Source organism: Streptomyces sp. NWU339, from assembly GCF_003143855.1.
Lineage (GTDB): Bacteria > Actinomycetota > Actinomycetes > Streptomycetales > Streptomycetaceae > Streptomyces.
The window spans coordinates 57,672-173,014 of record NZ_QFRK01000004.1; the positions used below are offsets into that span (position 1 = coordinate 57,672).

Annotated in this window: 91 protein-coding genes, 2 pseudogenes and 1 riboswitch (2 of these 94 cut by a window edge); of the genes and pseudogenes, 37 read left to right on the forward strand and 56 right to left on the reverse strand. The window is 72.0% G+C overall.

Features of this window, described 5'->3' with window-relative positions; all coding sequences use genetic code 11:
- A protein-coding gene (gene rimP, locus DIZ27_RS06775; RefSeq protein ID WP_109377623.1) for a ribosome maturation factor RimP crosses the window boundary here: on the reverse strand, window positions 1-282 show its 5' portion. The gene continues 255 nt to the left of window position 1, outside the view; 282 of the gene's 537 nt are visible here — the first part of the coding sequence; its start codon is at window positions 280-282; its stop codon lies beyond the left edge, outside the window.
- A gap of 214 nt (window positions 283-496) precedes the next feature.
- Here rimP and DIZ27_RS06780 point away from each other — a divergent pair, with 214 nt between their 5' ends.
- The 3 genes from DIZ27_RS06780 (at window position 497) to DIZ27_RS06790 (ending at window position 2,508) form a co-directional block, all read left to right on the forward strand.
- A complete protein-coding gene (locus DIZ27_RS06780; protein ID WP_109377396.1) occupies window positions 497-1,066 on the forward strand; it encodes a hypothetical protein in 570 nt (189 codons plus the stop codon).
- A gap of 3 nt (window positions 1,067-1,069) precedes the next feature.
- Window positions 1,070-1,534, forward strand: a complete 465-nt coding sequence (locus tag DIZ27_RS06785) for a ferritin-like domain-containing protein (RefSeq protein ID WP_109377397.1) — start codon at window positions 1,070-1,072, stop codon at window positions 1,532-1,534.
- Between the two features lie 62 nt (window positions 1,535-1,596).
- Window positions 1,597-2,508 (forward strand): aminoglycoside phosphotransferase family protein, encoded by a 912-nt coding sequence (locus tag DIZ27_RS06790; RefSeq protein ID WP_109377398.1) that lies wholly within the window; start codon window positions 1,597-1,599, stop codon window positions 2,506-2,508.
- Window positions 2,509-2,597: 89 nt separating this feature from the next.
- Here DIZ27_RS06790 and DIZ27_RS06795 read toward each other — a convergent pair whose 3' ends face one another.
- The 9 genes from DIZ27_RS06795 to DIZ27_RS06835 form a co-directional block, all read right to left on the reverse strand.
- Window positions 2,598-4,298 (reverse strand): proline--tRNA ligase, encoded by a 1,701-nt coding sequence (locus DIZ27_RS06795; RefSeq protein WP_109377399.1) that lies wholly within the window; start codon window positions 4,296-4,298, stop codon window positions 2,598-2,600.
- Between the two features lie 74 nt (window positions 4,299-4,372).
- Entirely contained in the window at window positions 4,373-4,939 is a 567-nt protein-coding gene (locus DIZ27_RS06800; RefSeq protein WP_109377400.1) for a GNAT family N-acetyltransferase, read from the reverse strand.
- A 98-nt stretch (window positions 4,940-5,037) separates the two neighbouring features.
- Window positions 5,038-5,886, reverse strand: a complete 849-nt coding sequence (locus DIZ27_RS06805) for a GNAT family N-acetyltransferase (RefSeq protein WP_109377401.1) — start codon at window positions 5,884-5,886, stop codon at window positions 5,038-5,040.
- A gap of 142 nt (window positions 5,887-6,028) precedes the next feature.
- Entirely contained in the window at window positions 6,029-7,186 is a 1,158-nt protein-coding gene (gene ispG / locus DIZ27_RS06810) for a flavodoxin-dependent (E)-4-hydroxy-3-methylbut-2-enyl-diphosphate synthase (RefSeq protein WP_109377402.1), read from the reverse strand.
- A 248-nt stretch (window positions 7,187-7,434) separates the two neighbouring features.
- Complete coding sequence (locus DIZ27_RS06815) at window positions 7,435-8,727, reverse strand: RIP metalloprotease (protein ID WP_181383430.1); 1,293 nt, start codon at window positions 8,725-8,727, stop codon at window positions 7,435-7,437.
- 8 nt (window positions 8,728-8,735) lie between these two features.
- Window positions 8,736-9,998, reverse strand: a complete 1,263-nt coding sequence (gene dxr, locus DIZ27_RS06820) for a 1-deoxy-D-xylulose-5-phosphate reductoisomerase (protein WP_109377404.1) — start codon at window positions 9,996-9,998, stop codon at window positions 8,736-8,738.
- An 88-nt stretch (window positions 9,999-10,086) separates the two neighbouring features.
- Window positions 10,087-12,075, reverse strand: a complete 1,989-nt coding sequence (locus DIZ27_RS06825) for an acyl-CoA dehydrogenase family protein (protein WP_109377405.1) — start codon at window positions 12,073-12,075, stop codon at window positions 10,087-10,089.
- Window positions 12,076-12,177: 102 nt separating this feature from the next.
- On the reverse strand, window positions 12,178-12,912 hold the full coding sequence (locus DIZ27_RS06830) for an ABC transporter ATP-binding protein (RefSeq protein ID WP_109377406.1): 735 nt from the start codon (window positions 12,910-12,912) through the stop codon (window positions 12,178-12,180).
- Window positions 12,909-14,024: an ABC transporter permease gene (locus DIZ27_RS06835; protein WP_109377407.1), complete on the reverse strand. Its 1,116-nt coding sequence runs from the start codon at window positions 14,022-14,024 to the stop codon at window positions 12,909-12,911. Before DIZ27_RS06835 ends, DIZ27_RS06830 begins: the two co-directional genes overlap by 4 nt.
- Before the next feature lie 169 nt (window positions 14,025-14,193).
- Between DIZ27_RS06835 and DIZ27_RS06840 the strand changes: the two genes are divergently transcribed.
- From DIZ27_RS06840 to DIZ27_RS06850, 3 genes are all read left to right on the forward strand, one after another.
- Window positions 14,194-15,423, forward strand: a complete 1,230-nt coding sequence (locus tag DIZ27_RS06840) for a sensor histidine kinase (protein WP_109377408.1) — start codon at window positions 14,194-14,196, stop codon at window positions 15,421-15,423.
- Window positions 15,420-16,061: a response regulator transcription factor gene (locus DIZ27_RS06845; protein WP_109377409.1), complete on the forward strand. Its 642-nt coding sequence runs from the start codon at window positions 15,420-15,422 to the stop codon at window positions 16,059-16,061. The genes DIZ27_RS06840 and DIZ27_RS06845 overlap by 4 nt, the downstream gene beginning before the upstream one ends.
- Before the next feature lie 226 nt (window positions 16,062-16,287).
- Entirely contained in the window at window positions 16,288-17,337 is a 1,050-nt protein-coding gene (locus DIZ27_RS06850; protein ID WP_109377410.1) for a LacI family DNA-binding transcriptional regulator, read from the forward strand.
- 68 nt (window positions 17,338-17,405) lie between these two features.
- On the opposite strand, the gene DIZ27_RS06855 is transcribed toward DIZ27_RS06850, so the two are convergent.
- The 8 genes from DIZ27_RS06855 to DIZ27_RS06885 form a co-directional block, all read right to left on the reverse strand.
- Window positions 17,406-18,044 carry a hypothetical protein gene (locus DIZ27_RS06855; protein ID WP_109377411.1) on the reverse strand — a complete coding sequence of 213 codons (639 nt, stop codon included), beginning with the start codon at window positions 18,042-18,044 and terminating at the stop codon, window positions 17,406-17,408.
- Entirely contained in the window at window positions 18,028-19,251 is a 1,224-nt protein-coding gene (locus DIZ27_RS06860) for an RNA-guided endonuclease TnpB family protein (RefSeq protein ID WP_109377412.1), read from the reverse strand. The genes DIZ27_RS06855 and DIZ27_RS06860 overlap by 17 nt, the downstream gene beginning before the upstream one ends.
- 223 nt (window positions 19,252-19,474) lie before the next feature.
- The gene (locus tag DIZ27_RS46880) at window positions 19,475-19,597 is read right to left on the reverse strand and encodes a hypothetical protein (RefSeq protein ID WP_258308273.1); all 123 of its coding nucleotides are present in this window, start codon (window positions 19,595-19,597) and stop codon (window positions 19,475-19,477) included.
- Between the two features lie 36 nt (window positions 19,598-19,633).
- Window positions 19,634-21,859, reverse strand: coding sequence for a glycoside hydrolase N-terminal domain-containing protein (locus DIZ27_RS06865; protein WP_109377413.1), 2,226 nt, complete (start codon window positions 21,857-21,859; stop codon window positions 19,634-19,636).
- Window positions 21,856-23,823: a beta-galactosidase gene (locus DIZ27_RS06870; protein WP_109377414.1), complete on the reverse strand. Its 1,968-nt coding sequence runs from the start codon at window positions 23,821-23,823 to the stop codon at window positions 21,856-21,858. The genes DIZ27_RS06865 and DIZ27_RS06870 overlap by 4 nt, the downstream gene beginning before the upstream one ends.
- 141 nt (window positions 23,824-23,964) lie before the next feature.
- Window positions 23,965-24,900 (reverse strand): carbohydrate ABC transporter permease, encoded by a 936-nt coding sequence (locus tag DIZ27_RS06875; RefSeq protein WP_109377415.1) that lies wholly within the window; start codon window positions 24,898-24,900, stop codon window positions 23,965-23,967.
- Entirely contained in the window at window positions 24,897-25,937 is a 1,041-nt protein-coding gene (locus DIZ27_RS06880; RefSeq protein ID WP_109377416.1) for a sugar ABC transporter permease, read from the reverse strand. The genes DIZ27_RS06875 and DIZ27_RS06880 overlap by 4 nt, the downstream gene beginning before the upstream one ends.
- A gap of 27 nt (window positions 25,938-25,964) precedes the next feature.
- Window positions 25,965-27,662 (reverse strand): extracellular solute-binding protein, encoded by a 1,698-nt coding sequence (locus tag DIZ27_RS06885; protein ID WP_109377417.1) that lies wholly within the window; start codon window positions 27,660-27,662, stop codon window positions 25,965-25,967.
- Window positions 27,663-28,038: 376 nt separating this feature from the next.
- Between DIZ27_RS06885 and DIZ27_RS06890 the strand changes: the two genes are divergently transcribed.
- Complete coding sequence (locus DIZ27_RS06890) at window positions 28,039-30,903, forward strand: glycoside hydrolase family 3 C-terminal domain-containing protein (protein WP_109377418.1); 2,865 nt, start codon at window positions 28,039-28,041, stop codon at window positions 30,901-30,903.
- A 133-nt stretch (window positions 30,904-31,036) separates the two neighbouring features.
- Here the strand turns inward: DIZ27_RS06890 and DIZ27_RS06895 are convergent, their stop codons facing one another.
- The 3 genes from DIZ27_RS06895 to DIZ27_RS06905 all read right to left on the reverse strand — a co-directional run bounded on the left by DIZ27_RS06895 (window position 31,037) and on the right by DIZ27_RS06905 (window position 36,780).
- Window positions 31,037-32,497, reverse strand: coding sequence for an aldehyde dehydrogenase family protein (locus DIZ27_RS06895; protein WP_109377419.1), 1,461 nt, complete (start codon window positions 32,495-32,497; stop codon window positions 31,037-31,039).
- Between the two features lie 212 nt (window positions 32,498-32,709).
- Window positions 32,710-34,332: a PucR family transcriptional regulator gene (locus tag DIZ27_RS06900; RefSeq protein ID WP_109377420.1), complete on the reverse strand. Its 1,623-nt coding sequence runs from the start codon at window positions 34,330-34,332 to the stop codon at window positions 32,710-32,712.
- A gap of 300 nt (window positions 34,333-34,632) precedes the next feature.
- Window positions 34,633-36,780 carry an ATP-binding protein gene (locus DIZ27_RS06905; protein WP_109377421.1) on the reverse strand — a complete coding sequence of 716 codons (2,148 nt, stop codon included), beginning with the start codon at window positions 36,778-36,780 and terminating at the stop codon, window positions 34,633-34,635.
- Window positions 36,781-37,052: 272 nt separating this feature from the next.
- Between DIZ27_RS06905 and gabT the strand changes: the two genes are divergently transcribed.
- Both gabT and DIZ27_RS06920 read left to right on the forward strand, forming a co-directional pair.
- The gene (gene gabT, locus DIZ27_RS06910; RefSeq protein ID WP_109377422.1) at window positions 37,053-38,387 is read left to right on the forward strand and encodes a 4-aminobutyrate--2-oxoglutarate transaminase; all 1,335 of its coding nucleotides are present in this window, start codon (window positions 37,053-37,055) and stop codon (window positions 38,385-38,387) included.
- A 475-nt stretch (window positions 38,388-38,862) separates the two neighbouring features.
- Complete coding sequence (locus tag DIZ27_RS06920) at window positions 38,863-39,513, forward strand: phosphatase PAP2 family protein (RefSeq protein ID WP_109377624.1); 651 nt, start codon at window positions 38,863-38,865, stop codon at window positions 39,511-39,513.
- 6 nt (window positions 39,514-39,519) lie between these two features.
- Here the strand turns inward: DIZ27_RS06920 and DIZ27_RS06925 are convergent, their stop codons facing one another.
- Genes DIZ27_RS06925 through DIZ27_RS06950 form a run of 6 tightly spaced genes read right to left on the reverse strand, consistent with a single transcriptional unit; the run spans window position 39,520 to window position 46,677 of the window.
- Window positions 39,520-40,923, reverse strand: coding sequence for an FAD-binding oxidoreductase (locus tag DIZ27_RS06925; protein ID WP_109377423.1), 1,404 nt, complete (start codon window positions 40,921-40,923; stop codon window positions 39,520-39,522).
- 6 nt (window positions 40,924-40,929) lie between these two features.
- Window positions 40,930-41,739: an ABC transporter permease gene (locus tag DIZ27_RS06930; protein ID WP_109377424.1), complete on the reverse strand. Its 810-nt coding sequence runs from the start codon at window positions 41,737-41,739 to the stop codon at window positions 40,930-40,932.
- The gene (locus DIZ27_RS06935) at window positions 41,740-42,672 is read right to left on the reverse strand and encodes an ABC transporter permease (protein WP_109377425.1); all 933 of its coding nucleotides are present in this window, start codon (window positions 42,670-42,672) and stop codon (window positions 41,740-41,742) included. It abuts the gene before it with no gap.
- Window positions 42,672-43,838 carry an ABC transporter ATP-binding protein gene (locus DIZ27_RS06940; RefSeq protein WP_181383411.1) on the reverse strand — a complete coding sequence of 389 codons (1,167 nt, stop codon included), beginning with the start codon at window positions 43,836-43,838 and terminating at the stop codon, window positions 42,672-42,674. Before DIZ27_RS06940 ends, DIZ27_RS06935 begins: the two co-directional genes overlap by 1 nt.
- A gap of 5 nt (window positions 43,839-43,843) precedes the next feature.
- Window positions 43,844-45,091, reverse strand: a complete 1,248-nt coding sequence (locus DIZ27_RS06945) for a spermidine/putrescine ABC transporter substrate-binding protein (RefSeq protein WP_109377427.1) — start codon at window positions 45,089-45,091, stop codon at window positions 43,844-43,846.
- Window positions 45,092-45,111: 20 nt separating this feature from the next.
- Window positions 45,112-46,677: a gamma-aminobutyraldehyde dehydrogenase gene (locus DIZ27_RS06950; protein WP_109377428.1), complete on the reverse strand. Its 1,566-nt coding sequence runs from the start codon at window positions 46,675-46,677 to the stop codon at window positions 45,112-45,114.
- 223 nt (window positions 46,678-46,900) lie between these two features.
- Between DIZ27_RS06950 and DIZ27_RS06955 the strand changes: the two genes are divergently transcribed.
- Window positions 46,901-47,488: an NADAR family protein gene (locus tag DIZ27_RS06955; protein WP_109377625.1), complete on the forward strand. Its 588-nt coding sequence runs from the start codon at window positions 46,901-46,903 to the stop codon at window positions 47,486-47,488.
- 14 nt (window positions 47,489-47,502) lie between these two features.
- On the opposite strand, the gene DIZ27_RS46885 is transcribed toward DIZ27_RS06955, so the two are convergent.
- On the reverse strand, window positions 47,503-48,408 hold the full coding sequence (locus DIZ27_RS46885) for a DUF4190 domain-containing protein (RefSeq protein ID WP_258308300.1): 906 nt from the start codon (window positions 48,406-48,408) through the stop codon (window positions 47,503-47,505).
- A 152-nt stretch (window positions 48,409-48,560) separates the two neighbouring features.
- Between DIZ27_RS46885 and DIZ27_RS06965 the strand changes: the two genes are divergently transcribed.
- The gene (locus DIZ27_RS06965) at window positions 48,561-49,628 is read left to right on the forward strand and encodes an adenosine deaminase (RefSeq protein ID WP_109377429.1); all 1,068 of its coding nucleotides are present in this window, start codon (window positions 48,561-48,563) and stop codon (window positions 49,626-49,628) included.
- A gap of 53 nt (window positions 49,629-49,681) precedes the next feature.
- Window positions 49,682-50,377, forward strand: a complete 696-nt coding sequence (locus DIZ27_RS06970; RefSeq protein ID WP_109377430.1) for a glycerophosphodiester phosphodiesterase — start codon at window positions 49,682-49,684, stop codon at window positions 50,375-50,377.
- Window positions 50,378-50,529: 152 nt separating this feature from the next.
- Here DIZ27_RS06970 and DIZ27_RS06975 read toward each other — a convergent pair whose 3' ends face one another.
- Window positions 50,530-51,969, reverse strand: a complete 1,440-nt coding sequence (locus DIZ27_RS06975) for a gamma-aminobutyraldehyde dehydrogenase (RefSeq protein ID WP_109377431.1) — start codon at window positions 51,967-51,969, stop codon at window positions 50,530-50,532.
- Window positions 51,970-52,150: 181 nt separating this feature from the next.
- Between DIZ27_RS06975 and DIZ27_RS06980 the strand changes: the two genes are divergently transcribed.
- The 6 genes from DIZ27_RS06980 (at window position 52,151) to DIZ27_RS07005 (ending at window position 58,083) form a co-directional block, all read left to right on the forward strand.
- Entirely contained in the window at window positions 52,151-52,669 is a 519-nt protein-coding gene (locus DIZ27_RS06980) for an Lrp/AsnC family transcriptional regulator (protein WP_181383412.1), read from the forward strand.
- A complete protein-coding gene (locus DIZ27_RS06985; RefSeq protein WP_181383413.1) occupies window positions 52,666-54,054 on the forward strand; it encodes an aspartate aminotransferase family protein in 1,389 nt (462 codons plus the stop codon). Before DIZ27_RS06980 ends, DIZ27_RS06985 begins: the two co-directional genes overlap by 4 nt.
- 252 nt (window positions 54,055-54,306) lie before the next feature.
- Window positions 54,307-55,056: an ABC transporter ATP-binding protein gene (locus tag DIZ27_RS06990; RefSeq protein ID WP_109377433.1), complete on the forward strand. Its 750-nt coding sequence runs from the start codon at window positions 54,307-54,309 to the stop codon at window positions 55,054-55,056.
- Entirely contained in the window at window positions 55,038-56,531 is a 1,494-nt protein-coding gene (locus tag DIZ27_RS06995) for a hypothetical protein (RefSeq protein WP_109377434.1), read from the forward strand. Before DIZ27_RS06990 ends, DIZ27_RS06995 begins: the two co-directional genes overlap by 19 nt.
- Before the next feature lie 110 nt (window positions 56,532-56,641).
- Window positions 56,642-57,049 carry a VOC family protein gene (locus tag DIZ27_RS07000; protein ID WP_109377435.1) on the forward strand — a complete coding sequence of 136 codons (408 nt, stop codon included), beginning with the start codon at window positions 56,642-56,644 and terminating at the stop codon, window positions 57,047-57,049.
- Between the two features lie 275 nt (window positions 57,050-57,324).
- The gene (locus tag DIZ27_RS07005; protein WP_375231933.1) at window positions 57,325-58,083 is read left to right on the forward strand and encodes an LAETG motif-containing sortase-dependent surface protein; all 759 of its coding nucleotides are present in this window, start codon (window positions 57,325-57,327) and stop codon (window positions 58,081-58,083) included.
- A gap of 46 nt (window positions 58,084-58,129) precedes the next feature.
- On the opposite strand, the gene DIZ27_RS07010 is transcribed toward DIZ27_RS07005, so the two are convergent.
- The 4 genes from DIZ27_RS07010 to rlmN all read right to left on the reverse strand — a co-directional run bounded on the left by DIZ27_RS07010 (window position 58,130) and on the right by rlmN (window position 63,289).
- Window positions 58,130-59,167, reverse strand: coding sequence for an ABC transporter ATP-binding protein (locus DIZ27_RS07010; protein ID WP_109377436.1), 1,038 nt, complete (start codon window positions 59,165-59,167; stop codon window positions 58,130-58,132).
- Entirely contained in the window at window positions 59,168-60,862 is a 1,695-nt protein-coding gene (locus tag DIZ27_RS07015; protein ID WP_375231934.1) for an ABC transporter permease, read from the reverse strand.
- Window positions 60,838-61,926: a thiamine ABC transporter substrate binding subunit gene (locus tag DIZ27_RS07020; RefSeq protein ID WP_109377629.1), complete on the reverse strand. Its 1,089-nt coding sequence runs from the start codon at window positions 61,924-61,926 to the stop codon at window positions 60,838-60,840. The genes DIZ27_RS07015 and DIZ27_RS07020 overlap by 25 nt, the downstream gene beginning before the upstream one ends.
- Before the next feature lie 90 nt (window positions 61,927-62,016).
- Window positions 62,017-62,122: riboswitch (TPP riboswitch) on the reverse strand.
- 60 nt (window positions 62,123-62,182) lie between these two features.
- Window positions 62,183-63,289: a 23S rRNA (adenine(2503)-C(2))-methyltransferase RlmN gene (gene rlmN, locus DIZ27_RS07025; protein ID WP_109377437.1), complete on the reverse strand. Its 1,107-nt coding sequence runs from the start codon at window positions 63,287-63,289 to the stop codon at window positions 62,183-62,185.
- 315 nt (window positions 63,290-63,604) lie between these two features.
- Here rlmN and DIZ27_RS07030 point away from each other — a divergent pair, with 315 nt between their 5' ends.
- Both DIZ27_RS07030 and DIZ27_RS07045 read left to right on the forward strand, forming a co-directional pair.
- Window positions 63,605-64,039, forward strand: a complete 435-nt coding sequence (locus DIZ27_RS07030) for a hypothetical protein (RefSeq protein ID WP_109377438.1) — start codon at window positions 63,605-63,607, stop codon at window positions 64,037-64,039.
- Between the two features lie 1,005 nt (window positions 64,040-65,044).
- Entirely contained in the window at window positions 65,045-65,848 is an 804-nt protein-coding gene (locus DIZ27_RS07045) for an IS5 family transposase (protein ID WP_109377441.1), read from the forward strand.
- Here DIZ27_RS07045 and DIZ27_RS07050 read toward each other — a convergent pair.
- On the reverse strand, window positions 65,793-66,296 hold the full coding sequence (locus tag DIZ27_RS07050) for a hypothetical protein (RefSeq protein WP_109377442.1): 504 nt from the start codon (window positions 66,294-66,296) through the stop codon (window positions 65,793-65,795). The genes DIZ27_RS07045 and DIZ27_RS07050 overlap by 56 nt on opposite strands.
- 250 nt (window positions 66,297-66,546) lie before the next feature.
- Between DIZ27_RS07050 and DIZ27_RS07055 the strand changes: the two are divergent.
- Window positions 66,547-67,878: pseudogene (locus tag DIZ27_RS07055) on the forward strand (NF041680 family putative transposase); the annotation flags it as partial.
- Here DIZ27_RS07055 and DIZ27_RS07060 read toward each other — a convergent pair.
- The 10 genes and pseudogenes from DIZ27_RS07060 to DIZ27_RS07100 all read right to left on the reverse strand — a co-directional run bounded on the left by DIZ27_RS07060 (window position 67,877) and on the right by DIZ27_RS07100 (window position 83,379).
- On the reverse strand, window positions 67,877-69,316 hold the full coding sequence (locus DIZ27_RS07060) for a transposase (RefSeq protein ID WP_375231938.1): 1,440 nt from the start codon (window positions 69,314-69,316) through the stop codon (window positions 67,877-67,879). The pseudogene DIZ27_RS07055 and the gene DIZ27_RS07060 overlap by 2 nt on opposite strands.
- Window positions 69,211-70,167: pseudogene (locus DIZ27_RS48695) on the reverse strand (IS6 family transposase); the annotation flags it as partial. The gene DIZ27_RS07060 and the pseudogene DIZ27_RS48695, both read right to left, overlap by 106 nt.
- A gap of 339 nt (window positions 70,168-70,506) precedes the next feature.
- Window positions 70,507-71,004, reverse strand: a complete 498-nt coding sequence (locus tag DIZ27_RS07070; protein WP_109377444.1) for a hypothetical protein — start codon at window positions 71,002-71,004, stop codon at window positions 70,507-70,509.
- A 118-nt stretch (window positions 71,005-71,122) separates the two neighbouring features.
- Entirely contained in the window at window positions 71,123-71,254 is a 132-nt protein-coding gene (locus DIZ27_RS46890; protein ID WP_258308275.1) for a hypothetical protein, read from the reverse strand.
- A 57-nt stretch (window positions 71,255-71,311) separates the two neighbouring features.
- Complete coding sequence (locus tag DIZ27_RS07075; protein WP_258308276.1) at window positions 71,312-75,892, reverse strand: cation-translocating P-type ATPase; 4,581 nt, start codon at window positions 75,890-75,892, stop codon at window positions 71,312-71,314.
- 230 nt (window positions 75,893-76,122) lie between these two features.
- The gene (locus tag DIZ27_RS07080; RefSeq protein ID WP_109377446.1) at window positions 76,123-76,761 is read right to left on the reverse strand and encodes a GntR family transcriptional regulator; all 639 of its coding nucleotides are present in this window, start codon (window positions 76,759-76,761) and stop codon (window positions 76,123-76,125) included.
- A gap of 298 nt (window positions 76,762-77,059) precedes the next feature.
- On the reverse strand, window positions 77,060-78,823 hold the full coding sequence (gene sucB, locus DIZ27_RS07085) for a 2-oxoglutarate dehydrogenase, E2 component, dihydrolipoamide succinyltransferase (protein ID WP_109377447.1): 1,764 nt from the start codon (window positions 78,821-78,823) through the stop codon (window positions 77,060-77,062).
- Window positions 78,824-78,884: 61 nt separating this feature from the next.
- Window positions 78,885-80,273 carry a dihydrolipoyl dehydrogenase gene (gene lpdA / locus DIZ27_RS07090; protein WP_181383414.1) on the reverse strand — a complete coding sequence of 463 codons (1,389 nt, stop codon included), beginning with the start codon at window positions 80,271-80,273 and terminating at the stop codon, window positions 78,885-78,887.
- A gap of 340 nt (window positions 80,274-80,613) precedes the next feature.
- Window positions 80,614-82,185 (reverse strand): leucyl aminopeptidase, encoded by a 1,572-nt coding sequence (locus DIZ27_RS07095; protein WP_109377448.1) that lies wholly within the window; start codon window positions 82,183-82,185, stop codon window positions 80,614-80,616.
- A gap of 393 nt (window positions 82,186-82,578) precedes the next feature.
- Window positions 82,579-83,379 (reverse strand): adenosylcobinamide-GDP ribazoletransferase, encoded by an 801-nt coding sequence (locus tag DIZ27_RS07100; protein ID WP_181383415.1) that lies wholly within the window; start codon window positions 83,377-83,379, stop codon window positions 82,579-82,581.
- 60 nt (window positions 83,380-83,439) lie between these two features.
- Here DIZ27_RS07100 and DIZ27_RS07105 point away from each other — a divergent pair, with 60 nt between their 5' ends.
- The gene (locus DIZ27_RS07105; RefSeq protein ID WP_109377449.1) at window positions 83,440-84,186 is read left to right on the forward strand and encodes a hypothetical protein; all 747 of its coding nucleotides are present in this window, start codon (window positions 83,440-83,442) and stop codon (window positions 84,184-84,186) included.
- Between the two features lie 204 nt (window positions 84,187-84,390).
- Here the strand turns inward: DIZ27_RS07105 and cobT are convergent, their stop codons facing one another.
- On the reverse strand, window positions 84,391-85,458 hold the full coding sequence (gene cobT / locus DIZ27_RS07110) for a nicotinate-nucleotide--dimethylbenzimidazole phosphoribosyltransferase (protein ID WP_109377450.1): 1,068 nt from the start codon (window positions 85,456-85,458) through the stop codon (window positions 84,391-84,393).
- Between the two features lie 225 nt (window positions 85,459-85,683).
- On the opposite strand from cobT, the gene DIZ27_RS07115 reads away from it, so the two are divergent.
- Window positions 85,684-86,802 carry a methyltransferase domain-containing protein gene (locus DIZ27_RS07115; protein WP_109377451.1) on the forward strand — a complete coding sequence of 373 codons (1,119 nt, stop codon included), beginning with the start codon at window positions 85,684-85,686 and terminating at the stop codon, window positions 86,800-86,802.
- 14 nt (window positions 86,803-86,816) lie between these two features.
- Here DIZ27_RS07115 and DIZ27_RS07120 read toward each other — a convergent pair whose 3' ends face one another.
- Window positions 86,817-88,016 (reverse strand): bifunctional adenosylcobinamide kinase/adenosylcobinamide-phosphate guanylyltransferase, encoded by a 1,200-nt coding sequence (locus DIZ27_RS07120; protein ID WP_109377452.1) that lies wholly within the window; start codon window positions 88,014-88,016, stop codon window positions 86,817-86,819.
- A gap of 162 nt (window positions 88,017-88,178) precedes the next feature.
- Here DIZ27_RS07120 and DIZ27_RS07125 point away from each other — a divergent pair, with 162 nt between their 5' ends.
- Window positions 88,179-88,403 carry a hypothetical protein gene (locus DIZ27_RS07125; protein WP_109377633.1) on the forward strand — a complete coding sequence of 75 codons (225 nt, stop codon included), beginning with the start codon at window positions 88,179-88,181 and terminating at the stop codon, window positions 88,401-88,403.
- A 51-nt stretch (window positions 88,404-88,454) separates the two neighbouring features.
- Here DIZ27_RS07125 and DIZ27_RS07130 read toward each other — a convergent pair whose 3' ends face one another.
- Together DIZ27_RS07130 and DIZ27_RS07135 are read right to left on the reverse strand one after the other, a co-directional pair.
- The gene (locus DIZ27_RS07130) at window positions 88,455-89,186 is read right to left on the reverse strand and encodes a bifunctional 2-polyprenyl-6-hydroxyphenol methylase/3-demethylubiquinol 3-O-methyltransferase UbiG (RefSeq protein WP_181383433.1); all 732 of its coding nucleotides are present in this window, start codon (window positions 89,184-89,186) and stop codon (window positions 88,455-88,457) included.
- A 146-nt stretch (window positions 89,187-89,332) separates the two neighbouring features.
- Window positions 89,333-89,968, reverse strand: coding sequence for a DUF3043 domain-containing protein (locus DIZ27_RS07135; protein ID WP_181383434.1), 636 nt, complete (start codon window positions 89,966-89,968; stop codon window positions 89,333-89,335).
- A 255-nt stretch (window positions 89,969-90,223) separates the two neighbouring features.
- On the opposite strand from DIZ27_RS07135, the gene DIZ27_RS07140 reads away from it, so the two are divergent.
- The 5 genes from DIZ27_RS07140 to DIZ27_RS07160 all read left to right on the forward strand — a co-directional run bounded on the left by DIZ27_RS07140 (window position 90,224) and on the right by DIZ27_RS07160 (window position 96,728).
- The gene (locus DIZ27_RS07140; RefSeq protein ID WP_109377455.1) at window positions 90,224-91,021 is read left to right on the forward strand and encodes a PspA/IM30 family protein; all 798 of its coding nucleotides are present in this window, start codon (window positions 90,224-90,226) and stop codon (window positions 91,019-91,021) included.
- A 59-nt stretch (window positions 91,022-91,080) separates the two neighbouring features.
- Window positions 91,081-91,362 (forward strand): hypothetical protein, encoded by a 282-nt coding sequence (locus tag DIZ27_RS07145; RefSeq protein ID WP_109377634.1) that lies wholly within the window; start codon window positions 91,081-91,083, stop codon window positions 91,360-91,362.
- Window positions 91,363-91,483: 121 nt separating this feature from the next.
- Window positions 91,484-92,722: a sensor histidine kinase gene (locus DIZ27_RS07150; protein WP_109377456.1), complete on the forward strand. Its 1,239-nt coding sequence runs from the start codon at window positions 91,484-91,486 to the stop codon at window positions 92,720-92,722.
- A gap of 23 nt (window positions 92,723-92,745) precedes the next feature.
- Window positions 92,746-93,432, forward strand: a complete 687-nt coding sequence (locus DIZ27_RS07155; RefSeq protein ID WP_109377457.1) for a response regulator transcription factor — start codon at window positions 92,746-92,748, stop codon at window positions 93,430-93,432.
- A 179-nt stretch (window positions 93,433-93,611) separates the two neighbouring features.
- Window positions 93,612-96,728, forward strand: coding sequence for an efflux RND transporter permease subunit (locus DIZ27_RS07160; RefSeq protein ID WP_109377458.1), 3,117 nt, complete (start codon window positions 93,612-93,614; stop codon window positions 96,726-96,728).
- 240 nt (window positions 96,729-96,968) lie between these two features.
- Here the strand turns inward: DIZ27_RS07160 and DIZ27_RS07165 are convergent, their stop codons facing one another.
- Window positions 96,969-98,381 carry an amino acid permease gene (locus tag DIZ27_RS07165; protein ID WP_109377459.1) on the reverse strand — a complete coding sequence of 471 codons (1,413 nt, stop codon included), beginning with the start codon at window positions 98,379-98,381 and terminating at the stop codon, window positions 96,969-96,971.
- A gap of 230 nt (window positions 98,382-98,611) precedes the next feature.
- On the opposite strand from DIZ27_RS07165, the gene DIZ27_RS07170 reads away from it, so the two are divergent.
- Window positions 98,612-99,211 carry a TetR/AcrR family transcriptional regulator gene (locus tag DIZ27_RS07170; RefSeq protein WP_109377460.1) on the forward strand — a complete coding sequence of 200 codons (600 nt, stop codon included), beginning with the start codon at window positions 98,612-98,614 and terminating at the stop codon, window positions 99,209-99,211.
- Window positions 99,208-100,341: a DMT family transporter gene (locus DIZ27_RS07175; RefSeq protein WP_258308277.1), complete on the forward strand. Its 1,134-nt coding sequence runs from the start codon at window positions 99,208-99,210 to the stop codon at window positions 100,339-100,341. The genes DIZ27_RS07170 and DIZ27_RS07175 overlap by 4 nt, the downstream gene beginning before the upstream one ends.
- A 68-nt stretch (window positions 100,342-100,409) precedes the next feature.
- Here the strand turns inward: DIZ27_RS07175 and nadA are convergent, their stop codons facing one another.
- Window positions 100,410-101,594, reverse strand: a complete 1,185-nt coding sequence (gene nadA, locus DIZ27_RS07180) for a quinolinate synthase NadA (protein ID WP_109377635.1) — start codon at window positions 101,592-101,594, stop codon at window positions 100,410-100,412.
- Between the two features lie 361 nt (window positions 101,595-101,955).
- Here nadA and DIZ27_RS07185 point away from each other — a divergent pair, with 361 nt between their 5' ends.
- Window positions 101,956-102,312 carry an iron-sulfur cluster assembly accessory protein gene (locus DIZ27_RS07185; RefSeq protein WP_109377461.1) on the forward strand — a complete coding sequence of 119 codons (357 nt, stop codon included), beginning with the start codon at window positions 101,956-101,958 and terminating at the stop codon, window positions 102,310-102,312.
- A 116-nt stretch (window positions 102,313-102,428) separates the two neighbouring features.
- Here DIZ27_RS07185 and DIZ27_RS07190 read toward each other — a convergent pair whose 3' ends face one another.
- Window positions 102,429-103,868 (reverse strand): hypothetical protein, encoded by a 1,440-nt coding sequence (locus DIZ27_RS07190; RefSeq protein ID WP_375231939.1) that lies wholly within the window; start codon window positions 103,866-103,868, stop codon window positions 102,429-102,431.
- A gap of 1,051 nt (window positions 103,869-104,919) precedes the next feature.
- Entirely contained in the window at window positions 104,920-105,129 is a 210-nt protein-coding gene (locus DIZ27_RS07195; protein WP_109377462.1) for a hypothetical protein, read from the reverse strand.
- Window positions 105,130-105,259: 130 nt separating this feature from the next.
- Here DIZ27_RS07195 and DIZ27_RS07200 point away from each other — a divergent pair, with 130 nt between their 5' ends.
- Window positions 105,260-106,234, forward strand: a complete 975-nt coding sequence (locus DIZ27_RS07200) for a carbohydrate kinase family protein (protein WP_109377463.1) — start codon at window positions 105,260-105,262, stop codon at window positions 106,232-106,234.
- 39 nt (window positions 106,235-106,273) lie between these two features.
- Here DIZ27_RS07200 and DIZ27_RS07205 read toward each other — a convergent pair whose 3' ends face one another.
- On the reverse strand, window positions 106,274-107,665 hold the full coding sequence (locus DIZ27_RS07205) for a cysteine desulfurase/sulfurtransferase TusA family protein (RefSeq protein ID WP_109377464.1): 1,392 nt from the start codon (window positions 107,663-107,665) through the stop codon (window positions 106,274-106,276).
- A 363-nt stretch (window positions 107,666-108,028) separates the two neighbouring features.
- On the opposite strand from DIZ27_RS07205, the gene coxB reads away from it, so the two are divergent.
- The 3 genes from coxB to DIZ27_RS07220 are packed head-to-tail and all read left to right on the forward strand — an operon-like array spanning window position 108,029 to window position 111,146.
- Complete coding sequence (gene coxB / locus DIZ27_RS07210) at window positions 108,029-109,018, forward strand: cytochrome c oxidase subunit II (protein WP_375231935.1); 990 nt, start codon at window positions 108,029-108,031, stop codon at window positions 109,016-109,018.
- Window positions 109,015-110,742, forward strand: coding sequence for a cytochrome c oxidase subunit I (ctaD, locus tag DIZ27_RS07215; protein WP_375231936.1), 1,728 nt, complete (start codon window positions 109,015-109,017; stop codon window positions 110,740-110,742). Before coxB ends, ctaD begins: the two co-directional genes overlap by 4 nt.
- A 50-nt stretch (window positions 110,743-110,792) precedes the next feature.
- Window positions 110,793-111,146 carry a hypothetical protein gene (locus tag DIZ27_RS07220; protein ID WP_109377465.1) on the forward strand — a complete coding sequence of 118 codons (354 nt, stop codon included), beginning with the start codon at window positions 110,793-110,795 and terminating at the stop codon, window positions 111,144-111,146.
- Window positions 111,147-111,167: 21 nt separating this feature from the next.
- Here DIZ27_RS07220 and DIZ27_RS07225 read toward each other — a convergent pair whose 3' ends face one another.
- On the reverse strand, window positions 111,168-111,710 hold the full coding sequence (locus DIZ27_RS07225; RefSeq protein WP_109377466.1) for a MarR family winged helix-turn-helix transcriptional regulator: 543 nt from the start codon (window positions 111,708-111,710) through the stop codon (window positions 111,168-111,170).
- Between the two features lie 45 nt (window positions 111,711-111,755).
- Between DIZ27_RS07225 and DIZ27_RS07230 the strand changes: the two genes are divergently transcribed.
- On the forward strand, window positions 111,756-113,027 hold the full coding sequence (locus DIZ27_RS07230; RefSeq protein ID WP_258308278.1) for an amidase: 1,272 nt from the start codon (window positions 111,756-111,758) through the stop codon (window positions 113,025-113,027).
- A gap of 82 nt (window positions 113,028-113,109) precedes the next feature.
- Here DIZ27_RS07230 and DIZ27_RS07235 read toward each other — a convergent pair whose 3' ends face one another.
- Both DIZ27_RS07235 and DIZ27_RS07240 read right to left on the reverse strand, forming a co-directional pair.
- Complete coding sequence (locus DIZ27_RS07235) at window positions 113,110-114,342, reverse strand: outer membrane lipoprotein carrier protein LolA (protein ID WP_109377467.1); 1,233 nt, start codon at window positions 114,340-114,342, stop codon at window positions 113,110-113,112.
- A gap of 238 nt (window positions 114,343-114,580) precedes the next feature.
- Window positions 114,581-115,343, reverse strand: the 3' portion of a protein-coding gene (locus DIZ27_RS07240; protein WP_109377468.1) for a polyprenyl synthetase family protein. It continues 248 nt past the right edge of the window; the window shows 763 of its 1,011 coding nt (coding positions 249-1,011); the start codon falls outside the window, past its right edge — the gene reads right to left on this strand; it ends in the stop codon at window positions 114,581-114,583.

Below are 115,343 nucleotides of genomic sequence, written 5' to 3' on the forward strand. Positions count from 1 at the left end.
GTAGTGCCGGTGCTCGGTGAGGGGGCGCTCCGCGCCCGGGGTGCCGACCTCGAGGGTGTACTCCCCGCCGCCCATCGCGTCGGTCTCGTCGAGTTTCGCCGAGAGCGCGCGGCTCACATCGGCGATCCGGTCCAGGTCCGCACCGGTGTCGGAGTCGACGACGACGCGCAGCACACGCTTGCGGCCGACCGCGTCCACGGCGATCTCCTCGAGATCGAGGCCCTGCGAGCTGACGAGCGGTTCCAGAAGTTCTCGAAGCCTCTCGCTCTGGGTGCTGCTCATCCGGGTGACTCCTCGGCCGCGTGTGCTGTTGTGGGACGGTGCGCGTGTCTGGTCAAAGGGTATCCGGTCGCGGGGGGTGATGCCGTCCACCCGCTCACGGAGGGTGCCGCTGACCATCGCCGGGCGGATGCACGGGTACCGTGATCACGGGCCTGTGGCCCTCCTTCCGTTCTTTCCGTCGCCACGTTCGTACGAGCCCCCGAGGACGTCTGCCGTGCCGTTCCCCCATGCTCCGCGCGCCCGCTCGGGACCGCGCAGAAGGAGCCTGTTCGCCGTCGCCTCGACGGCCCTGCTCGTGACGGGCTGCTCCAGCGGGTCCGAGAGGCCCGACACCGCCGCCGGCAGTCGTCCCTCGCCGGCCGAGCGGGTACGCGCGCGTGCGGCGGGCGACAGCAGGGAGCTGGCCGAGCGGTACGACGCCGTGATCGCGGCGCACGCCGGGCTCGCGCCGCGGCTGCGTCCGCTGCGCGAGGAGGTCGTACGGCACGCGAAGGCCTTCGGGAGCACGGCGACGTCCACGGCGTCGGCGGGGGCGGCGGGGCCGCAGGCGTCGCCGGGGTCTCAGGCGTCGCCGTCCCCCTCCGGGGCCCAGCGGTCCGCCTCGCCGACGGCCTCCGGGCCCGCGACGGAGAAGGACGCCCTCGCCGGGCTCGCCGCCGCGGAGCGGGAGATCGCCGACCGGCGCCTGGAGGAACTGCTGGACGCGCCGGCCGAGCTGGCCCGGCTTCTGGCCTCGGTGGCGGCGGCCGGGGCGGCGCACGTGTATCTGCTGACGAAGGGGTGACGGGTGAGCGAGGCGAAGGACCGGGGACTGCGGGCGCTCCAGGCAGCCCTGGCTGCGGAGCACGCGGCGGTGTACGGCTACGGGGTCGTCGGTGGGCGGATCGCGAAGGAGCGCCGTACGGAGGCGCGCGCGGCGTACGACGCGCACCGCGTGCGCCGGGACGCTCTGGTGCGCGAGGTGAAGGACACGGGCGGCGAGCCGGTCGTGGCCGCCGCGGGCTACGCGCTGCCGTTCCCGGTGCCGGACGCGGCCGCGGCGGTACGGCTCGCGGCGGAGCTGGAGCACCGGGTGGCCGGGGTGTACTCGGACCTGGTGCGCGCGAGCCGTGGTGAGCGGCGCCGTGCGGCGGCCGAGGCGCTGCGGGAGGCCGCGGTGCGGGCGGTGCGCTGGAGCGGGGAGAGCGTAGCCTTCCCTGGGCTCCCCGAGCGGGCCGACCCTGCCTCGGGGGCTCCGATGCCGGCGGCATGACGGGGCTGCGGGCCGAAAGCGGCGGCAGGCATCGCTCACAGCACGAAGGGAACTACTCGCGCATGGTCTTCGAACCGCCGCAGCGCCTGGTGAGGGCGCTCGGTGAGACGGCTCCCGACGGTGCCCGATGGCTGGAGAAACTGCCCGAGGCGGCACGCGAGGCCGTCGCGGTGCGCGAGCTGACCGTGGAACGGGTGCAGGTGCCCGGGGGGCGCAGCAGCCTGGTGGTGCTGGTGCGGACGTCCGACGGCGGCCCCGCGGTGCTGAAGCTGGCTCCGGCGAGGGCCCGGCCGGAGAGCGAGCGGGCCGCGCTGGCCCACTGGAACGGTCTGGGCGCGGTCCGGTTGCTGGAGCCTTCCCCGCCCGCCGACGGCGCGCTGCTGCTGGAGCGGCTGCATCCGGATGTCTCGGTGCGGTCGCTGCCGGAGGCGAAGGCGCTGCTGGAGGCGGCCGGGACGCTGCGGCGGCTGTGGGTCGAGCCGCCCTCGGGCGATGCCGCCCATCCCTTCGAGACGGTGGCGGAGCGGACCGGCCGGCAGGCCGAGGCCATGCGGGCGTCCGCCGCGGGCGACCCGGAGGTGAGACCACTGGTGTCGGCGGCGCTGGCGGTACGCGAGGAGCTGCTGGCCGGACCGCCCGAGCACCGGCTGCTGCACGGCACGTTCCGGCAGAGCAAGGTGCTCTCCGGCGAGCGGATGCCGTGGCTGGCGGTGGGTCCGGACCCGCTGGTCGGGGAGTGCGCCTTCGACCTGGCCCGGCTGGTCCGCGACCGGGTGGAGGACCTCGTCGCCCAGACCTCCGGCGCGGCGACGACCCGCCGCCGGGTGAAGCGTCTCGCGGAGTCCCTGGAGGTCGATCAGGAACGTCTGCGCGGCTGGACGCTGTTCCGCGCGGTGGAGTCCGGCGTACGCGCCCGCCGCGTGGGCCGCGACCAGGACGCCGAACTCCTCCTGGAGTTCGCGACCTGGCTCTGATCCCACGCCTGCCGCCCCACCCGCCGCCTGGACGGGTCCCGGAAGGGTGCCCCGCGCGGTAGTGGTTCCGCGCGGGGCCACCGGGTGGGTCAGGCCGTGAGGCGGGCGATGGCCTCGTCGACGGTGAGTTCCTCGCGTTCGCCGGTACGGCGGTCCTTCAGCTCGACGACGCCCTCGGCGGAGCGGCGGCCGGCGACCAGGATCTGCGGGACGCCGATCAGCTCGGAGTCGGTGAACTTCACGCCCGGGGAGACACCCGCGCGGTCGTCGACCAGGACGCGGACCCCGGCGGCGGCGAGCTTCTGGGAGACCTCGAGGGCGAGTTCGGTCTGCAGCGCCTTGCCGGCGGCGACCACGTGGACGTCGGCCGGGGCGATCTCCTTGGGCCAGCACAGGCCCTTGTCGTCGGCGGTCTGCTCGGCGAGGGCCGCCACCGCGCGGGAGACGCCGATGCCGTAGGAACCCATGGTGACGCGGACCGGCTTGCCGTTCTGTCCGAGGACGTCGAGCTTGAGGGCGTCGGCGTACTTGCGGCCCAGCTGGAAGATGTGGCCGATCTCGATGGCGCGGTCGAGCCGGAGGCCGGTGCCGCACTTCGGGCAGGGGTCGCCCTCTTCGACCACCACGACGTCCACGTACTCGTCGACCTCGAAGTCGCGCCCGGCGACCACGTTCTTGGCGTGGGTGTCGGCCTTGTTGGCGCCGGTGATCCAGGCGGTGCCCGGTGCCACCCGCGGGTCGGCGATGTAGCGGACCTTCTCCAGGCCCTGCGGGCCGACGTAGCCGCGGACCAGGTCGGGGCGGCCGACGAAGTCCTCGGCGGTGACGAGTTCGACGGCGGCCGGGGCGAAGTGCGCCTCGACCTTGCCCATGTCTACCTCGCGGTCCCCGGGAACGCCCACGGCGACGATCTCGCCGCCGACCTTGACCAGCAGGTTCTTCAGCGTGGCCGAGGCCGGGACGCCGAGCGAGGCGGCGAGGGTCTCGATGGTGGGGGTGTCGGGCGTCGGGATGTCCTCGGCGGCCGGGACCGCGGAGCCGTCGACGGGCCGCACCTCGTAGGAGACCGCCTCGGTGTTGGCGGCGAAGTCGCAGTGCGGGCAGTCCGCGAAGACGTCCTCGCCCGCCTCGGCGGGGGCGAGGAACTCCTCGGACTTGGAGCCGCCCATCGCACCGGCGGTGGCGGCGCAGATGCGGTAGTCGAGGCCGAGGCGCTCGAAGATCCGCTGGTACGCCTGGCGGTGCAGGGCGTACGACTGGGACAGCCCCTCGTCGTCGAGGTCGAAGGAGTAGGAGTCCTTCATCAGGAACTCGCGGCCGCGCAGGATGCCCGCGCGGGGGCGCGCCTCGTCGCGGTACTTGTTCTGGATCTGGTAGAGGATCACCGGCAGGTCCTTGTAGGAGGACGCCTGGTCCTTCACCAGGAGGGTGAAGATCTCCTCGTGGGTGGGGCCGAGGAGGTAGCCGCCGCCCTTGCGGTCCTGGAGGCGGAACAGTTCGGGGCCGTACTCCTCCCAGCGGCCGGTCGCCTCGTAGGGCTCACGCGGCAGGACGGCGGGGAGCAGCACCTCCTGGGCGCCGATCGCGTCCATCTCCTCGCGGACGACGCGTTCGACGTTGGCGAGCACCTTCTTGCCGAGCGGCAGCCAGCTCCAGATGCCGGCGGCGGTGCGGCGCACATAGCCGGCCCGGACGAGGAGCTTGTGGCTGAGGACCTCGGCGTCCGCCGGGTCGTCGCGCAGCGTCTTTGCCATCAACTGGGACATGCGCTGGACCGGTGCGTTCGCCATGGTTCTCGTACTCCTGCTGCGTCTGGGTGATGAGACAGGAGGTTAGCCGGGTGGGACGGGGCGGTGGAAATCGGTTACGGGCGCCGGAGTGGCAGAGGTGCTCCCATCACGGCGTACGGCTTGGGGGCGCTGGGGAAATGGACCCGGCGGGCGAGGTCCTCGTACCCCAGGGAGCGGTACAGGCCGCGGGCGGGGCTCTCGATGTCGATGGCGGAGAGGATCGAGCGGGGTTCGTCGGCCCCGTCGGTGATCGTGGTGATCAGGGCGCGGCCGATGCCGTGCTTCTGGTGGCGCGGGTGGACGTGCAGTTCGGTGATGACGAAGGAGTCGTCCAGCCAGTGGTCCCGGCCCTGGGCGCGCAGGTAGGGCTCGACGACGGTGGACCACCAGTGGGCGCGGTCGTTGGGCATGCCGTAGACGAAGCCGACGAGACGGCCTGTGCGGGTGGCGCCCAGGGCTCTGGCTCCGTGCAGGGTCATGTGGCGCAGCACGATCTGCCGGCGTACGGCCACCTCGTCAGGGCCGAGACCGAACGCCGCCGCCTGGACCGCCAGTGCCTCGTCGACGTGGGCGGTGAGGTCGAGGGGGCCGATCACGATGTCGTCGGGACGGGGGTGCCCGTGACCGGGAAAGCGCAGCATGCCGGGGAGACTACAGGGCGTCGGCACGGGCCGGGACCGCGCGGCGGACCGCACTTCGGGGCCGGGGCGCAGGGCTCGGGGCCCTGGGCGGCCCCGGTTCAGAACAGGACGCTCATGAACGCGCCGACCTCTTGAAAACCCACCTTCTGGTAGGTCCGGCGCGCGGGGGTGTTGAAGTCGTTGACGTAGAGGCTGGCCACGGGGGCGACGTCCGCGAGGGCGTAGCGGAGCACGGCCGCCATGCCGGGGGCGGCCATGCCCCTGCCCCGGTGTTCGGGGGCCACCCATACGCCCTGGATCTGGCAGGTCCGGTCGGTGGCGGCGCCGATCTCGGCCTTGAAGACGACCTTGCCGTCGGCGTCGAAGCGGGCGAAGGCGCGTCCGGCTCCGACGAGTTCGGCGACCCTGGCCTGGTAGAGCAGGCCGCCGTCGCCCGCCAGGGGGGAGATCCCGACTTCCTCGGTGAACATCGCCACGCAGGCCGGCATGATCTTTTCCATCTCGTCCTTGCGGACGCGGCGGACGGAGGAGTCCGGGGCGATGGTGTCGGGCAGCCGGTCGGTGACCATGAGGGGCTGGTGGGCGCGGACCTCCCTGGCGGGGCCCCACTGGGGTTCGAGCAGCCGCCACAGGTCGGCGGTGGGTGCCGCGGGGCCGACGACCGAGGAGCAGCGGCGGCCGGCCCGGCGGGCACGGTCGGCGAAGGCGCGGACGGCCCGGGGGGTGGCGCAGATGGGGACCAGGTTGGCGCCAGCGTAGCAGAGGGACGTGAGCATGCCGCCCTCGTACCAGCCCCACATCTCACCGCCGAGCCGCCATGGGTCCAGGCCCGCGACCTGCACCCGGGATGTCACGAAGGCGTTCGCCACCGGCTCGCGGTCGAGGACGGCGAGGGCGGCGTCCAGGTCACTCGGTTCGAGGACCCGAGAAGTGGTCTGCGTCAACACGCGCGGGGGGCCTCACACATTTGGGTCTGCTGGCTTCCGCACTGTACCTGCCGAATTTGTGTGCTGCCGCCCCGCGGTGGGGAAACGTTTCCTGCCCGGGGCGTCCCGGGCAGGAACGGCCTGACCAGCCGGGTCGACCGGGTCAGCCGGCGACCGAGATCTGTGGTTCGCCGGAGGCGATGCCGTCGGCCTGCATCCGCTCGGCGATCTTCATGGCCTCCTCGATCAGCGTCTCCACGATCTTCGACTCCGGCACGGTCTTGATCACCTCGCCCTTCACGAAGATCTGCCCCTTGCCGTTGCCCGAGGCGACGCCGAGATCGGCCTCGCGGGCCTCCCCCGGACCGTTGACCACACAGCCCATCACCGCCACCCGCAGCGGCACGTCCATGCCCTCCAGCCCGGCGGTCACCTCGTCCGCCAGCTTGTACACATCCACCTGCGCCCGCCCGCAGGACGGACAGGAGACGATCTCCAGACCCCGCTGCTTGAGGTTCAGCGACTCCAGGATCTGCAGCCCCACCTTGACCTCCTCGGCCGGCGGCGCCGACAGCGAGACCCGGATGGTGTCCCCGATCCCCTGCGCGAGCAGCGCCCCGAACGCGACCGCCGACTTGATGGTGCCCTGGAACGCCGGGCCCGCCTCGGTGACCCCCAGGTGCAGCGGGTAGTCGCACCGCGCGGCCAGCTGCCGGTAGGCCTCCACCATCACCACCGGGTCGTTGTGCTTCACCGAGATCTTGATGTCCCGGAAGCCGTGCTCCTCGAACAGCGACGCCTCCCACAGCGCCGACTCCACCAGCGCCTCCGGGGTGGCCCGGCCGTGCTTCTGCAGCAGCCGCCGGTCCAGCGACCCGGCGTTGACCCCGATCCGGATCGGCGTGCCGTGGTCGTTGGCCGCCTGCGCGATCTCCTTGACCTTGTCGTCGAACTGCTTGATGTTGCCGGGGTTCACGCGGACGGCGGCGCAGCCGGCCTCGATGGCCGCGAACACGTACTTGGGCTGGAAGTGGATGTCCGCGATCACCGGGATCTGCGACTTGCGGGCGATGACCGCCAGCGCGTCCGCGTCGTCCTGGGTGGGGCAGGCCACCCGCACGATCTGGCAGCCCGACGCGGTCAGCTCGGCGATCTGCTGCAGCGTCGCGCCGATGTCGGAGGTGCGCGTGGTGGTCATCGACTGCACCGACACCGGCGCGTCCCCGCCCACCGCCACCGACCCCACCTGGATCTTCCGGCTCTTGCGGCGCGGGGCCAGGGTGATCGGAACGGACGGCATGCCGAGAGAAATCGCAGTCATCTGCTGTGCAACCCCAAGTCGTGGATCAAGGTCCGGCTCCCGGTGAGCAGCGGGCTCCGCGGTCCGAGATTACGGCACGGGCATCGGCCTGAGCACATCCCGTCCGTAAACCCACCCAAAGGGCGATGGCCCGGAACGAAAGGGTTCCAGGCCATCGTGAACGGCGGATGTCCGGCGGATTCGCACCCGGTGGTGAGGCGGGGGCACGTACCGGTCCGTCCGGTCCCGTCCGGTCCGGTCCGGTCCGTCTAGGAGATCCGTATCGGGTTCACCACGTCCGCGACGAGGACGAGAAGCGTGAAGCAGACGAAGATCCCGGCCACCACGTAGGCCACCGGCATCAGTTTCGCCACGTCGAACGGGCCCGGGTCGGGGCGGCGCAGCACCCTGGCGAGGTTGCGGCGCAGCGACTCCCACAGGGCACCCGCGATGTGCCCGCCGTCGAGCGGGAGCAGCGGGAGCATGTTGAACAGGAACAGGGAGAGGTTGAAGCCCCCGAGCAGCATCACGAACATGGCCATCTGCTGTGAGGCGGGGATCTCGAGGGTGGCGATCTCGCCGCCGACCCGGGCCGCTCCGACGACGCCCATCGGGGAGTCCGGCTCGCGCGGACCGTCGCCGAAGGCCGCGTCCCACAGGGCGGGGACCTTGGACGGCAGGGCGGCGAGGGAGTCGACGGCGTCGCCGACCCGGTCGGTCATCCAGACCACGGAGTCCCCGAAGTCCTGTTTGACGACGCCGGTGGCCGCGCTGAAGCCGAGGAAGCCGGCCTTGACGTACTCACCCTCGACGTAGGCCCCGTTGGAGTCCTTCTTGGCGACCTGGTTGGTGGCGATCTTCGCCTGGAGGGTGACCTCCTGGCCGTCGCGGTCGACGACGATCGGCACGGCCTTGCCGGCGCTGTCGCGGATGAGGTCGGAGAGCGTGCCCCAGTCGTCGGTCCTGACCCCGTCGAACGCGACGATCTTGTCGCCCGCCTCCATGCCGGCCGCCGCGGCCGGGGACCGGGGGTCGGACTTCACGCACTCGTCGCGGTTCTCGCTCTGCGAGATGACGCACGGGGAGACCGAGCTGACGGTGGTGGTCTGCTGCTGGATGCCGAAGCCCATCAGCACGGTGAGGAACAGCACCACCGCGAGGATCAGGTTCATGAACGGGCCCGCGAACATCACGATGACCCGTTTCCACGGTTTACGTGTGTAGAACAGGCGTTTCTCGTCGCCGGGCTGCAGTTCCTCGAAGGCGGCGGAGCGGGCGTCCTCGATCATGCCGCGCCACGGCGAGGTGGAGCGGGCCTCCAGCCGTCCGTCGGCGCCGGGCGGGAACATACCGATCATGCGGATGTAGCCGCCGAACGGGATCGCCTTGACGCCGTACTCGGTCTCGCCCTTGTGCCGGGACCAGAGAGTCGGGCCGAAGCCGACCATGTACTGGGGGACCCGGATGCCGAAGAGCTTGGCGGTGGACAGGTGTCCCAGCTCGTGCCAGGCGATCGAGAGCAGCAGGCCGACCGCGAAGACGACTATGCCGAGGATGAACATCAAGGTCGTCATGCACGCGCCTCCGCGCTCGCCGTACGGGCAGTCAGTTCCCGGGTCCTCGCTCGCGCCCAGGTCTCCGCTTCGAGGACGTCGGGGACAGTCAAAGAGGTTCCCGTTCGCGGGGTGCCGTGCTCCTCTACCACCCGGGTGACGGTATCGATGATCCCGTTGAACGGCAGCGCGCCGGCGCGGAACGCCTCCACGCACTCCTCGTTCGCCGCATTGAACACCGCCGGGGCGGTGCCCGCGAGCCCGCCCACGTGCCGGGCCAGGTTCACCGAGGGGAACGCCTCGTTGTCGAGGGGGAAGAACTCCCAGGTGGACGCCTTGCTCCAGTCGAAGACCGGGGCGGCGTCGGGCACCCTTTCGGGCCAGCCGAGGCCGATGGCGATGGGCCCGCGCATGTCGGGGGGCGTCGCCTGGGCCAGTGTCGATCCGTCCGTGAACTCAACCATCGAGTGGACATACGACTGCGGATGTACGACGACCTCAATGCGATCGAAGGGAATGTCGTACAGCAGGTGGGCCTCGATGACTTCGAGGCCCTTGTTGACGAGGGTGGCGGAGTTGATCGTGATCACCGGGCCCATGGCCCAGGTGGGGTGGGCGAGGGCGTCCTCGACGGTGACGTTCGCCAGTTCGTCCCTGGTGCGGCCGCGGAAGGGGCCGCCGGAGGCGGTGACGACGAGCTTGCGCACGTCCGCGCGGGTTCCGGCGGCCAGTGCCTGGAACAGCGCGGCGTGCTCGGAGTCGACCGGGATGATCTGTCCCGGCTTGGCCAGCCCCTTGACCAGCGGGCCGCCGACGATCAGCGACTCCTTGTTGGCGAGCGCGAGGGTGCGGCCGGCCTCGAGGGCGGCGAGCGTGGGGGCCAGCCCGATGGAGCCGGTGATGCCGTTGAGGACGGTGTGGCAGTCGGAGGCGGCGAGCTGCGTGGCCGCGTCCGCTCCGGCGAGGATCTCGGGCAGCGGCTCCCCCGGCCCGTACCGCGCCGACAGCGCGTCACGCAGCGCGCCCACGACGTCCTCGCGCGCGACGGCGACCGTGCGCACCCGCAGCCGGTGGGCCTGCTCGGCGAGGAGGGAGACGCGGCCGCCGTTGGCGGACAGGCCGGTGACCCGGAAGCGGTCGGGGTTGCGCAGCACGAGGTCGATGGCCTGGGTGCCGATCGACCCGGTGGAGCCGAGGATCACCACGTCCTTGGGGCCGTCCCCCGCCACGGGGTCGTACACCAGGTGCGGGTCGGCGAGCGGAGCTGGAGCGTCGGTCATGGACCCCATTGTGTCCGGTCGCGGACACTGCCGGGGCTCCGCCCCGGCAGCTCGTGGGTCATGTCCGACGCCCCCGCCCCGGCCCACCTCAGCGGATCGGCCGGTGCGCGTTGCTCCGTGCGCTGGGGCCGGGCGTGGTGTCCGCGATCCAGGGGCCGTCACCCGAAGGGTCGAGGACACCCTGCTCCAGCCACTCGTAGGTGCCGGAGAGCACACCCTTGACGACCTTGCGGTCGATGTCGTCGGTGTTGGTCCACAGCCGGTCGAAGAGTTCGTCGACGCGGACGCGGGACTGGCGGCAGAAGGCGTCGGCGAGCTGGTAGGCCTCACGGCCGTGGTCGTCGCGGCGGCGCAGCAGTTCGGCACGGACGCAGGCGGCGCTCATCGCGAACAGTTCGGCGCCGATGTCGACGATCCGGCCCAGGAAGCCCTGTTTGGTCTCCATCCGGCCCTGCCAGCGGGACATGGCGTAGAAGGTGGACCGGGCGAGTCTGCGAGCCGTGCGCTCGACGTACCGCAGGTGCGGGGAGAGGTCGACCCCGTGCTTGAACTCCCCGTAGGTTCCGGGGAGCTGTCCCGGGCCCGCGACCAGTCTGGGCAGCCACTTCGCGTAGAAGACGCCCGCGTTCGCGCCCGCCTTCGCCTTGTCGCCCAGGGATTTCTCGGGGTCGATGAGATCGCCGGCGACCGACAGGTGGGCGTCGACGGCCTCCCGCGCGATCAGCAGGTGCATGATCTCGGTGGAGCCCTCGAAGATGCGGTTGATGCGCAGGTCGCGCAGCATCTGCTCGGCGGGCACCGCCCGCTCGCCGCGCGCCCGGAGGGAGTCGGCGGTCTCGTAGCCGCGTCCGCCGCGGATCTGGACCAGCTCGTCGGCCATCAGACAGGCCATCTCCGAGCCGTACAGCTTGGCGAGCGCCGCCTCGATGCGGATGTCGTTGCGGTTCTCGTCGGCCATCTGGGAGGACAGGTCGACCACGGCCTCCAGGGCGAAGGTGGTCGCCGCGATGAACGCGATCTTCGAGCCGACCGCCTCGTGCAGCGCCACCGGCTTGCCCCACTGCTCCCGGGCCGCCGACCACTCACGGGCGATCTTCAGGCACCATTTTCCGGCGCCGACACACATCGCGGGCAGGGAGAGCCGTCCGGTGTTGAGCGTGGTGAGCGCGATCTTCAGCCCCTGGCCCTCCTCACCGATGCGGTGGCCGGCCGGGACGCGGACCTGGTGGAAGCGGGTGACGCCGTTCTCCAGGCCGCGCAGGCCCATGAAGGCGTTGCGGTTCTCGACCGTGATGCCCTCGGAGGCCGCCTCCACCACGAACGCGGTGATGCCGCCCCGGTGGCCCTCGCTCCTGGGCACGCGGGCCATGACGACGAGGAGGTCGGCGACCACGCCGTTGGTCGTCCACAGCTTCACGCCGTCGAGGACGTAGCCGCCCTCGCCGTCCGGGACGGCGATGGTGGCGAGCCGTGCCGGATCCGAGCCGACGTCGGGCTCGGTGAGCAGGAAGGCCGAGATGTCGGTGCGGGCGCAGCGCGGCAGGAACGTGTCCTTCTGCTCCTGGGTACCGAAGATCTTCAGCGGCTGCGGGACGCCGATCGACTGGTGGGCGGAGAGCAGCGCGCCGATCGCGGGGTTGGCGGAGCCGACCAGGGCGAGGGCCTTGTTGTAGTAGACCTGCGTCAGGCCGAGGCCGCCGTACTTGGTGTCGATCTTCATGCCGAAGGCGCCGAGCTCCTTGAGCCCGGTGATCACCTCGTCGGGGATCCGGGCCTCGCGTTCGATCCGGGCTCCGTCGATCTTCGTCTCGCAGAAGTCGCGGAGTTTGGCGAGGAACTCCTCGCCGCGCTCGGCTTCCTCGTCGGCCGGTAGGGGGTGGGGGTGGATGAGGTCGAGCCGGAAGCGGCCCAGGAACAGTTCCTTGGCGAAGCTGGGCTTGCGCCAGTCCTGTTCCCGGGCGGCCTCCGCGACCTGGCGGGCCTCACGTTCGGTGACGGTGGGGCGCCCCCCAGAGTGGGGTGTCTGGGGTGTCTGGGGGGACCGGGGGGACTGGGGGGACTCGGGTGTTGCGGACATGAGGCTCACCTCGCCGCGAATCGGGGTGCCTGGACGACGGCCCGTGGGACCGATGTGCGTGATCTTGTGGGCCTGTGGGACGACTTGCGTTACTGACTGGTGCTACCCGTTCGTATGTACCTGATGTACAGCCGCCCCACCACCCTTTGTGCGTCCATTCGGCTGATATGCCGCCGCGAGGCGTCCGTCGTGGACCTCGGCGATCCGGTCGGCGGCGGCGAGCAGGGCGCGGTCGTGGGTGACCAGGACGGTGGCGGTGGCCCGTTGGTGGGTGAGCCGGGTGACGAGTTCCATGACGGCTGCGCCGCGTTCGTGGTCGAGGGCGCTGGTGGGTTCGTCGACCAGGAGCACGGTGGGGTCGTTCATCAGGGCGCGGGCGATGTTCACCCGCTGGCGCTGGCCGCCGGAGAGCTGGTGCGGGCGGCGCCCGGCCTGGTCGGCGAGCCCGACGGCGTCGAGCAGTTCCATGGCCCGGTCACGGGCGCCGCGCGGCCTTCGGCCGTCGATGTGGGCCATGACCTGGAGCTGTTCGGCGGCGGTGAGGGAGGGCAGCAGGTTCGGCTGCTGGAAGACGATGCCGATGCTGCGGCGGCGCAGGTCGGTGAGGTCGCCCCGGCTCATCCCGGTGGTGGGGGTGCCGTCGACGGTGACGGTCCCGGAGTCGGGTGCGACGAGGGTGGCGGCGACGGCGAGCAGACTGGACTTGCCCGAACCGGACGGGCCGACCACGGCGGTGAGGCTGCCCCTGGGCACGTCGAGGCCGACGCGGTCGAGAGCGGTCAGCCGGGAGTCGCCGTCGGGGTAGGTGAGGGTGATGTCGGTCAGTTCGAGGCTCATCGGGCACTCCCCAGGGCGGTCAGCGGGTCGACGGAGGTGATGCGGCGGATGGAGAGGGCGGCCCCGAGAGCGCCGAGGACGATCATCACGGCGGCGGGGACGAGGACGGTCCCGGGGGTCAGTTCGAAGGGGACGGCGGAGCCGGAGAGGGCGGCGCCGGTCGCGGCGGCGAGAGCGGTACCGAGGAGGGTTCCGCCGGTCAGCAGGACCAGGGCCTGGCTGAGGGCGTCCGCCAGCAGATTGCGTGTGGGGGCGCCCAGCGCCTTGAGGACGGCGACGTCACCGCTGCGCTGGATGGTCCACACGGTGAAGAAGGCGCCGATCACCAGTGCGGAGATTGCGAACAGGAAGCCGCGCATCAGCTGCAGGGAGCCGTTCTCGGAGGTGTAGGAGCCGATCGCGGACAGGGAGTCGTCCTTCTCGACGGTCAGGGTGCCGGCCGCCCGGTCGATGGACGCGATGTCCGCGTCCGGGCCGGTGCTCAGGGCGATGACGGTCGCGGTACGGCCGTCGGCGGCGCCGGTGTCCGCGGCGGTACCGGCGGACGGGGTGATGCCGTTCCAGGTGCCGAGCGTGGCCCACACCACGGGGGTGTGGCTGAAGGAGGCGTCCCCGCTCACCGCGGCGACGGTCAGCCGCCGGTCGGCGAGGGTGACGGTGTCGCCCGGTCCGGCCCCCAGTTCGGTGGCGGCGGTACTGGACAGCACCACCGCGCGGTCGTCGATCCGGTCGCTCTCGGGGGCGAGCGGAGAGCCCGCCGGCACGCCGAGCACCGAGACCCCGGTGGTCCGTTCCCCGGCGCTCGCCCGGGTGGTGGTGATGCCCAGCGGCTGGGCACGGGTCACACCGGGCGCCGCCGCCCAGGTCCGCCACTGTTCCTCGGTGACGGTGGAGTCGGCATACGAGAGGTCCGAGAGGTCCTGGCCGTCGGCGGGGGCGGCGAAGGCGATCCGGTCGGCCGGCAGGCCGGTCACGGCTGAGACGTTCTGCCGCGCGAGCCCCGCGGTCAGGCCGGAGAGCAGCCCGACCAGCAGGGTGATCAGCACGACCACGGTTCCCATCAGTGCGAATCGCCCCTTGGCGAACGCGAGATCCCTCCAGGCGACGAACATGCCCCGGCCTCTGCCCTTTCGATCGGTGGAAGCGGCACGTCCCACCCTCGCGGCACGGCCCGGGTCCGGGCATCGCACACAGGGCCGGACTTTACGAATCGAAGGGTCGGGGCGCGGCTCCACCTTTTGATCGATGCCCGATGAGGGGGTTTTCGTAGGGTGGTGGGTGATGAACGTCCTCACTCCCACCACACGGCCTCTCGCCCGGTGCCTGCATCTGCTCATGGCCGGGCTCCTCGTCCTGACCGCCGCGCGGGCGCTCGTCACGCACGATCCGCGGGCGGGGGCCGTCGTGGCGGTGTCCGCCGCTGTGGCGGGGGCCTACGCGGTCGGCCCGCTGACACCGCTCATGTCCGTCTCCCGCCGGGCCGCCGGGTGGTGGCTCGCGGGGCTGGGCGCGGTCTGGCTGCTGTTGCTGGCGCTGACCCCGGACGCGGTGTGGCTGGCGTTCCCGCTGTACTTCCTCCAACTGCACCTTCTGTCCCGGCGCGGCGGGCTGGTCGCGGTCGCCGCCACCGCCGTCGCCGCGATCACCGCGTTCGCCGTTCATGAGCAGGCCTTCTCCCCCGCCGGGGCGGTCGGGCCCGCGCTGGGGGCGGCCGTCGCGGTCGCCGTGGTGTGGGGGTACCAGGCGCTGTTCCGGGAGAGTGAACAGCGCCGCCGGCTGATCGAGGAGCTCACCGTCACCCGCACCGACCTGGCCACCGCCCAGCACACCGCCGGTGTCCTGGCAGAGCGTGAGCGGCTGGCCCGGGAGATCCACGACACCTTGGCCCAGGGCCTGTCCAGCATCCAGCTCCTGCTGCGCGCCGCCGAACGCGCGCTGCCGAAGCGGCCCGAGGCGGCCGGCGCGCATGTCGTGCAGGCCCGGCAGGCGGCCGTCGACAACCTCGCCGAGGCCCGCCGTTTCGTGGCCGCCCTCAGTCCACCCGCACTGGAGGGCACCACTGTGGCGGGCGCCCTGGAGCGGCTGTGCGCCACCACCAGCGCCCAGCACCCCGTCACGGTCCGCTTCCGCCGTACCGGCACGCCGCTGACGCTGCCCACCGCCGTGGAGGTGGCCCTGCTGCGCATCGCGCAGTCCGCGCTGTCCAACACCGTCCGGCACTCCGGGGCCCGGAGCGGCACGGTCACGCTCTCCTACCTGGACGACGCCGTGGCGCTCGACGTGGTCGACGACGGCACCGGGTTCGATCCCGAGCGCCCGGGGGCCCCTGACCCGGCCGCGGGCGGTTTCGGCATCGCCGGGATGCGGGCCCGCACCCGCGCCCTCGACGGTGCCCTCGCCATCGAGTCGTCACCGGGCCGGGGCACCGCACTGTCCGCCCGCTTCCCCCTCCGGGCCACCGAGGCCGGGAACGAACCCCGGCCCGGGACGGAAGCGAGGTGTGACCGGTGAACGACGCCCCCACCCCCATCCGCATCCTGATCGCCGACGACCACCCGGTGGTCCGCGCGGGCCTGCGCGCCGTCCTGGAGACCGAGCCCGGCTTCAGCATCGTCGGGGCTGCCGCCACAGCCGAGGAGGCCGTGGCCCTCGCGGCGGCCGGCGGGGTCGACGTCGTCCTGATGGACTTGCAGTTCGGCGCCGGGATGACCGGAACGCAGGCCACCGCCGCCATCACGGCCCGCCCCGGAGCGCCCCGCGTGCTGATCGTCACCACCTACGACACCGACGCCGACACCCTCCCGGCCATCGAGGCCGGCGCCACCGGATACCTGCTCAAGGACGCCCCGCCCGAGGAACTGGCCGCCGCCGTCCGTACCGCCGCCGCCGGGCGCACCACTCTCGCGCCGACGGTCGCCGACCGGCTGATGAACCGGCTGCGCACACCGCACGCCGCACTGACCCGGCGCGAGACGGAAGTGCTCTCCCTGGTCGCCGAGGGCCTGTCCAACCAGGCCATCGGCGCGCGGCTGAACCTCACCCAGGCCACCGTGAAGTCACACCTGGCCCACGTCTACGCGAAACTCGACGTGGACTCCCGTACGGCCGCGGTCGCCGCCGCTCTCGCGCTGGGCGTCATCCGCCGCTGAGAGCGGGCCGGGGCCCCCTCGGCGCCGTACCTGGGGGCTCGTGGGAACCTGGCTGGGGCGGGGACGGCTCGTACCCCACTCTCGGCGCGGCGGGAGAGAAATTCCGTCGAAGCGCTTCGACAGCGTATGGACACCCATCCTTGCTGGGGCTACTGTCGAACCGCCCTCACCTGATCCTGTACGTACGGCGCACTGTCGAAGCGCTTCACAACAATGGGAGAGCTGGATGGTCACCCTCGCCGAGGTCGCCCAGCACGCCGGAGTCTCGGCGAGCACGGTGAGCTATGTCCTCAGCGGCAAGCGGTCCATCTCCGCGAACACCCGCCGGCGGGTCGAGGAGAGCATCCGCCGGCTCGGGTACCACCCGAACGCCGGGGCCCGTGCCCTGGCCAGCAGCAGGTCCAACGTCATCGCGCTGATGATCCCGCTGCGTACGGACATGTACGTGCCGGTGATGATGGAGATCGCCATCGCGGTGACCACCACGGCCCGCACCCATGGGTACGACGTGCTGCTGCTCACCGGCGAAGAGGGCCCCGACGCGGTGCGCCGCGTCGCCGGCAGCGGACTCGCCGACGGGATGATCCTGATGGACGTCGAACTCGAGGACGAGCGGCTGCCGTTGTTGCGCGGTGGGAACGCCCCGGGTGGAACGCAGCAGGGAGCACGGGCCGACCAGCCGGCGGTGCTGATCGGGCTGCCCGCCGACACCACCGGCCTGACCTGCGTGGACCTCGACTTCCGGGCCACCGGCGCGCTCTGTGTGGAACATCTGGCGACGCTGGGGCACCGCGACATCGCCGTCATCGGCGAGGCCCCCGCGGTCTACGAACGGCACACCGGCTTCGCCGAGCGCACCCTCGACGGGCTGCGCTCGCAGGCACGGGAGTCGGGGGTGCGGCTGCTGCACCGGCCGTGCGAGGGCGGGTACGACGCGATGGCCGTGACCCTCGCCCGGATCCTCGACGAACGTCCGGGCACCACGGCGTTCGTCGTGCAGAACGAGTCGGCGGTCGAACCGTTGCTCGCCCTGCTGCGGCAGCAGGGGCGGGCCGTGCCGGAGGACGTCTCGGTGGTCGCGATCTGTCCCGAGCAGGTCGCCGTCCAGGCCTCGGTGCGGCTGACCTCGGTCGCCATCCCCGCGCAGGAGATGGGCCGGTACGCCGTGGAGCACCTGGTCGCCAAGCTCGACGGGCGGGGTGACGACGGGGTCGTCCTGATCGCGCCCGAGCTGACGGTACGGGCGAGCTCGGGCCCGGCGCCCGCCCGCGCATAGCCCGCCCCGCCTCGTTCCCGCTCCTCCGCCCGGTGGGCGGCCGGCCGCCCACCGGGCGGAGGCAGGGATCAACTGCTGCTGACCGTCAGGTTGTCGGTGCGGAAGTCCAGGCCGCCGGACGACGAGGTGATCTCGTAGCCGAACTGCACGTCGCCGATGGTCTCGTTGCCCATCCAGCCCTTGGTGTCCTTGATCCAGTCGAGGATCGGCAGGATGTTGACGGTCCCGGAAGTGGAGTTGGACGTGCGCAGGAAAGAGAAGACCTGATTGGCGCCGTTGTCGCCCTTGTAGACGTTCCAGGTGTGGCCGCCGAGGCTGACCGTGCCCTGCGGGCTGCCGAGCGGGCCGACGGGACCGTACTGGTTGACCCAGAGCATGATCTCGTAGTCGTAGTCCGTGTCCCAGATGTCGTACGACGTGTTGTACGCGCCGCGGACGGGACGGATGTTGTAGCTGCTGGTGAGCGAATCAAGTGAGTCAATGGGCTTGTTGACCGCCTTCCGGGCATTCGGGTACGACTTGATCCCGTCGGTGTTGGGGTGGTCGGCCCATGTACCCCAGTTGGTACCGGAGTTGACCCAGACGCACTGGTTGCAGACGCCGGAGCCCCAGATGTTGTTGTAGAGGATTTGGCTTGCTCTCCCTCCTGGAGGAAGGGAGATTCCGGCCTGCTCGCTCGGTGCTGTGCCGCTACGCGGCACGGGCATCGGGCGGGCTTCCGTGGCTTCCTGTTTCTTCGCGCTGTGCCAGAACGGGTTCTGGTCCTACCGGCGCTCGGCAGGCTGTCACCGCCAGTCCGGCGGCCCGTTTCACGTTCTTCGCGGCGTTGTGGTCCCGGTCGTGGACGGTGCCGCAGCCGCTGCAGGTCCATTCCCGCACACCGAGGGGTTTGGGTCCGCTGTTCGTACCGCAGGTGGAGCACACCTGGCTGGTCGGTTCGAACCGGCCGACCTTGACGAGGGTCCGCCCGTACCGGGCCGCCTTGTACTCCAGCATGTTCACGAACTGGGACCAGCCCGCATCGTGCACACTCCTGGCCAGCCGGGTGCGCGCCAGTCCACCCACCGCCAGGTCCTCCACGGCGACCGCTTGGTTCTCGCGGATCAGCTTGGTGGAGAGTTGGTGGTGGAATTCGCGGCGTGCGTCGGCCACCCGTGCGTGCGCCCGGGCTACCTTCCGGCGGGCCTTCTCCCGGTTCCTGGATCCCTTCTGCTTGCGGGACAGCTCCCGCTGGGCCTTCTTGAGCTTCTTCTCCGCGCGGCGCAGGAACCGCGGGCTGTCGATCTTCGTGCCGTCGGAGAGGACCGCGAAGTGCGTCAGGCCGAGGTCGATACCCACGGCCTGGTCACTCGCGGGCATGCGGGCCGCGTCGGCGGCCGGGTCGGTGCCGACGACGAAGGAGGCGAAGTAGCGGCCTGCCGCGTCCTTGATCACGGTCACCGAGGACGGAACGGCCGGCAGGGCGCGCGACCACCTGACCCGTACCTCTCCGATCTTGGGGAGGTTCAGGCGGCCGGTGGGAGTGATCGACCAGCGGGCGTTGGCGGTGAAGCGGATCGACTGCCGGTGGTCCTTGCGGGACTTGAAGCGCGGCGCCCCCACCTTCGGGCCGTTGCGTGTGCCGTTGCGGGAGGCGAAGAAGTTGCGGTAGGCGGCCTCCATGTCCCGCAGGGACTGCTGGAGGAGCACCGCGGACACCTCGCCCAGCCAGGACCGCTCGGGTGTCCGCTTGGCCCGGGTGATCAGCTTCTGGGACAGCGCACCCGCCGTGGGGAAGGGTTCTCCCGCCCTGCGGGCGTCCTCGCGGGCGCGCACCGCGTCGTTGTACACGACGCGGGCGCACCCGAACGCCCTGGCCAGCGCAATGCGTTGACCCGGCCCCGGGTACAGGCGGAAGCTGTACCGAAGCTGCATGCGGTGATCGTACGAACGAGCACCACTCGGCCACCAGGGGGAACATGCGAACGATCACTCCCCGGACGGGGGATGCCGAGCGGAGGGCCGCACAGGGGGAAGCGTTGCCCGGCTCCGACGGATCAGGCCCCGTGACGCTCCGCGTCGGCCATGGTGACACCTGCGCTCTCCTACTCCGCAGGACCGCATCCGTGACACTCCGCGTCACCATGGCAGATTCACTTCACCACCGGCCCAAAGGCCGATGCGCTGTGGCGGGGGCGGAGGCCAGGCCGACGGTGATGCCGAGGGCGAGGGCGGGCGCTGCCAGGACCGTGCCGATCCTGCCCGGGATGCTTGGCGCCATGGGGGTCCTTCCATGGGTGGGGGGGAATCGCTGGGGTCACCGCGCCTTCAGGGTCAGGACGCGGTCTTCGTGGGCGACGAGGTCGAGGCGCTCGGCGCCGTCGGAAGTCCGGAGTTCGATGCGGACGGTGCGGGTGGGGCGCAGCACGGCGGTGGCGCCGTCCGGGGCCCAGGTGAGGTCGAGCGCGGCGCCGAAGCGGGTCCGCACTCCGCGCAACGAGCCGCGCGGGTACGCCGGTGGCGGCGCGGGCAGCAGGACCAGCCGGCCGGGGGTGGACTGCACGAGCGCCTCGATCAGCACGGCGGGGAGGGTGTGGGCGGCGTCGGCGTTGTAGACGTCACGGTGCGGGTAGTGCGCGCTCATCAGCGAATCGTGGAAGAAGTCGCCGTCGAGGACGCGGCCGAGGGCGCTCGCGACCCGGTCGGCGTCGCGGAGGCGGGCGGCGACCAGGGCGTGGTGCAGATGGCCGTGCGCGGAGTCGTTCTCGGGTCCGCGCAGTTCCAGGGCGCGGTGCGCGGCTGCGGCCAGGTCCGGGGTGTCGTAGGGAGTGATCTCGTCCAACGGCCAGACGCCGTAGAGGTGGCTGAGGTGGCGGTGGTCGTAGGAGTCCGTCAGCTCCGGCCGGGCCCATTCGGCGAGCGCCCCGTCGGCGTTGACGCGGTGCTGCGGGATCCGGTCGGCGAGCGCCCGCCAGCGGTCCGCGTGCTCCGGGTGGTACGCGGCGGCGGTCAGCAGGGCGTGCCGGGCCGCGGAGAGGTCCATGGCCGCGTCGACCGCGCCCCAGCCGGCGTTCGCGGGACGGTTCTCGGGCGAGTAGGAGGGGACGACGACCAGTCGGCCCTCGTCGTCGGTGCGGGTGAGGAAGTCCTCGTAGAAGAGAGCGACTTCGGCGAGTGCCGCGGCGGTGCGCGGGTCTCGTCCGCCGTAGGTCTCGTCGTGGTCGACGAGGGGTTTGAGGAGCCAGTCGGCGCCGGCCGTCCACAGGTGGAGGGGGTACTCGCGGCTGAAGTGGTACGAGTGCCCGGACTCGCCGTCGCTGTGCGCGGGCGCGACCACGCCCCGCGTGCCGAAGACCGCGCGGGCGTTGTCCCGCCAGTCGGGCAACTGGCGGTGGATCAGTGCGGCCAGCGCCTCGGTGACCTCGGGGAGGGCGGCGGCAGCGGCGGAGGCCGTCTGGAGGTTGAGGTTGGCGTCGTTGGTGAAGGCTCCGGACCAGGCGGTGTCCCATGCGCCGGTCCACAATCCGGTGAGGCGGGGCGGGAACAGGCCGCAGGCGGACAGCAGGTGGTAGCGGCCGGCCGCGAAGAGGCGTTCGAGCAGCGCGGCGCTGTGCGGTCGGCCCAGCAACGCGGAGCCCGGCAGGGTGCGTTCGGCCGGGTCGGCGGCGAGGTCCAGGGTGACGCGTTCGTAGGCGGTGCGGTGGTGCGGCAGATGGCGGGCCAGGAGGTCGTCGTACGGGTCCGGTCCCTCGCCGAGCAGACCGCGCAGGGCTCGGCCCTCGGCGACCACGTCCGCCTCCCCGGTGTGCCGCCGCACCCGGGTGAGCAGGAGCACGGACCGCGCGCCCTCGACGCGCACTCCCGACGGGGCCGGCGTCGTCGTGCCGCCGGTGACGACGGCCAGGGTGGCGCCGGTGTAGGCGAGGCCGCTGTCCGGGTACCGGGCGCGCAGGCTCAGCAGGGCGCCCTCGGGGGTACGGACGGCGCCGTGGCCGACGCCCAGTGCGGTGGGGGCACCGGGGAGGCGGTGGTCCAGGGTGATGCCGAGGGTGGGCCCCGGGTCCGTGACGTGCTGGACGATGACGTCGTCGGCGCGGGAGACGAAGACGCGCCCGGTCCGACCGGCGCGGGTCGTCTCCGTGACGCCGGTGGCGAAGTCGACCGTGCGGCGGTACCGGGCCCGGTCGTCGCCCCGGTCGTCCCGGTCGTCGTCCGGGCGGCGCAGGCGCACCTGGAAGGCCGGATGGAAGGACCGTACCCACCGGAGCGGGCGGCCGTCGGTGAAGTCCTCGGCGGCGGTCAGGTCGCCGGAGAGCAACCGGTCCTGGAGTGCGGGGAGTTCGTCGGCCAGCCGGGGCGGCAGCCGCTGCTCGTCTCCACCACCGTCCGGGCGGACCAGGGTGTGATGCGTGACGACGACCCGTTCGTCGTCCGGGTCGCCGAACACAAGGGCGCCGTGGTGGCCGTTGCCGCTCAGGAAGCCGTCCTCCCAGCGGGCGGCGGGCCGTGGTTCCCAGGTTCCGTGGACGGGTGTGGTGCTCATGGCCGCAGCACCGCCACTCCGTGGCGGCCGAGGGTGAGCCGGTCGGTCACGGTCGTCTCCGTCAGCACGTCGCGGTGGCTGCCCGGCACGTCGACGGTGACCGGTTCGCGGCCGTGGTTGAGCAGGAACAGCAGCTCGCCCCGGCGCACCGCCTCGACCTGGTCCGGGAGCCCGTCGAGCACCGGCCGCACCCCCGCGCCGGCGGCGATCCGGGTCAGCAGCTCGCGCAGCGCCCCGGGCTCGGGGAGCGTGGAGACGTACCAGGCGCGGCCCTTGCGCAGCACGGCGGGCAGTCCGTCGAGTTCCCCACCCTTGTAGGGCGTCGTCTCGTCGGCGGTGCCGTCGGCCTCCAGTTCCTCGGACCACAGGGTGCCGCGGAAGCCCTCGCACTCGACGGTCTCCCCCGCCTCCAGCGGCCACCACTCGTGCAGGGTGCGGATGCCGAAGAGTTCCCGCAGCCGGGCGTCCATGCCGCCGGGCCGCACCCGGTCGTCCTCGTCGGCGATGCCCGTCAGGAAGCCGCAGACGAGGGTGCCGCCCCCGCTCACGTACGCCAGGAGGTTCTCCACGGCCGCGTCGGTGAGGAGGTAGAGCTGCGGGACGACGACCAGCGGGTGGGCGGACAGGTCGTGTTCGGGGTGGGCGAAGTCGGCGGTGAGGTGGGCCTGCCACAGGGCGCGGTGCCAGGCGCGGAGCACGCCGGGGTGGTCGACCTCGTGGGACGGCCGGGCCTCCTGGTCGCCGGCCCACCAGGAGTGCCAGTCGTGCAGCACGGCGACCTCGGCGGCGCGGTGCCGGCCGGCCACGTGCGGGGCGATCCGCGCCAGGTCCGCGCCGAGCCGTGCGACCTCCTGGTACGTACGGCCCTGCTCACCCGCGTGGCTCACCATCCCGGAGTGGAACTTCTCCGCGCCCTGCCGGGACTGGCGCCACTGGAAGTAGCAGACGGCGTCCGCGCCGCGCGCCACGGCCTGCAGGGACCACAGCCGGTTGAGGCCGCGGGGCTTGGGGTGGTTCACCCCGCGCCAGTCGACCGGTCCGGCCGCCTGCTCCATGAGCATCCAGGGGCCGCGTGCCTGGGAGCGCGTCATGTCCTGGACCAGGGCGCCCTCCTGCGCGCCGAAGGGATCGCGCGGGTCGGGGTAGAGGTCGACGGAGACGACGTCCTCCTCCTCGGCCCAGCGCCAGGCGTCCTGCCCCGCCCACAACGGCATGAAGTTGGTGGTGACCGGGAGGTGCGGGGTGTGCCGGCGGACGATGTCGCGTTCGGCGGTGTAACACTCCAGGAGCATGTCGGAGGTGAACCGCTTGAAGTCCAGCACCTGGGTGGGGTTCTTCAGGTAGTGCGGGCGGCGGGGTGGCAGGACCTCGGCCCAGTCGCCGTAGCCCTGGCTCCAGAACGCGGTGCCCCAGGCGGTGTTGAGGCCTTCGAGGGTGCCGTACCGGTCCCGGAGCCAGTCGCGGAAGCGGGCGGCGGCCCGGTCGCCCCAGTCGTAGGTGCAGTACTCGTTGTTGATGTGCCACATGGTCAGGGCGGGGTGGCCGGCGTAGCGGACGGCCAGGTCCTCGGTGATGGCGGCGGCATGGCGGCGGTAGGTGGCACTGGAGTGCGAGAAGTGCTGTCTGCCGCCCCACCCTTCGGTCCGGCCGTCCTCGTCGCGGGGCAGGGTGTCCGGATGGAGGTGCCCCATCCAGGGCGGCGGCGAGGCGGTCGGGGTGGCGAGGACGACGCCGATGCCGGACGCGTGCATGAGGTCCATCAGCCGGTCCAGCCAGCCGAAGGCCCGTGCGCCCGGGCGGGGTTCGAGCTTGGACCAGGAAAAGACGCCGAGTGTCACGGAGTTGACGCCGGCCTGTCGCATCAGGCGGACGTCCTCGGGCCAGGTCTCCTCGGGCCACTGCTCCGGGTTGTAGTCGCCGCCGTAGAGGATGCGCCCGCGGGTGGCGTCGCTCAGGCCGGGCATCAGCCGCGCTCCCGGAGCGGGGCGGGGGACGTACGGGGTGTGCGGGACGCGTGCATGGTCCACCTCGTTCTGCGGGGGTCGGGGTGAAGGGGCCGGGCGAAGGGATGAGGGGTGACCGGAGAGCACACGGTCCCCGGCCCGTCAGCCCTTCACGGCGCCGGTGAGCATGCCCTTCTTGAAGTGCTTCTGGACGAAGGGGGACAGCACGGCGACGGGCAGCAGGGCGATCACCATCACGGCCATCTGCACGGCCAGGCCCGACAGTTCCCCCGTCTTGATGGCCTGGCCGAGGCCGACGGGCGCCTCCTGCTTCTGGACGAGCTGGATCATGACGTTCTGCAGCGGCAGCATGGTCTGGTCGTTGAGGTACAGCGAGGCGTTGAACCAGGCACTCCAATAGCCGACGGCGTAGAAGAGCGTGATCACGGCGATCACCGCGCGGGACAGCGGCATGACGATCTGCCACAGGATGCGGAAGTCGCCCGCCCCGTCGATGCGGGCGCTGTCGACGAGCTCCTGCGAGATGTTCATGAAGAAGCCGCGCAGCACGAGGATGTTGAAGACGCTCACGGCACTGGGCAGGATCAGCGCCAGGTAGCTGTCGGTCAGCCCGAGGGTCTGCACCAGCAGATACGTCGGAATGAGGCCGGCGCTGAAGAACATGGTCGCCAGCAGCGTCATGAGGATCCAGCGGTGGCCCAGCGAATCGGTGCGCGACAGACCGTAGGCACACAGCACGGACACGGTCATCGAGAACAGGGTGCCGACCAGGGTGACTCCGACGCTGACGAGCGCGGCCCGGGTGACCTGGCCGCCGCTGAGCAGTTCCTGGTAGGCGATGAAGGTGATGTCCTGGGGCACCATCACCAGGCCGCCCGCCTCGTCGATGGTCCTGCGGGTGGACAGGCTGGTGACGATCACGATCCACAGCGGGAAGACGATCGCCAGGCAGGCGAGGACCAGGACGATCCCCTTGCCCGCGAGCCCCGCCCTGCCGGGCTCCTCCTCCCACACCGGGCGGAGCGGGGCGGACCGGCGTCCGGGCCGGCGCGCGGGTTCGTCGATCACGGCGGTCACTTCTTGTACACCCCCTGCTCGCCCATGAGACGGGCCACCTTGTTCGCGGCGAGGACGAGGCCGAGGCTGACCACGCCCTTGATGAGGCCGACGGCCGCCGCGTAGCCGAAGTCCTGGTTGCGCACGCCGTTCCACCACACGAAGGTGTCGAGCACCTCCGCCGCCCCGGGACCGACGGCGTCGCGTTGCAACAGGATCTGCTCGAAGCCGACGGTGAGCGCGTCGCCCACCCGCAGCACCAGCAGCAGGGCGATCACGGGCCGCAGCGCGGGCAGGGTGACGTGCCACATCCGGCGCCGGCGGTTGGCGCCGTCCATGGCGGCGGCCTCGTACAGGTCGGGGCTCACCGAGGCCAGGGCGGCGAGGAAGACGATGATTCCCCACCCGGCGTCCTTCCACACGCTCTGCGCGGTGATCAGGAACACGAAGGTGTCGGGGTTGGTCATGACCTCCAGGCCGTCGTGACCGTTCTGGCGCAGCAGTTGCGAGAAGATCCCCGCGCCGCCGAACAGCTGCTGGAAGACGGCGATGACCAGGACCCAGGAGAAGAAGTGCGGCAGGTACAGGATGGCCTGGGCGACGGCCCGCACGCGGGGTCTGATCACACTGTTGATGAGCAGCGCGAGCAGGATCGGGATCGGGAAGTACAGCACGAGCTGGAGGAAGAAGATCACCAGGGTGTTCTTCAAGGCGTTCCAGAACGCCGGGTCCTCGACGATCCGCCGGAAGTTCTCCAGTCCCACGAACGGGCTGTTCAGCATCGAGACGACGCCGTTGTCGCTGATGTAGGGGTCGTACTCCTGGAAGGCGACGACGTTGCCGAGGATCGGCAGGTAGTTGAAGACCAGGACCAGCGCCACGGCCGGCAGGGCCATCAGCAGCAGGACGCGGTCGCGCCGGTATCTGAGCCGCAGGCTCGGCCTTCCCCGGCGCGGTGCTTTCCGGGGGCGGGCGGTGCCGGCTCCACCGGAGGTCACCGGTTCCGGGACCGGCGTGGTGGCCTCGGCTTCGCTCCGAGGCACCGTGCTGTGCGACACGGCGGTTCTCCTTGCCTCGGTACGGGGTCAGCCGGCCGCCGGGCCGTTCTCGTCGAGGATCTTCCGGTACCAGTCGCGCAGCCTGTCCCCGCCCTTGCTCCTCCAGTCGGAGACGGCCTGCTGCATGTCCCCGATCTTCTTGCGGCCCCGGATGATGTCGTCCTCCAACTGCTCGAAGTCGTTGGAGAGGTTGGTCCAGCGGGAGGGTTCGGTGATCTGCATGCCGTAGAAGGCCGACTTCCTGGTGAACGCGCCCATCCGCTGCTGCCACTCGACCTGGCCCTTGGCGACCTCGGGGAAGTCGGGGTGGGCGATGGTCGCGGCGGGGCTCGCGATCATCACGTAGGCGTTCATCACGTCGATGTTGCCCTGGTCGGTCTTGGCGGGCACGCCGTCCTTGACGGCGTAGTGGGTGCCCTCCACGCCGTAGTTGGTGAGCATGTACTCCTTGGTGCCGTACGGCGCGGCGGTGACGTTGGCGACGGCCAGCACGTCACGGATCACCGCCTTCGACGCCTTCTTGTTGACGAAGGCGAAGATGCCGGCCGGGTTCTTGGCCCACAGGGTGGGGTCGCCGCCGTCGTGGCCGAACACGTCCATCCCCCAGATCTTGAACTCCGGGTTCTGATTGGCCTGTTCAGCGGTGCGGCTCCACCACTGCGAGGAGTCCTGGTTGTAGATCAGGAACTCGCCGGCGGCGAACTTGGGTCCGGGGTCGGTCGCGTTGCTCTTGCCCAGTTCGGCATCGGGGTGCACGACGCCGGCCGCGAACAGCTTGCGCGTCCACTCCAGGGCTTCGAGGTACTCGTCGGTCTCTATGCGGTAGAGCAGCTTGCCGTCGACCTGGTTCCAGCCGAGCGACTTCTCCTCTCCGGAGAGCACCCCGAAGGCGTTGAAGGCGGTCCACTTCATGTCCAGGCAGGCCCAGCGCTTGGCCCTGGCATTCGTGGCGTCCTTGGCCAGCGCCATGAACTCGTCGCAGGAGCGGGGCACTTCGTACCCCTCCTTCTCGAAGATGTCCTGGCGGTAGAGCGGCACGATGCCGGTGACGTACGAGGACGGCATGGGCAGGCCACGCAGCTCGCCGCCGAAGATGGACCGCTGCCAGGCGTCGGTGGGGATCGCCGCGAGGTTCGGGTAGTCCTTGACCGCGTCGCCGGAGAGGTACGGGCCGAGGTCGGCGAACTTGCCGATGACGGCGCTGGGGATCTTGCCCGTCATGTTCCAGCCGGGCACGACCACCACGTCGGGCACGTCGCTGGAGGCGAGGACCGCGCCGAGCTTCTGGTCGTAGGTGTTGCCGTCCTGGTTCTGCCAGACCACGTCGACGCCGATGAGGTCGTTCATCGCCTTGTAGTAGGCGTTGCCGTCCTTGGGCGGTGAGCCCCAGAACGGCGACATGACGGTGACCTCGCCCCCCTTGCCGAGCTTCTCGGGCACCGAGGTCTTCAGACCGGCGAGGTCGAGCTTGGCGGTGAAGCCGACCGCGGAACCGTTCCTGCTGGGGATGTCGGGGGTGACCACGTCGCTCGCCACGTATGCCGGCAGCAGCTTCCTGGCGTCCTTGCCCGACGTGGTGCCCTCCCGCGAGCCTCCGTCCGAACCACCGCACGCGGCGAGCAGCGGCATTCCCCCCGCCACCGCCGCGGTGGCGACCGCCGTGGAGGCGAGGAAGCTTCTCCGGCTGGGCCCGGCGGAGGATGTGGAGGCGGCGTTCGGCGTCATTGCGTCAACCCTTCATGGCGCACCAGGACATCCGGCGGTGGCCGTCGGCTGCGGTGTCTTCACTGGAACTGGCTGAGCCGAAGCGGTCGTTCGGAGGAAACGTGCCGGGGAGGTGGCCCCGTAATCGAAGCGCTTCGATGTTGGTGCGAGGTTAAGTGAACGACCAAGGGTGCACAAGAGTCGCTTCCAAGATTCCTCGGAGGCATGGCACCGACCCGACGGGCCGCAACTCATGGGAGCTCGCCGTGGAATGCCCGGGATGCACCGCGGGACGCCCGATCCGGCGCTCCCGCGTCCTTGACACCCGCCCCTGCCCGGAATCAGCATCGAAGCGCTTCGAAAGTGCCTCGCCGCTCCACCGCAAGGGGACTTCCACGTGACCGCACACACGCCGCCCACCCCGCCGTTCCGCGATCCGCTTCTGCCGCTCGCGAAGCGCGTCGACGACCTGTTGTCGCGGCTCACCCTCGACGAGAGGATCAAAGCCCTGCACCAGTTCGCACCCGCTGTCGAGCGCCTCGGCATCGCCGCCTTCCGCACCGGCCAGGAGGCGTTGCACGGCGTCGCCTGGATGGGCCCGGCGACGGTGTTCCCGCAGGCGGTCGGGATGGGGGCGACCTGGAACCCCGGGCTGGTGCGCCGGGTGGGCGAGGCGGTGTCCCGGGAGGCCCGCGCGATGCGCGCCCGGGACGAGCGGGTCGGCCTCAACGTCTGGGCCCCGACCGTCAACCTGCTGCGCCACCCCCTGTGGGGCCGCAACGAGGAGGGCTACTCGGAGGACCCCCGGCTCACCTCGGCGATCGCCACCGCCTACACCCGCGGCCTGCGCGGCGACCATCCGGTGTACTGGCGCACGGCCCCGGTGCTCAAGCACTGGCTCGCGCACAACAACGAGACGGACCGGGACACCACCTCCAGCTCGGTCCGCCCGCGCGTGCTGCACGAGTACGACCTGCGCGCCTTCCGCGACACCGTCGGGGCGGGCGCGGTGGCCGGGGTGATGCCGGCCTACAACCTGGTCAACGGCCGCCCGAACCACGTCTCGCCGTATCTGCGCGAGCAGTTGCGCAGCTGGACCGACCAGGAACTGCTGGTCTGCTCCGACGCCGGCGCTCCCTCCAACCTGGTGGACTCCGAGCACTACTTCGACACCCACGAGGAGGCCGTCGCGGCCTCGCTGCGGGCCGGCGTGGACAGTTTCACCGACCACGGCACGGACAGCTCGGTCATCGTGGGGCGCCTCGAATCGGCCTTGCGGAAAGGGCTGTTGACGGAAGCCGACATCGACACCGCCGTTCTCCGGCAGCTCTCGGTGCGCCTGCGGCTCGGCGAGTTCGACCAGGACCCGCCCGCCGAGGAGCACACCTTCGACACCCCGGAGCACCGGGCCCTCGCGCAGGAGGCCGCCGAGCAGGCGGTCGTCCTGCTCAAGAACGACGGCCTGCTGCCGCTGGCTCCGGCGGGCACCCGTGTCGCCGTCGTCGGCCTGCTCGCGGACGAGTGCAAGCTCGACTGGTACAGCGGCACCCTCATCCACCGCTCCACTCCGCTGGAGGGGCTCTACGAGCGGTTCGGCGCCGAGCAGGTGGAGTTCGCGGAGGGCGTGGACCGGGTACTGCTGCGGACCTCCGCCGGCACGCTCCTGCACGTCCCGCCGGCACCCGACACCCCCGACGCGGCGCCCGGCACCGAGGGCGCGCTGGACCCGGCGCTGCTCGCGGGCCGCACCGACCTGGCCCCGCTCACCGCCGGCCCGGACGGCACCGAACTCGCCCTGGCCGACTGGGGCGGAGGCCTGCTGACCCTGCGTGCCCCCGACGGCCGGTACCTCTCGGTCGCCGAGGACGGCTACCTCCGCGCCTCCGCCGACCAGCCGGGCGGCTGGATCGTGCGGGAGACGTTCCGGCTGGAACCGCACGGTGACGGTCACCTCCTTCGGCACATGGGAACAGGACGCCATGTACTGGTCGCCGCCGACGGCGTGAAGGTTGCCGCACAGGACGCGGCCGACGAGCCGGGCCCCGAGGTCTTCGGGGTGATCGTCACCGAGCACGGCGAGGAGACGGTGGCGCGGGCCGCGGCACGGGCCGGCGCGGTCGTGGTGGTCGCCGGCAACGATCCGCACATCAACGGCCGGGAGACCGAGGACCGTACGACGCTCCGGCTGCCCGCCCAGCAGGAGCTGCTGCTGCGCGCGGCCCGCGCCGCCAACGAGAACACGGTGCTGGCGCTGGTCTCCGCCTACCCCTACGCGGTCGATCCGACGGACCTGCCGGCGGTGCTCTGGACCGCGCACGGCGGTCAGGCCGCGGGCACCGCGCTGGCCCGCGTGCTCGCCGGTGACGTCTCCCCCGCCGGCCGGCTGCCGCAGACCTGGTACGCCGACGACACCGATCTGCCCGGCCTCCTCGACTACGACGTGATCGGCTCCCGCCAGACCTATCTGTACTTCGAGGGCACGCCGTTGTTCCCCTTCGGCCACGGCCTCTCCTACGCGACCTTCGCCTACGGCGAGCTGACGGCCCGCGTCGGGCCGGAGGCGGTGCGCGTCTCCTTCACGGTCACCAACACCGGTGCGGTTCCGGCCGACGAAGTGGCCCAGCTCTACACGCGGGCCGTGGACCCGTCGGTGCCGCGTCCGCGCCGCGAGCTGGTGGCCCACCGGAGGCTGACCCTCGCACCCGGCGAGACGGCCGAGGCCACCTTCGAAGTCCCCCTGTCCGCCTTCGCGTTCTGGGACGTCGCGGTGGGCCGGTGGCGGGTGGAACCGGGCCGGTACGAGCTGCTGGCCGGTGCCTCCAGCGAGGACGTCCGGCAGCGGACCGCCCTCACCCTCGACGGCGAACCCGGCGTCCCCCGCGCGGTCCTCGAACGCGGCCTGGACGCGGCGGACTTCGACGAGCAGAGCGGCACCGAGATCGTCGACCGGACCAGGGAGTCGGGCGACGCGGTGACACCGGTGGCCGGGCAGTCGGGCGAGCTGCTCTTCCGCCGCTGCGACTTCGGGAGCGGAGTGACGGAGGTGACCGTCGAGGTGTCCGGCGGGGGCACCGCCGAACTGTCCCTCGACGGCGGCCCGGTGCTCGCCACGCTGTCCCCGCGGACACCTACGTCCGGCCCGTACGACTACGTCACGCTCGGCGCGTCCATCGCCGTCGACGGCGTGCACGGCGTACAGGACCTGCGCCTGGGACTGCGCGGCCCGCTGCGGCTCGCGCGGGTCGGCTTCCTCTCCGGTTGAGGGTCCGGGGGCGGCCGACGCGAAGAGGGGCCCGGCGCCGGAGGACATCGGTGCCGGGCCCCTTCGGACGACGGGCGCGCGTCCCCGCGGAGTCAGCCGGGAACGGTTGTCGAGAACCTGGGGCCGGTCCGCCTCACAGGGCGAGGCCGGTCAGCACCAGCACCCGCTCGTAGGTGTAGTCGTCCATCGCGAACTTCACGCCCTCGCGGCCCACACCGGACTGCTTCGCACCGCCGTACGGCATCTGGTCGGCACGGTAGGAGGGCACGTCGCCGACGACCACGCCGCCGACCTCCAGGGCGCGGTGGGCCCGGAAGGCGGCCTGCAGGTCGTGGGTGAACACCCCTGCCTGGAGGCCGTACTTGGAGTCGTTGACGGCGGCGAAGGCCGCGGCCTCGCCGTCCACCTTCTGCACGGTCAGGACGGGCCCGAAGACCTCCTCGCAGGAGATCGTCACATCGGCCGGGACGTCGGTGAGCACGGTCGGCGCGTAGGAGGCGCCGTCGCGCTTGCCCCCGGTGAGCAGGGTGGCACCGGCGTCGACGGCCTCCTGCACCCACGCCTCGACGCGCTCGGCGGCGGCCTGGCTGACCAGCGGGCCGACGTCGGTGGCGTCGTCGGCCGGGTCGCCGGTGACCTGGGCCTCCACGGCGGCGACGATGCGCGGCAGCAGCCGGTCGTAGACGGAGGCGTCCGCGATGACCCGCTGCACGGAGATGCAGGACTGGCCGCCCTGGTAGTTGGAGAAGGTCGCGATGCGGCTCGCCGCCCGGTCCAGGTCCTCGTCGCTCGCCCAGTCGGCGAGGACGACGGCCGCGCCGTTGCCGCCGAGCTCCAGGGTGCAGTGCTTGCGCGGCACCGAGTCCATGATCGCGTAGCCGACCTGCTCGGAACCGGTGAAGGAGATCACCGGCAGCCGCTCGTCCTGGACGAGGGCGGGCATACGGTCGTTGGGGACCGGGAGGATGCTCCAGGAACCGGCCGGCAGCTCGGTCTCGGCGAGCAGCTCACCGATGAGCAGTCCGGACAGCGGGGTCGCCGGGGCGGGCTTGAGGACGATGGGGGTACCGGCGGCGACGGCCGGGGCGATCTTGTGGGCACACAGGTTCAGCGGGAAGTTGAACGGTGCGATGCCCAGCACGACGCCCTTGGGGAACCGCCGGGTGAGGGCGAGCCGCCCCTGGCCGCCGGCGTCGGTGTCGAGCCGCTGGGCCTCGCCGCCGTTGAACCGGCGGGCCTCCTCCGCGGCGAACCGGAACACGGACACGGCCCGGCCGACCTCGCCGCGCGCCCACTTGATCGGCTTGCCGTTCTCGGCGGAGATCAGCCGGGCGATCTCCTCGGTGCGCTCCACGAGCCGCCGACCGACGTGGTCGAGGGCGGCGGCGCGGACGTGGGCGGGGGTGGCGGCGAACTCGTCCCGTACGGCGTACGCGGCGGCCACGGCCTCCTCGACCTGGGCGTCGGACGGCACGCTCACGGTGCCGACGACCCGGCCGTCCCACGGAGAGGTGACGTCGAAGGCAGCCTCGCCGGTGGCCTGACGGCCGGCGAGCCAGAAGGCGTGGGTGGCTGCCGATTCTTCCTTTGGCATGGCGAGTCCCGGCCCTTCCGCGTTGGGGGTGGTTGCTTGGCTTGCTGGATCCACGGTAGGGCCGGGGTGACAGCGGGTCGTTTGTCCGAGTCGTAGCAGTCGGCCGCCGACGCGCGCCGCTTTGGCAGATCGGTCCTCGGCATGCCCGCCGCACCCGGCACCGGCCCTGCCTCCCGGCCCGTCGTCGGTCGTCAGTCCTCAGCCGTCAGCCGTCAGTCGGGCGAGGTCGCCTTCAGGGCCAGCCACAGTTCCATGCGTACGTCCGGGTCGTCCAGGGAGCGGCCGAGGATCTCCTCGACGCGGCGCATGCGGTAACGCAGGGTGTGGCGGTGCACGCCGAGGTCGGCCGCCGCGGCGTCCCACTGCCCGTGCCGGGAGAGCCAGGCACGCACCGAGGCGACGAGGTCGCCGCGTCCGGTCGCGTCGTGTTCGTAGAGGGGCCGCAACAGCCCGTCGGCGAACGCCCGGACCGCGTCGTCGGCGAGCAGCGGCACCACGGACCCGGCGGCCATCTGCTCGTGCTCCACCAGCACCCGCCCCCGACGCCGCGCCACCGACAGTGCCTGCCCGGCCTGCTTGTAGGCGGCGGACGCGGCGATGGGGCCGGCCGGCGCGGACAGGCCCACGACCAACTCGTCCTCGTCGGCGCCGACCAGGGGCTCGTGGGCTCCCCCACCGCTCCGTACCGCTTCCAGGCCGGCCGCGTGATCGCAGCACGCGGCCACCGCCGCGCCGCCGTCGGCGGCCAGCACCACCAGCCGCTCCCGCTCCGGCACCACCAGGACCGCCTCGCCGGAGCGGGCGGCGGCCGATTCCACGGCCTCCGCCAGGGCACCGAGGGCGTCGCCGTTCGGGTCGCCCTGGGCACGGGCGGCGGGTGCCGCTCCCGTCTCGGCCACGATGATCCGGAAAGGCGCGTCCAGGAGGCCCCCGTACAGGTCTCCGGCCACCGCGCGGGCGTGGTCGGGCTCCCCGGCGAGCAGCATGCGCAGTACGGCGGCGCCGATCCGCTGTTCGGCCGCGCGCAGGGAGCCGGAGCGTTCCGTGGTCAGGGTGAGCAGCGCGACGGCGGAGTGGACGGCGTACCGCTGGGCGGTGCCGAGCGCGGCGGCCGTGCCCACGGCGAGCGCGGCCCGGGGGCGCCGGCCGGTGCCGAGGGAGTGCAGTTCGACCCGGTCGTCGATCTCCGGGTTCTCCGGCCCGGCCACCACCGACGAGGCGGGCGCGGGTCGCTCCCGCAGCCGCCGCACGTCTTCCGTGAGCCGTGCCGCGCGCCTGCCCGCCCACTCCGGTGCCGCGGCGACCACGGCGCCCGAGGCGTCGTACAGCGCGGTCCATCCCTCGACCTGGGAGGCGAGCGCGGTCAGCAGCCCCTCGGGTCCGCCGGCCAGCCCCTGCTTGGTCAGCTCCCGCTGGGCCGCGAACCCCGCGGTCACCGCGCGGTACTGGTCGGCGGCGATGGCGGCGGAGACGGCCTTGCTGATCGCGAGGAAGGGGGTGCGGCGCGGCACCTCCAGCAGCGGCAGCCCCTCCTTCCTCGCCGCGTCCACGAGCGCCTCGGGGATGTCCTCGTAGTGGACGCCGACGGCGAAGCCGAGCCCGACGACACCCGCCCCCACCAGGCGTTTCACATAGCGGCGCATCGCCGCCGGATCCTCCGCGTCCAGCTTCAGGGCGGTGATCAGCAGCAGTTCCCCGCCCTCCATGTAGGGCACGGGGTCGGCCAGCTCACTGGCATGCGCCCAGCGGACCGGCACATCGAGGCCGTCCTCGCCCGCACGCACGGTCAGCTTGAGCGTGGAGTGGTGGACGAGCGAAGCGAGCGTCGGGGGCATGGGGCCTTCAGGTCGGCGGAGATCGGCGGGTCCGGCGATCGGAGGAGCCGATATTCGGTGATCGGGCATGCGCGTGGTCGGGGCCGGGAGGGCTGACGAGGCGGTTGACGCGGAGGAAGCAGATAACACGGGCATCAGGGCATCTGGTGAGCGTTGTGGATTTTTGGCCGCCGCGTATGAACGACCTATGTCGATTCTGCCCCACCGTACGGTCACGGCGTCACCGCATGCCGGGACGGTTCGCTCACCGACTCGCTCACTCCTGGCCCGCAGGACCGGGCTGCCCCGGGCAGCCCCGGCTCAGCCCCGCAGGTTCACCAGCAGCGGTGGCGCGTGCTCGCCCTTGACGTCGGTCAGGGAGAGCACCGCGTGCCCCGCCGGCATCGCGTGCGCCAGTTCGGACGCGGACCACCGCTCCCGTTCGACCTGTCGCACGGTGACGGCCCGCGCGGTCGGCGCCTTGCCGGTGATGGCCCGCCGCACCGCGTGCCAGGCCTTGCCCGCGGGGCTGTCCGCGATGATCTGCCGGTCGGTGACGTCCCGGGCCTCGGTCCACTCCTTGCCCCACACCTCGGCGAAGTCCTGCCCGTCCCACGGGGTGAGCCCGGCCAGCGCCATCCTGCACCCGACGGTCCCGAGCAGCGGTCCGCGCAGCGGCCTCGCCACGTCGTCCAGGGTGCGCAGGGTGAGCACCGCCCCGGCGTTGGCCGACCGCAGCCGCTGGATGCCGCGCACGGCCTCGGGGGTGATCACGCCGGTCGCGTCGTCCAGCACCAGGCAGGCGAACAGGGACCTGTCCTCCCGTACCGTCACGCTCGCCGTGAACTGCGCCAGCACCAGCCGCGCCAGCACCCGCGAGGCGTCGGCGTGGCCCCGCTCGGGCAGGTCGACACGGATCCGCACCGGGTGGTCCAGCGCCTTGAGGCTGAACGGCCGGGACTGTCCGGCGGTGGCTGGGCTCTTGGCGGCCGTGCTTTTGAAAAACGTGGCGAAGGCCGGCCGGTCCAGCAGTGCCACCCGGTCGGCGAGGACCCCGCCCACATCGCCCGGGTGTGCCATCTGCCGTTCCCGGGCGTCGAGTTCGCGCAGCAGCGACTCCTGCCCCGTCTCCGTCAGGCCCTGGCGCAGCGCGGCCAGCGGGCCGGGCGAGCCGTCGAGCAGCCCGCGCAGTTCCGGAACGGAGGGGAAGCGGCCGTGCACCGCGTGGAAGGGGCCGAGGAGCTGGGCGAGGACGGTGGTGGCGCGCCGGCTGTCGCTGCCGGGGTGCGGGTCGGCCAGGTCACCGGCCAGCGCCTCGGCGAGTACCGCGGCGGCCTCGTCGGGGTCGGTGGTCCCGCCGTACAGGTCGAGGTCGTACTCGGAGTCGGGGTTGCCGATCCGCACCACGACGTCGTACGCGTCGGCCGGGCCGATTCCCGCTCCCGCGGCGCCGACGACGACCACGGCGGCCCGTCCGGCGAGCGCGTGCAGGCACAGCGATTCGGCGAGCGGCCGGACGACACCGCCGGTCTTGCCGGAGCCGGCCGGTCCGACCGCGAGCAGGGAGGTGCCGAGCAGTTCGGGGCCGAGCGCGAGGCCGGCGCCCCGGTAGGCGTACGGGTTGCGGACGTCGTCGGCGGCGGTGCCGATCCGCACCTGCCCGGTGACCAGGTCGTGCCGGGCCTGCCGGACGGGCAGGTCGCGCGCGCCGGACGGGTGCGGGCAGGCGGCGGCGCCGTGGTTGAGTACCGCGCTCGTGAAGGTGGCGAGGGGGTGCCGGCCGGTGCGTACGCCCTGCCAGGCGCGGGCGATGCGGGCGTGGTCGACGTCCCGCATCAGCCCCGCGCGCGCGTCGGCGGCGAGCCGCTCCGCGGCGTCCGCCGCGCCCGCGGCACGCAGGGCGGGCCAGGTGGCGGGGTCGGCCTCGGGAGCGGGTGGGCGCCCGCTCTCCGGGGGTGTGCGGCGCCATGCGGGCGGTCCGTAGCGGCGCCAGACCTCGCCCCAGCGGCCGAGCCGCCCCACGCCGATCATGAGGGCGCCCGCGATCAGCAGGTAGTAGGCGTAGACGACCACGACGGCGCCGAAGCTGTGGGGTTCGGCCCAGGAGTCGGGGATCATCGCGTAGAGCGGCAGCAGCCACCAGCCGCCGAGGTACCCGTTCCACAGCAGCGACCAGATCAGCCAGCCCACGAGGAACGCGATCAGGGCCCCGCTCAGCAGCTGCCGCCCCGGGATCCGCTCCGGTTCCTCCTCCGGGCGCGGCCGGTGTCCGAACCGCCACACCCCGGGCGCCGCCTCCGGGCGGGGCGTGCGCAGCCAGGTCAGGAACGCCGACCCGTCCGGCAGTGGCGGCATGCCCGGCGCCCTGGCCGGCCTCGGGGGCACCGAGGGCACCTCCGGTGGCCCCGCAGGGCGTGGCACGGGGTTCGCATGCGTGCTCCGAGCGTCCTGCGTCCCGTCGCTGTCCATCGCCCTTGCCCCCTGACCAGCCGCGCCGTTCACCGTCAGCGAGTCAATCTAACGCCCCGGCAGGACGAGTCCACCGTTCACCCGGTCGGGTCGCGCCACGGTGGAGGGCCGGCCGCACCGAGCCCCCGCCGTGTCCCGCGCCGCCGCTATGTCCACCACGGACAATCCGGCCCCCGGAACAACGCCCACATGGAGCATGCCCAGCTCCTCCTCCCCGTCCTAGCCTGCGAGAAAAGAAACCACATGTCCGTTGCACCCCCCAGGAGCCCCGCATGACCGCACTTCCGCAGGAGCGCCGCGTCGTCACCGCCATCCCCGGCCCGAAGTCGCAGGAGCTGCAGGCCCGTCGTACCGCCGCGGTCGCGCAGGGCGTGGGCTCGGTGCTGCCCGTGTTCGCCGCACGGGCGGACGGCGGGATCATCGAGGACGTCGACGGCAACCGGCTGATCGACTTCGGCTCGGGCATCGCGGTGACCTCCGTCGGCGCCTCCGCCGAGGCCGTCGTCCGCCGTGCCTCCGCCCAGCTCGCCGACTTCACGCACACGTGCTTCATGGTCACGCCGTACGAGGGGTACGTGGCCGTGGCCGAGGCGCTCGCCGAGCTGACGCCCGGCGACCACGCCAAGAAGTCGGCGCTGTTCAACAGCGGTGCTGAGGCCGTCGAGAACGCCGTCAAGATCGCGCGTGCCTACACCAAGCGTCAGGCGGTCGTGGTCTTCGACCACGGCTACCACGGCCGCACCAACCTCACCATGGCACTGACCTCGAAGAACATGCCGTACAAGCACGGCTTCGGCCCGTTCGCCCCCGAGGTGTACCGCGTCCCGGTGGCCTACGGCTACCGCTGGCCGACCGGCGCCGAGAACGCGGGTCCGGAGGCCGCCGCGCAGGCGATCGACCAGATCTCCAAGCAGGTCGGCGCGGACAACGTGGCCGCGATCATCATCGAGCCGGTGCTCGGCGAGGGCGGCTTCATCGAGCCGGCGAAGGGCTTCCTGCCCGCGATCAGCAAGTTCGCCCAGGACAACGGCATCGTTTTCGTGGCGGACGAGATCCAGTCCGGCTTCTGCCGCACCGGCCAGTGGTTCGCCTGCGAGGACGAGGGCATCGTCCCGGACCTGATCACCACGGCGAAGGGCATCGCCGGCGGCCTCCCGCTGGCCGCCGTCACCGGCCGCGCCGAGATCATGGACGCCGCGCACTCGGGCGGCCTCGGCGGCACCTACGGCGGCAACCCGGTGGCCTGCGCGGGCGCGCTCGGCTCCATCGAGACGATGAAGGAGCTGGACCTCAACGCCAAGGCGAAGAACATCGAGGCGATCATGAAGGCCCGCCTCACCGCCATGGCCGAGAAGTTCGACATCATCGGCGACGTCCGCGGCCGCGGCGCGATGATCGCCATCGAGCTGGTCAAGGACCGTACGACCAAGGAGCCGAACCCGGAGGCGACCGCCGCCCTTGCCAAGGCCTGCCACGCCGAGGGCCTGCTGGTCCTGACCTGTGGCACCTACGGCAACGTGCTGCGCTTCCTGCCGCCGCTGGTCATCGGCGAGGACCTGCTGAACGAGGGCCTGAACATCATCGAGCAGGCGTTCGCACGCGTCTGATCAGGCGTTCGCGCACATCCGGACCGCCGCAGGAGCGGGTGGGCCGCCCCGGATTCCCCCCACCGGGGCGGCCGGCGGCAGAGCGTGTGAAGAACGTGTGCGGGGTGGATGGCAGGTGCCCGTTGGCCCTGTCGCGGGCCCACCCCCTGCCGTAGGTTCTACCGAGATGAGAGACACACCCGCTCACAGGGGACTGTGAACGGTTCGGGCCGAGGCCTCCCCAGCTTCGACCTGGTCGTGCCCTCGCGCACACAACCGGAACCTCCGGATTCCGGGTCTCCTCACCGATCGGACGGTCGCCCGCCCCAAACCCCCCGGGGCGCGCGACGTTCCGGTCCGGACGGCCGCCCGCGCCTCACGGACGGCGGGCCGTTCCACGAAGGGCCAGTGCTCACCCCCCCTGCACTGGCCCTTCGGCCTGTCACGACACACCGTCCTTCGGCCCGTACCGGCCCCGCCTGCGAAGCTGTGCACCATGCTGCTGCTCGGACCGCCCGTTCTCCTCTTCGCGCTGATCACCTGGCAGATCGTCGTCGACGGCCCCCTGGTGGGCCTGGACGAGCGGCTGAGCGGGGCCCTCGTGCATCCGGACCGGGCCTCCGAGGTGCTCGCCGACCTCGGCAACGTCGAGGTGGCCGTGCCCGCCCTGGTGATCGCCCTGGGGTACGCCGCGTGGCACGGGCGTGCCGCGGGTACGGACCGCTGGTGGCTGGCACCCTCCGCCGGAGGCGTGGCGATGGTCCTGGTGCCGGTGCTCGTCGTGCCCCTGAAGGCGTGGACCGACCGCCCCGGCACCCCGGCCGTGCCCCCGGCGGTCGGCTACTACCCCTCCGGACACACCGTCACCGCGGTCGTGGCGTACGGCGCGGCGGCCCTGCTCCTCCTTCCGCTGCTGCGCTCGGCGGCGGTCCGTCGCGCGCTCGTGCTGCTCTGTGCCGCCCTCGTCGCCGCCGTCTCCTTCGGTCTGGTGCGCCGGGGCTACCACTGGCCGCTGGACGTGGCGGCCGGCTGGTGCCTGGGCGCGGTCCTGCTGATCTGCCTGTCACTGCTGGTCGGCCGTCCGGTCGGCGGGGACAGCCGGCCGCGGTCCGCCGGAGTTCCCGACGCCGGACCCGGCTCCCGCTGAGGGGCCTCAGCTGTCGAAGCCCAGCCCCAGCCGGTCCAGTGTGCGCAGCCACAGGTTCCGGCGCCCGCCGTGCGTGTCGGCCCGCGCCAGGGACCACTGGGTGAGGGCGATGCCGGTCCAGGCGAACGGCTCGGGCGGGAAGGGCAGGGGCTTCTTGCGGACCATCTCCAGTTCGGTCCGTTCCGTGCGCTCCCCCGCCAGCAGGTCCAGCATCACCTCGGCGCCGAAGCGGGTGGCACCGACGCCCAGGCCCGTGTAGCCGGCCGCGTAGGCGACCTTGCCCCGGTGGGCGGTGCCGAAGAAGGCCGAGAAGCGGGTGCAGGTGTCGATGGCGCCGCCCCAGGCGTGGGTGAAGCGGACGCCCTCCAGTTGCGGGAAGCAGGTGAAGAAGTGGTCCGCGAGCTTCGCATGGGTCCGAGGTCGGTCGTCGTACTCGGCACGCACCCGGCCGCCGTACGGGTAGACCGTGTCGTAGCCGCCCCACAGGATGCGGTTGTCGGCGGTCAGCCGGAAGTAGTGGAACTGGTTGGCGGTGTCCGCGAGCCCCTGCCGGTTCCGCCAGCCGACGGACGCCAGTCGGTCGGCGGTGAGCGGCTCGGTCATCAGGGCGTAGTCGTAGACCGGGACGGTGTAGGCGCGGGCCCGTCGGACCAGGCTGGGGAAGACGTTGGTGCCGAGCGCCGCGGTCCGGGCGCGGATCTGCCCGTGGGGGGTGCGTACGGCCAGTCCGGCGCCGTCCGTGCGCAGGCCGAGGGCGGGGGTGTGCTCGTACACGCGGACGCCGAGGCCGAGGCAGGCCCGTTTCAGCCCCCAGGCGAGTTTCGCCGGATGGAGCATGGCCACGCCCCGGCGGTCCCACAGGCCGGCCCGGAAGGTGGGCGAGTCGACCTGGGCGCGGACCGCGTCGGCGTCCAGGAAATCCACCCCCTCACAGAGCCCCCGGCGCTCCATCTCCTGGTACCAGTCCCGCAGTTCCCGTTCCTGGTGGGGCTCGGTGGCGACGTCGATCTCACCGGTGCGTTCGAAGTCGCAGTCGATGGCGTGGCGGGCGACCGTCTCCTCGATGGCGTCGAGGTTGCGGGCGCCCAGCCGCTCCAGCCGGTGGATCTCGTCGGGCCAGCGGGCCAGGCCGTTGGCCCGGCCGTGGGTGAGCGAGGCGTCGCAGAATCCGCCGTTGCGGCCCGAGGCGGCCCAGCCCACCTCCCGCCCCTCGACCAGGACGACGTCCCGGCCGGGATCCCGCTCCTTGGCGATCAGTGCCGTCCACAGTCCGCTGTAGCCGCCGCCCACGACCAGCAGGTCGCAGGTCTCTGCGCCGGTGAGGGCGGGCTCGGGCCGCGGCCTGCCGGGGTCGTCCAGCCAGTACGCGAGGGGCCGGGCCTCGGCGAGGGATGCCGTCCAACGACTCATGGTGACCTACGCCTTCTGCCGGTCGCGGCGCTTGCTGTGCTGGGTGAAGGCCATGGAGACCAGTACCAGCAGCACGGCGACGACGAACATGGCCGTACCGATGACATTGATCTGCACGGGGGTTCCGCGCTGGGCGGAGCCCCAGACGAACATCGGGAAGGTGACGGTGGAGCCTGCGTTGAAGTTGGTGATGATGAAGTCGTCGAAGGAGAGCGCGAAGGCTAGCAGCGCGCCCGCCGCGATGCCGGGTGCGGCGATCGGCAGGGTGACCCGCCAGAACGTCTGGAGCGGGCCGGCGTACAGGTCCTGGGCGGCCTGCTCGAGGCGCGGGTCCATGGACATCACCCGGGCCTTGACGGCGACCACGACGAAGCTGAGGCAGAACATGACGTGGGCGATCAGGATCGTCCAGAAGCCCAGCTGGGCACCCATGTTGAGGAACAGGGTCAGCAGGGACGCCGCCATCACCACCTCGGGCATCGCCATCGGCAGGAAGATCAGCGAGTTCACGGCGCCGCGGGCACGGAACCGGTAGCGGACCAGCGCGAACGCGATCAGCGTGCCGAGCAGGGTGGCGCCGAGGGTCGCCCACAGGGCGATCTGGAGGCTGAGCGCCAGGGACCCGCACAGGCCGGAGACCCCGCACGGGTCCCGCCAGGCGTCCGTGGAGAACTCCTGCCACTGGTAGTTGAAGCGGCCCTTCGGGTTGTTGAAGGAGAACACGGTGACGACGACGTTCGGCAGCAGGAGGTACGCGAGCGTCAGCAGTCCCGCGATGACGACGAGACGGCTCTTGAGCCAGTTGACGAAGGTCATTTACACCAGATCCTCCGTGCCGGACCTACGGATGTAGAGCGTGACCATGATGAGGATCGCGGCCATCAGGATGAACGAGAGCGCGGCGGCCGTCGGGTAGTCGAGGACGCGCAGGAACTGCATCTGGATCACGTTGCCGACCATGCGGGTGTCGGTGGAGCCGAGCAGGTCCGCGTTGATGTAGTCGCCGGTGGCCGGGATGAAGGTCAGCAGCGTGCCGGAGACGACGCCCGGCATCGACAGCGGGAAGGTGACCCTGCGGAAGGTGGTCGAGGGCCTGGCGTACAGGTCGTTCGCCGCCTCGTGCAGCCGCGGGTCGATGCGCTCCAGCGAGGTGTAGAGCGGCAAGATCATGAACGGCAGGAAGTTGTACGTCAGACCGCAGACGACGGCGAGCGGCGTGGCCAGCACGCGGTCGCCCGCCGTCCAGCCGAGCCAGGCGGTGACGTCCAGGACGTGCAGGGTGTTCAGGGCGTCGACCACCGGGCCGCCGTCGGCGAGGATCGTCTTCCAGGCGAGGGTGCGGATCAGGAAGCTGGTGAAGAACGGCGCGATCACCAGGATCATGATCAGGTTCCGCCAGCGTCCCGCGCGGAAGGCGATCAGATACGCCAGCGGATAGCCGAGCAGCAGGCACAGCACGGTCGCGGAGGCCGCGTAGAGCACCGAGCGGACGAACTGCGGCCAGTACGTGGACAGTGCGTCCCAGTAGACGGCGAAGTTCCAGGTGACCCGGTAGCCCTCCTCCAAGGACCCCGTCTGGACGGAGGTGGAGGCCTGGTAGATCACCGGCAGCGCGAAGAAGACGACCAGCCACAGCAGGCCGGGCAGCAGGAGCAGGTACGGCGTCCAGCGGCCCCGCCTGCGCGGCGGTCTCTTCTCCTTCGTCTCCGGGGCGGGCGCCAGGGGCGGCGCCTCGGTGGCCGTGGCCATCAGGCGACCTCACCCTCGACGGGCTCGACGGTCTCGACGCCCGCGTCCGCATCCTGCGCGGCGTCCAGGCCAAAGGTGTGCGCCGGGTTCCAGTGCAGGACGACCTCCGCGCCGGGCACCAGGCGGTCGTCGCGGTCGATGTTCTGGACGTAGACCTCGAACGCGGTGCAGACCGGGCTGTCGACGACGAACTGCGTGGAGACGCCGATGAAGCTGGAGTCGGCGATCCGGCCGGTGATTTGGTTGCGGCCCTCGGGTATCTGCCCGGCGTCGTCCGCGTGGGCGAGGGAGATCTTCTCTGGGCGCACCCCCAGCAGCACCTTGCCGCCGGTCGTGGCGGGGCCGCTGTTGCGCGCCGAGGGCAGGACGAGTTTGCCGCCGCCCGCTTTCAGCACGAGGTCGTCGCCGGACCTGGAGTCGACGTCGGCCTCGATGAAGTTGGACGTGCCCAGGAAGTTGGCGACGAAGGTGGTGCGTGGGTTCTCGTACAAGTCGGTGGGCGGGCCGAGTTGCTCGACCCGGCCGGCGTTCATCACGGCGACCGTGTCGGCCATGGTCATGGCCTCCTCCTGGTCGTGCGTGACGTGCACGAAGGTGATGCCGACCTCGGTCTGGATGCGCTTGAGCTCCAGCTGCATCTGGCGGCGCAGTTTGAGGTCGAGGGCGCCGAGCGGCTCGTCGAGCAGCAGCACCCTGGGGTGGTTGATCAGGGCGCGGGCCACCGCGACGCGCTGCTGCTGACCACCGGAGAGCTGGTGCGGCTTCTTGCGCGCCTGCTCGCCGAGCTGCACCAGCTCCAGCATCTCCTCGACCTGCTTCTTCACGCTCTTGATGCCGCGCCGGCGCAGACCGAAGGCGACGTTCTCGAAGATGTCGAGGTGCGGGAAGAGGGCATAGGACTGGAAGACGGTGTTCACCGGCCGCTTGTACGGCGGGAGCGCGGTGACGTCCTGGTCGCCGAGGTGGACGGTGCCTGCGGTGGGTTCCTCCAGGCCGGCGATCATCCGCAGGGTGGTGGTCTTACCGCAGCCGGACGCGCCGAGCAGGGCGAAGAAGGAGCCCTGGGGCACGGTCAGGTCCAGCGGGTGTACGGCGGTGAAGTTCCCGTAGGTTTTGCCGATCTGCGTCAGGCGGACGTCGCCGTTGGTCTGTGTCGTCGTCTTCATCGTCGTCACGCCCCTGTGAGCTTCGCGAACTTCGCTTCGTAGACCGCCTCTTCCTTGTCGCTCAGGGCGCGGAAGGAGTGGGTTCGGGCCGCTACGTCCTTGGTCGGGATGATCAGCGGGTTCTCCGCCGCCGACTTGTCGATCTTGGCGAGTTCCTCCTGCGCACCGTCGACGGGACTCACGAAGGCGACGTAGGCGGAGAGCCGGGCCGCCTGCGGCGGCTGGTAGTAGAAGTCGATCAGCCGCTCGGCGTTGGCCTTGTGGCGGGCCTTGTTGGGGATGAGCAGGTTGTCGGTGGCCGTCACGAAACCGGCGTCCGGGATGACGTACCCGACGTCGTCGCTGTCCGCCTGGAGCTGGACGATGTCACCGCCCCAGGCGACACAGGCGGCGATGTCCCCCTTGGTCAGGTCGGACGTGTAGTCGTTGCCGGTGAAGCGGCGGATCTGCCCCTTCTCGACGGCCTTCTGCAGGCGGTCGATCGCCGCGTCGTAGTCGTCGTCGGTGACCTTGGCCGGGTCCTTGCCCATGTCGAGCAGGGTCATGCCGATGCTGTCGCGCATCTCGGACAGGAAGGAGACCCGGCCCTTGAGCTTGGGGTTGTCCAGCAGGTCGGAGACCGACTTCACCTCGATGCCGTCGAGCGCCTTCTTGTTGTAGGCGACGACGGCCGAGACACCCTGCCAGGGGTAGGAGTAGGCGCGCCCCGGGTCCCAGTCCGGGCTGCGGAACTGCCCGGAGAGGTTGGCGAAGGCGTGCGGCAGGTTCGCCGGGTCCAGTTTCTGGACCCAGCCCAGGCGGATCATCCGCGCGGCCAGCCAGTCGGTGAGGACGATCAGGTCTCGGCCGGTGTCCTGCCCGGCGGCGAGCTGCGGTTTGATCTTGCCGAAGAACTCGGTGTTGTCGTTGACGTCCTCGGTGTACTTGACCTTGACGCCGGTCTGCCGGGTAAACGTGTCGAGCGTGGGACGTTGCTTGCCGCTCTCGTCGACATCGATGTAGACGGGCCAGTTGGAGAAGTTGACGGTCTTCTCCTCGGCCGAATGGTCCTCGGCGGAGGTGCCGCCCTGGGTCCGGCCGGCCGGGGGGATGCCGCACCCGCTCAGCGCTCCGAGACCGCCGACCGCGAGCGCGCCTCCGGTGGAGGCGCGCAGCAGGGAACGGCGGGTCAGGGCTGCCCTGCCGTTGCGGAAGCTGCGCCGCACGGCGGCCGTCTGGGCCGGGGAGAGGCGGTCGGGCTCGTACTGCTCCATGCGCGTGGTGCCCTTTCGGGTCAGTGGCCGTGGGTCGGGCGGCCCGGCTGCTGTCGGTCCCCGAAGATCGTGCGGTGCCAGTCCTTGCGGACCACCGCCGTGTTGTCGAACATGACGTGCTTGATCTGGGTGTACTCCTCGAACGAGTACGCGGACATGTCCTTGCCGAAGCCGGACGCCTTGGAGCCGCCGTGCGGCATCTCGCTGATGATCGGGATGTGGTCGTTGATCCACACACAGCCCGCCTTGATCTCGCGGGTGGCACGACCCGTCCGGTACACGTCGCGGCTCCACGCGGAGGCGGCGAGTCCGTACGGCGTGTCGTTGGCCAGGGCGATGCCCTCGTCGTCGGTGTCGAAGGGCAGGACGACGAGCACCGGTCCGAAGATCTCGGACTGCACGACCTCGCTGTCCTGCGGCGCGTCGGCGATCAGGGTGGGGCGGTAGTACGCGCCGTGCTTCAGGTCCCCCTCCGGAGCCTCACCGCCGGTCACCACCCGCGCACAGGCACGTGCCCGGTCGACGAATCCGGCCACGCGGTCGCGCTGGGCGTGCGAGATCAGCGGGCCGAGGTCGGTGCCGGGAGCGAAGGGGTCGCCGAGCCGCACGGTCTCCATCAGGGCGGCCGTGCGCTCGACGAACGCCTCGTAGAGGGGCCGTTGCACGTACGCGCGGGTGGCGGCCGTGCAGTCCTGGCCGGTGTTGATGAGCGCGCCCGCGACCGCTCCGTTGACGGCGGCGTCGAGGTCGGCGTCGTCGAAGACGACGAAGGGGGCCTTGCCGCCGAGTTCGAGGTGGATGCGCTTGACGGTGGCGGTGGCGATCTCGGCGACCCGCTTGCCCACGGCGGTGGAGCCGGTGAAGGAGGTCATGGCGACGTCGGGATGGCCGACGAGGTGTTCGCCCGCCTCCTTGCCGGTGCCGGTGACGATGTTGATCACGCCGTCCGGGATGCCCGCGTCGGTGGCGGCCCGCGCGAACAGGAGGGAGGTCAGCGGGGTGAGTTCGGCGGGCTTGAGAACGACGGTGTTGCCCGCGGCGATCGCCGGGAGGATCTTCCACGCGGCCATCTGGAGGGGGTAGTTCCAGGGCGCGATCGAGCCGACGACGCCGATGGGCTCGCGGCGGACGTAGGAGGTGTGGTCGCCGGAGTACTCGCCGGCGGACTGGCCCTGGAGATGGCGGGCGGCGCCGGCGAAGAAGGCGATGTTGTCGATCGTCCCCGGGACGTCGAACTCACGGCTCAGCTTGAGCGGCTTGCCGCACTGCAGGGACTCGGCACGGGCGAAGTCCTCGGCGCGCTCGGCGACGACGGCCGCGAACCGGTGCAGGACGTCGGAGCGCTCACCGGGAGTGGCGCCGGCCCACGCCGGGAACGCCTCGCGCGCCGCGGCGACGGCCGCGTCCACGTCGTCGGTGCCGGCGAGTGCGTAGGTGTGGACCTCCTGCCCGGTGGCGGGGTCGACGACCGTGTGTGTACGGCCCGAGGTGCCCTTCGTCGAACGTCCCGCGATGAACTGCGCCCCCTCCGCGAACCGGTCCTGGGCCGGGAATCGTTCCGGGGTGGCGTTGCCCGGGTTGTGCATGTCGCTCTCCTCCGTCTCCCCGAGGGGGCGGCGTGGCTCCAGCTCGATTTGAGTGCCGATCCTGACAGAGCAACGGGACTCCAACAAGTGATTCCGTTGTTGCCTTTTGGTTACGCAACGGAATCTGTCGACCGGGTGTCGAGGAGCGGCGGAAAAGGCGGGACAGGGTGTCGGTGGCGCGTGCCAGACTCGCGCGGGCAGGGAAGGGTGCACGGGGGTGGCGATGAGCGAAACGGTGGGGACCATCGGTTCCAGGGAGACTCTGGTCGAGGCGCTGCGGGCTGGCCGGCGGGTCAAGTACCTGTACTTCTGGGGGCACCGGCCGCTGCCCGACGGCCGGATCGGGGCGAGCTGTCTGAGCCAGTGGTGGCCGTCGCCGTTCACGGTGGACGGCGTGACCTACGCGACCGCCGAGCACTGGATGATGGCGGCCAAGGCCCGGCTGTTCGCGGACCCGGAGGGGGAGCGGCGGGTGCTGGCCGCGGGCCATCCCTCTCAGGCGAAGGAGGCGGGGCGGCTGGTGCGGGGCTTCGACGAGGAGATGTGGCGGCGGGAGCGGTTCCGCGTCGTCGTCGAGGGCAGCGTGCACAAGTTCGCGGCCCACCCCGACCTGCGCGCCTTCCTGCTGGGCACGGGCGACCGGATTCTGGTCGAGGCGAGCCCGGTGGACCGGGTGTGGGGCATCGGACTCGCGGCCACCGACGAAAGGGCGGCGGACCCCGAGCAGTGGTGCGGCCCGAACCTCCTGGGCTTCGCCCTGGTGCGGGCCCGTGCCCGCCTCCGGAAGAACCGGGGCGGGCCGGGGCTCTGAGGTGGTGTCCGGGGTCAGTAGGTGGACGTGAGCAGGACGAGCGCGCCGAAGCCGACGCTGAGGACGATGCCGACCGCACCGCAGATGAGGCCGGCCAGGGCGTATCCCGGGTTCGTGGCCTCGCCGCGGGCCGCCTTGCCCCGGCCCAGCGCGCTGAAGATCACGGCCATGACGCCGAGCACGATGGCCAGCGGCCAGAGGCAGAAGAGCACGGCCGAGATGATGCCGAGCACGAGTCCGGTGACGCCCATGCCGTTGCTCGGCATGGGCGCCATGCCGGTCCAGCCGTGGTAGCCCGGGGCGGGCGCGCCGCCGTAACCGGGTGCGCCGCCGTAACCGGGCGGCTGCGGGGCCGGGTAGCCGTAACCGCTCTGCGGGCCGCCGGGGTAGCCGTACGGAACCCGGCCGGGGCCGCCGGGGGCGACGGGCGGTGGCGGGAGCGGGTCGGCGACCGGGGGCGCGAAGGGGTTGGGAGCCGCCGCGCCGGGGCCGGCGGGCGGTATCGGTGCCTGCGGGGTGGCGGGGCCGACCCAGGGCTGGGCGGGCGACGGGGCGGGGTCGTCCGTCGCGGGGAAGGACGTCATCGTCTGCTGATCGTGCACGGAGGGGGCGCCGGGGGCCGAGGGAACGGCCGACGCACCGGTCGTACCCGCGCCGGGGGTCGGCGGGTCGAACTCCGGGAGCGCCCAAGGGTCGACGGCTCCGGTGGAGTCCGGCGGGCCGGGTGCGACCTGCCCGCCCAGATCGATCTGCGTCACCGGGGGCGCCACGTCCCGCGGCGGGGCCTGGGGCGGCTGCGCCCGAGCGGCCCCGCTGTCGGCCGGCGCCGCCCACACATCGTCATGGTCGTGCGGGCTCCGGGGCGGTGTACCGCCCGTCGTACTCCCCCGCGCCTCCGGCACCTGCGCGTCGTCGGACATGCGCTGGACCCCCTCCGTCGAACGTCCCGCCATGTTACGGCCCCGGTGCCCCGCCGGGCGCACCCGTCCTACGATGATCCCCGATCCACCGATCAGCCGATCACCCGCGTCCCGCCGCACACCGGCCGAGGACGCCGCTTGGGGGAGGAACAATGACCGACCGCCTCGTCACGGCCGCCGGAGCACCGGGCCATGACCCGCGTGCCTTCATCGCCGGACTGCCCAAGGCCGAACTGCACGTGCACCACGTCGGCTCCGCCTCCCCCCGCATCGTCTCGGAACTGGCCGCCCGCCACCCGGACTCCAGGGTCCCCACCGACCCCGAGGCGCTCGCCGACTACTTCACCTTCACGGACTTCGCCCACTTCATCGACGTGTACCTGTCCGTCGTCGACCTGATCCGCACGCCCGAGGACGTCCGGCTGCTGACCTTCGAGGTGGGGCGTGAACTGGCCCGGCAGCAGGTGCGGTACGCCGAGCTGACCATCACCCCGTTCTCGTCGACCCGCCGCGGGATCGACGCGCGTGCCTTCATGGACGCGATCGAGGACGCCCGCAAGGCGGTCGAGGCCGAGTTCGGGACGGTACTGCGCTGGTGCTTCGACATCCCCGGCGAGGCGGGCCTGGAGTCAGCCGAGGAGACGGTGCGGCTCGCCACCGACGACCGGCTGCGCCCGGAGGGCCTGGTCTCCTTCGGCCTGGGCGGACCCGAGATCGGGGTGCCCAGGCCGAAGTTCAAGCCGTACTTCGACCGCGCCATCGCCGCGGGCCTGCACTCGGTGCCGCACGCCGGTGAGACCACCGGCCCGGAGACGGTGTGGGACGCCCTGCGCGACCTGCGCGCCGAGCGGATCGGACACGGCACCAGCGCCGCCCGGGACCCCGAACTGCTCGCGCATCTCGCCGAGCGGCGCATCGCGCTGGAGGTGTGCCCCACCTCCAACATCGCCACCCGCGCGGTCCGCACCCTCGACGAACACCCCATCAAGGAGTTCGTCCGGGCCGGTGTCCTGGTGACCGTCAGCTCCGACGACCCGCCGATGTTCGGCACCGACCTCAACCACGAGTACCTGATCGCCGCGCGGCTGCTGGACCTCGACGAACGGGGCCTGGCCGAGCTGGCGAAGAACGCGGTGGAGGCGTCCTTCCTGGACCGGCCCGTCAAGACACGGCTGGCCGCCGAGATCGACTCCTACACCACGTCCTGGCTCGCCCGCTGAGCTCCCCGGCGAACCGGCCACCCCGTGACGAACCGACCTTGCGAAGGGCTGCCATGCACGACGTGACCGCCGTGGCCCACCGCGGCGACCCCTACCGCGTCCGCGAGAACACGCTCGCCTCGCTGCGTTCCGCGCTCCACCGGGGCGCGGACGCGGTCGAGTTCGACGTACGCCTCACCCGGGACGGCGTGCCGGTCCTGCTGCACGACGAGACGCTGAAGCGGCTCTGGGCACACGACCGCCCGCTGCGGTCGCTGTCCTGGGAGGAGGTGCGCGGCCTGACCGACGGCGGTGTGCCGGCCCTGCCGGACGCGCTGTCGGCGACCGAGGGCAGCAGGGTCATGCTCGACCTGCCGGGCGCCCCGCACCCGCGGGCGGTGCGCCGGATCGTGGACGTCGTACGGGAGCACGGGGCCCAAGACCGCGTGTACTACTGCGCGGGCGCCGCCGCCATGCTCGCCGTGCGCGCGGCGGACCCGTCCGCCGAGATCGCCCTCACCCGCACGACGCTGGCCCCGCCGCGGGCCGGCTTCCTGGAGGCGATCCGCCCGCGCTGGCTGAACTACCGCTTCAGCCTGGTCGACCGGGCCCTGGCCGACCGCGTCCACCGCGACGGCTACCTGCTGTCCGTGTGGACCCCGGACACCCGCCGCTCCATGCGCCGCCTGCTGGCACTGGGCGCCGACTCGATCACGACCAACCGCATCGACATCCTGCACACCCTGCGCAACACGAACGCCCAACCATGACAGTCCCCCGCGCCCCCGAAGGGGCGCGGGGCAGTTACATGTGCGGCTACCGCCGCGTGGGCGCGACCAGCCACCTACGCCCCGCAGCCTCCGGTCAGCGGAACCCGAACGGCGCCCAAGAGGCAGCCCGTCCGGCTCCCCCCGGCGGAGCGCTACGCGTCCAGCGACGTCATCACGTGCTTGATGCGCGTGTAGTCCTCGAAGCCGTACCCCGACAGGTCCTTGCCGTAGCCCGACTTCTTGAAACCGCCGCGCGGCATCTCCGCGACCAGCGGGATGTGGGTGTTGATCCACACGCAGCCGAAGTCGAGCTTCTTGGACATCCGCATCGCGCGGGAGTGGTCCTTGGTCCACACCGAGGAGGCCAGCGCGTACTCGACGCCGTTGGCGTACTCCACGGCCTGGTCCTCGTCGGCGAAGGTCTGGACGGTGATGACCGGGCCGAAGACCTCCTTCTGGATGATCTCGTCGTCCTGCTTCAGGCCCGAGACGACGGTCGGCGCGTAGAAGAAGCCCTGTTCGCCGACGCGCTTGCCGCCGGCCTCCACGCGCGCGTGCGCGGGCAGCCGCTCGATGAAGCCCTCGACCTGCTTGAGCTGGTTGGGGTTGTTGAGCGGGCCGAACAGCACGTCCTCGTCGTCCGGCATGCCGGTCTTGGTGTCGGCCGCCGCCTTGGCGAGCGCGGAGACGAACTCGTCGTGGATCGACTCGTGGACGAGGACGCGGGTGGCGGCCGTGCAGTCCTGGCCGGCGTTGAAGAAGCCCGCGACGGAGATGTCCTCGACGGCCTTGGCGATGTCGGTGTCCTCGAAGACCACCACCGGAGCCTTGCCGCCCAGCTCCAGGTGGACGCGCTTGAGGTCCTTGGACGCGGCTTCGGCGACCTGCATGCCGGCGCGCACCGAACCGGTGATGGACGCCATCGCCGGGGTCTCGTGCTCGACCATCATGCGGCCGGTGTCGCGGTCGCCGCAGATGACGTTGAAGACGCCCTTGGGCAGGACCGAGCCGAGGATCTCGGCGAGCAGGACGGTGGAGGCCGGCGTGGTGTCGGACGGCTTCAGAACGACCGTGTTGCCCGCCGCGATCGCCGGGGCGAACTTCCACACGGCCATCATCATCGGGTAGTTCCAGGGGGCGACCTGGGCACAGACGCCGACCGGTTCACGGCGCACGATGGAGGTCAGGCCCTCCATGTACTCGCCGGCCGAGCGCCCCTCCAGCATCCGTGCCGCACCCGCGAAGAAGCGGATCTGGTCGACCATGGGCGGGATCTCCTCGGTGCGGGTCAGCCCGATGGGCTTGCCCGTGTTCTCCACCTCGGCCGCGATCAGTTCCTCGGCACGCTCCTCGAAGGCGTCCGCGACCTTCAGCAGGGCCTTCTGCCGCTCCGCCGGCGTGGTGTCGCGCCAGCCGGGAAAGGCCTCGGCGGCGGCGGCCATCGCGGCGTCCACATCCGCCTGCCCGGACAGCGGCGCGGTCGCATACGCCTCACCGGTCACGGGGTTGACCACCTCGGTGGTCCGTCCGTCGGCGGCGTCACGGAACTCACCGCCGATGTAGTTGCGCAGACGACGCAGCTCGGTACTCACTGCAGGCCCTCCTGGTGCTCCTCGTGGGTGTCCGAGGTGTCCAACCTCTGAGACACCCACCCTAGACGGACCGCTGACGTTTTCAACACCCCCACCCGCTCCGCACCTGCGAAATCCGCAAACTGAAACCCTCGGGACAACGGATTTCATCGAATGCGCCTTGCGAAACAGTCGAGACGTCGTGCACAGTGACCATGTGGCCAGTCGAAGCGCAGAACCGAGGGACTCCCGCGAGTCCAAGAACGGCGGCGGCCCCCACCTGGACGCCGTCTCCCTCGCCATCATCGAGCAGCTCCAGGAGGACGGCCGGCGGCCGTACGCCGCGATCGGCAAGGCCGTCGGTCTGTCGGAGGCGGCCGTGCGCCAGCGCGTCCAGAAACTGCTCGACCACGGCGTGATGCAGATCGTCGCCGTCACGGACCCGCTCACCGTGGGTTTCCGCCGGCAGGCGATGGTCGGTGTCAACGTCGAGGGGGACGTGGAGTCCGTCGCCGACGCGCTGAGCGCCATGGACGAGTGCGAGTACGTGGTGATGACCGCGGGCTCCTTCGACCTCATGGTCGAGATCGTCTGCGAGGACGACGACCACCTTCTGGAGGTCATCAACCGACGCATCAGGGCCGTGCCCGGTGTCCGCTCCACCGAGAGTTTCGTCTACCTCAAGCTCAAGAAGCAGACCTACATGTGGGGAACCCGATGATCGTGAGCACCGACAGCCCCAAGGATCCCAGCGACCTCAGCAGGTCCGCGTACGACCACCTGTGGATGCACTTCACCCGCATGTCCTCGTACGAGAACTCCCCCGTCCCCACCATCGTCCGCGGCGAGGGCACCTACATCTACGACGACAAGGGCAAGCGGTACCTCGACGGTCTCGCCGGCCTGTTCGTGGTCCAGGCGGGACACGGCCGCGTCGAACTCGCCGAGACCGCCTTCAAGCAGGCACAGGAACTGTCCTTCTTCCCCGTCTGGTCCTACGCCCACCCCAAGGCCGTGGAACTGGCCGAGCGGCTCGCCGACGAGGCCCCGGGCGACCTGAACAAGGTCTTCTTCACCACGGGCGGCGGTGAGGCGGTGGAGACCGCCTGGAAGCTCGCCAAGCAGTACTTCAAGCTGATCGGCAAGCCGACCAAGTACAAGGTCATCTCCCGCGCGGTGGCCTACCACGGCACCCCGCAGGGCGCCCTGTCGATCACCGGACTGCCGGGCCTCAAGGCCCCGTTCGAGCCGCTGGTACCGGGCGCGCACAAGGTGCCGAACACCAACATCTACCGGGCCCCGCTCCACGGCGACGATCCGGAGGCGTTCGGCCGCTGGGCCGCCGACCAGATCGAGCAGCAGATCCTCTTCGAGGGCCCGGACACGGTCGCCGCGGTCTTCCTGGAACCGGTGCAGAACGCGGGCGGCTGCTTCCCGCCGCCGCCCGGATACTTCCAGCGGGTCCGGGAGATCTGCGACCAGTACGACGTGCTCCTCGTCTCCGACGAGGTCATCTGCGCCTTCGGCCGCCTGGGCACGACGTTCGCCTGCGACAAGTTCGGCTACGTCCCGGACATGATCACCTGCGCCAAGGGCATGACCTCGGGCTACTCGCCCATCGGCGCGTGCATCGTCTCGGACCGCCTCGCCGAGCCGTTCTACCGGGGCGACAACGTCTTCCTGCACGGCTACACCTTCGGCGGCCACCCCGTCTCGGCCGCGGTGGCCGTGGCCAACCTCGACCTGTTCGCGCGCGAGGGCCTCAACCAGCACGTCCTGGACAACGAGGGCGCCTTCCGCTCGACGCTGGAGAAGCTGTACGACCTGCCGATCGTCGGCGACGTCCGCGGCAACGGCTTCTTCTACGGCATCGAGCTGGTCAAGGACAAGCACACCAAGGAGACCTTCGACGACGAGGAGACCGAGCGCGTCCTGTACGGCTTCCTGTCCAAGAAGCTGTACGAGAACGGCCTGTACTGCCGTGCCGACGACCGCGGCGACCCGGTCGTCCAGCTCGCCCCGCCGCTGATCTCCGACCAGGAGACCTTCGACGAGATCGAACAGATCCTGCGCGCCACGCTGTCGGAGGCATGGACGAAGCTGTGACCCACCACAGCGATCCACCCCCGTGGTCCAGCGCCGTGGTCCAGCGCTGTGATCTTCGGCTGGAATGATCAATTACGGCCCCGGTGCCGCCCGTTCGAGTGAGAAACGGCGGTCCGGGGCCGCGTGCTGTCCGGCCTCCCGCCCCGTCCTGCCTAGCGTGCCCAGTGACCGATCGGCCTTGCCTTCGTTCCCCCGCATGGGGGATTTCACAGATCTCGCACGGCATTTCTGATCCGAACCGAGGTGTACGCCATGGTGGCCCCACCGGACAACGACGTGCTCTGGACACGCTCCCTGCACTTCCGGCACAAGGACGGCTCTCCCGGGCTGAGCGGGGTCTCGCTCGGCGTCGGGGAGGGCGAGATCCTCGCCGTCGGGGGCCCGCACGGCAGCGGAAAAACGACCCTGCTGCGGTGTCTCTCCGGACTGGTGCCCGTGCGCAGCGGCGAGGTCTGGTTCAACAGCGTGCCCGTGCACACGATGACCCCCGCCGCCCGCGAGCGGCTGCGCCGGGAACGCTTCGGCTGGATCGATCCTGCACCGGTGCTCGTCCCCGAGCTGAACGTCTGGGAGAACACCGCTCTCCCCCTGATGCTGCGCGGCACCGCCCGGCGCCTGGCCAAGTCGACGGCCATGGAATGGCTGAAGCGCCTCGACATCGGCGACAAGGCCCGCAAGCGCCCCGCGGACCTGGTGCACGCGGAGCGCCAGCGGGTCTGCATCGCCCGCGCGCTCGCCCCGGCCCCCTCGGTGCTGTTCGCCGACGAGCCGACCGCGCCGCTGCACCGCACCGACCGCCGGCACGTCCTGCGCACGCTCACCACGGCGGCCCGTTCGCACGGCATCACGGTGCTCCTCGCGACCTCCGACACGGACATCGCGGCCCTCGCCGACCGCACCGTCTCGCTGCTCGACGGGCGCCAGGTGCGCACCGTACACCTGCCTCCGGTCTCCGAGACCGTCGAGACAAAGGGCCGGGCCACGTGCTCGCTCTCCGTCTGACCCAAGGCGCCCGTCCCGCCGTCCAGTTGCGCCGCCTCCTGGTCGCCGCCGCCTCCGCGGGCACGGGCTTTCTGCTCCTGTGCGCTCTCGGCCACGCGCTCGGCCACCCGGGTACGCCGTCCGCCTCACTGCTCCGGCTGGCCTGGTGCGCGGCCCCGCTGGCGGCCACGGTGTACTTCGCCGTCGCGGTGGCCCGGACCGACCCGGGGACCAGACCCCGGCCCGGGCTCTCGGCGGTCGGCCTCGGTCCCGTCCGCCTGATGGCCGTCTCCGCGACGACCACGGCCCTGGCCTGCACCCTGGGGTCGGTGGTCGCCCTCCTCGTCTTCCTCCATCTGCGCGGCGACCTCACCGGGATGCCCGTCGACGGGGCCGCCACCGAGTTCCTGGCCACGGGCAGGCCCCTGCCGCTCCCGGCGGCCCTGATGCTGCTGGCGCTGCCGCCGGTGAACGCGTCGGCGGCGGTGGCGGTGGCACTGCGTCCGCACGAGCGGGCCACGGGCGCGTCCCGTGCGGAGCAGGCCACGAGCGCGTCCCCTGCGGAGCAGGCCACGAGCGCGTCCCCTGCGGGGCGGAGGTACGGCCGCTTCGGCGCGTACCGGAGTACCGCGGAGCGGGAGACGTTCGGGGCGTACGGACGCTTCGGCAGGCATCTGGCAGCGGCGCCCCACGGCCGACGGCCGACCGCAGCCCAGCGGCAACAGGAACCGGAAGCCGTCCCGGAGGAGACGCGGGTGCGCTCGCCCGGGCCGGACGGCGCGAGCGACGGCCCCGCGCCGGCCGCCGGGGAGCCGGTCGCCGGGGAGCCGGTCGCCGGGGAGCTGCTCGCCAGGGAGCCGGCCGGCGTCCCGGCCGTCGGAAAGTCGGCTGCCGTCCCGGCCGGCGCCCGCTCGGCACCTTCCGGTCTGCCCTGGGGCATCGCCGCGCTGGCCGCGGGACTGGCCGTGGAGACCTACGCGAGCCGTGGCGGTGCCGCCGCCTCCCCCGGGGACCGGCCCGGGGCCCTGGCCGGACTGGCGCTGACCGTCGTCGGCCTCACCTTGGTCGGCCCCGGCCTCACCCATCTGTGCGGCCGTCTGCTGCAGTCGGTCCGCCCGGGGGCCCTGCGACTGCTGGCCGGTCGGCTCCTCATGACGGAGGCCACCCGGATCGGCCGTCCGCTGGGTGTGGTCTGCGCCGTGCTGTCGGCCGCGTACGCCATGAGCCGGCACTACTACGCCGACGACCTGTCGGCAGGGCCGCTCACCCTGCTCGGGGTGCTGGTGGTGACGGGGTGCACCGTGGCGACCCTGCTGACGGCCGCCGTCGAGGCCAAGCACGCGCACGCCGGCACCACGGCCGCGCTGCTGCGTCTGGGCGCTCCCGCCTCGACCCCGCGCCGGGCCGCGGCCCTCAGGGCCGGTGCGCTCCTCGCCCTGTTCGGGCCGCTGACCGTGGCCGTGGCGGGATTGTCGGCTCTCCCTCTGTCCCTCTGAAGGACAGGGGCGCGCGAAAAGGCTCTCCACCGGGCGATGAGTTCCGGGCCGGCCCCCGGTCCACCCCGTCGAACGCCACGGAACCCGGCACCCCCAGGGAGAGACCCGACATGTACCAGCAGATGATCTTCGTGAACCTGGCCGTCGACGACCTCGACGCCTCGAAGAAGTTCTTCACGGAGCTCGGCTACTCGATCAACGCGCAGTTCAGCGACGAGAACACCGCCTCCGTCGTGATCAGCGACGCCATCGTGGCGATGCTGCACACCAAGCAGCGCTACGCGGAGTTCACGAAGAAGGAGATCGCCGACTCCGCGAAGACCAGTGAGGTGCTGCTGGCCCTGAGCTCCGAGAGCCGCGAACAGGTCGACGAACTGGTCGAGAAGGCCGTCGCGGCGGGCGGCTCGGTCAGCGGCGAGACCCAGGACCAGGGCTTCATGTACGGCCGCGCCTTCGACGACCCGGACGGCCACACCTGGGAGATCGTGTGGATGGACCCGTCCGTCGTGGAGGGCTGAGGAGAGGCCCGTACGGCACGGTCCGGCATGAGCGGGTGGAGACGCTCCCCGCTCATGCCGCCCTCCTCCCGGCGCCCCCGGAGCGGATCGAGGCGGCTTCGGAGACGTTGAAACGCCCGGATGGGCAATAAGAAGGTAAAACCATGTCCTGCTATCGGCATATGCGTTGACACTACTTATGCGCCGCTTATAGACCTGGGAGCCTCACGGGAGTGCTGATGTACCGTCAACTCTCCCTCAACCCCCCGCACTTACGTATCCCGTAAAGGACAAACGTGACAGTTCTGTCCGTATCACGCCGTACGACCTCGCGTCGCACCGTCGCACGTACCGTGCGCGCCCTCGGTGTCGTCTCCGCGTCGGCCGCGCTCACCGTCGGTCTCGCAGGCAGTGCGGCCGCCTGCAACATCAACGAGTTCTCGGCCGAGGCCAAGTGCGTCGGTGACAACGGTGTCATCACCGTCACCGACGTGGACCCGGCCGGCGTTCCCGCCACCGTCACCGTGTTCCTGGAGAACAACGGCGCCGACGAGAAGAAGATCGGCGAGCAGGTGGTCAAGGGCTCCCGCGAGGGCGTCACCATCACCTTCGAGGAGGACTGGAAGCCCAACGCCGAGTACCGCATCCACGTCAAGGCCGCGCCCTACGTGGACGAGGACATCAAGCCGAACCTGACCACCCCGGCCACGGCCTGCAAGGGAGAGAAGGAGACCCCGGCTCCGGAGACCCCGGCTCCGGAGACCCCTGCTCCGGAGACCCCTGCTCCGGAGCCCTCGGCCTCCGCCTCGACCCCGGCCGAGGAGTCCGACGAGCCCGGCACGCCGACTCCGTCGGAGTCGGAGCCCGAGAGCACCGCCCCGGCGGACACCTCGGACAACGCTCCGTCGCCTGCCGTCGGTGACTCGCACCTCGCCGAGACCGGCGCGGACTCCAACACCGGTCTGATCGCCGGTATCGCGGCGGCCCTGGTCGCCGTCGGTGGCGGTGCGGTCTTCTTCGGCATGCGCCATCGCGGGACGAGCAGCGACAGCTGACGTCTCACGCACAGCGTGATGGCCCGCCCCCGCCGGGGGCGGGCCATCACGCGTCCGCCGCAGGTCGGTCCAGTACGACGACCTCGGCCGCGTCGAACTCCACCCCGACCTCGTCCCCGACCTCAGGGGCCGCTCGGAGCGCGCAGGCGGCCTCCAACCGGGGCGCCTCCTCGGGCTGGAGGCGGACCGCGACATGGGTGCCCCGGAAGGTACGCGCGGTCACCGTGCAGCGCAGCCCCGTCTCGGCCGGGACCAGCCGGACCCCGGCGGGCCGGACGAGCAGCGTCCGCGTGCCCTGCGGGGTGTCCGCCGGCACCGGGACCTTGCCCCACGGCGTCACCGCGGCGTCCGCGCCGACCGTCGCCTCGACCACGTTCTCGAAACCCAGGAAGCGGGCCACGAACGCGTCGGCCGGACGCTGCCACACCTCAAGGGGCGTACCGGACTGGGCGATTCGTCCGTCCCGCATCACCACGACCCGGTCGGCCAGCGCGAACGCCTCACCCTGGTCGTGCGTCACGGCGAGCACGGTGGTGCCCAACCGACCGAACAGCTCACGCAGTTCGACGACCAGCCGCTCCCTGAGCGTCCGGTCGAGCTGGCCGAGCGGTTCGTCGAGCATCAGCAGCCTGGGGCTGGGCGCCAGGGCGCGGGCCAGGGCGACACGTTGCTGCTCTCCACCGGAGAGCGCCGCCACCGCCCGCCCGGCCGCTCCGGGGAGTCCGACGAGGTTCAGCAACTCCTCCACACGGTCCGCCTGTTCGGTCCGTGACGTGCCGCGCATCCGCAGCCCGAAGGCCACGTTTCCGCCCACGTCCCGCTGCGGGAACAGCTGGTGGTCCTGGAACATCAGCCCGACCCCGCGCCGGTGCGCGGGCACGTCCGCCTGGTCGCGCCCGGCGAGCGAGATCCGTCCCGCGTCGAGGGGCTGCAGCCCTGCCACCGCCCGCAGCAGCGTGGACTTGCCGCTGCCGCTGGGCCCGAGCACGCACACGACCTCGTGCTCGGCGACCCCCAGGTCGACGGCGTCCAGCACCGCCCGTCCGCCGAACCGGACGGTGGCGGCCTCGAGGCTCAACAGCATCTAGAACTCCCCGGATCGATCGGTCCGCAGCCGCTCCAGCGCCAGCAGCGCCACCGCGCACACGATCATCAGAATCGTCGACAGGGCCATCGCCTGGCCGTAGTTGAGGTCCCCCGGCCGGCTGAGCAGCCGCGCCACGGCCACCGGCAGGGTCGGGTGGTCCGGCCGCGCGATGAACACCGTCGCGCCGAACTCGCCCAGCGACACCGCGAAGGCGAACCCGGCCGCGATGAGCATCGCCCGCCGCACCATCGGCAGGTCCACCTCGCGCCAGGCCCGCCAGGGTGACGCCCCGAGCACCGCCGCCGCCTCCCGCAGCCGCACGTCCACGGCCCGCAGCACGGGCAGCATGGTCCGTACGACGAACGGGACACCGACCAGTGCCTGTGCGAGCGGCACCAGGATCCAGGAGGACCTCAGGTCCAGTGGCGGCTCGTCGAGAGCGATCAGGAACCCGAAGCCGACGGTCACGGCGGACACCCCGAGCGGCAGCATCAGCAGGGCGTCGAAGCCGCGCACCAGCCGTCCCGCGTCCCGCCGGGTGAGCGCGACGGACGCCAGGGAGCCGATCACCACGGCGATGACGGTGGCCAGGGCCGCGTACTGCAGGGAGTTGCCGACCGCCTCGATCGGCGCGACCAGGAACACTCCCCCGTCGTCACGGGTCAGCGCCCGGTAGTAGCCGGACCCGGCGTCGCCGAAGGACCGTTCCACCAGCACCGCGAGGGGCAGGAGCAGCAGGACGGCGACGGTGGCGACGACCCCGGCGAGCAGCGCCCACTGCCCGGCACCGCGCGGCCGGCGCGCGGTCACGGAGGCGTCCACCAGTCGCAGCGCGGTCTCCCGCCGCCGTACGGTCCAGGCGTGCAGGGCGAGGATCGCGCCCACCGCGACGAACTGGATCATCGTCAGGACGGCGGCGGTGGACAGGTCGAAGATCTCCGAGGTCTGCCGGTAGATCTCCACTTCGAGGGTGGCGAAGGTGGGCCCGCCGAGGATCTGCACCACGCCGAAGGAGGTGAAGGTGAACAGGAAGACCATCAGCGCCGCGGCGGCCACGGCGGGCGCGAGCGCGGGCAGGGTGACGGTCCGCCAGGCGGTGAACCGTGAGGCGCCGAGCATCCGCGCGGCCTCCTCCTGCCGCGGGTCGAGCTGCCCCCAGAGTCCGCCCACGGTCCGCACGACGACGGCGTAGTTGAAGAACACGTGCGCGAGCAGGATCGCCCACACGGTGGTGTCCAGCCGCAGACCCCACAACTCGTCGAGGAGGCCGCCGCGCCCGACGAGCGCCATGAACGCCGTACCGACGACGACCGTCGGCAGCACGAAGGGGACGGTGACCACCGCCCTCAGCAGTTGTCTGCCGGGGAAGTCGAAGCGGGCGAGGACATACGCGCCGGGCAGGGCGATCAGCAGGGTGAGGGCGGTGGAGACCAGCGCCTGCCAGGTGGTGAACCACAGCACCTGCCGGACGTCGGACTGCGCCAGTACGTCCCCGATCCGCCCGAGCTGCCAGACCCCGTCGGCCTTCAGACCGCGCGCGACGATCGCGGTGACGGGGTAGGCGAAGAAGACGGCGAAGAACGCGACGGGCACGGCCATCAGGCCGAGCCGCGCCGCGGTCCCGCGCCGCCGCCTTCGCCCGCGCTCTCGCACGGCGGCGGTCCGGCTCACTTCAGTACGAGCGAGGTCCACGACTTGACCCACTGGTCACGGTTGTCGGCGATCCTCGCCGGGTCCATCGTCTCCGGGTCCTTCGCCTGCGGCCCGTACTTCGTGAACTCCTCGGGCACCTGGGCTCCCTCCCGCACCGGGTAGACGAACATGTTGAGCGGCATGTCGTCCTGGAACTCCTTGGTGAGCAGGAAGTCGAGCAGCGCCTTGCCGCCCTCGGGGTTCTTCGCGTTGCCGAGCAGCCCCGCGTACTCGACCTGACGGAAGCAGGTGCCGTCGGCGACACCGGTGGGAGCGGTCGTCGGCTTCGGGTCGGCGTAGATCACCTCGGCGGGCGGGGAGGAGGCGTAGGACACCACCAGCGGCCGGTCGCCCCCCGCCTGCTTGCCGCCGGCCGAGCCGGAGAACTCCTCGTTGTAGGCCTGCTCCCAGCCGTCGACCACCTTCACGCCGTTGGCCTTGAGCTTCTTCCAGTAGTCCGTCCAGCCTTCGTCCCCGTACTTCGCGGCGGTGCCGAGGAGGAAGCCGAGGCCGGGCGAGGATGTGGAGGCGTTCTCGGCGACGAGGAGGTTCTTGTACTCGGGCTTGATCAGGTCGTCGAAGGTCTTCGGCGGGGTCAGGTCGCGCTCGCTGAACCACTCCTTGTCGTAGTTGACGCAGACGTCGCCGGTGTCGACCGGCGTGACCCGGTGCTTGTCCTCGTCGACGCGGTACTCGGGAAGGATCAGGTCGGAGCCCTCGGCCTCGTACGACTGGAACAGCCCGTTGTCGAGAGCGCGGGACAGCAGGGTGTTGTCGACGCCGAAGAAGACGTCGCCCTGGGGGTTGTCCTTGGTCAGGATCGCCTTGTTCACGGCCGATCCGGCGTCGCCGTCCTTCAGGACCTTGACCTTGTAGCCGGACTTCTTCTCGAAGGCGGCGATGACGTCCTTGGACGCGGCCCACGAGTTGTGGCTGACGAGGGTCACGGTCCCGGACCCGCCGGACCCGGACCCCTGGTCGTCGCCGCCGGACGAGCCGCAGGCGGACAGGGTGACCAGGCCCAGCCCGACGGCCAGGATCGTGACCTTCTTGGTGATGCTCACCGGATTCACCGGATTCCTCCTGGGGGTGACCAGGAAGAGACGCGGCCCTGCCCGGGACCCCTCACGGGTGCCCCGGGCAGGGCACAACAGCTCGAGTGATGACCGATCTCCCTACCCAGAATGACCTGGGCGAGGTTCGGAGGGTCTGCGGCCGATGCCGCACTCTCAGCGCTGTGGCGCTCCCCTGTCGGAATATGAACGTGTGTTTACCCGATATGAAGTTGTTGTCCTTGCAACGTCTTCTACGCCGGACAGGCTACCTCTCGCTCGCGGCGAGCTGGCCACAGGCCCCGTCGATCTCCTGTCCGCGGGTGTCCCGGATCGTCACCGGCACACCGTGCGCGGCGATCGCGTCCACGAACGCCTTCTCGTCCTCGGGCCGTGAGGCGGTCCACTGGGAGCCGGGCGTCGGGTTGAGCGGGATGAGGTTGACGTGCACGGGCCTGCCCTTCAGCAACCGCCCGAGCCGGTCACCGCGCCACGCCTGGTCGTTGATGTCCCGGATCAGCGCGTACTCGATGGACAGCCGGCGCCCCGACTTGGCCGCGTACTCGAAACCGGCGTCGAGGACCTCGCGCACCTTCCACCGCGTGTTCACGGGGACGAGGGTGTCGCGCAGTTCGTCGTCGGGTGCGTGCAGGGAGATGGCGAGGCGGCACTTGAAGCCCTCGTCGGAGAACCGGTTGATCGCCGGCACCAGACCGACGGTCGAGACGGTGATCCCGCGCTGCGACAGCCCGAGCCCGTCGGGCTCGGGGTCGGTCAGGCGGCGGATCGAACCCACCACCCGGTTGTAGTTGGCGAGCGGCTCGCCCATCCCCATGAAGACGATGTTGCTCAGCCGGGCCGGCCCTCCGGGGACCTCGCCGTCCCGCAGCGCCCGCATGCCGTCCACGATCTGGTGCACGATCTCCGCGGTGGACAGGTTCCGGTCGAGTCCGGCTTGCCCGGTCGCGCAGAAGGGGCAGTTCATGCCGCAGCCCGCCTGCGAGCTGATGCACATCGTCACCCGGTCCGGGTACCGCATGAGCACCGACTCGACGAGGGTTCCGTCGAACAGCTTCCACAGCGTCTTGCGGGTGGTGCCCTGGTCGGTCGACAGATGCCGGACGACCGTCATCAGCTCGGGGAGCAGCGCTTCCTGGAGCTTGGCGCGGGAACCGACGGGAATGTCGGTCCACTGCTCAGGGTCATGCGCGTACCGCGCGAAGTAGTGCTGCGAGAGCTGCTTGGCGCGGAACGGCTTCTCACCGGCCGCCGCGACCGCCTCCTTGCGCTCGGCGGGCGTGAGGTCGGCAAGGTGCCGCGGCGGCTTCTTGGCTCCGCGCGGCGCGACAAAAATGAGTTCTCCGGGCTTAGGCATGGCGGTACCAGTGTCGCAGATCCAAACGGGTGACCTGGGGCTGACGCTCGCTACGACTGCCGTTAGTAGTCGTCACCGGTCGCCACTGAGCGGCCTCGGACGGCCCAGGGACGGCCCAGAGCTAATCACGAGGGACCGGCCGGTTGATCGACGGCAGCCTGCATCACTCGTCTGCACTGCGGGGAGCGACAGCGAACGATTGCCCGCTGAGGCTGGGAGTCACGGGGCCGTCCCGTTGCCTGTTCAGGAGCCAGCCAGAGGTGACTGTGGCGCGACAGGTTCCCCGGCCCTGAAGGAAGGAGAAGGTGCCTTCGCATGTCACACCGCACTGCCATGGTGCCGGAAGCCACCTGGGTGGCCCGGTGGGCGGGATCTCTGCTGTGCCTTGTGGTGGCCGGTATCCACGTTGTGGACCAAGGCGGCATCACGGCAACGAGGGACCCCTCCTACATAGGCATCGCCTACCACGTCCTGGAGATCGCGGCTGTGGTCGCGGCGGTACTGCTTCTCCTCGGCCTCGTACGACTGGGATGGCTGCTGGCGGTCGGGGTCGCCCTCGGCCCCCTGGTGGGCTACATCCTCTCCAGAGGGCCAGGACTGCCCGACTACAGCGATGACATCGGCAATTGGACAGAGCCGCTTGGGCTGGTCAGCCTGGCCGTCGAAGGAGCCCTGCTCCTGTTGTCGGTGCCGCTCTTCGTGCGGAGCTTGCGCCCGGAACCAAGAGCTTCGGGAAGCATCGGAGACTAGTTTGGAAGATCGCGTACCCGGACCTGGGCTGAGCTGGCGAGACGCTGAGCTGGAGGTTCTGGTGTCGCTTGCCGTGAATCCCCGTTGTTCCCCGCTGGCTGCCGCTCGATCAGGCACGTAGGGGGCATGCGTGCCCCTCTGCGGGGCTGTCAGCCGCAGGGTGGCCTCGATCCGGCGCAGGACCCAGGAGGGCGCTCACGCGAGGAGTGCGCGCCTCGCGCCTCCCGGTCTGGAGACAGCTAGGGGCGGTAGTGGTCACGCCTGGTTGGCAGGTGGCCGTCCACTGTGCCAGCTCTCCAGGTCGCGTGATCGCTCTGTACCTGTATCCGCCGTGCTTGCTCGATGAGGATTCCGTCGACGTTCTCCGTCCTGCTGTTGTTCCGTCGCAGGAGTACAAAGAGCAAAACCAGCGCTGCCGCCACCAGCACGCCGAACAGGATGCCTAACTCGATCATGTAAGTCCCCCAATGTGTGCGCTGCCGGTACGGAACCAGTCAGGTTAGTCATCAACCCGTTGGCCGTGCAGGTGCATCCTTCCCCCTCAGGCTCGGTCATCACGCAACGTGACCTGTTAGCCAGCCACGTGATCGACGGAGCGACTTTGGCCGGGAGCTGCTTTGGGGCGAGCGATCATGGCCCCGTAAGCTTCCGGCGCGTCGGGCAGTCTGTGGACCTGCCCGTTAAGGCACGACGTTGGGGCCATGATCTTAGAGGCTCGCCCCAAAGTGGCTGGCTAACTGGCTGTTCTCTATCCGCTCGTGGAGTCGATCGGGTTCGAACAGGGGCCTGGTTCGGGTGAGTCGGCCGGTGCGGGCGCATGGAAGAAGGGCCTCTTGGTAGCTCGCGGTTGTCGAATCCAGCGAGAAGCAAGAGGCCCTGGTGTCGAAGTGTCGCGTGGTCGCAGTCGCCGAGTCCAGTCCGTCCACTCCTGGGTGTGACTGCCTCGCCCATCGGTTCGGCAACGCGGCCGACCGGCCGGGGCGCCGGCCCCGGTACGCCTCGGACATGAGCGATGCGGAGTGGACACGGGTGCGGGATCTGCTGCCGGTGCCGGGATGGCCGGCGGGCCGGGGCGGGCGGCCGGAGGGCTACTGCCACCGGCAGATGATCGATGCGGTGCGCTGCCTCGTGGACAACGGCATCAAGTGGCGGGCGATGCCGGCCGACTTCCCGCCCTGGTCGCGGGTGTATGCCTTCTTCGCCCGCTGGCGGGATGCGGGGCTGGCGGCCGAGCTGCACGACCGGCTGCGCGAGGCCATCCGCCGCTCGGAGGGCCGCAAGGAGGAGCCGAGTGCGGCGGTGGTGGACTCGCAGTCGGTGAAGGCGGACGCCACCGTCACCCTCGCCTCGCGGGGTTTCGACGCCGGGAAGAAGATCAACGGGCGCAAGCGGCACCTGCTCACCGACACCCTCGGACTCCTGCCGGCCGTGCTGGTCACCCCGGCTTCCACCACCGACCGGGACGCCGCCCGCCTGCTGCTGCCCGCGGCGAAGGGCCGCTTTCGGCAACTCTCACGGGTCTGGGCCGACGGCGGTTACCCCGGCCACCTCGCCGACTGGACCGCCCAGCATCTCGGAGTGGTCCTGGACGTCGTCCGCCGCAGCGACGACGTCCAGGGTTTTCAGGTGCTGCCCCGCCGCTGGGTCGTGGAAAGATCCTTTGCCTGGTTCCTGCGCAGCCGGCGCCTGGTCCGTGACTACGAGCGGCGCACCGACACCAGCGAGGCCGTCGTCCTGTGGTCGATGACCATGCTCATGAGCCGCCGCCCGGCCGCCCGGCACCAGCCTGTTCCGGTGCGGGCAGCGTGAACCTGCCCGGCTTGGCCTCGACCAGCCAGCCCCGCTCCACCAGCCGCTTCAGCCGGGCCCGCGCGCCCTCGACCCGGGAGGCGGACGCGCTGTCCCAGCCCAGCACCACCGCCGCCCGCCGGGCACCGAGCCCGTCGGCTCCCGCCTCCGCGGCGGCGGCCAGCACCGCCTGGTAGTCCACCGACAACACCTCGACTCCGGGAGCGTCCTGGCGGTGAGGCACCGCCCGGCGCGGCCCCACCGGCTTCCTCGGCGGCACCCCGCCGGCCACGTCGGCGGGCGCGTCCGCCTCGGCCAGCGCCTCCAGATACTGCTCCAGGCCGATCACCCGGCGCCGGAGCAGCTCTTCCGCCTCGGCCAGGGCCGCCCGCACCCGCTCCAGTTCGGCTGCGAGTTCTTCCACCTGCACCACCGCGGCCTTCTGCCGCGCTTCCAAAACCGCCCGCATCGACGGCATCCGCCACCCCCACGACATCTCGCCCGGCAACAAGCCAAGGCTCCCGCGGCAGCAGCTACTTCGTGTCTGACCAGCAAGGACGTCACACAAGGTTCGGAAAGAGAACGGCCTCTTAGCTTGGCGTTTAACGTCGCAGGTCACTCGACCTGCTGAGATCCCCGGGAACCGGCGGCACATGACGCGGCCGTTCTTCACGCTTCGAGATGTCGAGTAACGAAGCACGAGAGAACGGCCGCTGCGTATGAGTCTCCCCGCCGAGGCGCCCGCAGGCGAGGCATTGGGCGTGTTGTCCCGCTTTCGGGTCGAGTTCTACGACTGCCTCTACTCCCGCGCGGACGCACTCTTCGAGCTCACCGACGCGGTGCTGTGCGCGGACGGGCCGGTGAAAACCCTGGTCGAACTGTCGCTGGCGGCCGAGCACCGGCGCGGGCACGGCGCCCTGTACGCTGCGTTGGACCGGGGCCGGCTGGAACCGGCACGGTTGCGCCGCACGCTGGCCGGGCTGCCGCTACCGAGGGCGGCCGACGGGCGGATCGTGCTGGCGGTGGACGTCAGCAACTGGCTCCGCCCGGACGCGCCGACCAGCGACGAGCGGCTGTTCTGCCACGTCTACGGACGCGGCGACCGCAGCTCGGACCAGCTGGTGCCCGGCTGGCCCTACTCCTTCGTCGCCGCCCTGGAGTCCGGCCGCACCTCCTGGGTCGCTCTGCTGGACGCCGTACGGCTCGGGCCGGCGGACGACGCGACCACTGTCACAGCCGCCCAACTCCGCAATGTCATCGAGCGGTTGACGAGCGCAGGCCACTGGGCACCGGGCGATCCGGACATCGTGATCGTGATGGACTCCGGCTACGACGTCGCCTACCTGACCCACGCTCTCGCCGACCTTCCCGTCGTGCTGGTCGGACGGCTGCGCTCGGACCGGGTCATGCTCCGTGACCCTGGCCCTGCCCGGTCGGGCCCCCGGGGCGGGCGTCCCCGCCGGCATGGCGGCGTCCTCACGTTCAAGAAGCCCGACAGCTGGCACGAGCCGGATGTCACGACCGCCACGGACACCACCCGCTACGGCACGGCCACCGCGACGGCCTGGGACCGGATGCACCCCCGGCTCACCCACCGCGGCCCCTGGCTGGCCCACGCCAAGGAAGAACTCCCCATCCTGCACGGCACGTTGATCCGCCTGAAGGTCGAGCGCCTGCCCGGTGACCGCGACCCGAAACCGGTCTGGCTGTGGTGCTCGGCCACCGCCGCCGCACCGGCGGACGTGGACCGCTGGTGGCAGGTGTTCCTGCGCAGATTCGACCTGGAGCACACCTTCCGGCTGATGAAGCAGACCCTGGGCTGGACCGCCCCGAAGGTCCGCCACGCGGACACCGCCGACCTGTGGACCTGGCTGATCATCGCCGCCCACACCCAGCTCCGTCTGGCCCGGCCGCTCGCCGAGGACCTGCGCCGCCCCTGGGAACGGCCTGCCGCACCGCGTCGGCTCACCCCGGCCCGGGTGCGGCGGGGGTTTCGCAACGTCCGCGCGGCCACGGCGAGGCTGTCGCACAACTCCTGCCCGGTGAAGGTCAAGAGCGAGTTCTGGCCGTGTGGCTGAGCAGTTTGTTGAGGTTGTGGACCGTGCCGAGGAGCTTGATCTCGGCGTCCACGGCCGGGCGGCCGCGGTAGTTGAGGTGGCGCCCGAATCGCTGGAAGAGCTGGGCGAATCCCGGCTCGACCAGGGCACTGCGTTGCCGGTACTGGGCCCGACCGGTTGGGGTGGCGAGGCGGGCGGCCATCGCGTGCTGGCCGGCGCGGGCGTGTCGGCGCTTCGCGGGAAGGCCTGCCTGGTGGGCTTCGCTGGTGACCGAGACCAGCAGCGGAAGGTCGGTGAGGGCTTCGAAGGCGGCGGTGGAGGCGTATCCGCTGTCGGCGAGCCAGAGCTGGATGTCACCGGGAAGCCCGGCGGCCTGGTGGTTGTGCCGGGTCTTGGCCACCATCGGGACGAGGGCCGTGGTGTCCGAGGGATTGTCGTGCACCTCGATGGCCAGCAGGAGCTGGCGGCGGGCACACGTGATCTGCAGGTTGTATCCCTGCAGGTAGCCGCCGCGTTTGCTGAGCATCAGCCGAGAGTCGGGGTCACTCAGACAGGCACGGGCCTCCGGTGAGGGGACCGGCCGGGGGGTGCGGGCCCGTTCCAACCAGGCCCGCGCCTTCACCAGCCGGGCCCGCTGCCGCACCAGGACGGTCTTGTGCTCCAGCGGGACCGGCGGCCGGCCGTTCGCCCCGCGGCGGCCCGCCGCCCGGTCCGCCCCGGCCCGGGCTTCGTACTTCTCTAGTTTTGCCTGGTGAGCCGCGGTTTCCGCGGCCAGGCGCTGCTCGGCCCGGGCCACCATCCGCTCCGCGGCCTCGACCTTGAGCTTGGTCTCGCCCGGTGAGGGCCGGGCCCGTTCGTACACCTTCTCCCTGGCCGTGCGGGCTCGCGTGAGCCGGTCGCACAGCCGGGACAAACGAGGCCAGTCGTTGGAGGCGGTGTCGCTGTCGGCTGCTGCGGAGTCGTCGGCCTCCACGCTCCGCGCATGGACGAGTGCGTCGTCCATCAGCGCGTTGATCTCGTCGTCGCACTGGGAGATGATCGCCTCAAGRCGGTGCAGGCGCTGGTTGGCGTCGCGGGATGCGTTCGCGTCCATCGGGGAGCCATCCACGGCCACCGCCGAGAGGTCCACCAGCCCCCGCCGGCCGCACAGCGCCAGCACCTGCACGAACAGCGAGTTCAGGGCATCGCGGTGGCGCCGGATGAACCGCGCCACGGTGGAGTGGTCCATCCTGCGATTCGCGGTGATGACCCGGCAGCCCACGTCATCCCAACAGGCCTGCTCGATGCGGCGGGAAGACCGTATTCCCTTGCTGTAGCAATACAGGATCAGCGCGACCTGGTTCGTGGGAGGGTAAGCGGCCCCTCCCTGCCCATCGGCACGGTAGCTGTCCTCGAACGCCGAGAGATCCAGCTCTCCGACGGCGTCGAGCACCTTCCAGCACAGGTGCTCGGGCGGCAGCCACTCCCGTACATTCCGCGGCATCTCAAGATCACGTTCACGGTCGCACAACAGGAAGTTCCGCCCCACAGGCCAAGATTCCGATGTCTGCCCGGCGGCCGGAACCGAACAGCGAATCGCTCTTGACCTTCACCGGGCAGGAGTTGTGCGACAGCCTCGCCAGCCACGCCGCCGGTGACCCGATCCCAGAGGGCGCAGCGGAGGGTCGTCTCGGCACGGTAGTCGGGGGCAGTCACCCGGTGGCGGCCGGGCCGGACGTGCGGCAAGATCCCGCCGACCGCGGCCAGGAACCGCCGCGCCCCGCCGACGGAGCGAAAACCCTTCCGGGCGCGTTCGCGCTGCCTCGTCGGCTGGTGGCTGTTCGCGGCCCGGTGGTTCCGGCCCCGGTGCCAGCGGTGCCCGACCGAGGGCAGGACCGCGCGGTGGGCCGCGCCGCAGGAGCGCAACTGGTCGGTGACCACCACCCGCGGCACCGAGCAGGTCGTCTTCAGCAGGTGGCGGAAGAACCGCCGGGCCGCGGCCTGGTCCCGCCGGTTCTGGACCAGGAGGCCGGGCACGGTGCCGGCGGCGTCGACGGCCCGCCACCGGTACGTCGACTCACCGTTGATCCTGACGAAGACCTCGTCCAGGTGCCACGTGTCGCCCGGCCGCCCACGCCGGCGGTGCGGGCCGTCGGCGTAGCCCTGCCCGAACGTCGCGCACCGGCGCCGGACCGTCTCGTGCGAGACAAGGACGCCGCGGGCGGGCAGCAGCTTCCCGGGCTTGCGGAAGCCGAGCGGGAAGCGGACGGACCGCCCCACGCGGTGGGAGATGACCTCGATCGGGTACCGGTGCCCCGGGTACGACGGCGGCGCTGACGACCCGAGCGATCCCCCTGTCCGGCACGATCAACTCCAAGATCATCCCAGGCCGGTCAGCCCACGGGACAACGCCCGCCGAGGTCCTACCGGATGCCGACCGCCGCATCCCCACGAAGCCGCCGCTCACCTGGCCGCATCGATCCACCGACGGACAGCCGGCCGCGGCGTCCGCGCTGCCGGGGCCATGGGATCCATGCAGCGGTATCCGTACCCGCCGAAGACCCCGAGCGCCGCCGAGAGGATGAAGCAGCCGCCGTGGACGGCGTTCGGATCCCCCCGACGTTCGGGGCAGGGCTACACGTGTCAGGCCATCGCCGGCTGCGCGGGCCCCCCGGGCTCTGTCCGCTCGGTGGCGACCTGTCGGCCCTGGTCCCGCTCGGCGCGGCCCCGCTCGATGCGCTCGTGTTCGGCGCGCTGGCGTGCGGCCTGCTCACGGGTGATCACTTCGGTGGCGGCGCCGACGGCGACCGCGATCGGCCACTCCACGGCCTCGACCACGGCCATGGCGCCGAGGAGGCCGTAGAAGGCCAGCTTGCGGGGCGAGGGGAGCAGGGACGTGGCCGTGGACGCGGGTGCGCCCTTGCGGGCGTCGGAGAACATGTCCCCCGGGGTCACGTAGGGGATCGGAACCCGGGCGTGCGCGGTGCGGAATTGCAGCAGCTTGCCGCCCGTCCGCTTCTCCTCCGGGCGCTCGGCCGGGGCCTGTTGTGGTTCCGGAGCGCGGGTCTCCGCGGTCTGGGTCCCGGCCTGGGGCGGGGCCGGCTGCTGCGGTGGCTGGGTCTGTGGACCTGGGGAAGTCATCTCTTCCTCTCCTGCCGTGCGGCGCGAGTGGCGAGGGCTCTTCCTGGCCGTGTTTCATCGATGCGCGCGAATAAACCCGCCCGAACGGACAATTCAGGCAAACCGGTTCGGGGGTCGCTCAGGCGGGTGCGGCCGCCGGGTGCCCGCTCGTGCCGAAGGCCTTCCAGAGCTGGACGGCCAGTCGGACCACGGCGGCCTCGAGCAGGGCGACCGCCACCTGGGTCAGGATCGTGGTGAAGATGTGCGGCATGGTCCGCCGCCTTTCGTGTGCGTCGTGCCGGGTACGACTCCTTTGTCGGCCCTCACGTCATCCAGCAGACCGCACACGGGTGTGCTGCAGGTGAACTTTTTTCAGCGTGCCGGCGGCGCCCCGGACCGCGAGGGGCACCAGCACCGAGCCCGCCGCCGACGCCAGCGCGATCGTCCAGGCCGCGGGGCCCAGGGGCCGGCTGCCGAAGAAGTGGCTGAGCCCCGGCACGCTCACCACCACGCCCAGCACCACCAGGGACCCCACCGCGGCCGCGGCCACCACCGGATCCCGGCCCGCGTCCTGGAGCGTCTGGAACAGCTGGGAGGTCACCAGGGCGACCAGGGCGACCGTGTCGGCACGCCCCCGGGTGCCGGTGGCCCGGGCGACGATCCAGGCGGCCGCGGCCGCCGCCGTGGTGACGGCGGCACGCAGCCGGATGTGGCGGATCAGGGCCTTGCCGAGCGAGGCCTCCGGGCCCTCCGCGAGCAGCCGGTCGGGGTGGTCGGCGGGCGGCCGGGCGGCGATGGCCATGGCGGGCAGCATGTCCGTGAGCAGGTTCACCAGGAGCAGCTGGCGGGCGTTGAGCGCACTGCGCCCGGTGAACAGCGTGGTCGCCAGCGTGAAGGCGATCTCCCCCAGATTGCCGCCGAGCAGGATGCCCAGCGCCCTGCGCACCGAGCCCCACATGGCCCGGCCCTCGACGAAGGCGTCGACGATGGTCTCGATCCGGTCGTCGGTGACGACCATGTCGGCGGCGGCGCGGGCCGCCGGCGTGGCCCGGGAGCCGAGGGCGATGCCGACGTCGGCGATCCGGATGGCGGGCGCGTCGTTGGCGCCGTCGCCCGTGACGGCGACGGTACGGCCGGCCGAACGCAGCGCGGTGACGATACGGACCTTGTGCGCCGGGGTGACCCGGGCGAACACCGTGATGTCCGGCAGCGTCCCGGCGAGCGCCGCGTCGTCGAGGGCGTCCAGCTCCGCCCCGGTCATCAGGCGCGGCTCCTCCTCGGGCCGCAGCTCCCGGGCGATCGCGGCGGCGGTGCTGGGGTGGTCGCCGGTGAGCATGACGATGCGCACCCCGGCCCGCGACAGCCGGCCCACGCTCTGCGCGGCGGTGGGCCGCACCGGGTCCGCGAGGCCCAGCAGGCCCAGCAGACACAACCCGTCGACGACCTCGTCGCCGAGGTCCCCCGGACCGGCGGGGGCGGTGTCGTCCCGCGGCGCACCCGCGGGCAGGACCCGCTCGGCGACCGCGAGCACCCTGAGGCCGCGCCGGGCCAGCCGGTCGATCTCCGCCTCCGTCTCCGCGCGCAACCGCTCGTCGAACGGCTCGGTGGCGTCGTCCCGGCGGATCCGGTCGCAGCGGGCCAGGACGACCTCCGGCGCGCCCTTGACCACGATCCGCGCCTCGCTGTCGGACCGCCCCAGCACGGCGTGGTAGCCGCGCCCCGGCTCGAACGGCAGCTCGGCCAGCCGCTCCCAGACGTCCGTACCGAGCCCGGCGGCCCGGGCCGGGGCGGCGCCGAGCGACTCGGCCCCGCCGGCGATGGCCCGGTCGGTGGGATGGGCGAGCGTCGCGGCCGCGCCCGGCGGACCGGCCAGGGCGGCCGCGGCGACGATCCGGCGCAGCGCCGGGGTGAGCCGGCCGAGACCCTCGCGCCGCAGGCCGTCGGAGACCTGCTGGAGGCTGATCCGGCCCTCGGTGAGCGTGCCGGTCTTGTCGAAGCACAGCACGTCGGTGCGGCCCAGCGCCTCGATGGTGGAGGCGCTGCGGACCAGGGTGTCGCGCGCGGACAGCCGGCGGGCCGCGGCCAGCTCCGCGACCGTGGCGACGAACGGCAGCCCCTCCGGTACGGCCGCCACGCACAGGCTGACCGCGGCCCCCAGGGCGGCTCCCAGGGGTCGTCTGCGCAGCAGGTCGATGGCGAAGAGGACGACCCCCGCGGCGACGGACAGCGGCAGGAACCACCGGCCCAGCGCCTTCAGCCGCCGTTCCACCCCGCTCTCCGGCGGCCCGCCCTCGGGGCCCACCTCGGCCGCGCTGCCCGCCTCGGTGGCGGTCCCGGTGGCGACGACCACGCCCAGCGCTTGGCCGGCGGCCACCGTCGTGCCCTCGTAGAGCATCGAGGTGCGGTCCGCGACCGCCCGGGCCGCGGTCGGCGCCGCGCTCTTGACGACGGGCAGCGATTCGCCGGTGAGGCTGGACTCGTCCACCTCCAGACCCTGCGCCCGCACCACCCGGCAGTCCGCCGGGACCGAGTCCCCGGCCCGCAGCTCGATCAGGTCCCCGCGCACCAGGTGCTCGCCGGCCGTCTCCACCGGCTCCGCCTGTCCGGGGCGGCGCACCCGCACCCGCACCGAGGTGGCCTCGACCAGCCGCTCGGCCGCGTTGTCGGCCTGCTGCCGCTGCACCCCGCCGACCAGCGCGTCCACGCCGAGCACCCCGCCGATCAGCACGGCGTCCAGCACGGAGCCGAGCGCCGCCGAGACACCGCCCCCGATCGCCAGGACGGGCGTGAGCGGATTGGCCAGCTCCTCCACGACCCGGCCGACCAGGGTGCCGGCGCCCTCGTGCCGGTCACGGCCCTCGAACTGCCCGCGCCGGGCGGCCTCGGCCTCGTCCAGTCCCCGGGACGAGGTGCCGACCCGGGACATCACCTGGCGTACCGCCATGGCATGCCAGGGTGTGCGTTCGGCGGCCGCCGGGGCCGGACGCCCGCGCAGCCGCCACCCCGCCCAGAAGCCCGCGGCGACCGAGGCGATGCTCACCCCGTCGGCCACCAGGCGGGCCCGCGCCCAGGCTTGCGGGCGGGGCACGAGCAGGGCGAGCGCCGAGCCCGCCGCCGCGCCGGCGCCCTCCAGCCGGACACACAGCCGGCCGATCCGCCGGGCCTCCGGCAGGGCGGTCAGCAGCAGGTGGACGACATCGGGCGGGGCGGCGACGTCGGCGTCCCACGGCACGTGCCGCGGGACACCGACGTCGCCGACCGACCCGATGCCCAGGTCCGCGCGGGCGAGGGCACGGCGGGTCCGTGCCGAGACCACCGCGACCCCGTGCCCCTCCGCCTGGAGGGAGCGCACCAGGGCGGCCGTACGCCGGTGCCCGGTGGGCACGGCCTCCTCGAGCCCGAACCGGAGGTGCAGCCCGGGCGGCCCGCCCACCAGCCGCACCTCACCGCACGCCCGGGCAGCGCGCACCAAGTGGTGGGCGAGCGGGTGCAGTTGGGGGACCAGCGCGGCCGCGGCCACCGGCGTGCCCGCCCGCAGGACGAGCACGACCTGCGCACCCTCCTCAGCCCACTGCCGGGCCCGCGCGGCCGTCTTTGCGGGTACGAGGCCGCCGAGGGTGTCGTCGGAGCCGGTCTCCGGGCCGGGGAACGGCCGTAGCTCCCAGCCGTCCCGCCGCTTCGGCGCCAGGGGGCCGGCGCCGTGCCGGCGACGCCTTCCTGCCGGACCGTCCGGCTCGATCAGCTCGTGGATCCGTACGTGGATCTCGTCGTCGTCCGGCCCGTCGTCCGCCGGGCCGCCGCCCTCCGGCCGGCCGCCGGGCGGTGGCAGGCGCAGTACGCCCTCGATCGTCCAGTCGCGGCCGGCCAGCAGGCGGGCGTCGAGGACCACCGTGTCGATCCGGTCCAGGCGGCGCAGCACCTCCGGCCGCAGCACCAGCGCCCCCCGCTCGGAAAGGGCCCGGCCCGCCGCGCAGGCGAACGCCTCCCGTCCGAACCGGGGACCGCGCGGTGTCCCCGCGATCAGCAGCGACAGCGCACGGTCCTGACCGAACGTGCCGACCGACGTCAGACCGTAGGCCGCGAGCGCCACCGGTGCCGCCACGTTGGCGTACCGCTCGCCGGGGCCCGGCGGCAGCGGCGCCGGGCGCTCGTGACCCGGTACCGCGTCGTGGCGGTACGTACCCTCGTGCCCGCCCAGCCTGTGCGCCCAGTCCGCCCATGCCCCACGGCGCGCCTGCACCTCCGCATACCGGGCGGCGGCCAGCACGGTGGTCACCGTGACGCCCAGCGGCCGGAAGGACAGCGTGCCCGCCAGCAGGTTCGCCCCGGCGAAGCCGCGTTCCGTGGCGCTCTCGCCGATCCGGCGCGCGATGCCGTCGCGCAGCGGTGGCGCGGACTCCGCGAACTGGATCACCGACATCACCGCCGGGTGCAGCCCCGGCAGCCTGAGCGCGTCGCCCACCGACGCCACCCCCACGGCCACCAGGCCGGCGCCGAGCCGGACGGCCGCGCCGACCCGTGCCCGTGCGGCCCCGGGGTAGCCGACCGGGCGCCGCTCCGTCGCCCCGGCACGCGGGACCTCCCCGGCGGCGGCGTCGGCGGCCGCGACGACGTCGGCGACGGCCGCGAGGTCGGTCTTCGGCCCGCAGCCCACGTACACGCACCCCAGCGTGCCGTTCACCTCCGCGCGGCTCACCCCCGGCACCTGGCGCAGCGTGGCCTCCAGCCCGCGCGCCGCCGCTGCCGTACCGGGCCGTCCCAGCCGCCGGACCGCGATCTGCACGCCTCCCGGGGTTCGCCAGAAGCCGGGCACACGCGGCTGCGGCACCGGCCCGGTCGACGCGAGCGCCGCCGGGACGGCGGCCAGACCCTGCGCGAGGGACCGCACCGCCGACACCGTCGCGGTCACGGCGCTGCGCGTCAAGGACAGGGCGGACCCGGCGGACCCTGGGACCACGGAGGACAGCTGTGGCGGGATCACACGGCCTCCACCACCGGCCGACGGGGGCGTTGCTCGCCACCCTGGAGAACGACACGGTTCTCACCAGTATCGGCACGTTTCGACAACTTCGCCCGGCGTGGCGAGACGGGATGGACCGGACGGACGGTGCCGGGACCGGAACGGGTGGGGACGGGAGATCAGGCGGGGGTGTCGGCGGCGTGCGGCGCGCAGCCCAGCACGTGCTCCTTCACCAGGCGGCCGATGTCCGGATCCTGCCGCCGGAACGCCGCGACCAGCTCTTCGTGCTCCTCGGCGTAGGACTGCTGGACCGTGCCCAGCCAGCGGATGGACAGGGCCGTGAAGACCTCGATGCCCAGGCCCTCCCAGGTGTGCAGCAGCACCGAGTTGCCGGCCGCGCGGACCAGTTCACGGTGGAAGGCGACCGTGTGCCGCACCTGGGCCGTGCCGTCGGCCGTGCGGTCGGCCTCGTACAGCGCGGCGACATGCGGCTCCAGCGCCGAGCAGTCCTCCGCCAGCCGCTCCGCCGCCAGCTCGGCGGCGATCGCCTCGAGACCCGCCCGTACGGGGTAGCTCTCCTCCAGGTCGGCGGCCGACAGGTTCCGCACCCGCACGCCCTTGTTGGGCGCCGACTCGATCAGCCGCAGCGACTCCAGCTCGCGCAGCGCCTCCCGCACCGGCGTCTGGCTGACCTCCAGCTCGGTCGCGATCCGCCGCTCCACGATCCGCTCGCCCGGCTGCCAGCGCCCGCTGATGATCCCTTCCAGGATGTGCTCGCGGATCTGTTCGCGCAGCGAGTGGACGACGGGCGCGGTCATGAGTGCTCCTTGGACAGGGTTCGTGAATCCGGGGCAGCCGCCCGAAAGGCCCCGTCGAGGGGCGGCGGACGGACGACGGACAGGACCCTTGAGGGCGATCGACCCTTAGACAATACGGCTGACACACCGTCCCGTAGGGGCGCACGGGGTGCTTTCGCCCAGGTGAGACGAGGCTTACACGGCGCATACGGCGCGGCTCACGCCGTGCCCACGACAGTGCCCCCGCCCGGGAGCCTGGGAAGCTCCGGACGGGGGCACCGGTGACCGGGATCAGCGGTCGTGGATCAGCGGCCGTGGATCACAGGCCGAGCTCGACCTCGAACTCGCCCGCCTCCAGGATCGCCTTGACCGAGTTCAGGTAACGGGCCGCGTCGGCACCGTCCACCAGCCGGTGGTCGTAGGAGAGGGTCAGGTAGGTCATGTCGCGGACGCCGATGACCGTGCCCTCCTCCGTCTCGATGACGGCCGGACGCTTGACCGTGGCACCGATACCGAGGATCGCGACCTGGCCCGGCGGCACGATGATCGTGTCGAACAGCGCGCCGCGCGAACCGGTGTTGCTGATCGTGAAGGTCCCGCCGGACAGCTCGTCCGGGGTGATCTTGCTGGCCCGGACCTTGCCCGCCAGCTCGGCCGTGGCCTTGGAGATACCGGCGATGTTGAGGTCACCGGCGTTCTTGATGACCGGGGTCATCAGACCCTTCTCGGAGTCCACCGCGATACCGATGTGCTCGGTGTCGAAGTAGGTGATGGTCCCCTCGGCCTCGTTGATCCGGGCGTTGACGGCCGGGTGGGCCTTCAGCGCCTGGGCGGCGGCCTTGACGAAGAACGGCATCGGGGAGAGCTTGACGCCCTCGCGAGCCGCGAACGACTCCTTGGCCCGCGCCCGCAGCCTCATCAGCCGGGTGACGTCGACCTCGACGACCGAGGACAGCTGCGCCTGCTCACGCAGCGCCTTGACCATGTTGTCGCCGATGACCTTGCGGATCCGCGGCATCTTCACGGTCTGGCCGCGCAGCGGCGAGGCCTCGAGGACCGGGGTCCGCTTCGCCGCGGCCGGAGCGGCGGCCGGAGCCGCGGCGGGGGCGGCCTTCGCGGACTCCGCGGCGGCGACGACGTCCTGCTTGCGGATACGGCCACCGACGCCGGTGCCCTTGACGGTGGACAGGTCGACGCAGTGCTCGGCGGCGAGCTTGCGCACCAGCGGGGTCACGTAGGCGCCCTCGTCGGTCGGCTGCGCGGCGGCCGGAGCGGCAGCCGGGGCCGGAGCGGCCTGCGGGGCGGCGGGGGCCGGGGCGGCCGGAGCGGCAGCCGGGGCAGCCGGAGCCGGTGCCGGGGCGGCCGGCGCGGGAGCCGGAGCGGCCTGCGGAGCCGGGGCGGGTTCGGGCTGCGCCGGGGCGGCCGGAGCCGCCGGTGCCGGAGCGGCCGCCGGGGCGGCACCCGGAGCGCCGATGACGGCGAGCTTCGCGCCCACCTCGGCGGTCTCGTCCTCGCCGACCGTGATCTCCAGCAGCACACCGGAGGTGGGCGCCGGGATCTCGGTGTCGACCTTGTCGGTGGAGACCTCGAGCAGCGGCTCGTCGGCCTCGACGCTGTCGCCGACCGACTTCAGCCAGCGGGTGACGGTGCCCTCGGTGACGGACTCGCCGAGCGCGGGCAGGACCACGTCCGTGCCCTCGGCGGTGCCGCCGCCGGCGGCGGTCTCGGCGGTGGGAGCGGGTGCCGGGGCGGCCTGCTCGGTGGAGGGGGCCGCGGCGGCCGGCTCAGGGGCCGGGGCGGCCGGCTGCTCGGCGGCCGGGGCCGGAGCCTCGGCCGGGACACCGCTGCCGTCGTCGATCAGGGCCAGCTCGGCACCGACCTCGACGGTCTCGTCCTCGGCGACCTTGATGGAGGACAGCACGCCGGAGGCCGGAGCGGGGATTTCGGTGTCGACCTTGTCGGTGGAGACCTCGAGCAGCGGCTCGTCGGCCTCGACGCGCTCGCCCTCGGCCTTCAGCCAGCGGGTGACAGTGCCCTCGGTGACGCTCTCACCGAGCGCCGGAAGGGTTACGGAAACCGCCATGGTTTCGGTTGCTCCTTTAAAAGTGCGGAAGTCTGTGTCGTCGTGCCCGTGACCGAAGGCGTCAGTCGTGGGAGTGGAGGGGCTTGCCCGCGAGGGCCAGGTGGGCCTCGCCGAGCGCCTCGTTCTGGGTCGGGTGGGCGTGGATCAGCTGCGCGACCTCGGCGGGCAGCGCCTCCCAGTTGTAGATCAGCTGGGCTTCGCCGACCTGCTCGCCCATGCGGTCACCGACCATGTGGACGCCGACCACGGCACCGTCCTTGACCTGGACGAGCTTGATCTCGCCGGCGGTCTTGAGGATCTTGCTCTTGCCGTTGCCCGCCAGGTTGTACTTCAGGGCGACGACCTTGTCCGCACCGTAGATCTCCTTGGCCTTGGCCTCGGTGATGCCGACGGAGGCGACCTCCGGGTGGCAGTACGTCACCCGCGGCACGCCGTCGTAGTCGACCGGGACGGCCTTCAGACCGGCCAGCCGCTCCGCCACCAGGATGCCCTCGGCGAAGCCGACGTGCGCCAGCTGGAGCGTCGGGACGAGGTCGCCGACGGCGGAGATGGTCGGGACGTTGGTGCGCATGTACTCGTCGACGAGGACGTAGCCGCGGTCCATGGCGACCCCGGCCTCCTCGTAGCCCAGGCCCTGCGAGACCGGGCCGCGGCCGATGGCGACGAGGAGGACCTCGGCCTCGAACTCCTTGCCGTCGGCGAGGGTGACCTTGACGCCGTCCTGGGTGTACTCGGCCTTCTGGAAGAAGGTGCCCAGGTTGAACTTGATGCCCCGCTTGCGGAAGGCGCGCTCCAGCAGCTTCGAGCTGTTCTCGTCCTCGACCGGGACGAGGTGCTTGAGGCCCTCGACGATCGTGACGTCGGTGCCGAAGGACTTCCACACGGAGGCGAACTCGACGCCGATGACGCCGCCGCCCAGCACGATCGCGGACTTCGGCACGCGGTCCAGGACGAGGGCGTGGTCCGAGGAGATGATCCGGTTGCCGTCGATCTCCAGGCCCGGCAGCGACTTCGGCACGGAGCCGGTCGCCAGCAGGACGTGGCGGCCCTGGATCCGCTGACCGTTCACATCGACGGAGGTCGGCGACGACAGCCGGCCCTCACCCTCGATGTAGGTCACCTTGCGCGAGGCGATCAGACCCTGCAGGCCCTTGTACAGGCCCGAGATCACGTCGTCCTTGTACTTGTTGACGGCCGCCATGTCGATGCCCTCGAAGGTGGCCTTCACACCGAACTGCTCGCTCTCGCGGGCCTGGTCGGCGATCTCGCCCGCGTGCAGCAGGGCCTTGGTGGGGATGCAGCCGTTGTGCAGGCAGGTACCGCCGACCTTGTCCTTCTCGATCAGGGCGACGTCCAGGCCCAGCTGCGCCCCGCGCAGGGCCGCGGCGTAACCACCGCTGCCACCGCCGAGGATCACTAGGTCGAAAACGGTGCTGGCGTCGTTCGCCACGTCACGTCCTCCATGCATGTGCGCCACGCCGGTCTCCAGTGACCGGTCGGCGGCTGGTGTCCGGCCGCTCTTGCCTTCGGCCCTTCGGTGGGGCCCTGTCCTGCCGAGCCCTATCCTCGCACTTGTCCGAGCCGAACGAGACGTGGGGCAGGGGTGTGACACGTCCCACGTTCGAACGTCCGACCGTCACACGCGCGAGGACTTCCGGGACCACGTGCCCCGGCACACGTGCCGACACCCGCGGCGGATCCGCATGACGCGCCGGCCGGCGGGGCCCCGTCCCACCCGAGCACGGGGCCCCGCCGGCGACCGGTTGACGACCGGTCGGCGACCGGTCGGCTCAGCCCAGGTCGCCGGCCGCCGTCTGCTCGGCGAGGCGGACCAGCGTCCGTACCGCCGAGCCCGTACCGCCCTTGGGCGTGTACCCGAAGGGGCTGCCCTCGTTGAAGGCCGGACCGGCGATGTCGAGGTGGGCCCAGGTGATGCCCTCGCCGACGAACTCGCGCAGGAAGAGCCCGGCGACGAGCCCGCCGCCCATCCGCTCGCCCATGTTCGCGATGTCGGCCGTGGACGAGTCCATGCCCTTGCGCAGGTGCTCCGGCAGCGGCATCGGCCAGGCGGGCTCGCCGACCTCCTCGGCGGCCTCGTGCACCGCCGCACGGAAGGCGTCGTCGTTGGCCATGATCCCGAACGTGCGGTTGCCCAGTGCCAGCATCATCGCGCCGGTCAGGGTCGCGACGTCCACGATCGCGTCCGGCTTCTCCTCCGAGGCCGCCCACAGCGCGTCGGCGAGGACGAGCCGGCCCTCGGCGTCGGTGTTGAGCACCTCCACCGTCTTGCCGCTGTACATGCGCAGCACGTCACCCGGGCGGGTGGCGGAACCGGAGGGCATGTTCTCGGCCAGGGCCAGCCAGCCGGTGACGTTGACCTCGAGACCGAGGCGGGCGGCGGCGACGACCGCGGCGAACACGGCGGCGGCACCGCTCATGTCGCACTTCATCGTCTCGTTGTGCCCGGCCGGCTTCAGCGAGATGCCGCCCGAGTCGTAGGTGATGCCCTTGCCGACGAAGGCGAGGTGCTTCTTCGCCTTGGCGGAGGTGTACGACAGCTTCACCAGCCGCGGACCCGACGCCGAGCCGGCGCCGACGCCGAGGATGCCGCCGTGGCCGCCCTTGGCCAGCGCCTTCTCGTCGAGCACCTGCACCTTGATGCCGTGCTCCTTGGCCGCGGCCTGGGCGACGGCGGCGAACGCCTCGGGGTCGAGGTCGTTGGGCGGGGTGTTGATCAGGTCGCGGGCCCGGTTGAGCTCCTCGGACACCGTGGTGGCGCGCTCCACGGCCGTCTTGTACGCCTTGTCGCGGGGCTTTTCGCAGAGCAGCACGGCCTCGGCGAGGGGCGCCTTCGCGTCCTTCTTCTTGTCCTTGCCGCCTTCGCCCTTGTCGCCCTTGTTCTTGGGGAGGTCCTTGTTCTTGTAGGCGTCGAAGGAGTAGGCGCCGAGCAGCACGCCCTCGGCGACCGCGCCGGCGTCGGCCGCGTCGGTCAGGGGGAGGGCGAACGCGGCCTTCTTGGACCCGGTGAGGGCGCGGGCGGCCACACCGGCGGCCTTGCGCAGTGCCTCGGGGTCGGGAGCGGCGTCCTTCTCGGGCTGGGTGCCCAGGCCCACCGCGACCAGGAGCGGCGTCTTGAAGCCGGCCGGCGCGGGGAGCTTCGTCACCTCACCCTCGGCGCCGGACGCGCCGAGGGTCTCCAGGACGCCGGTGAGCCTGCCGTCGTAGGCCTTGTCCACGGCTTCGGCGCCCGGTGCGACGACCAGGCCCCCGGCCCCGGACGCAGTGCCCTTGGCGACACCGATCACGATCGCGTCGGCCTTCAGGCCGGGGATCGCGGCGGTGCTGAGAGTGAGAGCAGTCACGGTGGTGAATTCTCGCTTCCGATGTGAAGTTGCTGTGGCCGAAAAGCGTGGGTCGACCGGGCCCGGCGCCGACCCTAACGACGACCTGGCGGTACGGTCTCGGCGGGACCTGCCCCGGTACGGCGCCCACTGCGGACGAGCCTACGCGCGTCTGCCCGTGCGCTCCCTCGCGCGGTCTTCACCGTTCGGTGACGTGACGGACACCTTCCGGGCCCCGGCGCCCTCAAAGGCCACCCGGTGGGACGCGCACGAGACGACCCGCTGGACGGCACGACGGCCTGCTCGCCGCGGTGCCGGCACTGGTTCCCCTGCTGCCCGCGGCCCGCACGGCCGCCCCGGCCGCGGGCCCGGGGTCCGGGGAGCCCGGGGGAAGAGGCGCGGACCGCCGTTCCCTCAGCCCAGTGCCGCGACGACGAGCGCGGTCGTCGCCGCGGTCTCCGCGAGCGAGCCGAACACGTCGCCGGTGACCCCGCCGAAGCGGCGGACGCAGTGCCGCAGGAGCAGCTCCGCGGCCGCGACGGACAGCAGTACTGCAAGGACGGCATGGACGGCACGGGCGACACCGTCCGCCCCGAGCAGGGCGCCCCCGGCGGCCGCCGCCCCGGCCACCGCGAGGGCGACGCCCACCGCACCCGCAGGCGGGACGGCCCCGGCGACGGCGGCCCCCAGCCCCCCGGGCCGGGCGGGCGGCACCCCGACGCGGGCGGCGAGGGTGAGGACGAGCCGGGCCGTGACCGCCGCGACCACGACGGCGAGCGCACCCCGGGTCCAGGAGTCGCCGTATGCCCGGGCCAGCGCGGCCACCTGCGCCAGCAGCACGAGGACGAGGGTGAGCACGCCGAACGGACCGATGTCCGACTGCTTCATGATCCGCAGCGCGTCCTCGGCCGGCTTTCCGCTGCCGAGCCCGTCCGCGACGTCGGCGAGCCCGTCGAGATGCAGCCCGCGCGTGAGCGCGGCGGGCACGGCGACGGTGGCGACGGCGGCGAGCGGCGCGCCCGCCCCGAGGAACAGCAGCAGCAGTCCGCAGGCGGCGGCCACGGCACCGACCGCCAGTCCGGCCAGCGGGGCGCACAGCATGCCGCCGCGTGCGGCCGGGCGGTCCCAGCGGGTCACCTCGACGGGGAACACGGTGAGGGTGCCGAAGGCGAAGCGGAGGCCGTCGGCCAGGGAGGTCGGGAAGGGCGCGGGCACCGGCGCAGATTACCCGGCGGTCAGCAGGGCGCCCCCGGCGGCCGTGGATAAAGTGCGCTCATGGGGCATTGGTTGCAGCGGAACATCATCGAACCGGGCAAACTGCCGCTGCTCCTCGCCCTCACCGCCTTCGTCCTCACCTTCGTGATCACCCGGGTCGTCACCCGGCTGATCCGGGCCGGCAAGGGCCCCTTCGGCAACGTCGAGGCGGGCGGTGTGCACATCCACCACGTCGTGCCCGGCGTGATCCTCACCGTCGTCGGCGGCTTCGGCGCGGTGGCGAGCGGCCGGTACGGCTTCGGTGCGGCGATCGGCGCGGTCGTCTTCGGTATCGGCGCCGGCCTGGTCCTGGACGAGTTCGCGCTGATCCTGCACCTCCAGGACGTCTACTGGACCGAGGCCGGCCGCCAGAGCGTCGAGGTGGTCGTCATCACCGCCTCCCTGGTCGGACTGCTGCTGGCCGGGTTCTCGCCGTTCGGCGTCAACGACGTCTCCCCGGACGAACTCCAGGACCGAGCGGGCGTCGCCCTGAACGTGGCGGTCAACTTCCTCTTCTCCCTGATCGCTCTGAGCAAGGGCAAGGCCAGGACCGCCGTCTTCGGCGTGATCGTGCCCCTCGTCGCCCTGGTCGGCTCGCTGCGCCTGGCCCGCCCCGGCTCCCCGTGGGCCAGACGCTTCTACCGGCACAGGCACCGCGCCCGAGCCAAGGCCCTCCTGCGGGCCTACCGCCACGACCGCCGCTGGTCCGGCCCCCGCCGGGCCTTCGACGACTGGCTCGGCGGTAAACCGGACCCACCCCGCCCCTGAAAGGGGCGCGGGGAACCGCGCGAGCAACCACCCACCGACCCGCACATCGGGGTCACAGGGGCAGCGCCCCCCGAGGACGATGGGGGTCCCCCCTGCTCATGGGGGTCCCCCCTGTTCGAGCGGAGCCGAGAACTCGGGGGAGAAGCCGAGAGCTTGGGGGAGGGAAGGGGCGGCGGGGGCGAGGAAAAGGGCGGACGCCCTGGGTCACTCCGGCTTCCCCGGCTTATCCGGCTTCTCCGGGAGCTCCGCCGCCAGCGCCGCCGCCGCCTGCACCAGGGGGAGGGCCAGCAGGCCCCCCGTGCCCTCGCCCACGGTGACACCGTGGGCGAGGAGCGGCTCCAGCGCCATCCGGTCCAGTGCCTTCGCCTGCCCCGGTTCCCCGCTGTCGTGCGCGGCCAGCCACCAGTCCGGCGCCCGGAACGCGATCCGCTGCCCCACCAGCGCGCACGCCGCCGTCACGACGCCGTCGAGCACGACCGGCATCTTCCGCACGGCGGCCTGCAGCAGGAAGCCCGTCATCGCGGTGAGATCGGCCCCGCCCACCGTCGCCAGCAGCTGCAACTGGTCGCCGAGCACGGGCCGGGCCCGCCGCAGCGCGTCGCGGATCGCCGCGCACTTGCGCATCCAGGCCAGGTCGTCGATGGCCAGCCCGCCGCGCCCGGTGACCACGGACGCGTCCGTCCCGCACAGCGCGCCCACCAGCACACCCGCCGCGGTGGTGCCGCCCACGCTCACATCGCCGAGCACCACCAGATCCGTACCGGAGTCGGCCTCCTCGTCGGCCACCGCGACCCCGGCCCGGAACGCCGCCTCGGCCTCCTCGAGGGTCAGCGCGTCCTCGATGTCGATGCGCCCGCCGCCGCGCCGCACCCTGTGCCGTACGACGTCCTCGGGCAGGGTCTCCGGATCGCAGTCCAGGGCCATGTCGACCACCCGCACCGGCACCCCGAGCCGCCGGGCCAGCACGGAGACCGGACGGCCGCCCTCCAGCACCTCGCGCACCAGCTCCCCGGCGCTGCCCGCGGCCCGCGCCGAGACGCCCAGTTCGGCGACCCTGTGGTCACCGGCGAAGAGGACGACCCGCGGCCGTTCGACCGGCCGCACCGGCACCGCGGACTGCGCGGCGGCCAGCCACTCGCCCAGTTCGTCGAGGCGGCCCAGCGACCCGGGCGGCACGACCCGGCGCTCGCGGTGCGCCTCCGCGTCACGGCGCACCCCGCCGTCCGGACGCTCGATCAGATCGGTGAAGTCGTCGAGATTAAGCGAGCTCATTCGCCGAACAGTACCGGCCCGGCTCGGACACCACGGAGTCCCAGGTCCCGTAGCGGATTCCCCGCCCGCCGGGTGACGCCACCCCGACGTCGTTACGCCTCGGACGGCCATCCGATCCGTAACGTTTTGCAGTGGAATGTCATCCGCACGTGCCGACGTTCCGCTCGCCCGCCCCTGCGTCCCTCCGCCCGCTCGCCTGCCCGCCCGACCCACCGGGAGCCGCCCATGTCCGTGCCCGACGCACCCATCGCCTCCCCGTCGGCCGCCGTGCCCGGCGCCGGCGCCGTTGTCGTACCTGCCCAGCAGGCCTCCGCGCGGGTGCACGAGCCGCGCCGCGCCGACTGCCCCTGGTGCGGCTCGGCACGGCTGCGCAACCGGCTGCGCACCGGCGACCTGCGGCGGCACCGGCCGGGCCGGTTCACCGTCGACGCGTGCCGGGACTGCGGACACACCTTCCAGAACCCCCGCCTCACCGCCGAGGGCCTCGCCTTCCACCGGCGGGTGCTGCGCGGTGCCCCCCGGGACGCCGTCACCGACGCCGTCCTCGCGCTGCGCGACGCCCCGCGCCGCCGCCGTGCCACGGCCCGCACGATGCTGCGCTTCGGCGAACCGGAGAGCTGGCTGGACGTCGGCACCGGCCACGCCCGCTTCCCGGACACCGCAAGGGAGTTGTTCCCGTACACCGCGTTCGACGGCACCGACCTCACCCAGCGCGTCGAACGCGCCCGCGCCCTCGGCCGGGTCGAGGAGGCCCACATCGGCCCGCTGACGTCCCCACGGCTGCGGGCCCGGGTGGCGGGCCGCTACGACGTGGTCAGCATGCTGCACCACCTCGAACACACCACCGATCCGAGGGCGGAACTCCACGCCGCCCTCGACGCCCTGCGCCCCGGCGGCCATCTGCTCATCGAGGCCCTGGACCCCCGCAGCGCGTTCGCCGCCCTGTTCGGCCGGTGGTGGCTCTCCTACGACCAGCCCCGCCGACTGCACCTGCTCCCGCCGCGCAACCTCCGCGCCGAACTGGAGCGGCTCGGCTGCGAGATCGTCACCACCAGGTCCGGAGCCCCGTTCGGATCCGGCTCCGGACACCGCGCGGTGCACGTTCCGCACGACCTGGCCGGTGCCACCGCGCTGGCCCTCTCCCACGCCCTGCCCGCCCCGGACGCCCCCTGGCGCGCCATCCCGCCGACCCCGTTCCAGCGGCATGCGCGCACCGCCCTGCTGCGCGTGGGCGCCCCGGTGGTGGCCGCCGCGGCGCTCACGGACCTCGCGCTGGCCCCGCTGCTGCGGCACACCCCGTTCGCCAACGCGTACCGGATCATCGCGAGAAAGCCGACGGGCTGACCCGGCCCGCCCGCTCACCCCTTCAGCACCAGCGCCTGCCCCGCCACCACCAGCAGCACCTGCTCGCACTCCTGCGCGAACGCCGCGTTCAGCCGCCCGAGTTCGTCCCGGTAACGGCGGCCGGACGCGGTGGCGGGCACGATGCCCGAGCCCACCTCGTTGGACACCGCGACCACGGTCCGCCGGGTCGCGCGCACCGCGTCCGTCAGTTCACGCACCCGTTCCCTGAGCGACCGTTCCCCGCCGTCGGCCCACTGGGCGTCGTCCCACGCCCCGACGGAGTCCATCGCGTCCGTCAGCCACAGCGACAGGCAGTCCACCAGCAGCGGCGGCCCGTCGTCCTCCAGCAGCGGCACCAGATCGCAGGTCTCGACGGTCCGCCACGACCCGGGCCGCCGCTCCTGATGGGCCGACACCCGGGCCGCCCACTCGGTGTCCCCGTTGCGGGACCCGCCGGTCGCCACGTACAGCACCTCCGGGAGCGTCTCCAGCCGGCGCTCGGCCTCCACCGACTTGCCCGACCGGGCCCCTCCCAGCACCAGCGTCCGCCGCGGCAGGTCGGGGACGTCCTCGTAGGCGCCCACCTCCAGCGTGGTCCCGTCCGGCACGGCGCGCGCCCCGGCCGCCGCGAGCCGACGGCGCGTCTCCGCGCCGGGCGGCACGTCGTGGTCCAGGTGCACGGCGACGACGTCCGTCGTCGGCCCGACCGCGCCCACCGCCCGCAACCGCGCCAGCGCGTCCGGGCGCCCCACGACGTCCAGCAGCACCATGGCGTACGGTTCGGCCGGCTCCTCGAGACCGGCCGGCGCCGCGCCCGGCGGCAGATACAGCAGCCGCTGCCCGTCCGGGCCGGTCACCGCGTACCCGGTGCCCGGCGAGTCCAGCGCCACCGCCCGCACCCTGTGGCCGGTCAGCAGCGCCAGCTCCCGCCCGTCCGGCACCCGGCCGGGCTGCGGCAGGCCGGCCGGCACCTCGACCGCGGGCCCGTCGTGCGGATGGGAGAGCAGCACCTGGCGCACGCCGCCGAGCGAGTGTCCCGCGCGGGCCGCCGCGAACGCCACGCCCGGCATGAGGTCGAGCAGCAGCGAGCCGTCCACCAGCAGCGAGGTCGCCGCGCGCGCGTGCGGGCCGGCTGCGGACGCGCAGGCGGCGCAGGGACAGTCGGGGCGGGGCAGCCCCGCCGGGGCACCGGTACCGAGCAGAGTGAGTTCCACGGACCCGATTTTCACCCGTCCCCACGGCTCCTGCGCGCCCGACCGGGCAGCCACCCCACATGATCCACCGCACAGACGCCATGTCCTGGCCTAGGCTCTTGCAGGAGCCGGACCAAGATCCGGCTCCTGTTGTGCAGTGTGCTGACACCCACGGAGGCGTACATGGCGGCATGGACGTGGCGGTTCGAGAAGGCCGACGGGACGCAGGTCGAGCCCGCGGTGCAGCCGGAGGAGTTCACCACGCAGGGGGACGCCGAGTCCTGGATCGGGGAGAACTGGAAGGCCCTGCTGGAGGGCGGCGCCGACCAGGTGCGGCTGCTGGAGGACACCACGGAGATCTACGGGCCGATGAGCCTCCACGCGGACCAGGCGAGCACCGAGGCCTGAGGCCTGGACTCACGGGCGAGGGCCTCGGCCCTCGCCCACTCCGCGCCGGCGTCAGCCCCGTACGCCGCACAGGTGCAGCAGCGACGCCACCCCGCGGTAGGGGTCCGTCCGCCCGGCCCGCTCCTCGACCTCCAGGAGGGTCGCCAGGTCGTCCGGGACGCCGGCGGGGGCGTGCGTGCCGTCGGCCGCCGCGTCCGTGAAGACCCGCACGCCGTACCAGGTGTGCAGCGGCGCCCCGAGCCCGGCGAGTGTCGCCGTCAGTTTCTCCAGCCGGTCGGCCCGTGTCTCGAGCCCCGACTCCTCGTCCATGTGGCAGGTCGCGTCGAACGTCGCGTCGAACGCGGTCAGCGCGCCGGCCCAGTCGCCGCGCAGGCCGGACCGCATCGCGGGCGCGTCACCGTTGCGCACCAGCAGCGACAGCAGTCCACCGGGGGCGAGCATCCGGGCCAGCCCCGCCACCAGCGGGTCCGGCTCCGCCACGTACATGAGCACGCCGTGGCAGAGCACCACGTCGAAGCTGCCCGGCAGGAAGTGCACACCGGTGTCCCGGCCGTCGCCCTCGACGATCCGCATCCGCTCCCGGATGCCCTCCGGTTCCCTGGCGAGCGCCGCACGTGCGGCGGCGAGCATCTCCGCGTCCCGCTCGAGGCCGGTCACCGAGTGACCGGCCCGCGCCAGCCGCAGCGCCTGTGAGCCCCGGCCCATGCCGACGTCGAGCACGCGCAGCCGCCGCCCGACCGGGAACCGCCCCACTATCTGCTCCTCCAGCTGGCGGGCGACCAGCTCCAGCCGTACGACCTCCCGCAGGCCACCGGGCCCGCCCGGTCCGCCGGTCCCGACCGGCGAGGCCTGCGCGGGTACCGCGGGCCGTGCCGGACCGGCCGCCGGGCTCGCCGAGGGCGCCTCGCCCTCGGCGAACGGCAGGGTGCTCAGGGCTGCTCTCCGCGCTTGACCTGGGGCTTGGGCAGCCGCAGCCGGCGCATCTGGAGCGAACGCATCAGGGCGTAGGCGACGGCGCCGCGCCGGTTGTCATCGGGGAAGCGCTCGACCAGCCGCTTCCTCAGCCGGAAGCCGGTCACGATGGAGTCGAGCACGATCGTCACGATCACGAGCAGCCACAGCAGCAGCGCGATGTTCTGCAGCTGGGGGACCCGGACCATGCTCAGCACCAGGATGACCACGGCCATCGGCAGGAAGTACTCCGCGATGTGGAACCGCGAGTCGACGAAGTCGCGCGCGAAACGGCGCACCGGCCCCTTGTCACGGGCGGGCAGGTAACGCTCGTCGCCGCTGGCCAGCGCCTGGCGCTGACGCTCCATCGCGGCGCGGCGCTCGTCACGCTGCCGCTTGGCGGCCTCCTTGCGCGTCATCGACGTGTTGGCCACGCTGCGGCGCTGGGACTGGGCCACGCTGCGCTTGGGCGTGGGGCGGCCCTTGGGGGCCTCCGGGTGGCGGGTCTGCTTGGAGTCGGTCACCGCCGCCTTGTCGGCGAGGGCCTTCTCTTCCTTGGCACGGCTACGGAACACAAAACCCAAGGGTACGGGGTCCGTGGGGTTGGACCCCAGTCCCGGGGGGAACGATCCGGCAACACCAGTCGTCTGTAGAAGGACAGAGGGGGCGTTGCGCACGTCTTGGGGTGTGTTGTCCCGTCCGCCCCGGGGGTCACCTACTCCCTGGGCCGGAGCGGGCGGCCACTCAGTCGTCCTTGGGGATGAGCGCATCGGTCCCCGAACAGTGCGGTAATGGATGCAGGGCCCGTACTGTGGGTTCTGTCGCAGAGCTGTGAGCCGGAGTCCGTCAGAAGGGGGCGCGCGAAGCCCATGAGCGGTGTCATGAAGCGTATGGGGATGATCTTCCGCGCGAAGGCGAACAAGGCCCTTGACCGGGCCGAGGATCCGCGCGAGACCCTCGATTACTCGTACCAGAAGCAGCTGGAGCTGCTCCAGAAGGTCCGGCGCGGTGTCGCCGACGTGGCGACCAGCCGCAAGCGCCTGGAGCTCCAGCTCAACCAGCTCCAGTCCCAGTCGGGCAAGCTGGAGGACCAGGGGCGCAAGGCGCTCGCGCTGGGCCGGGAGGACCTGGCCCGCGAGGCGCTCTCCCGTCGCGCCGCCCTCCAGCAGCAGGTGACCGATCTGGAGACGCAGCACGCCACGCTCCAGGGCGAGGAGGAGAAGCTCACCCTCGCTGCGCAGCGGCTCCAGGCCAAGGTCGACGCCTTCCGCACGAAGAAGGAGACCATCAAGGCCACGTACACGGCGGCGCAGGCGCAGACCCGGATCGGCGAGGCCTTCTCCGGCATCTCCGAGGAGATGGGCGACGTCGGGCTGGCGATCCAGCGCGCCGAGGACAAGACCGCCCAGCTCCAGGCGCGGGCCGGTGCCATCGACGAGCTGCTCGCCTCCGGCGCCCTGGACGACCAGTCCGGCATGCACAAGGACGACATCCAGGCCGAGCTGGACCGGCTCTCGGGCGGTACGGACGTGGAACTGGAGCTGCAGCGCATGAAGGCCGAGCTGGCGGGAGGCCCCTCCGCCGCGCAGCAGGCCATCGAAGGCGGCAGCGAGCAGTCCCAGGCCCAGCAGCAGCCGCAGGACACCCCGCGGTTCGACAAGCAGTGACCGCCGCACGGGAAGCCGTGCCGACGACCGAGGTCCTCGCCGGGACCCAGGAGGCCGACATGATCGTACGGATCATGGGGGAGGGGCAGGTGGCTCTGGCCGAGAGCCACCTCGCCGAGTTGAACAAACTGGACGAGGAACTCCTCACCGAGATGGAGACCGGTGACGGCCCCGGTTTCCGCCGCACCCTCACCGCCCTGCTGTCCAGGGTCCACGAGCTCGGCGAACCGCTGCCGGACGACGCGCTGGAACCCTCCGACCTCATCCTGCCCTCCCCGGACGCCACCATCGAGGAGGTCCGGGAGCTGCTCAGCGACGACGGACTGATCCCGGGCCCGTGAAACCCGGGCCCGTGAAACCCGGGCCTGCCGGGTCCCCCACGGGCGGTCCACGACCGGCCCGCGCACCGGGCGCCGCACCGGATGTCACGGCGGCGCCGGGGACGCCGTACGGTGAACGGTCGTGAGCACCATCCAGCGCGCCCGGTGCCGGCTGCGCGCACATCCCTTCGCCCTGGACGCCGCCCTGGCCGCGGGCGTCCTGGTGTGCATGGTGGCAGGATCCTTCGTGGACCCGCACGGCCCGCACGGCGTCACCTGGGAGCTGCGCACCCCCGATCCGCTCAGTCTGGCCCTCATGGCCCTCGGCGCCGCCGCGCTGGTCCTCCGACGCCGGGCCCCCCGCGCGGTCCTCGCCCTCACCGGCGCCGCCTCCGTGGTCGAGTCCGTCACCGGCGACCCCCGAGCCCCCGTCGCGATGTGCGTGGTCGTCGCGCTCTACACCGTCGCCTCCGCCACCGACCGCCCCACCACCTGGCGGGTCGGCCTGCTCACCATGACCGTCCTCACCGGCACCGCCATGATCGCCGGCCCGTTGCCGTGGTACGCCCAGGAGAACCTGGGGCTCCTCGCCTGGACCGGGATCGGCGCCACCGCCGGGGACGCCGTCCGCAGCCGCCGCGCCTTCGTCCAGGCCATCCGGGAACGCGCCGAGCGGGCCGAACGCACCCGTGAGGAGGAGGCCCGCCGCCGCGTCGCCGAGGAACGCCTGCGCATCGCCCGCGACCTGCACGACGTGGTCGCTCACCACATCGCCCTGGTCAACGTCCAGGCCGGGGTCGCCGCCCACGTCATGGACAAGCGACCCGACCAGGCCAAGGAGGCCCTCGCCCACGTACGGGAGGCCAGCCGCTCGGCGCTGGGCGAACTGCGCGCCACCGTCGGCCTGCTGCGTCAGTCCGACGACCCCGAGGCACCGACCGAGCCCACCTCCGGCCTGGACCGCCTCGACGAACTCGCCGGTACCTTCCGCAGCGCCGGCCTGCGGGTCCTGGTCGCCCGCGAGGACCAGGGCCCCGCGCTGCCCGCCGCCGTCGACCTGGCCGCCTACCGGGTCATCCAGGAGGCCCTCACCAACGTCCAGAAACACGCCGGCAGCGAAGCGAACGCGGAGGTCAGCGTCGTCAGGGTGGGCCCCCACATCGAGATCACCGTCCTCGACGACGGCACCGGCGCCGACGGCCACGGTGACGGCGGGCAGGGCACCGGCCACGGCGGCGGGCACGGCCTGCTCGGCATGCGGGAACGCGTCACCGCCCTGCGCGGCACCCTCACCACCGGCCCCCGCTTCGGCGGCGGGTTCCGCGTCCATGCGATCCTGCCCGTCGAGCCCCACACGTCCACAGCCCAGGACGGCCCGTGACCAGCACCCCCCGGGGAACCCGTATGACGATCCGCGTCCTGCTCGCCGACGACCAGGCGCTGCTGCGCAGCGCGTTCCGCGTGCTCGTCGACTCCGAGCCGGACATGGAGGTGGTGGGCGAGGCGTCCGACGGCGCCGAGGCGGTCCGCCTCGCCCGTGAACAGCGCGCCGACGTCGTCCTTATGGACATCCGGATGCCCGGCACCGACGGCCTCGCGGCCACCCGCCTGATCAGCGCCGACCCCGAACTCGACGGGGTCCGCGTGGTCATACTGACGACCTTCGAGGTCGACGACTACGTGGTGCGGTCGCTGCGGGCCGGCGCCTCCGGCTTCCTCGGCAAGGGCTCCGAACCCGGAGAGCTGCTGAACGCCATCCGGATCGCCGCCGAGGGGGAGGCACTGCTGTCCCCGGCCGCCACCAAAGGCCTGATCGCCCGCTTCCTCGCCCAGGAGGGCACCGCCGACGACGCCGACCGCGACCCGGCCCGCGCGCAGCGGCTCGACTCGCTGACCGTGCGGGAACGCGAAGTGCTGGTCCTGGTCGCCGGCGGCCACTCGAACGACGAGATCGCCGAACGCCTGGAGGTCAGCCCGCTGACCGTGAAGACCCACGTCAACCGGGCCATGGCCAAGCTCGGCGCCCGCGACCGGGCCCAGCTGGTGGTGACCGCCTACGAGTCGGGGCTGGTCCGTCCGAGGGTGGAGTGAACGCCGCCACGCGTACTGCGGCGGGAGTAGCCGCCGTCCGAGGAACAGGACCTCGGGCCTACGGATCGGCCCTCGCCGATGCCCCAGTGTGGAGAACGGACGCCCCTCCGCGCCCGCCCCTGCCCCCTCCAGGTACGTCCCGTACCCCTGACCGCTCACAGAAGAGAGACCCGTAACCCATGTCCTGGCTGGCCAGATTCAGCCTCGCACAACGGGCGCTGATCGGACTGATGTCGATCATCGCGCTCGTGTTCGGGGCGATCGCGATCCCTCAGCTCAAGCAGCAACTGCTGCCCACCATCGAACTGCCCATGGTCTCCGTGGTGGCCCCGTACCAGGGCGCGTCCCCCGACGTGGTGGAGAAGCAGGTCGTCGAGCCCATCGAGGCCAACCTGGAGGCCGTCGACGGCATCTCCGGCGTCACCTCGAAGGCCAGCGAGGGCAACGCCGTGATCATGGCGTCCTTCGACTTCGGCAACGACACCGAGCAGCTCGTCGCCGACGTCCAGCAGGCCGTCAACCGGGCCCGCGCGATGCTGCCCGACACCGTGGACCCGCAGGTCGTCGCCGGTTCCACCGACGACATGCCGACCGTGGTCCTCGCCGTCACCTCCGACAAGGACCAGCAGGCCCTCGCCGACCAACTCGACCGGACCGTGGTGCCCGCGCTGAAGGACATCGACGGTGTCGGCCAGGTCGTGGTGGACGGCGTACGGGACCTCCAGGTCACCGTCACCCCCGACGACGCGAAGCTGGCCAAGGCAGGTCTCACGTCCCAGGCACTGCTCCAGGCCCTGAAGGCGGGCGGCGCGACCGTCCCGGCCGGCTCCTTCGACGAGGACGGCGCCAACCGCACCGTCCAGGTGGGCGGCGGCTACACCTCGATCCAGCAGATCGAGGACCTGATGGTCACCGGCGAGTCCGGTAAGGGCAAGCCGGTCCGCCTCGGTTCGGTGGCCGACGTCGAACAGCGGGAGGCCACGGCCGACTCCCTCACCCGCACCAACGGCAGCCCCAGCCTCGCCGTGGTGGTCACCATGGACCACGACGGCAGCGCGGTCACCATCTCGAACGCCGTCGAGGACCTGCTGCCCGGCCTGCGCGAGGACCTCGGCTCGGGCGCCGAGCTCACCGTCGTCAGCGACCAGGGCCCGGCGGTGTCCCAGGCCATCGAGGGCCTGACCACCGAGGGCGCGCTCGGCCTCGTCTTCGCGGTCCTGGTGATCCTGGTCTTCCTCACGTCGATCCGCTCGACGCTGGTCACGGCGGTCTCCATCCCGCTCTCCGTGGTCCTCGCCCTGATCGTGCTGTGGACGCGCGACCTGTCGCTGAACATGCTGACCCTGGGCGCGCTGACCATCGCGATCGGCCGGGTCGTGGACGACTCCATCGTCGTCCTGGAGAACATCAAGCGGCACCTCGGCTACGGCGAGGAGCGCCACGAGGCGATCATGAAGGCGGTGCGCGAGGTGGCCGGCGCGGTCACCTCCGCGACGCTCACCACCGTCGCCGTCTTCCTGCCGATCGGCCTGGTCGGCGGCATGGTCGGTGAGCTGTTCGGCTCCTTCAGCCTCACCGTCACCGCCGCGCTGCTGGCGTCCCTGCTGGTGTCGCTGACGGTCGTCCCCGTCCTGTCGTACTGGTTCCTGCGGCCCCCGAAGGGCACCCCCGAGGACGCCGAGGAGGCCCGCCGGCTGGCCGAGGAGAAGGAGGCGAAGAGCCGCCTCCAGCGCGGCTACCTCTCCGTGCTGCGCTTCGCCACCCGGCGCAGGCTGGCCAGCCTGGCCATCGCGGTCGTCGTCCTGATCGCCACGCTCGGCATGACGCCGCTGCTCAAGACCAACTTCTTCGACCAGGGCGAGCAGAAGGTCCTCACCCTCCGTCAGGAGCTGGAGCCGGGCACCAGCCTCGCGGCCACCGACGCCCAGGCCGAGAAGGTCGAGAAGCTGCTCGGCGAGACCGAGGGCGTCAAGGAGTACCAGGTCACGATCGGCTCGTCCGGCTTCATGGCGGCCTTCGGCGGCGGTACGGACACCAACCGGGCGACGTACCAGGTGATGCTGGAGGACTCCGCCTCCCACGAGGACGTCCGGGACAGCCTCGAGAAGGGCCTCGCCGGCCTCGACGGCATCGGCACCACCACCGTCGCGGCCGGCGACGGCTTCGGCAACCAGGACCTGAGCGTCGTCGTCAAGGCGGCCGACCCGCAGGTGCTGCGCAAGGCGGCCGACCAGGTGCAGAAGGCCGTGGCCTCCCTGGACGACGTCACCGACGTCACCAGCGACCTGGCGCAGAGCGTGCCGCGCATCTCGGTCAAGGCCGACTCCCGTGCCGCCGCGGCCGGTTTCGACGACCAGACGCTCGGCGCGGTCGTCGCCCAGGCGGTACGGGGCACCCCGGCCGCCAAGGTGGTGCTGGACGACACCGAGCGGGACGTCGTCATCCGCTCGGACCGGCCGGCCACGACCCTGGCCGAGCTGAAGAAGCTGCCGCTCGGCCCGGTGAAGCTGGGTGACGTCGCCACCGTCGAGCTGGTGGACGGCCCGGTGTCCATGACCCGGATCGACGGCCAGCGCTCGGCCACCGTCACCGCCCGGCCGATCGGCGACAACACCGGCGCGGTCAGCGCGGAACTCCAGACCGAGATCAACGCGCTGACGCTCCCGGCGGGCGCGACGGCCGAGATCGGCGGTGTGACCGCCGACCAGGACGAGGCCTTCACCAACCTGCTCCTGGCGATGCTGGCCGCGATCGCGATCGTCTTCATGCTGCTGGTCGGCACCTTCCGGTCGCTCGCCCAGCCGCTGATCCTGCTGGTGTCCATCCCGTTCGCGGCGACCGGCGCGCTCGGCCTGCTGCTCGTCACCGGCACCCCGATGGGCGTCCCGGCGATGATCGGCATGCTGATGCTGATCGGCATCGTGGTGACCAACGCGATCGTGCTGATCGACCTGATCAACCAGTACCGCGACCGCGGTTACGGCGTCGTCGAGGCCGTGCTGGAGGGCGGTCGTCACCGGCTGCGCCCGATCCTGATGACGGCCCTGGCGACGATCTTCGCCCTGCTCCCGATGGCGCTCGGCGTCACCGGCGAGGGCGGCTTCATCGCCCAGCCGCTCGCGGTGGTGGTCATCGGCGGCCTGATCACGTCGACCCTGCTCACCCTGCTCCTGGTCCCGACCCTCTACACGATGCTGGAACTCCGCAAGGAGCGCCGCGCGAAGAAGCGGGCGGCGAAGAAGGGTGTGCCCGCGCAGCCGGAGGCTTCGAAGGAGCCGGAGCCGGCCCAGGCCTGACGTCCGTCAGTACGACGAAGGGGCGCCCCGTGAACTCACGGAGCGCCCCTTCCGCATGCGCGCTCGCGCCTTGAGCGAGTCGGCGAAGACGTCCCGGGCGGCGGCCGGGACGACCACGACGGGGCCGTCGGGGGTCTTGCCGTCGTGGACGGGGTCGCTGATGCACTCCGGATCGCGGCGAGCCGCGGTGCCCGCTTGCCGGAGCCGGGCACGGGGCGGCCCGTCCCGCCGGCGCCCGGCCTAGCGCTTGGCCAGCTCCGAGCGCTTGTACGAGTACCCGAAGTAGATCCCGCACCCGATCAGGAACCACACGACGAACCGCACCCAGGTCTGCCACTGCAGGAACGTGATCAGCCAGAGGGAGAAGACCACACCCAGCGCCGGCACGAACGGCATCCACGGTGTACGGAAGCCGCGTGGCAGGTCCGGCTGCCGGTAGCGCAGCACGATCACCGCCGTGCACACCACCACGAACGCCAGCAGGATGCCGATGTTGGTCAGTTCGGCCGCCTCCGCGATCGGCAGGAAGCCGGCGATGGCGGCCGACGCCACCCCGACGATCCACGTCACGCGCGTCGGCACGTGCCGCGTGGGATGCGTCTTCGCGAACCACTTGGGCAGCAGCCCGTCCCGGGACATGGAGAACCACACCCGGGTCACACCCAGCATGAACGTGAACATCACGGTGAGGATGCCGATGATCGCGCCCACCGCGATCACGTCCGCCAGCCGGTTCAGCCCCACCGACTGGAAGGCGGTCGAGAAGCCGCTCTCCTTGTCGATGTCCTTGTAGTTCTGCATACCGGTCAGCACCAGACAGGCTGCCACGTACAGCACCATCGCGATCGCCAGCGAGTAGATGATCGCCTTCGGCATGTGCCGCCGCGCGTCCCTGGACTCCTCGGCCGCCGTCGACATCGCGTCGTAGCCGAAGACCGCGAAGAACACGGTCGCCGCACCCGTGAACGCCCCGCTGATCCCGTAGGGGAAGAACGGGTGGTAGTTGGCGGTGTTGATGTGGAAGACACCGACCAGGATCACCACCAGCACGACCGCCACCTTCAGCGCCACCACGATCGTCTCGAAGCGGGCCGCGCTGCGGATGCCGAGGGTCAGCAGCCAGGCGATGAGCAGGCACAGGATCGCCGCGAACAGATCCACCTTGTGCCCGGCACCGGTGCCGGGCGCGCCCAGCATCCAGGCGGGCAGGTGCGCGCCCATGTCCTCGACCAGGAAGCTGAAGTAGCCGGAGATGCCGATCGCGACCACCGCCACGATCGCCGTGTACTCGAGCAGCAGGTCCCAGCCGATGAACCAGCCGGCGAACTCGCCGAGCACCGCGTAACCGTAGGTGTAGGCCGAACCCGCCTTCGGGATCAGGCCCGCGAACTCGGCGTACGACAGGGCCGCCGCCGCGCTGGCCACGCCCGCGATGAGGAAGGAGACCAGCACCGCGGGGCCCGCCGTGCCGTTGGCCACCGTGCCGGCGAGGGTGAAGATGCCCGCGCCGATGATGCCGCCCACACCGATCGCGGTCAGTTGCCACAGCCCCAGCGACCGCTCCAGCCGCGGCCCCTCGCCGGCTTCCGTCTCCTCGATGTGTTCGATGGGTTTACGGCGCAGAATGCCCTCGCCCGACCGGAGTCCGGCCATGTGCCTCACCTCTTCGCCCCCGGCAACGGCTTGACGGCGGACGATGCCGACGCAGCGCTGCCGGTCCGGACCCTGCCCACGGCACCACCTTCACCGGCCATCGTGCCGCCTCCACCGGGCGACCGCGACCGAGCCGATGATCAGGTGGCGGGCCTGCTCGGCTTCCGTGATGCACGCCCCTGACCCAATCCAGGTAGGTAGGTAGACCTACCTACCTGGATTGGACTGTGATGAGCGACGTGGGCACAGCAGGGAGCGGACGGCGGCGCCCCGCCCGGGAACGGCTCCTGGAGGCGGCGGCCCGCCGCTTCTACGCCGACGGTGTGGTCGCGACCGGTATCGACACGATCACCGCCGAGACCGGCGTGGCGAAGATGAGCCTCTACAACAACTTCGCCTCCAAGGCCGACCTCGTAAGGGCCTACCTGGACGCCCGGCACGAGGAGTGGTTCGGCCTCTACCGGGCCCGCTTGGAGCAGGCCGAGGGGCCGTGCGAGGGGGTGCTGGCCGTCTTCGACGCGTATGCCGATCACGCGGCCTTCGCCTATGAGCACGGCTTCCGCGGCTGCGGCCTGCTCAACGCCGCGGCCGAGCTCCCGGCCGGGGACCAGGGCCGGGCTGTCGTCCGCGCGCACAAGGAGGAGGTCGAACGCCTGATCGCCGGCCACCTGGAGCAGCTGCTGCCCGACCGCCCCGACGAGGCCCGTGCGATGGCCGAGCACCTGTCCTTCCTCCTGGAGGGGGCGATGGCGCGAGCCGGCCTGGAGGGGGACGGCGAGCGGGTCCGGCACGCCCGTTCGATGGCCGCTGCCCTGCTGGACCGGCTGTGAGCCGCGATGACCGCGGCCGGTCCGCGGGCATCGGGGCCCTGTGCGTGCTCGCCGCCTCCGTGCTGTGGGGGACGACGGGCACGGCCGCCACCTTCGCCCCCGGCGTGGGCCCGCTCGCGATCGGCGCCGTCGCGATGGGCCTCGGTGGACTGCTCCAGGCCCTTCTCGCCGCCCCGCAGATCACCCGGCAGGCATCCCGGCTGCGCGACCGGCGCGGCACGGTCCTGCTCGGCGCCGTTTCGGTGGCGGTCTATCCCCTGGCGTTCTACAGCTCCATGCGCCTGGCCGGAGTCGCCGTCGGCACCGTCGTGTCCCTCGGCACCGCACCACTGGCCTCGGCCGTGATCGAGCGTGTCGTGGACGGCCGCCGGCTCACCCGCCGCTGGATGCTCGCGGCCACCCTCGGCCTGCTCGGCACCGTCCTGCTCTGTGTCGCCGAAGCCGCCCGCGCCGCCGACGGCACGGGGCAGGCGTCCGCGGTGACCACCCTGCTCGGCATCGCCCTCGGCCTCGTCGCCGCCGCGACCTACGCCCTCTACTCCTGGGCCGCGCACCGGCTCATCACCCGCGAGATCTCCTCCCGGGCGGCGATGGGCGCCGTCTTCGGGATCGGCGGACTGCTCCTCCTGCCCGTCCTGCTGGCCACCGGCGCCCCGCTCGTCGCCTCCTGGACCAACGCCGCCGTCGGCACCTACATGGCGATCGTCCCCATGTTCGCCGGGTACGTCCTCTTCGGCCGGGGGCTCGCCCACGTGCCCGCCAGCACCGCCACCATCCTGTCGTTGCTCGAACCGGCCGTCGCGGCCGTCCTCGCCGTCCTCGTCGTCGGCGAACGCCTCCCCGCCGCCGGCTGGACGGGCATCGCCCTCGTCATCGCCTGCCTCGCCGTCCTCACCGCCCCCTCCCGCCGCCGCTCACGCGGACAGTCGCGAAACACCGCGGGCCACGACGGCGTGGGAGGCCCGGAAGGGACGCAGGTCCCGGTCGGGGCCGCTGTGCTTGACGTGGCCGATGTGGCCGATGCAGCCCTCGCGAGAACGCCGTGGCGTCGCCGCCGGACCGGCGGCGACGCCGAACGCCTCGCAGGGCGCCGGTGGGACCAGGGCGAAAGTCCCGGCACGGCGCGGTGAAGCAGGAAGCCCCGGGAAGGATCGGCAGACCCGGGCCGGTGCTCCCGGACTTCAGGCCGGGGAGCACATCAAGGCAGCGCCAGCATCCGCTCCAGGGCCAGCTTGGCGTACTCCTCGGTCTCCTTGTCGACCTCGATGCGGTTGACCAGGGTGCCCTCGGCGAGGGACTCCAGGGCCCAGACCAGGTGGGGGAGGTCGATGCGGTTCATGGTGGAGCAGAAGCAGACCGTCTTGTCGAGGAAGACGACCTCCTTGCCCTCGGGAGCGAAACGGTTCGCCAGCCGGCGCACCAGGTTCAGCTCCGTGCCGATGGCCCACTTGGAACCGGCCGGGGCCGCCTCCAGCGCCTTGATGATGTACTCGGTCGACCCGACGTGGTCGGCCGCGGCCACGACCTCGTGCCGGCACTCGGGGTGGACCAGGACGTTCACGCCCGGGATGCGCTCGCGCACGTCGTTGACCGAGTCCAGGCTGAAGCGGCCGTGCACCGAGCAGTGGCCCCGCCACAGGATCATCTTCGCGGCCCGCAGCTCGTCCGCCGTCAGCCCGCCGTTCGGCTTGTGCGGGTTGTAGACGACGCAGTCCTCCAGGGACATCCCCATGTCCCGCACCGCCGTGTTGCGGCCGAGGTGCTGGTCGGGGAGGAAGAGGACCTGCTCGCCCTGCTCGAAGGCCCAGTCGAGGGCGCGCTTCGCGTTGGAGGAGGTGCAGATGGTGCCGCCGTGCCTGCCGGTGAAGGCCTTGATGTCGGCGGAGGAGTTCATGTACGAGACGGGCACGACCCGGTCGGCTATGCCGGCCTCGGTCAGCACGTCCCAGCACTCCGCGACCTGCTCGGCGGTGGCCATGTCCGCCATGGAGCAGCCGGCCGCGAGGTCCGGCAGGACGACCTTCTGGTCGTCGCCGGTGAGGATGTCGGCGGACTCGGCCATGAAGTGCACACCGCAGAACACGATGTACTCGGCCTGCGGGCGCGCGGCGGCCTCCCGCGCCAGCTTGAACGAGTCGCCCGTGACGTCGGCGAACTGGATGACCTCGTCGCGCTGGTAGTGGTGGCCGAGCACGAAGACCTTGTCGCCGAGCTTCTCCTTGGCGGCGCGGGCGCGTTCCACCAGGTCGGGGTCGGACGGCGAGGGCAGGTCGCCGGGACACTCCACACCGCGCTCGCTCCTCGGGTCGGCCTCCCGGCCGAGAAGCAACAGGGCGAGGGGCGTCGGCTGTACGTCGAGCTCCTGGGTCTGGGCGGTGGTCACGACACGCACCCTTTCTGTTCTGCGGCTCGCCGAGCCGTGAGGAACGGCCCGGCGGGACAAGCGGGACACCGGTTCGACGACTTCTCGTCGAATTGACGCTATTTATCATATCCGGTTCACGTCACTTTGACGACGGCCATAGCGTCCATGTGACGTGAATCCCGGCGCCCCGCTGTTCATTCCCGAAGCCCCGCCGGAACGATTCCGAAGGGGCGTCGCATGGACCGTTTTCCGCCCGACGGGGCGTGTGCGAGCATGAAGACGGAGCCGAGAGAACAAGCTCCCGGCCCGGAATGAATCCGCGCCCCCGCCGGTTGCAACCGTCGGCAAGCAGTCTCCGTACAACCCGGGAGAGATGTAGATGTCCGTATCGGACGAGACCACCACCGCCACCGACGGCATCATCGTGACCGACGCCGCCGCGGCGAAGGTCAAGGCGCTGCTCGACCAGGAAGGCCGTGACGACCTCGCGCTGCGCGTCGCCGTCCAGCCCGGTGGCTGCTCCGGCCTGCGCTACCAGCTCTTCTTCGACGAGCGTTCCCTCGACGGCGATGTGGAGAAGGACTTCGACGGGGTGAAGGTCGTCACCGACCGGATGAGCGCCCCGTACCTGGGCGGCGCCACCATCGACTTCGTCGACACCATCGAGAAGCAGGGCTTCACCATCGACAACCCGAACGCCACCGGCTCCTGCGCCTGCGGCGACTCCTTCAGCTGAGCCGGGCCCTTCCCGTCCGGGACCCCTCCCGGACGGAACGGCACGGCGCATGACGAAGGCGGCGACCCCCTCCGACGGGACCGCCGCCTTCGTGCTGTCCGGAGGTCCTCAGTGCTTCATCGCGTCCTGCCGGAGGAGGGCGCCGTGGGCAGTCGCGCGCCGTCCTTGTGCAGCGGCACCGGCTCGCCGTCGGCGTCCACCACCTCACGGGTGCCCAGCGGTGCGTCGAGCCGCACCGTCTGCTGGTACTGCCTGGCGATCAGGATGCACACCTTGTCCGGCCGGGACGTCTCGGTCACGGTGACGGCGACCCGGCCCCCGCGCTCGCTCGCCGTCGCCTCGTAGTCGGCGCACACCCCGCCCGTGAAGGTCACCGTCAACTCGCTGCCCTCGGCGGTGTAGCCCTCGACCCCGACCTCGCGCGTGGACGGCGCCGAGGTCGGCTCGTCGCCGTCGCCCGGCTCGGCGGGCCGCCCCGGGCCGGACTCCCCGGGCCGCTCCCCGGAGGTGAGGTACTCCGGATCGACCGCCGGGTAGGTCACCGTGCCGCCGTCCTGCGAGGCCGTCGGCCGCGTCTCGAACAGCCAGGACGGTACGAGCGTCTGCCGCCCGTCCACCGAGTGCGCGGCCAGCCCGAACACCGCCTCGTCGACGGTGACCGTGCCCTCGGCCGGCAGGGGCGTCGCCGTGACACACGGCTCCGACTGCTCCTGCTGCTCACCCTCCAGCGGTACGGGAGTGGCGCAGCCGCCGATCTCCGCACGGTCGCCGGCGCCCGGTGCCGTGTTCATCAGCTCCAGCGCCTTCTCGGCGCTCACCACGGGGTACGTGTCGCCCTTCACCGGCGTCGACAGCCGGCCGCTGCCGCCGACGACCTCGCCTCCCGCGCCGACGACCACGCCGGTCGTCCAGCCGTGCGTCGGCAGCCCGCCGACCTCGGGTTCCGCGTTCACCACCCGCTTGACGCCCATGACCTGGCTCGCGTCGAGCTTCGCGTCGTCCTGGCCCAGCGCCTTCAGCACGGGCGCGGCGGCCTTCCGCGCGGCCTCCTCGGTCGCCGCCGGATCCCCGCCGATCGGCGGCGTCCGGCACGTCCCGCCCGTGCAGTCGTCGGTGCCCTGCGCGTACCGGCTGAACGTCCAGGTGCCGGGGGCGTCCCGGTCCACCCGCAGCGTGGGCCCGCTGCCGTCCTTGCCGCCGATCCGCCAGGAGTCGCCCTCCGCCACCGGCTTGCCGTCGACGTCGAGCGCCTTCGCCAGCCTGACCACCTGCGCCTCGGTGATCTGCCCTCGGGCGTGGTAGACCGGCGCCGAGTCGGGGCCGCCGGGGAGAGCGCCGTCGGCGCGGTAGGCGGCGCCGTACGGGTTGGGCTCACCGGGCGCGATGCCGTGCGGTCCGCCCCCGGCGTAGGCGTCGAGGGCGAGCGGCGGGGGAGTGGCGTCCCCGTTCGCCCCCGGAGTCGCACCGCCGCCCGACCCGCCGGCGGCACTGGCGGCGAGGTAGGCTCCGCCGCCCCCGACCAGCAGCACGGCCGCGGCCACCGACGCGACCAGCACCGGCGACCGCCGCCACCCGGCCCCACCGCGACCGTCCTCACCACCGTCTCCGCCACGACCGGCGCCCCCGGGCTCCGGGCGGACGGCCGCCCGCGGGGCGCCGACTTCCGGGACGGCGGGCTCGGATGCTCCCGCGTCACCCTCCGGCACCTCGGCCCCGCCGCCCACGGCCTCCGGCTGCCCGTCCCGGTCCGGACGGGTCCCACCGGGTTCGCTCCCGGGTGCCTCGGGCTCGCCCTTGGGGGTCTTCGCGTCCTCGGGCTCCGGCGTCGACGGCTCGGCGGCGCCGGCCCGCGTGGCGTCGGCCTTCGCGTCGCCGGCCTCCGGAGCCCCGGCCTCCGGTTCTTCGCCCTGCTCCTGGTCGGCCGTCGGGGGCTCGCTCTTCGGAGCCCGGTCCTTGCCGCTGCCCGCCTCCGCGGCTGCGGTTTCCGGTGCGGGGCTGTCCGTGCCGTCCGCCGAGGGGGCCTCGGGCTCGCCTTCCGGGAGCTTCGTGTCCTCGGGCTCCGGGGGCTGCGGCTCGGCGGTGCCGGCCTTCGCGTCGCCGGAGTCCGGGCCTTCGGACTCCGGCTGTCCGGCCTGGGGCCGAGGGGTCTGCGCGAGGCCGTTCTCCGGGCCCTCGCCGCCGTCGGCCTGCGGGGCGGCGGCTTCCCCTGCCGGGACGGTACCCGGGGCGTCCGCCGACGGCTCCGGCGCCTTCCCGGCATCGGTCTCGACGGAGGCCTCGGGCGTGGCGGAGCCGGACGCGGGGGTGCCCGGGGCCTGCTGCTCCGGGGCGCCCTTCGTCGCGCCGTCGGCCGAAGCGCCCCCGGTGTCGCGCGCGCTGCCGGAGGCCCTCGCCCCGGCGTCGTCGTTGTCGGGCCGCTCGGTGTTCACCGCATCGCTCCTTCGGCTGCACAGCTGTCCCTGAAGACCCTTCCCGGTCGCACCGGGACTGCTGGTGGGTCGTATCCCGTATCCCCCTCACGGGGGACGGCGATGGGACGCAGCGGGGGAGCGCACGGTTCCCGTCCGGTTCCCCGGGAGCCGTGAACCTGGCCGGCGGGGGTCCGACTCAGTCGCCGTAATCCGACATCGCGTCCAGCAACCGCGCCGAGGACGACGGCACGGACACGCCGTGGATCAGGGACGGGGGCACCGGCCGGGTGTCGCCGCGGTCCGGCGCCGTCCAGCGGGAGGCCATCCGGGCGCAGTCGCCGCGCAGCGACTCCAGGTCGCCTTCGAGGTCGGCCTGTGTGGGGGCGTGGACCTTGAGGTTCGTCATAACGGCACCGTACGCATGCCGAAGGTCACGAAGAAAGATCTACTATCGGGTAGTTTCGTCGGCTTCAAGTGGGCGGCTCGCACCCGGTAGCGTGGGGTGTCAATCCCCCTCCCTCAGGAGAGTCCACGCCGTGCGCATCGCAGTCACCGGCTCCATCGCCACCGACCACCTCATGACGTTCCCCGGGCGCTTCTCCGACCAACTCGTCGCGGACCAGTTGCACACGGTCTCGCTGTCCTTCCTGGTCGACCAGCTGGACGTGCGCCGGGGCGGCGTGGGCGCGAACATCGCCTTCGGCATGGGCCAGCTCGGCACCCGGCCGATCCTCGTCGGCGCCGCGGGCTCCGACTTCGACGAGTACCGGGCCTGGCTGGACCGGCACGGCGTCGACACCGCGTCCGTCCGCATCTCGGAGACGCTGCACACCGCCCGCTTCGTGTGCACCACGGACGCCGAGCACAACCAGATCGGCTCCTTCTACACGGGCGCGATGAGCGAGGCCCGGCTGATCGAGCTGAAGACCGTCGCCGACCGGGTGGGCGGCCTCGACCTGGTCCTCATCGGCGCCGACGACCCGGAGGGCATGCTCCGGCACACCGAGGAGTGCCGCTCGCGGGGCATCCCGTTCGCCGCCGACTTCTCCCAGCAGATCGCCCGGATGGACGGGGAGGAGATCCGCATACTGCTGGACGGGGCGACCTACCTCTTCTCCAACGAGTACGAGAAGGGGCTCATCGAGACCAAGACGGGCTGGACCGACGCCGAGATCCTCGCCAGGGTCGGCCACCGCGTCACCACCCTCGGCGCCCGGGGCGTACGCATCGAACGCGCCGGTGAGGACCCCGTCGAGGTCGGCTGCGCCCAGGAGGAGCGCAAGACGGACCCGACCGGCGTGGGCGACGCCTTCCGCGCCGGGTTCCTGTCCGGACTGGCCTGGGGCGTCTCACTGGAGCGCGCCGCGCAGGTCGGCTGCATGCTCGCCACCCTGGTCATCGAGACCGTCGGCACCCAGGAGTACCAGCTGCGCCGCGCCCACTTCATGGAGCGCTTCGCACAGGCCTACGGCGACGAGCCCGCGGCCGAGGTGCAGAAGCACCTGGCCTGACGCCCCCTTCGGGCTCCCCGGCCCGGAGCAGGCGCCCGCTCAGGAGAGCCGGCGGACCACATAGGCCGAGCCGTGGTCCGCCGTCTCCTCTCCCACGTACTCCTGCCCGCGCATCTCGCACCACGCCGGGATGTCCAGCCGGGCCGCCTCGTCGTCCGCGAGGACCCGTACCGTGCCGCCCACCGGCACGTCGCCGATCACCTTGGCCAGCTCGATCACCGGGATCGGGCAGCGCCGGCCCAGCGCGTCCACCACCAGGGCATCGCTTCCCCCGTGGACGAGCTCCGCGGCCCCCGCCGCCACCGGAGCCCCCAGCCTCTCCCGCACCTCCGCCACCACCCGGGGCAGGACGGTCAGGAACCGCTCGACGTCCTCGGAGTCCGCCCCCGGCGGCAGCGAGACGCGGACGTTGCCCTCGCTGAGCACCCCCATCGCCCTCAGCACATGGCTCGGGGTGAGCGTGCTGCTGGTGCACGAGGAACCGGACGACACGGAGAAACCCGCGCGGTCCAGCTCGTGCAGCACCGTCTCCCCGTCGACGAAGAGACACGAGAAGGTGACGATCCCCGGCAGTCGCCGCTGCGGATCGCCGACCACCTCCACGTCCGGCACCAGGGCCGGCACCCGCGTCCGGATCCGCTCCGTCAGGTCCCGCAGCCGGGCCGCCTCCTCGGCCGCCTCGGCACGCACCGCCCGCAGCGACGCCGCCGCGGCCACCACCGCCGGGATGTTCTCGAACCCGGCCGCCCGCCCCGACTCCCGTTCGTCCAGCGGTCCCTGGGGAGCGAACCGCACCCCCTTGCGCACCACGAGCAGCCCGACCCCCGACGGGCCGCCCCACTTGTGGGCGCTCGCCGTGAGCAGCGACCAGTCACCCGCCACCGGCTTCCAGCCCAGCGACTGGGCCGCGTCCACCAGCAGCGGTACGCCGGCCGCCCGGCACGCCTCGGCCACCTCGGCCACCGGCTGCACGGTCCCCACCTCGTGGTTGGCCGACTGGAGGCAGGCCAGCGCGGTGTCCGGCCGCAGGGCCTGTGCGTACGCCGCGGGATCCACGGCGCCCGTACGGTCCACCGCGACCTCGGTGACCGAACCGCCCCCGGCCCCGTGCGCTTCCGCCGTATGGAGGACCGACGAGTGTTCGACCGCGGACACGATCAGGTGCGATCCGACGCGCCGCCGCCCGGCCAGCGCCCCCTCGATCCCGATGTGCACCGCCCGGGTGCCGGACGGGGTGAACACCAGCTCGTCCGGACGGCATTCCACCGCCTCGGCGGCCGCCTCGCGCGCCGCGTCCAGCAGCAGCCGGGCCCGCCTGCCCTCCCGGTACAGCCGTGCGGGATCCGCCCACCCCTCGTCCAGTGCGGCCAGCAGGGCCTGACGGCCGACGGGGTGGAGCGGGGCGGCGGACGCGGCGTCAAAGTAGGCCATACGGCAACGTTAAGGCGTGGCCCGGCTGCCGAGCGGCCGGGGGCCGTGCCCCTCGGCGGTTCCGCCACGGGGAGGGGCGAACGGCCGGGCTTTCCATACCCACCGCGCCCTCACCGCACACCCGCCCGCCTGCCGAGTCCCCCGTGCGAGCGGTACTTTCGGGCGACGGGGCATCCCCTCTCCCTCCCTTCGGGGTGACGGGCGGCGCGTATGCCCCCCTCCCCGCGACCCCCCGGAAGGCGTCGGCTAGGGTTTGGTCCGCATAAACATCCAAACCCCTGCCCGACGCAGGGCGGCGACCGACCGGTGAGAAGGACAGGCCGCAGCCGTACAGCGCGGGCGAGACTCTCGGGAAGGCGCTACGTGAGTCCCAACGGCTCCGACCTCCCCCACGGCCTGAAGGGCGTGGGTGGTACCCCCAAGCCGCGGCGCCCGATGCAGCGGAAGCTGCTGCAGGCACTGACCGCGGGCCTGGTCCTGGCGACCGCCACCGGTTGCACATGGGAGGACTTCCCTCGCCTTGGTATGCCCACCCCCACCTCAGAGCAGGCGGAGCGAATCCTCTCCCTGTGGCAGGGTTCGTGGGCGGCCGCGCTCGCCATCGGCGGGCTCGTGTGGGGCCTGATCCTGTGGAGTGCTTTCTTCCACCGGCGCAGCCGCACCAAGGTCGAGGTACCTCCGCAGACCCGGTACAACATGCCCATCGAGGCGCTGTACACCGTGGTTCCGCTCATCATCGTCTCGGTCTTCTTCTACTTCACGGCCCGGGACGAGTCCGAGCTGATGAAGCTCGACAAGCCCGACGTCACCGTCAACGTCGTCGGCTTCCAGTGGAGCTGGTGCTTCAACTACATCGAGAACGTCGAGGGTTCCTCCGGCGACGCGAAGACCTCCAAGGAACTCGACGCGATCCCGGACCGCTACAAGAACGCCTTCCCGGCCAACGCCGGCGGTGTCAACGACTGCGGCACCCCCGCCACGCGGAACCCGCAGACGAACAACCCGGGCCCCACCCTGTGGCTGCCCGAGGGCAAGCGGGTCCGGTTCGTCCTGACCTCGCGGGACGTCATCCACTCCTTCTGGGTGGTGCCGTTCCTGATGAAGCAGGACGTCATCCCGGGCCACACCAACGCCTTCGAGGTGGTCCCCAACCGTGAGGGCACCTTCCTCGGCAAGTGCGCCGAGCTCTGCGGTGTCGACCACGCCCGGATGCTGTTCAACGTGAAGGTCGTCTCCCCCGAGCGCTACGAGGCGCACCTCAAGGAGCTCGCGGAGAAGGGACAGACCGGTTACGTTCCCGCCGGCATCGCGCAGACGAGCCACGAGAAGAACCGGGAGACGAGCAAGCTGTGAGCATCCTCAACGAATCCCAGGGTGCCGCGGCAGCTGTGGCCTCCTATGAGAACGAGCTGCCGGTACGGCGCAAGCAGCCCGGCAACATCGTGGTCAAGTGGCTGACGACCACGGACCACAAGACGATCGGCACCATGTACCTGGTGACGTCGTTCGTGTTCTTCTGCGTCGGTGGCGTCCTGGCGCTGGTGATGCGCGCGGAACTGGCCCGGCCCGGTCTGCAGATCATGTCGAACGAGCAGTTCAACCAGGCGTTCACGATGCACGGCACGATCATGCTGCTGATGTTCGCGACGCCGCTGTTCGTCGGCTTCGCGAACTGGATCATGCCGCTGCAGATCGGCGCGCCCGACGTCGCCTTCCCGCGGCTGAACATGTTCGCCTACTGGCTGTACCTGTTCGGCTCGCTGATCGCGATCGGCGGTTTCCTCACCCCGGACGGGGCCGCCAGCTTCGGCTGGACCGGCTACGCACCGCTGTCCGACGCGGTCCGCTCGGTGGGCGCCGGCTCCGACATGTGGATCATGGGTCTGGCCTTCCAGGGCTTCGGCACCATCCTGGGCTCGGTCAACTTCATCACCACGATCATCTGCATGCGCGCTCCCGGCATGACGATGTTCCGCCTGCCGATCTTCACCTGGAACGTGCTGCTGACCGGTGTGCTGGTCCTGCTCGCCTTCCCGGTGCTGGCTGCCGCGCTGTTCGCGCTCGAGTACGACCGGAAGTTCGGCGGGCACATCTTCGACGCGACCAACGGCGGGGCGCTGCTGTGGCAGCACCTGTTCTGGTTCTTCGGCCACCCCGAGGTGTACATCATCGCGCTGCCGTTCTTCGGCATCGTCTCCGAGATCGTGCCGGTCTTCAGCCGCAAGCCGATCTTCGGCTACATGGGCCTGGTCGGCGCGACCATCGCGATCGCGGGTCTGTCGGTGACCGTGTGGGCGCACCACATGTACGCCACCGGCGGCGTGCTGCTGCCGTTCTTCTCCTTCATGACCTTCCTGATCGCGGTCCCGACCGGTGTGAAGTTCTTCAACTGGGTCGGCACCATGTGGAAGGGCAGTCTCTCGTTCGAGACGCCGATGCTCTGGTCCATCGGCTTCCTGGTGACCTTCCTGTTCGGCGGTCTGACCGGCGTCATCCTGGCCTCGCCGCCGCTGGACTTCCACGTCACCGACTCGTACTTCGTCGTGGCGCACTTCCACTACGTGGTGTTCGGCACCGTCGTCTTCGCGATGTTCGCCGGCTTCCACTTCTGGTGGCCGAAGTTCACCGGCAAGATGCTCGACGAGCGGCTCGGCAAGGTCACCTTCTGGACGCTGTTCATCGGCTTCCACGGCACCTTCCTGGTCCAGCACTGGCTGGGCGCCGAGGGCATGCCCCGCCGGTACTCGGACTACCTGGCGGCCGACGGCTTCACCGCGCTGAACACGGTCTCCACCATCGCCTCGTTCCTGCTCGGCCTGTCGCTGCTGCCGTTCTTCTACAACGTCTGGAAGACGGCCAAGTACGGCGAGAAGATCGAGGTCGACGACCCGTGGGGCTACGGCCGTTCCCTGGAGTGGGCCACCTCGTGCCCGCCGCCGCGGCACAACTTCCTCACCCTGCCGCAGATACGGAGCGATTCACCCGCCTTCGACCTCCACCACCCCGAGGTCGATCACCCCGAGCTCGTCACCGGCGACGACGCGGAGAAGCAGGGGTCCGCCACCGGCCGGAACTGACAGGTTCGGTCACCCGTCCTTTTCGGATCGAGAACGTTCAGGAGCCGTCCATGGATGCCCGTCATGAAGCCGCTCTCGGCCTGCATCAGCTCGAGGGGTTCCTCCACCAAGAGGCACACCGTCTGGAGGCACACCGCAAAGCGCACGAGTTCGCCCGGGCACTGCCCGGCCTCACCACGGACCAGCGCCTCGTGGTCGAGGAGGCGTACGCCCGGGAGCAGGTGGCGTACGCCCGCGAGACGACGCGCCGCATCGCGGAGCGCATACAGCAGGTCGAGGCTCAGTACGCGACCCGCCACCGCCGGTTCACGCGGGACACCGCCGTTGCCATGGCCGTGGTCACCATGGGCCTGATCGGTCTCTGCATCGCGGTGATCCTGGGGACGGCATCGGGGGCGGCCTGACGGCACCCCGCCGCCGTTCCGTCAGCGGGTGTCGTCCTCCAGGGAGACCAGCAGCTTGCGCAGGCTGCCCCTGATCGCCGCGCGTTCCTCCGGGTCCAGCACGGAGAGCGCCTCCCGCTCCAGGGCGAAGTGCGCTTCCAGCACGCGGTCCACACTCGCCCGGCCCTCCTCCGTCAGACGGACCAGAGTGCTTCGACCGTCGTCGGGGGACGGGCCGCGCTCGATCCAGCCCTCCCGCTCCAGCCGGTTGAACCTCCCGGTGAGACCGGCGGACGACACGATCAGCGCCTGACGCAGTTGCCCCGGCGTCAACGCGTAGTGAGGGCCGCTGCGGCGCAAGGCGTGCAGCACGTCGAAATCCCCGAGATTGGCGATGGGCACGCCGCCGGCACGGCGCAGTTGCGCCACGAACCGTTCTTCCAGGAGCCGGGCCGTACGCATCAGACGGGCGATCACCTCGGTGGACGAGACGTCCAGTTCGGGCCACTCGCTGCGCCACTCGGCCAGCATCGTGTCCACACTGTCGCCGTCGACGGCGGCTTCGGTCTCTTCGTCCTCACGCATCTCGGCTCCAGCGTATCCGCAGCGCGAGCAGGGAAGGAGCCGGGCGTGAGGAGACCGGTGGGGGGCGCTCCGTCCGAGACGGTGGCGGAGATCGCCGCCGCGGTGCGCACGCGGAGGCTGCGGGCCGTCGAGGTGGTCACGGAGGCGCTGGCGCGGATCGAGCGGGCCGATCCGGTGCTGTGCGCGTTCACCGAGGTGTGGGCCGAGGAGGCACTGCGGCGGGCGGCCGAGGTGGACGCCCGGGTCGATGCGGGTCCACCCGGCTCGGGTGAGTGGCTGCCGCTGGCCGGGGTGCCGATCGCCGTGAAGGGGCGGTACGGGCTCCGGGCGGCGGGTCCACTGCTCACGGCCGGGGGTGTCGCCGTGGGCGCCACCGCCGTACCCGGGCCCGGCACCCCCTGGCAGACCTGGGGGCTCGGGGTGCGCGGACGGACCGTCAACCCGTGGCGGGCGGACCGCACTCCGGGCGGTTCCTCGGCCGGGGCCGCGGTCGCGGTGGCGGCGGGGCTGGTGCCGCTGGCGACGGGCAGCGACGGTGCGGGGTCGGTACGCATCCCGGCGGCGTGGTGCGGGGTCGTCGGCCTGAAGGTCACCAACGGCCGCCTCCCGTCGCCCGACCGCACGGGTCTCGCGGCACCCGGCGTCCTCACCCTGACGGCAGCGGACGCGGCGGCCTGGTGGCGGGCGGTGTCGCCGTCCACCGCCGTCGAAGCGCCGCCGTCCGTCCCCCGCACCGCGATCTGGTCCCCCGACCTCGGCTTCGCCGATCCTGACGAGGAGCCCGTCGCGCTGGCCCGCGCCGCGGTCGACCGGCTCGTCGACGCCGGAGTCGTACGGCTCGTACGGCCCCCGCGAGCCGTACGGCCCGTACAGTCGGCGAAGCCTCCGCTGCTCCTGGACCCCGCGCCGGCCTGGCTCGCCCTGCGCGCCCCCGGCGGGTCCCGCCCCGGCCTCGCCGACGCCCACCGCATTCGGGTGGCGAACGACCGGCGCCTGGCCCGCCTCTTCGCCCACGCCGAGTTGCTGCTGACGCCCACGGCGCCCACCGCGCCGCACGGCCACGAAGGGCCCGGTGACGTCTACTCCACCGCGCTCACCTGGGCGTTCAACGTGAGCGGGCACCCCGCGCTGAGCCTCCCGGCCGGGTTCGGCAGCGACGGCTGCCCGGCCGGGCTCCAACTGGTGGCGCCGCACGGGCGGGAGGCGCTGCTGCTCGCCGTGGCACGGGCGGCGGAGCGGCGGCAGGCGCTCGGCGCGGTGGGGTCGTCAACTGCTTGCCGGGAGCGTGCCCGAGGGAGAGTTGACCCGATCGTGTGATGCTCGGCTTCCGGGCCGGACCACGCACAGGATGTGTGTCGCCGCCCCGGGACCCGCTTCCCCCCTCCCGTTGCTTCCCCTGTTACTTCGCCTCGTTGGCGGCCTTCACCAGCGCGTCCTTCGTGACGGCACCGACGTAGACCTTGCCGTCCTCGGTGACCAGGGCGTTGACCAGACGGGTGCTGAACACGGTGCCCGTGCCGAACTCGCCCTTCACCTGGTCGCCGAGCGAGCCGAGGAAACCGCCGAGGTCACCGCCCTCGGCGCCGGTCGGCAGACCCCCCTCGGCGCCGGTGTCGAAGGTGGCGACGGAGTTCCAGCCCTCGCCCAGCACCTTCAGCCCGTCGAGCCCCTTGGAGAGGTCCTCCTCGGACTTCGGGGCGCCCTCCGGCTTGCCGGTCAGCTCCCTGCCCTTCTTCCCGTCCTCCAGGGCGCCCTCCTCGGTCACCTTGGCGCCCTTGGGCGGGGTGAAGTCGAAGGTCGACGCGGCCGGCCGGTCGAAGCTGACCTTGGTGAAGCCGACATCCACGACGGCGGCACCGCCGCTCGCCGGGGTCAGCGTGAACTTCAGCGGCGTCCCGGTCCGGTGGTCCACCGCGATGCTGATCGCGCCGACCGTGGAACCGGACTGCTTGGGCTTGACGACCAGCTTGTAGGCGTCGCGGCCGGCCACCTGCGCGGTGCCGTCGACGGTGACGGACGTGGTGGCGTCGACCGCCTTCAGCGCCTCCTCGGCGAAGTCCTTCGGCGTGGCCGGGGGCTGCTGCTCCCGGCCCTCGCCCTCGGCGGACTCGTCGACGGTGCCGTGGTAGACCTCGTTGGACGCGCTGTCGTAGCCCCAGACGTCCTTGCCGTTGTGGATCAGGCTGTACTCGGCGGCGTTCTCGAGCAGCGACACCTTCTGCCGGTCGGGGCCGTCGACCGCGACGCGCAGGGTGTGCGTACCGGAGGCCAGCTCGGTGAGCTTGGCGGACGGGTCGGCGGACGAGCCGCCCTCGCCGCGGTCCAGGGCGCCGGAGGCCAGGCTGCTCTCCAGGCCGCCGAGGTCCGGCAGTCCGAGGTCGGTGGTGATCTTCACGGTGCCGGACAGTCGCTCGGTGTCCGACTCGGCCATCTTCTCGATGAGCTGCGCGGCGGTGATCTCCGGCAGGTCCGGGTCGCCGGAGTTCGCGATCGCGGGGACGAGCCCGATGGTCGCGGCCGCCACTCCCATCACCGTGACCGGGACGACGTACCGCGCGGCCCTGCGCCGGCCCGCGCCCGGCTCGCGGGTCGCCCCCGCGGTCGTCGTGTCGTCGGATTCGTACGGTGCCATGTGTGCCTTACCTCCGTGGTCGGCGGCGGCCCGCGTCTCGTGTTCCTCGCACCAGTCACGTCCTGAGCCGCCATTCTCACCCGAATCGGTGAGGAGTGGTGTCCGTCATGGTCCATCTGACCAAACACCGCAAGAGGAAGCGTCAGACCCCGGACTCAACTCCGTGTACTGCTGCGGTATGACACGAGGAGGTGTTTCCTCCCCCCGACCAGTAGGGGTCGGGGAGTCGGCCGGCGGGTCAGCCGGCCCGGTGCACCACCGCGTCGCACAGTTCGACCAGGGCCGTCTTCGATTCGCACTCCGGCAGAGGTGCCAGCACCGCGCGCGCCTCCTGCGCATAGCGCACGGTGTCCCGGCGGGCCTGCTCCAGCGCGGGGTGCGCGCGCAGCAGTCGCAGCGCCTCGGCGTGCCGGCCGTCGTCACTGAGGTCGGAGTCCAGCAGCTCGCACAGCGCGATGTCCTCGGGCAGGCCCAGCCGGGCCGCTCGCTCGCGCAGCCGCAGCACGGGCAGGGTCGGAATGCCCTCGCGCAGATCGGTGCCCGGGGTCTTGCCGGACTCGTGGGAGTCGGAGGCGACGTCCAGCACGTCGTCGGCGAGCTGGAAGGCGATCCCGAGCCGCTCGCCGTACTGGGTCAGCACGTCCACGACCGTGTCGTCCGCGCCGGACATCATGGCGCCGAACCGGCACGAGACGGCGACCAGTGAGCCGGTCTTGCCACCCAGGACGTCCAGGTAGTGGTCGACCGGATCGCGGCCGTCCTGCGGCCCCGCGGTCTCCAGGATCTGACCGGTGACCAGCCGCTCGAACGCCTCCGCCTGTACCCGTACGGCCTCCGGCCCGAGGTCGGCCAGGATGTGCGAGGCGCGCGCGAAGAGGAAGTCGCCGGTGAGGACCGCGACGGAGTTGCCCCAGCGGGTGTTCGCGCTGGGCACCCCGCGCCGCACACCCGCGTCGTCCATCACGTCGTCGTGGTACAGCGTGGCCAGGTGGGTCAGCTCC

What these genes read in the sequence shown, in the direction of transcription:
- DIZ27_RS06790 (WP_109377398.1), top strand. Translation starts at nt 1,597, where the DNA reads ATGGTCTTCGAACCGCCGCAGCGCCTGGTGAGGGCGCTCGGTGAGACG.
- DIZ27_RS06795 (WP_109377399.1), bottom strand. Translation starts at nt 4,298, where the DNA reads ATGGCGAACGCACCGGTCCAGCGCATGTCCCAGTTGATGGCAAAGACG.
- DIZ27_RS06800 (WP_109377400.1), bottom strand. Translation starts at nt 4,939, where the DNA reads ATGCTGCGCTTTCCCGGTCACGGGCACCCCCGTCCCGACGACATCGTG.
- ispG (WP_109377402.1), bottom strand. Translation starts at nt 7,186, where the DNA reads ATGACTGCGATTTCTCTCGGCATGCCGTCCGTTCCGATCACCCTGGCC.
- DIZ27_RS06815 (WP_181383430.1), bottom strand. Translation starts at nt 8,727, where the DNA reads ATGTTCATCCTCGGCATAGTCGTCTTCGCGGTCGGCCTGCTGCTCTCG.
- dxr (WP_109377404.1), bottom strand. Translation starts at nt 9,998, where the DNA reads ATGACCGACGCTCCAGCTCCGCTCGCCGACCCGCACCTGGTGTACGAC.
- DIZ27_RS06825 (WP_109377405.1), bottom strand. Translation starts at nt 12,075, where the DNA reads ATGTCCGCAACACCCGAGTCCCCCCAGTCCCCCCGGTCCCCCCAGACA.
- DIZ27_RS06830 (WP_109377406.1), bottom strand. Translation starts at nt 12,912, where the DNA reads ATGAGCCTCGAACTGACCGACATCACCCTCACCTACCCCGACGGCGAC.
- DIZ27_RS06835 (WP_109377407.1), bottom strand. Translation starts at nt 14,024, where the DNA reads ATGTTCGTCGCCTGGAGGGATCTCGCGTTCGCCAAGGGGCGATTCGCA.
- DIZ27_RS06840 (WP_109377408.1), top strand. Translation starts at nt 14,194, where the DNA reads ATGAACGTCCTCACTCCCACCACACGGCCTCTCGCCCGGTGCCTGCAT.
- DIZ27_RS06850 (WP_109377410.1), top strand. Translation starts at nt 16,288, where the DNA reads ATGGTCACCCTCGCCGAGGTCGCCCAGCACGCCGGAGTCTCGGCGAGC.
- DIZ27_RS06855 (WP_109377411.1), bottom strand. Translation starts at nt 18,044, where the DNA reads ATGCCCGTGCCGCGTAGCGGCACAGCACCGAGCGAGCAGGCCGGAATC.
- DIZ27_RS06860 (WP_109377412.1), bottom strand. Translation starts at nt 19,251, where the DNA reads ATGCAGCTTCGGTACAGCTTCCGCCTGTACCCGGGGCCGGGTCAACGC.
- DIZ27_RS46880 (WP_258308273.1), bottom strand. Translation starts at nt 19,597, where the DNA reads ATGGCGCCAAGCATCCCGGGCAGGATCGGCACGGTCCTGGCAGCGCCC.
- DIZ27_RS06865 (WP_109377413.1), bottom strand. Translation starts at nt 21,859, where the DNA reads ATGAGCACCACACCCGTCCACGGAACCTGGGAACCACGGCCCGCCGCC.
- DIZ27_RS06870 (WP_109377414.1), bottom strand. Translation starts at nt 23,823, where the DNA reads ATGCCCGGCCTGAGCGACGCCACCCGCGGGCGCATCCTCTACGGCGGC.
- DIZ27_RS06885 (WP_109377417.1), bottom strand. Translation starts at nt 27,662, where the DNA reads ATGACGCCGAACGCCGCCTCCACATCCTCCGCCGGGCCCAGCCGGAGA.
- DIZ27_RS06895 (WP_109377419.1), bottom strand. Translation starts at nt 32,497, where the DNA reads ATGCCAAAGGAAGAATCGGCAGCCACCCACGCCTTCTGGCTCGCCGGC.
- DIZ27_RS06900 (WP_109377420.1), bottom strand. Translation starts at nt 34,332, where the DNA reads ATGCCCCCGACGCTCGCTTCGCTCGTCCACCACTCCACGCTCAAGCTG.
- DIZ27_RS06905 (WP_109377421.1), bottom strand. Translation starts at nt 36,780, where the DNA reads ATGGACAGCGACGGGACGCAGGACGCTCGGAGCACGCATGCGAACCCC.
- gabT (WP_109377422.1), top strand. Translation starts at nt 37,053, where the DNA reads ATGACCGCACTTCCGCAGGAGCGCCGCGTCGTCACCGCCATCCCCGGC.
- DIZ27_RS06920 (WP_109377624.1), top strand. Translation starts at nt 38,863, where the DNA reads ATGCTGCTGCTCGGACCGCCCGTTCTCCTCTTCGCGCTGATCACCTGG.
- DIZ27_RS06925 (WP_109377423.1), bottom strand. Translation starts at nt 40,923, where the DNA reads ATGAGTCGTTGGACGGCATCCCTCGCCGAGGCCCGGCCCCTCGCGTAC.
- DIZ27_RS06930 (WP_109377424.1), bottom strand. Translation starts at nt 41,739, where the DNA reads ATGACCTTCGTCAACTGGCTCAAGAGCCGTCTCGTCGTCATCGCGGGA.
- DIZ27_RS06935 (WP_109377425.1), bottom strand. Translation starts at nt 42,672, where the DNA reads ATGGCCACGGCCACCGAGGCGCCGCCCCTGGCGCCCGCCCCGGAGACG.
- DIZ27_RS06940 (WP_181383411.1), bottom strand. Translation starts at nt 43,838, where the DNA reads ATGAAGACGACGACACAGACCAACGGCGACGTCCGCCTGACGCAGATC.
- DIZ27_RS06945 (WP_109377427.1), bottom strand. Translation starts at nt 45,091, where the DNA reads ATGGAGCAGTACGAGCCCGACCGCCTCTCCCCGGCCCAGACGGCCGCC.
- DIZ27_RS06950 (WP_109377428.1), bottom strand. Translation starts at nt 46,677, where the DNA reads ATGCACAACCCGGGCAACGCCACCCCGGAACGATTCCCGGCCCAGGAC.
- DIZ27_RS06955 (WP_109377625.1), top strand. Translation starts at nt 46,901, where the DNA reads ATGAGCGAAACGGTGGGGACCATCGGTTCCAGGGAGACTCTGGTCGAG.
- DIZ27_RS46885 (WP_258308300.1), bottom strand. Translation starts at nt 48,408, where the DNA reads ATGTCCGACGACGCGCAGGTGCCGGAGGCGCGGGGGAGTACGACGGGC.
- DIZ27_RS06965 (WP_109377429.1), top strand. Translation starts at nt 48,561, where the DNA reads ATGACCGACCGCCTCGTCACGGCCGCCGGAGCACCGGGCCATGACCCG.
- DIZ27_RS06970 (WP_109377430.1), top strand. Translation starts at nt 49,682, where the DNA reads ATGCACGACGTGACCGCCGTGGCCCACCGCGGCGACCCCTACCGCGTC.
- DIZ27_RS06985 (WP_181383413.1), top strand. Translation starts at nt 52,666, where the DNA reads ATGATCGTGAGCACCGACAGCCCCAAGGATCCCAGCGACCTCAGCAGG.
- DIZ27_RS06990 (WP_109377433.1), top strand. Translation starts at nt 54,307, where the DNA reads ATGGTGGCCCCACCGGACAACGACGTGCTCTGGACACGCTCCCTGCAC.
- DIZ27_RS07000 (WP_109377435.1), top strand. Translation starts at nt 56,642, where the DNA reads ATGTACCAGCAGATGATCTTCGTGAACCTGGCCGTCGACGACCTCGAC.
- DIZ27_RS07010 (WP_109377436.1), bottom strand. Translation starts at nt 59,167, where the DNA reads ATGCTGTTGAGCCTCGAGGCCGCCACCGTCCGGTTCGGCGGACGGGCG.
- rlmN (WP_109377437.1), bottom strand. Translation starts at nt 63,289, where the DNA reads ATGCCTAAGCCCGGAGAACTCATTTTTGTCGCGCCGCGCGGAGCCAAG.
- DIZ27_RS07030 (WP_109377438.1), top strand. Translation starts at nt 63,605, where the DNA reads ATGTCACACCGCACTGCCATGGTGCCGGAAGCCACCTGGGTGGCCCGG.
- DIZ27_RS07045 (WP_109377441.1), top strand. Translation starts at nt 65,045, where the DNA reads ATGAGCGATGCGGAGTGGACACGGGTGCGGGATCTGCTGCCGGTGCCG.
- DIZ27_RS07050 (WP_109377442.1), bottom strand. Translation starts at nt 66,296, where the DNA reads ATGCGGGCGGTTTTGGAAGCGCGGCAGAAGGCCGCGGTGGTGCAGGTG.
- DIZ27_RS07070 (WP_109377444.1), bottom strand. Translation starts at nt 71,004, where the DNA reads ATGACTTCCCCAGGTCCACAGACCCAGCCACCGCAGCAGCCGGCCCCG.
- DIZ27_RS46890 (WP_258308275.1), bottom strand. Translation starts at nt 71,254, where the DNA reads ATGCCGCACATCTTCACCACGATCCTGACCCAGGTGGCGGTCGCCCTG.
- DIZ27_RS07080 (WP_109377446.1), bottom strand. Translation starts at nt 76,761, where the DNA reads ATGACCGCGCCCGTCGTCCACTCGCTGCGCGAACAGATCCGCGAGCAC.
- sucB (WP_109377447.1), bottom strand. Translation starts at nt 78,823, where the DNA reads ATGGCGGTTTCCGTAACCCTTCCGGCGCTCGGTGAGAGCGTCACCGAG.
- DIZ27_RS07105 (WP_109377449.1), top strand. Translation starts at nt 83,440, where the DNA reads ATGGGGCATTGGTTGCAGCGGAACATCATCGAACCGGGCAAACTGCCG.
- cobT (WP_109377450.1), bottom strand. Translation starts at nt 85,458, where the DNA reads ATGAGCTCGCTTAATCTCGACGACTTCACCGATCTGATCGAGCGTCCG.
- DIZ27_RS07115 (WP_109377451.1), top strand. Translation starts at nt 85,684, where the DNA reads ATGTCCGTGCCCGACGCACCCATCGCCTCCCCGTCGGCCGCCGTGCCC.
- DIZ27_RS07125 (WP_109377633.1), top strand. Translation starts at nt 88,179, where the DNA reads ATGGCGGCATGGACGTGGCGGTTCGAGAAGGCCGACGGGACGCAGGTC.
- DIZ27_RS07140 (WP_109377455.1), top strand. Translation starts at nt 90,224, where the DNA reads ATGAGCGGTGTCATGAAGCGTATGGGGATGATCTTCCGCGCGAAGGCG.
- DIZ27_RS07145 (WP_109377634.1), top strand. Translation starts at nt 91,081, where the DNA reads ATGATCGTACGGATCATGGGGGAGGGGCAGGTGGCTCTGGCCGAGAGC.
- DIZ27_RS07155 (WP_109377457.1), top strand. Translation starts at nt 92,746, where the DNA reads ATGACGATCCGCGTCCTGCTCGCCGACGACCAGGCGCTGCTGCGCAGC.
- DIZ27_RS07160 (WP_109377458.1), top strand. Translation starts at nt 93,612, where the DNA reads ATGTCCTGGCTGGCCAGATTCAGCCTCGCACAACGGGCGCTGATCGGA.
- DIZ27_RS07165 (WP_109377459.1), bottom strand. Translation starts at nt 98,381, where the DNA reads ATGGCCGGACTCCGGTCGGGCGAGGGCATTCTGCGCCGTAAACCCATC.
- DIZ27_RS07170 (WP_109377460.1), top strand. Translation starts at nt 98,612, where the DNA reads ATGAGCGACGTGGGCACAGCAGGGAGCGGACGGCGGCGCCCCGCCCGG.
- DIZ27_RS07185 (WP_109377461.1), top strand. Translation starts at nt 101,956, where the DNA reads ATGTCCGTATCGGACGAGACCACCACCGCCACCGACGGCATCATCGTG.
- DIZ27_RS07195 (WP_109377462.1), bottom strand. Translation starts at nt 105,129, where the DNA reads ATGACGAACCTCAAGGTCCACGCCCCCACACAGGCCGACCTCGAAGGC.
- DIZ27_RS07205 (WP_109377464.1), bottom strand. Translation starts at nt 107,665, where the DNA reads ATGGCCTACTTTGACGCCGCGTCCGCCGCCCCGCTCCACCCCGTCGGC.
- DIZ27_RS07220 (WP_109377465.1), top strand. Translation starts at nt 110,793, where the DNA reads ATGGATGCCCGTCATGAAGCCGCTCTCGGCCTGCATCAGCTCGAGGGG.
- DIZ27_RS07225 (WP_109377466.1), bottom strand. Translation starts at nt 111,710, where the DNA reads ATGCGTGAGGACGAAGAGACCGAAGCCGCCGTCGACGGCGACAGTGTG.
- DIZ27_RS07235 (WP_109377467.1), bottom strand. Translation starts at nt 114,342, where the DNA reads ATGGCACCGTACGAATCCGACGACACGACGACCGCGGGGGCGACCCGC.